At 40.8% G+C, this 115343-nt stretch carries 97 protein-coding genes and 2 pseudogenes (1 of these 99 only partly in view); 24 read left to right on the top strand and 75 right to left on the bottom strand.

What is annotated here, in order from left to right; all coding sequences use genetic code 11:
• The 13 genes from FGK98_RS03105 to FGK98_RS10235 form a co-directional block, all read right to left on the bottom strand.
• A protein-coding gene (locus FGK98_RS03105; RefSeq protein WP_138099979.1) for a GNAT family N-acetyltransferase crosses the window boundary here: on the bottom strand, positions 1 to 227 show its 5' portion. The gene continues 184 nt to the left of window position 1, outside the view; only the first 227 of its 411 coding nucleotides appear in the window; its start codon is at positions 225 to 227; its stop codon lies beyond the left edge, outside the window.
• Positions 228 to 326: 99 nt separating this feature from the next.
• The gene (locus FGK98_RS03100) at positions 327 to 1691 is read right to left on the bottom strand and encodes an amino acid permease (protein WP_171011104.1); all 1365 of its coding nucleotides are present in this window, start codon (positions 1689 to 1691) and stop codon (positions 327 to 329) included.
• A gap of 76 nt (positions 1692 to 1767) precedes the next feature.
• Positions 1768 to 2250, bottom strand: coding sequence for a transcription elongation factor GreA (greA, locus tag FGK98_RS03095; protein WP_038805600.1), 483 nt, complete (start codon positions 2248 to 2250; stop codon positions 1768 to 1770).
• Between the two features lie 63 nt (positions 2251 to 2313).
• Complete coding sequence (gene mltG, locus FGK98_RS03090) at positions 2314 to 4008, bottom strand: endolytic transglycosylase MltG (RefSeq protein ID WP_138099978.1); 1695 nt, start codon at positions 4006 to 4008, stop codon at positions 2314 to 2316.
• Positions 4009 to 4070: 62 nt separating this feature from the next.
• On the bottom strand, positions 4071 to 4559 hold the full coding sequence (locus FGK98_RS03085) for a GNAT family N-acetyltransferase (RefSeq protein WP_138099977.1): 489 nt from the start codon (positions 4557 to 4559) through the stop codon (positions 4071 to 4073).
• Positions 4556 to 5035 (bottom strand): GNAT family N-acetyltransferase, encoded by a 480-nt coding sequence (locus FGK98_RS03080; protein WP_138099976.1) that lies wholly within the window; start codon positions 5033 to 5035, stop codon positions 4556 to 4558. Before FGK98_RS03080 ends, FGK98_RS03085 begins: the two co-directional genes overlap by 4 nt.
• A 10-nt stretch (positions 5036 to 5045) precedes the next feature.
• Positions 5046 to 6380: a UDP-N-acetylmuramate--L-alanine ligase gene (murC, locus tag FGK98_RS03075; protein WP_138099975.1), complete on the bottom strand. Its 1335-nt coding sequence runs from the start codon at positions 6378 to 6380 to the stop codon at positions 5046 to 5048.
• A gap of 11 nt (positions 6381 to 6391) precedes the next feature.
• Positions 6392 to 7003, bottom strand: coding sequence for a cystathionine gamma-synthase (locus tag FGK98_RS03070; protein WP_138099974.1), 612 nt, complete (start codon positions 7001 to 7003; stop codon positions 6392 to 6394).
• 47 nt (positions 7004 to 7050) lie between these two features.
• The gene (locus FGK98_RS03065) at positions 7051 to 10146 is read right to left on the bottom strand and encodes a DEAD/DEAH box helicase (RefSeq protein ID WP_138099973.1); all 3096 of its coding nucleotides are present in this window, start codon (positions 10144 to 10146) and stop codon (positions 7051 to 7053) included.
• Between the two features lie 92 nt (positions 10147 to 10238).
• Positions 10239 to 11405 (bottom strand): MalY/PatB family protein, encoded by a 1167-nt coding sequence (locus FGK98_RS03060; RefSeq protein WP_138099972.1) that lies wholly within the window; start codon positions 11403 to 11405, stop codon positions 10239 to 10241.
• 7 nt (positions 11406 to 11412) lie between these two features.
• Positions 11413 to 12507, bottom strand: coding sequence for a cystathionine gamma-synthase (locus FGK98_RS03055; RefSeq protein WP_138099971.1), 1095 nt, complete (start codon positions 12505 to 12507; stop codon positions 11413 to 11415).
• Positions 12508 to 12652: 145 nt separating this feature from the next.
• Positions 12653 to 14611 (bottom strand): peptide ABC transporter substrate-binding protein, encoded by a 1959-nt coding sequence (locus FGK98_RS03050; RefSeq protein ID WP_138099970.1) that lies wholly within the window; start codon positions 14609 to 14611, stop codon positions 12653 to 12655.
• A gap of 640 nt (positions 14612 to 15251) precedes the next feature.
• The gene (locus FGK98_RS10235; protein ID WP_241993353.1) at positions 15252 to 15869 is read right to left on the bottom strand and encodes an LPXTG cell wall anchor domain-containing protein; all 618 of its coding nucleotides are present in this window, start codon (positions 15867 to 15869) and stop codon (positions 15252 to 15254) included.
• Between the two features lie 169 nt (positions 15870 to 16038).
• On the opposite strand from FGK98_RS10235, the gene FGK98_RS10230 reads away from it, so the two are divergent.
• From FGK98_RS10230 to FGK98_RS10210, 5 genes are read left to right on the top strand one after another with little or no spacing between them, the layout of a single operon-like run.
• Positions 16039 to 16689, top strand: a complete 651-nt coding sequence (locus FGK98_RS10230) for a hypothetical protein (protein WP_347233052.1) — start codon at positions 16039 to 16041, stop codon at positions 16687 to 16689.
• A gap of 27 nt (positions 16690 to 16716) precedes the next feature.
• Positions 16717 to 17013, top strand: coding sequence for a hypothetical protein (locus FGK98_RS10225; RefSeq protein ID WP_347233051.1), 297 nt, complete (start codon positions 16717 to 16719; stop codon positions 17011 to 17013).
• 27 nt (positions 17014 to 17040) lie between these two features.
• Positions 17041 to 17763, top strand: coding sequence for a hypothetical protein (locus FGK98_RS10220; protein ID WP_347233050.1), 723 nt, complete (start codon positions 17041 to 17043; stop codon positions 17761 to 17763).
• A 45-nt stretch (positions 17764 to 17808) separates the two neighbouring features.
• Positions 17809 to 18477: a hypothetical protein gene (locus tag FGK98_RS10215; RefSeq protein WP_347233049.1), complete on the top strand. Its 669-nt coding sequence runs from the start codon at positions 17809 to 17811 to the stop codon at positions 18475 to 18477.
• A gap of 45 nt (positions 18478 to 18522) precedes the next feature.
• A complete protein-coding gene (locus FGK98_RS10210; protein WP_347233048.1) occupies positions 18523 to 18957 on the top strand; it encodes a hypothetical protein in 435 nt (144 codons plus the stop codon).
• 367 nt (positions 18958 to 19324) lie between these two features.
• Here FGK98_RS10210 and FGK98_RS10205 read toward each other — a convergent pair whose 3' ends face one another.
• Both FGK98_RS10205 and FGK98_RS10200 read right to left on the bottom strand, forming a co-directional pair.
• Positions 19325 to 19648 (bottom strand): hypothetical protein, encoded by a 324-nt coding sequence (locus tag FGK98_RS10205; protein ID WP_347233047.1) that lies wholly within the window; start codon positions 19646 to 19648, stop codon positions 19325 to 19327.
• A gap of 894 nt (positions 19649 to 20542) precedes the next feature.
• Complete coding sequence (locus FGK98_RS10200; protein ID WP_347233046.1) at positions 20543 to 20830, bottom strand: hypothetical protein; 288 nt, start codon at positions 20828 to 20830, stop codon at positions 20543 to 20545.
• A 1706-nt stretch (positions 20831 to 22536) separates the two neighbouring features.
• Between FGK98_RS10200 and FGK98_RS10195 the strand changes: the two genes are divergently transcribed.
• From FGK98_RS10195 to FGK98_RS10160, 8 genes are all read left to right on the top strand, one after another.
• A complete protein-coding gene (locus FGK98_RS10195) occupies positions 22537 to 22680 on the top strand; it encodes a hypothetical protein (RefSeq protein ID WP_347233045.1) in 144 nt (47 codons plus the stop codon).
• Positions 22681 to 22689: 9 nt separating this feature from the next.
• Positions 22690 to 22839: a hypothetical protein gene (locus FGK98_RS10190; RefSeq protein WP_347233044.1), complete on the top strand. Its 150-nt coding sequence runs from the start codon at positions 22690 to 22692 to the stop codon at positions 22837 to 22839.
• A gap of 117 nt (positions 22840 to 22956) precedes the next feature.
• Positions 22957 to 23106: a hypothetical protein gene (locus FGK98_RS10185; RefSeq protein ID WP_347233044.1), complete on the top strand. Its 150-nt coding sequence runs from the start codon at positions 22957 to 22959 to the stop codon at positions 23104 to 23106.
• 117 nt (positions 23107 to 23223) lie between these two features.
• Positions 23224 to 23373 carry a hypothetical protein gene (locus tag FGK98_RS10180; RefSeq protein ID WP_347233043.1) on the top strand — a complete coding sequence of 50 codons (150 nt, stop codon included), beginning with the start codon at positions 23224 to 23226 and terminating at the stop codon, positions 23371 to 23373.
• 117 nt (positions 23374 to 23490) lie between these two features.
• Positions 23491 to 23640, top strand: coding sequence for a hypothetical protein (locus FGK98_RS10175; RefSeq protein WP_347233043.1), 150 nt, complete (start codon positions 23491 to 23493; stop codon positions 23638 to 23640).
• 9 nt (positions 23641 to 23649) lie between these two features.
• Positions 23650 to 23799 (top strand): hypothetical protein, encoded by a 150-nt coding sequence (locus FGK98_RS10170; protein ID WP_347233042.1) that lies wholly within the window; start codon positions 23650 to 23652, stop codon positions 23797 to 23799.
• 348 nt (positions 23800 to 24147) lie between these two features.
• Positions 24148 to 24936 carry a hypothetical protein gene (locus FGK98_RS10165; RefSeq protein ID WP_347233041.1) on the top strand — a complete coding sequence of 263 codons (789 nt, stop codon included), beginning with the start codon at positions 24148 to 24150 and terminating at the stop codon, positions 24934 to 24936.
• An 823-nt stretch (positions 24937 to 25759) separates the two neighbouring features.
• Entirely contained in the window at positions 25760 to 25903 is a 144-nt protein-coding gene (locus FGK98_RS10160) for a hypothetical protein (RefSeq protein WP_347233040.1), read from the top strand.
• 385 nt (positions 25904 to 26288) lie between these two features.
• On the opposite strand, the pseudogene FGK98_RS10155 reads toward FGK98_RS10160, so the two are convergent.
• The 14 genes and pseudogenes from FGK98_RS10155 to FGK98_RS02965 form a co-directional block, all read right to left on the bottom strand.
• A pseudogene (locus tag FGK98_RS10155) lies at positions 26289 to 26429 on the bottom strand (KxYKxGKxW signal peptide domain-containing protein); the annotation flags it as partial.
• A 429-nt stretch (positions 26430 to 26858) separates the two neighbouring features.
• Positions 26859 to 27035, bottom strand: a complete 177-nt coding sequence (locus FGK98_RS03025; protein WP_000066115.1) for a hypothetical protein — start codon at positions 27033 to 27035, stop codon at positions 26859 to 26861.
• A gap of 68 nt (positions 27036 to 27103) precedes the next feature.
• Positions 27104 to 28432, bottom strand: coding sequence for an accessory Sec system glycosylation chaperone GtfB (gene gtfB, locus FGK98_RS03020; RefSeq protein ID WP_138099969.1), 1329 nt, complete (start codon positions 28430 to 28432; stop codon positions 27104 to 27106).
• Between the two features lie 27 nt (positions 28433 to 28459).
• Positions 28460 to 29989, bottom strand: coding sequence for an accessory Sec system glycosyltransferase GtfA (gene gtfA / locus FGK98_RS03015; RefSeq protein ID WP_138099968.1), 1530 nt, complete (start codon positions 29987 to 29989; stop codon positions 28460 to 28462).
• Positions 29990 to 30003: 14 nt separating this feature from the next.
• On the bottom strand, positions 30004 to 30690 hold the full coding sequence (locus FGK98_RS03010; protein ID WP_138099967.1) for a hypothetical protein: 687 nt from the start codon (positions 30688 to 30690) through the stop codon (positions 30004 to 30006).
• A gap of 255 nt (positions 30691 to 30945) precedes the next feature.
• A complete protein-coding gene (locus tag FGK98_RS03005) occupies positions 30946 to 32115 on the bottom strand; it encodes a family 1 glycosylhydrolase (protein ID WP_138099966.1) in 1170 nt (389 codons plus the stop codon).
• A gap of 50 nt (positions 32116 to 32165) precedes the next feature.
• Positions 32166 to 34580: a serine-rich family protein gene (locus FGK98_RS03000; RefSeq protein ID WP_138099965.1), complete on the bottom strand. Its 2415-nt coding sequence runs from the start codon at positions 34578 to 34580 to the stop codon at positions 32166 to 32168.
• A 68-nt stretch (positions 34581 to 34648) separates the two neighbouring features.
• On the bottom strand, positions 34649 to 37036 hold the full coding sequence (gene secA2 / locus FGK98_RS02995) for an accessory Sec system translocase SecA2 (RefSeq protein WP_138099964.1): 2388 nt from the start codon (positions 37034 to 37036) through the stop codon (positions 34649 to 34651).
• Positions 37026 to 38060 (bottom strand): accessory Sec system protein Asp3, encoded by a 1035-nt coding sequence (gene asp3 / locus FGK98_RS02990; protein ID WP_138099963.1) that lies wholly within the window; start codon positions 38058 to 38060, stop codon positions 37026 to 37028. The genes secA2 and asp3 overlap by 11 nt, the downstream gene beginning before the upstream one ends.
• On the bottom strand, positions 38057 to 39643 hold the full coding sequence (asp2, locus tag FGK98_RS02985; protein ID WP_138099962.1) for an accessory Sec system protein Asp2: 1587 nt from the start codon (positions 39641 to 39643) through the stop codon (positions 38057 to 38059). Before asp2 ends, asp3 begins: the two co-directional genes overlap by 4 nt.
• Positions 39630 to 41228: an accessory Sec system protein Asp1 gene (asp1, locus tag FGK98_RS02980; protein ID WP_138099961.1), complete on the bottom strand. Its 1599-nt coding sequence runs from the start codon at positions 41226 to 41228 to the stop codon at positions 39630 to 39632. Before asp1 ends, asp2 begins: the two co-directional genes overlap by 14 nt.
• Before the next feature lie 6 nt (positions 41229 to 41234).
• Entirely contained in the window at positions 41235 to 42494 is a 1260-nt protein-coding gene (locus tag FGK98_RS02975; RefSeq protein ID WP_138099960.1) for an accessory Sec system protein translocase subunit SecY2, read from the bottom strand.
• A 724-nt stretch (positions 42495 to 43218) separates the two neighbouring features.
• Complete coding sequence (locus FGK98_RS02970) at positions 43219 to 50721, bottom strand: G5 domain-containing protein (protein WP_138099959.1); 7503 nt, start codon at positions 50719 to 50721, stop codon at positions 43219 to 43221.
• Positions 50722 to 50996: 275 nt separating this feature from the next.
• Entirely contained in the window at positions 50997 to 51209 is a 213-nt protein-coding gene (locus tag FGK98_RS02965; protein ID WP_138099958.1) for a DUF4368 domain-containing protein, read from the bottom strand.
• Between the two features lie 1033 nt (positions 51210 to 52242).
• Between FGK98_RS02965 and FGK98_RS02960 the strand changes: the two genes are divergently transcribed.
• Complete coding sequence (locus FGK98_RS02960; RefSeq protein WP_171011103.1) at positions 52243 to 53433, top strand: NAD(P)-dependent oxidoreductase; 1191 nt, start codon at positions 52243 to 52245, stop codon at positions 53431 to 53433.
• A 1-nt stretch (position 53434) separates the two neighbouring features.
• Entirely contained in the window at positions 53435 to 53950 is a 516-nt protein-coding gene (locus FGK98_RS02955) for a class IV adenylate cyclase (protein ID WP_138099956.1), read from the top strand.
• Positions 53951 to 54079: 129 nt separating this feature from the next.
• On the opposite strand, the gene FGK98_RS02950 is transcribed toward FGK98_RS02955, so the two are convergent.
• The 6 genes from FGK98_RS02950 to miaA form a co-directional block, all read right to left on the bottom strand.
• Complete coding sequence (locus FGK98_RS02950) at positions 54080 to 55537, bottom strand: IS1182 family transposase (RefSeq protein ID WP_138101021.1); 1458 nt, start codon at positions 55535 to 55537, stop codon at positions 54080 to 54082.
• A 157-nt stretch (positions 55538 to 55694) separates the two neighbouring features.
• Positions 55695 to 56450 (bottom strand): SDR family NAD(P)-dependent oxidoreductase, encoded by a 756-nt coding sequence (locus tag FGK98_RS02945; RefSeq protein WP_138099955.1) that lies wholly within the window; start codon positions 56448 to 56450, stop codon positions 55695 to 55697.
• Positions 56451 to 56471: 21 nt separating this feature from the next.
• The gene (gene rnz, locus FGK98_RS02940) at positions 56472 to 57401 is read right to left on the bottom strand and encodes a ribonuclease Z (RefSeq protein WP_138099954.1); all 930 of its coding nucleotides are present in this window, start codon (positions 57399 to 57401) and stop codon (positions 56472 to 56474) included.
• A gap of 14 nt (positions 57402 to 57415) precedes the next feature.
• Positions 57416 to 58039, bottom strand: coding sequence for a cystathionine beta-lyase (locus tag FGK98_RS02935; protein ID WP_138099953.1), 624 nt, complete (start codon positions 58037 to 58039; stop codon positions 57416 to 57418).
• Positions 58032 to 59270, bottom strand: coding sequence for a GTPase HflX (hflX, locus tag FGK98_RS02930; RefSeq protein ID WP_138099952.1), 1239 nt, complete (start codon positions 59268 to 59270; stop codon positions 58032 to 58034). Before hflX ends, FGK98_RS02935 begins: the two co-directional genes overlap by 8 nt.
• Positions 59263 to 60147, bottom strand: a complete 885-nt coding sequence (gene miaA, locus FGK98_RS02925) for a tRNA (adenosine(37)-N6)-dimethylallyltransferase MiaA (RefSeq protein ID WP_138099951.1) — start codon at positions 60145 to 60147, stop codon at positions 59263 to 59265. Before miaA ends, hflX begins: the two co-directional genes overlap by 8 nt.
• 120 nt (positions 60148 to 60267) lie before the next feature.
• Here miaA and FGK98_RS02920 point away from each other — a divergent pair, with 120 nt between their 5' ends.
• On the top strand, positions 60268 to 60438 hold the full coding sequence (locus tag FGK98_RS02920; RefSeq protein ID WP_001051782.1) for a DUF3042 family protein: 171 nt from the start codon (positions 60268 to 60270) through the stop codon (positions 60436 to 60438).
• Positions 60439 to 60480: 42 nt separating this feature from the next.
• Here the strand turns inward: FGK98_RS02920 and FGK98_RS02915 are convergent, their stop codons facing one another.
• The 13 genes and pseudogenes from FGK98_RS02915 to FGK98_RS02845 form a co-directional block, all read right to left on the bottom strand.
• Positions 60481 to 61320, bottom strand: coding sequence for a thymidylate synthase (locus FGK98_RS02915; RefSeq protein ID WP_138099950.1), 840 nt, complete (start codon positions 61318 to 61320; stop codon positions 60481 to 60483).
• Between the two features lie 97 nt (positions 61321 to 61417).
• Positions 61418 to 62377: an ROK family glucokinase gene (locus FGK98_RS02910; protein ID WP_138099949.1), complete on the bottom strand. Its 960-nt coding sequence runs from the start codon at positions 62375 to 62377 to the stop codon at positions 61418 to 61420.
• A 103-nt stretch (positions 62378 to 62480) separates the two neighbouring features.
• Positions 62481 to 64676, bottom strand: a complete 2196-nt coding sequence (locus FGK98_RS10035) for an Ltp family lipoprotein (RefSeq protein WP_241993321.1) — start codon at positions 64674 to 64676, stop codon at positions 62481 to 62483.
• Between the two features lie 119 nt (positions 64677 to 64795).
• On the bottom strand, positions 64796 to 66511 hold the full coding sequence (pabB, locus tag FGK98_RS02895; RefSeq protein WP_138099948.1) for an aminodeoxychorismate synthase component I: 1716 nt from the start codon (positions 66509 to 66511) through the stop codon (positions 64796 to 64798).
• Positions 66512 to 66745: 234 nt separating this feature from the next.
• The gene (locus tag FGK98_RS02890) at positions 66746 to 67273 is read right to left on the bottom strand and encodes an AAA family ATPase (protein WP_138099947.1); all 528 of its coding nucleotides are present in this window, start codon (positions 67271 to 67273) and stop codon (positions 66746 to 66748) included.
• A gap of 56 nt (positions 67274 to 67329) precedes the next feature.
• Positions 67330 to 67893 carry a TIGR01440 family protein gene (locus FGK98_RS02885; protein ID WP_138099946.1) on the bottom strand — a complete coding sequence of 188 codons (564 nt, stop codon included), beginning with the start codon at positions 67891 to 67893 and terminating at the stop codon, positions 67330 to 67332.
• Positions 67894 to 68003: 110 nt separating this feature from the next.
• Positions 68004 to 69695: a cache domain-containing sensor histidine kinase gene (locus FGK98_RS02880; protein ID WP_138099945.1), complete on the bottom strand. Its 1692-nt coding sequence runs from the start codon at positions 69693 to 69695 to the stop codon at positions 68004 to 68006.
• Positions 69692 to 70429 carry a response regulator transcription factor gene (locus tag FGK98_RS02875; protein WP_138099944.1) on the bottom strand — a complete coding sequence of 246 codons (738 nt, stop codon included), beginning with the start codon at positions 70427 to 70429 and terminating at the stop codon, positions 69692 to 69694. Before FGK98_RS02875 ends, FGK98_RS02880 begins: the two co-directional genes overlap by 4 nt.
• A 70-nt stretch (positions 70430 to 70499) precedes the next feature.
• On the bottom strand, positions 70500 to 71612 hold the full coding sequence (msrB, locus tag FGK98_RS02870; RefSeq protein ID WP_138099943.1) for a peptide-methionine (R)-S-oxide reductase MsrB: 1113 nt from the start codon (positions 71610 to 71612) through the stop codon (positions 70500 to 70502).
• A gap of 9 nt (positions 71613 to 71621) precedes the next feature.
• Positions 71622 to 72185: a redoxin family protein gene (locus FGK98_RS02865; RefSeq protein WP_138099942.1), complete on the bottom strand. Its 564-nt coding sequence runs from the start codon at positions 72183 to 72185 to the stop codon at positions 71622 to 71624.
• A 13-nt stretch (positions 72186 to 72198) separates the two neighbouring features.
• Positions 72199 to 72909 carry a thiol-disulfide oxidoreductase-associated membrane protein CcdA2 gene (gene ccdA2, locus FGK98_RS02860; protein ID WP_138099941.1) on the bottom strand — a complete coding sequence of 237 codons (711 nt, stop codon included), beginning with the start codon at positions 72907 to 72909 and terminating at the stop codon, positions 72199 to 72201.
• 162 nt (positions 72910 to 73071) lie between these two features.
• Positions 73072 to 73494, bottom strand: a pseudogene (locus FGK98_RS02855) (GNAT family N-acetyltransferase); the annotation flags it as partial.
• 161 nt (positions 73495 to 73655) lie between these two features.
• Positions 73656 to 74399: a MerR family transcriptional regulator gene (locus FGK98_RS02845; protein WP_138099940.1), complete on the bottom strand. Its 744-nt coding sequence runs from the start codon at positions 74397 to 74399 to the stop codon at positions 73656 to 73658.
• Between the two features lie 250 nt (positions 74400 to 74649).
• Here FGK98_RS02845 and FGK98_RS02840 point away from each other — a divergent pair, with 250 nt between their 5' ends.
• Complete coding sequence (locus tag FGK98_RS02840; protein ID WP_138099939.1) at positions 74650 to 75990, top strand: sodium-dependent transporter; 1341 nt, start codon at positions 74650 to 74652, stop codon at positions 75988 to 75990.
• A gap of 39 nt (positions 75991 to 76029) precedes the next feature.
• Here FGK98_RS02840 and manA read toward each other — a convergent pair whose 3' ends face one another.
• From manA to lctO, 8 genes are all read right to left on the bottom strand, one after another.
• On the bottom strand, positions 76030 to 76974 hold the full coding sequence (gene manA / locus FGK98_RS02835) for a mannose-6-phosphate isomerase, class I (protein ID WP_138099938.1): 945 nt from the start codon (positions 76972 to 76974) through the stop codon (positions 76030 to 76032).
• 231 nt (positions 76975 to 77205) lie between these two features.
• Positions 77206 to 77466: a SemiSWEET family transporter gene (locus tag FGK98_RS02830; protein ID WP_001291476.1), complete on the bottom strand. Its 261-nt coding sequence runs from the start codon at positions 77464 to 77466 to the stop codon at positions 77206 to 77208.
• A 217-nt stretch (positions 77467 to 77683) separates the two neighbouring features.
• Positions 77684 to 78031 (bottom strand): VOC family protein, encoded by a 348-nt coding sequence (locus tag FGK98_RS02825; protein ID WP_138099937.1) that lies wholly within the window; start codon positions 78029 to 78031, stop codon positions 77684 to 77686.
• Positions 78032 to 78185: 154 nt separating this feature from the next.
• Entirely contained in the window at positions 78186 to 79961 is a 1776-nt protein-coding gene (gene spxB / locus FGK98_RS02820; RefSeq protein WP_084940127.1) for a pyruvate oxidase, read from the bottom strand.
• Between the two features lie 211 nt (positions 79962 to 80172).
• Complete coding sequence (locus tag FGK98_RS02815; RefSeq protein ID WP_138099936.1) at positions 80173 to 82395, bottom strand: heavy metal translocating P-type ATPase; 2223 nt, start codon at positions 82393 to 82395, stop codon at positions 80173 to 80175.
• A 9-nt stretch (positions 82396 to 82404) separates the two neighbouring features.
• Positions 82405 to 82776, bottom strand: coding sequence for a cupredoxin domain-containing protein (locus tag FGK98_RS02810; RefSeq protein WP_138099935.1), 372 nt, complete (start codon positions 82774 to 82776; stop codon positions 82405 to 82407).
• A 10-nt stretch (positions 82777 to 82786) separates the two neighbouring features.
• The gene (locus FGK98_RS02805; RefSeq protein WP_138099934.1) at positions 82787 to 83182 is read right to left on the bottom strand and encodes a CopY/TcrY family copper transport repressor; all 396 of its coding nucleotides are present in this window, start codon (positions 83180 to 83182) and stop codon (positions 82787 to 82789) included.
• A 162-nt stretch (positions 83183 to 83344) separates the two neighbouring features.
• Entirely contained in the window at positions 83345 to 84481 is a 1137-nt protein-coding gene (gene lctO / locus FGK98_RS02800; RefSeq protein WP_138099933.1) for an L-lactate oxidase, read from the bottom strand.
• Positions 84482 to 84696: 215 nt separating this feature from the next.
• On the opposite strand from lctO, the gene FGK98_RS02795 reads away from it, so the two are divergent.
• The 4 genes from FGK98_RS02795 to FGK98_RS02780 are packed head-to-tail and all read left to right on the top strand — an operon-like array spanning position 84697 to position 87651.
• Entirely contained in the window at positions 84697 to 85377 is a 681-nt protein-coding gene (locus tag FGK98_RS02795) for an amino acid ABC transporter permease (RefSeq protein WP_138099932.1), read from the top strand.
• A complete protein-coding gene (locus FGK98_RS02790) occupies positions 85337 to 86014 on the top strand; it encodes an amino acid ABC transporter permease (protein WP_138099931.1) in 678 nt (225 codons plus the stop codon). Before FGK98_RS02795 ends, FGK98_RS02790 begins: the two co-directional genes overlap by 41 nt.
• Complete coding sequence (locus FGK98_RS02785; RefSeq protein WP_138099930.1) at positions 86015 to 86773, top strand: amino acid ABC transporter ATP-binding protein; 759 nt, start codon at positions 86015 to 86017, stop codon at positions 86771 to 86773.
• Between the two features lie 11 nt (positions 86774 to 86784).
• Positions 86785 to 87651 (top strand): cysteine ABC transporter substrate-binding protein, encoded by an 867-nt coding sequence (locus FGK98_RS02780; protein WP_138099929.1) that lies wholly within the window; start codon positions 86785 to 86787, stop codon positions 87649 to 87651.
• Between the two features lie 59 nt (positions 87652 to 87710).
• Here FGK98_RS02780 and pyrE read toward each other — a convergent pair whose 3' ends face one another.
• The 7 genes from pyrE to typA all read right to left on the bottom strand — a co-directional run bounded on the left by pyrE (position 87711) and on the right by typA (position 95050).
• Positions 87711 to 88343 (bottom strand): orotate phosphoribosyltransferase, encoded by a 633-nt coding sequence (gene pyrE, locus FGK98_RS02775; protein ID WP_138099928.1) that lies wholly within the window; start codon positions 88341 to 88343, stop codon positions 87711 to 87713.
• Between the two features lie 42 nt (positions 88344 to 88385).
• The gene (gene pyrF, locus FGK98_RS02770; protein ID WP_038804435.1) at positions 88386 to 89087 is read right to left on the bottom strand and encodes an orotidine-5'-phosphate decarboxylase; all 702 of its coding nucleotides are present in this window, start codon (positions 89085 to 89087) and stop codon (positions 88386 to 88388) included.
• 189 nt (positions 89088 to 89276) lie between these two features.
• Entirely contained in the window at positions 89277 to 90395 is a 1119-nt protein-coding gene (locus FGK98_RS02765; protein WP_138099927.1) for a cell division protein FtsQ/DivIB, read from the bottom strand.
• 9 nt (positions 90396 to 90404) lie between these two features.
• The gene (locus FGK98_RS02760) at positions 90405 to 91463 is read right to left on the bottom strand and encodes a UDP-N-acetylglucosamine--N-acetylmuramyl-(pentapeptide) pyrophosphoryl-undecaprenol N-acetylglucosamine transferase (RefSeq protein ID WP_138099926.1); all 1059 of its coding nucleotides are present in this window, start codon (positions 91461 to 91463) and stop codon (positions 90405 to 90407) included.
• A gap of 1 nt (position 91464) precedes the next feature.
• Positions 91465 to 92817 carry a UDP-N-acetylmuramoyl-L-alanine--D-glutamate ligase gene (gene murD / locus FGK98_RS02755; RefSeq protein WP_138099925.1) on the bottom strand — a complete coding sequence of 451 codons (1353 nt, stop codon included), beginning with the start codon at positions 92815 to 92817 and terminating at the stop codon, positions 91465 to 91467.
• A 117-nt stretch (positions 92818 to 92934) separates the two neighbouring features.
• Positions 92935 to 93189, bottom strand: coding sequence for a DUF3165 family protein (locus FGK98_RS02750; RefSeq protein WP_138099924.1), 255 nt, complete (start codon positions 93187 to 93189; stop codon positions 92935 to 92937).
• A gap of 19 nt (positions 93190 to 93208) precedes the next feature.
• A complete protein-coding gene (typA, locus tag FGK98_RS02745; protein ID WP_138099923.1) occupies positions 93209 to 95050 on the bottom strand; it encodes a translational GTPase TypA in 1842 nt (613 codons plus the stop codon).
• Between the two features lie 160 nt (positions 95051 to 95210).
• Between typA and FGK98_RS02740 the strand changes: the two genes are divergently transcribed.
• Entirely contained in the window at positions 95211 to 95936 is a 726-nt protein-coding gene (locus FGK98_RS02740; RefSeq protein WP_138099922.1) for a pseudouridine synthase, read from the top strand.
• Positions 95937 to 95977: 41 nt separating this feature from the next.
• On the opposite strand, the gene FGK98_RS02735 is transcribed toward FGK98_RS02740, so the two are convergent.
• The 3 genes from FGK98_RS02735 to FGK98_RS02725 all read right to left on the bottom strand — a co-directional run bounded on the left by FGK98_RS02735 (position 95978) and on the right by FGK98_RS02725 (position 96908).
• The gene (locus tag FGK98_RS02735; protein WP_138099921.1) at positions 95978 to 96211 is read right to left on the bottom strand and encodes a DUF4190 domain-containing protein; all 234 of its coding nucleotides are present in this window, start codon (positions 96209 to 96211) and stop codon (positions 95978 to 95980) included.
• Positions 96212 to 96297: 86 nt separating this feature from the next.
• Positions 96298 to 96678, bottom strand: a complete 381-nt coding sequence (locus FGK98_RS02730; RefSeq protein ID WP_138099920.1) for a rhodanese-like domain-containing protein — start codon at positions 96676 to 96678, stop codon at positions 96298 to 96300.
• The gene (locus tag FGK98_RS02725) at positions 96675 to 96908 is read right to left on the bottom strand and encodes a YqgQ family protein (RefSeq protein WP_002874361.1); all 234 of its coding nucleotides are present in this window, start codon (positions 96906 to 96908) and stop codon (positions 96675 to 96677) included. Before FGK98_RS02725 ends, FGK98_RS02730 begins: the two co-directional genes overlap by 4 nt.
• Before the next feature lie 102 nt (positions 96909 to 97010).
• Between FGK98_RS02725 and FGK98_RS02720 the strand changes: the two genes are divergently transcribed.
• A complete protein-coding gene (locus FGK98_RS02720; RefSeq protein WP_131200132.1) occupies positions 97011 to 97919 on the top strand; it encodes a LysR family transcriptional regulator in 909 nt (302 codons plus the stop codon).
• Positions 97920 to 97976: 57 nt separating this feature from the next.
• Complete coding sequence (locus FGK98_RS02715) at positions 97977 to 99776, top strand: N-acetylmuramoyl-L-alanine amidase (RefSeq protein ID WP_138099919.1); 1800 nt, start codon at positions 97977 to 97979, stop codon at positions 99774 to 99776.
• A 31-nt stretch (positions 99777 to 99807) separates the two neighbouring features.
• Here the strand turns inward: FGK98_RS02715 and FGK98_RS02710 are convergent, their stop codons facing one another.
• From FGK98_RS02710 to FGK98_RS09955, 9 genes are all read right to left on the bottom strand, one after another.
• Positions 99808 to 100125 (bottom strand): hypothetical protein, encoded by a 318-nt coding sequence (locus FGK98_RS02710; RefSeq protein ID WP_138099918.1) that lies wholly within the window; start codon positions 100123 to 100125, stop codon positions 99808 to 99810.
• Positions 100126 to 100367: 242 nt separating this feature from the next.
• Positions 100368 to 101237, bottom strand: coding sequence for a DUF6287 domain-containing protein (locus FGK98_RS02705; protein ID WP_138099917.1), 870 nt, complete (start codon positions 101235 to 101237; stop codon positions 100368 to 100370).
• A 404-nt stretch (positions 101238 to 101641) separates the two neighbouring features.
• Positions 101642 to 108085, bottom strand: a complete 6444-nt coding sequence (locus FGK98_RS02700; RefSeq protein WP_138099916.1) for a S8 family peptidase — start codon at positions 108083 to 108085, stop codon at positions 101642 to 101644.
• A gap of 431 nt (positions 108086 to 108516) precedes the next feature.
• Positions 108517 to 109302: an ABC transporter permease gene (locus tag FGK98_RS02695; RefSeq protein ID WP_138099915.1), complete on the bottom strand. Its 786-nt coding sequence runs from the start codon at positions 109300 to 109302 to the stop codon at positions 108517 to 108519.
• A gap of 1 nt (position 109303) precedes the next feature.
• Complete coding sequence (locus FGK98_RS02690) at positions 109304 to 110122, bottom strand: ABC transporter permease (protein ID WP_138099914.1); 819 nt, start codon at positions 110120 to 110122, stop codon at positions 109304 to 109306.
• A gap of 1 nt (position 110123) precedes the next feature.
• Positions 110124 to 111116 (bottom strand): ABC transporter ATP-binding protein, encoded by a 993-nt coding sequence (locus tag FGK98_RS02685; protein WP_138099913.1) that lies wholly within the window; start codon positions 111114 to 111116, stop codon positions 110124 to 110126.
• A gap of 555 nt (positions 111117 to 111671) precedes the next feature.
• Positions 111672 to 113189 (bottom strand): restriction endonuclease subunit S domain-containing protein, encoded by a 1518-nt coding sequence (locus FGK98_RS02680; RefSeq protein ID WP_138099912.1) that lies wholly within the window; start codon positions 113187 to 113189, stop codon positions 111672 to 111674.
• A 1-nt stretch (position 113190) separates the two neighbouring features.
• The gene (locus tag FGK98_RS09960; protein ID WP_197733255.1) at positions 113191 to 114480 is read right to left on the bottom strand and encodes an HsdM family class I SAM-dependent methyltransferase; all 1290 of its coding nucleotides are present in this window, start codon (positions 114478 to 114480) and stop codon (positions 113191 to 113193) included.
• 57 nt (positions 114481 to 114537) lie between these two features.
• Positions 114538 to 115335 (bottom strand): hypothetical protein, encoded by a 798-nt coding sequence (locus FGK98_RS09955; RefSeq protein ID WP_197733254.1) that lies wholly within the window; start codon positions 115333 to 115335, stop codon positions 114538 to 114540.
• Positions 115336 to 115343: the final 8 nt, after the last annotated feature.

The raw sequence follows: 115343 nt of genomic DNA, 5'->3' as shown, positions 1-115343 counted from the left end.
ATTCCTTGTCCTCGTAGCTCCTCTTTCACAAACAAATATTCGATTTCCAGCCAATTTCCGAAAGTCTCTGCTACTAAGCCCGCCATGAGATTGCCCTTTTCGTCTTCGAGATAAAGATTCAGTGGTTCGCTCTCAGCCTCTTCTCTTTTTGAACGATTATAAGCACGAATCAAAGTCCCAATTTCTTGCGCTTTATGCGATTCCTTATTTTCCAATCTAAGGTACATCCAAACCTCCTAATAAACTGCTACAGCTTGATTATAATCTTATTTCGATGGACTGTCAAACTAGAAAAACTCACCAAGCAAAGTTGATGAGTCCTTAATCTATTTTCTAAATTTCCACTGGCTATAAATCCCAAAACCGATAATCCAGATAGCTGAACCAATTGCTCCCATAAAGGTAGATTCTTGTAAAAAGAGGGTTACAAAGACAAAGGCAAAGAAGAGCATGGTTAACGGGTTTAAGAAACGATAATGGGGCATGAGGTAGCCATCCGCCATAAAGTCCTGTGACTTGCGATACTTAAGGTGAGCCACCATGATCAAGATATAAATCGCAATATAAACACCTGATGATGATGCCGTAATCAAGGCAAAGGCATCCGAAACACCTGGCAAGACATTGATAAAGGCTGCTAGGGCAATCAGAACCGCTGAGGCAATGATGGCATTTTGTGGCACGTTGTGGCGAGAAAGTGTATCTGCCTTAATTGCTTTTAGGAATGGATTTGGCGAATCATGAGCAATCTGGTACAAATGACGTCCTGTTGAGTAAAGGGTTGAGTTAAGAGCAGAAGCTGCCGACGTCAAAACAACGAAGTTAATCAGAGCTGCTGCCCACTTGATACCTGCTAGTTCAAAAACCGTTACGAATGGTGAATCTGAAGAAGCAAGTTCTCTCCAGGGAATGATAGACATAATGGCTAATAGAGCTCCACCATAAAAGAAGACAATTCGGAGAGGAATTTCCTTAACGGCCTTGGGCAAAACCTGACGAGGATTCTTCGTTTCAGAGGTTGTCACTCCGATAAATTCAATCATCAGATAGGCAAAAAATACCATTTGAAAGGCCATGACAAAGTTCATGACTCCATTTGGAAAAAGAGAGAACTGGTCGCTGATATTTGCCAGACTTGCAGCCCCATGTGGCGTCTCAAATCCAGTTAAAACCATAAAGGCTCCCGTTGCAATCATAGCTAAAATAGCCACAATCTTAACCATTGCAAACCAAAACTCGACTTCTCCAAAGAGCTTAACCGCAATCAGATTGACCAAGGCCAAAATCGTTAAAAAGACAATCTGAATCAACCAACTAGGCCAGCTAGGAAACCAAAACTGAACATAATGCGAAATCGCAGTGATTTCTGCCATACCGATAAAGACGACAGACAACCAATAAGACCATACCGAGAAATACCCCCAGCCTTTCCCCAAATGACGGGTGATAAAGTTGATAAAAGTATGCTGTTCTGGATCCTGGTAGAGCATCTCTCCAACAGCCCTCATCATCAAAAACATAAAGGCTCCTGTAATCATGTAAATCAGGATGATAGAAGGTCCAGTAAGGCTGATAGAACGACCAGCACCTAGGAAAAGTCCTGTTCCGATTGTCCCAGCAATGGCCATCACCTGAACGTGGCGATTGGTTAATCCACGCTCCATTTTATTTTTCTTCTTATTTTCACTCATATAGTCTCCTATTTATTCAAAAAACCAAAAAGGAGTTGAGCAAGACAAGACCTCCACTACTCCTTTTTCATCCTATTTAGGCTGTTTTTTCAACCTTCAAGATTTTTACATCATAGCTACCAACTGGTGTCTCAATGGTCGCTGTATCACCAGTCTTTTTACCGATCAAGGCTTGCCCAATCGGGCTCTCATTTGAAACCTTACCAGCAAAAGCATCTGCACCTGCAGAACCGACGATGATATAGACTTCTTCGTCATCTTCACCGACTTCTTGGATCGTTACAGTCTTACCGATTGCTACCTCATCTTGGGCAACTGCATCGCTATTAACGATTTCAGCATAGCGGATTTTAGTTTCCAAGCTTGAAATTTGTCCTTCAACAAAAGCTTGTTCATCTTTCGCTGCTTCATACTCACTATTTTCTGAAAGGTCTCCATAGGAACGAGCAATCTTAATACGCTCTACGACTTCGGGACGTCGAACGAGTTTCAACTCCTCTAATTCTTTTTCTAGTTTTTCCTTTTCTTCAAGGGTCATTGGGTAAGTTTTTTCTGCCATTTTTCTCAACTTTCTTTTCTTAATTTGTTTTTAAAACAAAATTATGTGGAAAACCACATAATTTTAGTTTGAACTACTTGATTGTGTCAGTTTGCTATTGATGTGTTCTGCAACGTTTTGATCATGTTCTTCTTTGGTCGTTGCAAAGTACACTTTACCATCTTCGACATTGGCTACAAAGTATAAGTAGTCACTCTTTGTCTGATTTACACTTGCTTCGATGGCATCCAGACTTGGACTGTCTACCGGTCCAGGCATGAGGCCAAGGTGTGTGTAAACATTGTATGGTGAATCAATCGTTGTATCAATTCCAGCGTCATCCGCTAGACTAATCTTTTGACCAAGCTTGCCTTGGGCATACAGGATAGCGATATTACTTTGAAGCGGCATACCGAGGTTTAAGCGGTTATAGAAGACACCAGCAATCTTCTTGCGATCTTCTGTCTTGGCACCTTCTTTTTCAACAAGAGAAGCGATACTGAGCAATTCATTGACAGTCAGATTCTTTTCTTTGATCGTAGCGTAATATGGTGACATAGCCTTATCCATAGCAGCTAACATCTCATCAATCAAACTTTCAACTGTAGTGCTTTCTTTGATGGTATAAGTTGCTGGGAAAAGGTAACCTTCTAGGCGATAACGAACCCCGCTATCTTTTGTTGGTAGACTTCCAAGCAAGTTTGGATACTTGGCTACTACTTGAGAGATAAAGGTCTCATCTTGAGCTTTTGCCAAGAAAGCATCCGCTGTAAGAGGTTCTTTAAATTCACCTTGAAGTTGTCCTACTGTTTGAGCGATTTGCTCTAATGTATATCCTTCTGGAATTGTCAGGCTTGCAAGAGCTGGTTCTTGAGGTTCAGGAGTTCCCCCCTTTTGCAATTCTTGGATCAATTCATCCGTACTCATGCTCTTCTTCAAGTTGTAATAACCTGATTTTAAGTCTGCGCCCTTATATTTAGCATAAAAGCTAAAGATAAGTCCATGTTTTACCAAACCAGATTTTTCCAAAGTGCTCCCAATTTCTTGAATATTTGAACCTTCTGGAATTTGAACTGTCACATAGTCCTTAGAACTTGCATCAACAGGTTTCAAGGATTCTTGAACGTATCCATAACCAAAGAAGCCACCAATACTTACGAGCACTAGGAGAACTAGGAAAGTTAGCAAACAGCCTTTAGCTTTTGATTTCTTCTTTTTCTTAGCTGGCTTTGTTCCTTCACGACGACTGCGTCGTGGAGCATCCGCTAGGTTATCAACTTTCTCAACTGGAGCAGGGACTACATTCTCCACAACAGGAGGGACTGATTCTTCTTTATTATCATCCGTTTTATAGGAAACAGCCACTTTAGTTGGAGTAGTGTTAAACTCTTTGTCTTCCTTTTTAGGCTCTACAGCATCAATCTTGGCTGGTGCAGACTCTTCTAGTTTTGACTCTTCTGGCTCTGGTCCTGTCACTTCGCTTGATTCAAAACTTGGACGTGATGGTACACTTGGGGCATTTTTTAGGATTTCATCCACAGTTGACAGAGAGTCTACCATTAAACCTTCTGTGGCAAGATTTGGTTCTTGTTCAGAAGGAGCGGGTGGAGTTACTTGAGAAGATGAAGTTGGGGTGGTCGGACTTTCCTCTTCTTTCCCCTTTCTTTCTCTCTCTCTGACTCTCTCTAAATCGCGTAAAATCTGTTCTTTAAAGCTTAACGTTTCTTCTCTTGATTTCTCGCTCAAAAGCTTTACCTCCTTGTTGGCAATCCATAACATTATATCTTAAAAGTCGCAGAAAAGCAACAAAATATACCTTTCTCCAACTATATTTCTTGTTTTCAAGGCTTCCAAACCATGTTATACCAGGTCTCACCTGCATAGGTAGATTGGGATAGTCCTTCATTGACAAAACCATGTTTCTCATAATATGAGATAAGATAATCATGACAAGTCAGGTTAATGCCTTCTCGTTCATGTTCTAAAGCGACTTCTTTCAGAGCCCTTAACAGTCTTTTTCCCACGCCCAAAGCTTGTGCCTCCTTAGCTATGGAGAGACAAGTCACAGAGATATAGCCTCCAGGTCGATGGCTATAGTCTTTTATTTCTTCTGTAAAGGACTGATCTTGTAGATGGCGATGTGGGACGACTGGACCTTCAATATACCCAAGGATACGTCCCTCCCTTTCAGCTACAAGAAAACTGGTCTGAATTTCACGTAAGTGCGCCTCAAAGACCGATCGAGGAATGGCTTCTTCAAAGGAGAAATTCTCCAGCTCTATCGCTAAAATCCGATCTAAATCCGAAAATCTTGCTTGTCTGATTTTCATATTTCCTCCTGATAAAAAGGGTTAGCCCAAATCAGATCCCATCCCGAAGATCTTGCGTACAAAGCCTCTGGCACTCCTTCCTCAACAAAGCCATTCATCTCAAAGTAAGAGAGGAGGTCATCAGGGCAAGTCAGGCGAAGGCACTTGACTCCTCCTTCTACAGCCACTTGTTTCAAGCTGGCAAGGAGAAGAGTTCCCAAACCTTGCCCAAGACGGTCTGGATGAATGGCTAGATGCTTGATTTCAAGGCTCGCGCTTGTTTGAGTGTGAGTTCCTGACAATTCAGCCCCAAGAATATAGCCCACAAGCTGGTTTTCATCTCTAGCTACAAGAAAGGTACCCGCAGTCTTGCGGATACTCTCTTCTAAGGATTGGAGGCTAAGTGACTCTTCTGATGAAGGATTGGCTTCTTCAATCGCCAACATTTCGTCTAAATCTGATAAGGTGGCTTGCCTTATAGTGATTGGAATTTCCATCTGGTTTTCCTTATTGGACGTTGCTTGTCAAGTTAGACAAAAGACGTTCAAATGAATATTCATAGGTTTGGATGTCTCCAGCACCCATAAAGACGTAAACAGCATTGTCATGGTCTAGGAGTGGAGAAACATTTTCAACTGTGATGACTTGGTTTTTCTTAGTGATCTTGCTTGCTAGATCTTCTACCTTGACATCCCCGTGATCTACCTCACGGGCTGATCCATAGATTTGTGCTAGGTAAACTGCATCTGCTTGATTCAAGGCTTGGGCAAATTCGTCCAACAAGGCGATGGTTCTTGTAAAGGTATGCGGTTGGAAGATTGCTACGATTTCCTTGCTTGGGTATTTCTGACGAGCAGCATCCAAGGTCGCGATGATTTCTGTTGGATGGTGGGCAAAGTCATCAATGATCACTGTATCATTGACAATTTTCTCAGTGAAACGACGCTTGACACCTGCAAAAGTTTTCAAGTGTTCACGCACCAAGTTCAAATCAAATCCTGCTGTGTAGAGAAGACCAATAACAGCTGTCGCATTCATAATATTGTGACGACCAAAGGTTGGAATGTGGAATTGACCTAATTCTTGTCCACGGAAATGAACTGTAAAGGTTGATCCAGTCGTAGAACGAAGGAGATCACTAGCTACAAAGTCATTGCCCTCAGCTTCAAACCCATAGTAATAGATTGGCGCATTGGCTGTGATCTTACGCAACTCAGCATCCTCACCGTATACAAACAAACCTTTGGTAATTTGTTTGGCATAGTCGTTAAAGGCATTGAAAACATCCTCTAGACTTGTAAAGTAGTCTGGATGATCAAAGTCAATGTTGGTGATGATAGAGTATTCTGGATGGTAAGGCATGAAATGGCGCTCGTATTCGTCTGATTCGAAGACAAAATATTTAGCATTTTCTGAACCACGACCTGTCCCATCACCAATCAAAAAGCTGGTGTCTGTGATGTGAGACAAGACGTGTGACAACATACCAGTCGTTGAAGTTTTCCCATGTGCTCCTGCCACTCCCATGCTGACAAAGTCGCGCATAAAGCTACCTAGGAATTCGTGGTAACGTTTGTAGCTGATACCATTTTGATCTGCATAGGCGATTTCAACGTTGTTATCTGGACGGAAGGCATTTCCAGCGATAATCTCCACATCACCTTGTAGGTTCTTTTCATCAAAAGGAAGAATCGCAATTCCTGCCTGCTCTAGTCCACGTTGAGTAAAGTAGTACTTTTCAACGTCTGACCCTTGAACCTTATGCCCCATTTGGTGCAACATCAAGGCCAAGGCACTCATCCCTGATCCCTTGATTCCAATAAAATGATATGTTTTTGACATGCTTTTCTCCCTTATTCAGTGATTCTTGTCAGATTCAACTCTTGGGCAACCTGACGTTCCTGTTCCGTTTGCTTATTCTTTTTATTATAAATTTGGCTCTTCTTCAGAAAATCATAGTTGTTCTTTTTAGCTTTACCAGATTGATTTTCAAAAGTCGGAGTCGCTACTTGTCCAGCTTCTTCAGCTAGAATATAGTGAGACTGATTCAAGTTTTTGCTAAATTTGGCAAACTCACCTGGATTTTCCTTTTGAAATGGTGCTGTTGGTTGGCTTCCATGACGAGCATGTGTGGAAGAAGATTGACGTCTAGTATGACTAACGTCTTGCGTCAAGTATTTGGCTGAACGTTTCTTTTTTAGATCCGCACGCGCCTCTTCTCGAGCCATCTCAGCATAAGTTTTTTCAACTTTTTTTACTTCTGGAGCTGGTTCTGGCTTTTTGCTAACCACAGGAGCAACTACACCAGCTTTCTCAACAATAGGAGACCATTCTAAATAGTTTTTATCTCGGTAATCGCCTTTGATATTGCTGATAAAGTCAGACTCATCATACAAGTCCATGACTGGCATTTCGGTCAGCATGATCTCGTCATCTGACACCAATGGAAATCGATCTTGTTTCATTTTGTATTTCCTTTCAACTCTTCATTATAGCGTATTGTCTTGATTTTTCAAGTGTTGGCTTCAGAAATCCCCAAAATTTCTCGAATTTCTGCCAGACTGAGGCTCGCACGCGATTCTGTACCATCTAAAACTTGGGAAACCAAATGTTTTTTCTGTTCTTGAAGTTCTTGGATTTTTTCTTCAATGGTTCCTTTCGTAATCAAGCGATAAACCTCTACCTTCTGCTCCTGTCCCATACGATGGGCACGTCCGATAGCTTGGGCTTCAACCGCAGGATTCCACCAGAGGTCCACTAGGATGACCGTATCAGCTCCCGTTAGATTGAGACCAACACCACCTGCCTTTAGAGAGATAAGAAAGGCGTCTCTTTCTCCTTGATTAAAGGCCTTGGTCATCTCTTGTCTGTCTTGAGCAGGAGTTGAGCCTGTGATTTTGAAAGAAGTCAAGCCCAAGTCTGGGAGTTCTTGCTCGATTTTTTCCAACATTCCTTTAAATTGTGAGAAAATCAAGACTCGATGCCCACCATCAGCCACTTGTAGCAATAAATCTCGGAGACTATCGAGTTTCCCGCTGGCGCCCTGGTAATCGTCCATAAAGAGAGCTGGCGTATCGCAGATTTGACGCAAACGCATGAGACCAGATAAGATTTCTACGCGACTTCTCTGGAATTCTTGATCTGTCACTTGCGCTAGACGCTCTCGCATTTGTTGCAACTGGGCCAGATAGATGGCCTTCTGCTGGTCTTCTAGTTCGTTTTTATAGACGACTTCAATCAAATCAGGCAGTTCTGTTAGAACTTCTTCTTTCTTGCGTCGCATGACAAAGGGCTTGATAAACTGTGCCACCCGCTCAGCTGGTAATTTCATAAACTCTTTCTTGTTCGGCAAGAGCCCAGGTAGCACAATTTGAAAGATAGACCACAACTCTCCTAGATGGTTTTCTATGGGTGTACCTGACAAAGCAAAGACTGCTGGCACCACAAACTGGCGCAAACTCTGGGCAATCTTAGTTTGAGCATTTTTCATGACTTGGGCCTCATCTAAAAAGAGAAAATCAAAGGATATCTCTTGATAGATCTCGCTGTCTTGACGAAAGCTCGCATAGCTGGTCACATAGATTTGATGATTTTCGGAAAGAATCACTTCTCGATTCGCTTTCAAACCATGAACTACAGTCAAATCCAACTGCGGAGCAAATCTTTTGAATTCATCTGCCCAGTTGTAAATCAAACCTGACGGCGCCAAAATCAAGACACGACTATCTTCTGTAACCTGACTTGTCAAAAAAGCAATGGTTTGCAGTGTTTTTCCCAGTCCCATATCATCTGCCAATATGCCTCCAAAGCCATAGTGGTGAAGCATCCGGAGCCATCGTACACCTTTTTCCTGATAGTCTCTCAAACTCGCTTGAACCTGTACGTTTCCTAAAGGAAAGTCCTCTGGATGGGTCAAATCATAAGCCAAATGCTGAAATTCCTCCGAGAATGCTATCCGATCGCGATCTTCAAAAAGCTGAGAAAGACTATAAGCTAGGGATTTCCGAGCTTGGAAAGAACCATCTTTTAGTTCAACACCCAGTTCTTGCAAATTCTGACGGATCTGCTTGGTTTCCTCATCAAAAAAGAATACTTGATCAGAAGAACTGATATAGAAATCCTGATTGCTGGTTAAGGCTTTAAGAGCTTGATCAATCTCTTCTTGGCCAATCCCTTGAAAATCAAACTGAATTTCTAGCAGTCCTCCCTTGGACTCGATCTGAACCTGAGGAGCCTGAATGCTATAGAGCTGATTCATCTCATCAGACAAGAAAACCAACCCCAATTTCTCAAAAGCAGGAATCGTATGGTGAAAGAAAGAATAAACTGCCTCTGGCTTCAAAGCCTGTCTCCAAGACTGAAAATCAGCCTCAAAACCAGCCCCTAAACTAACTTGAAATATCTGGCTTTCTACGGAAGCATCACTAGCGAAAGGTAATTCTTCCAGTTGTTGATGGCTAGTTACCTTAATATCTCCATAATCAAACTCGATATCCAAGCGGATACGACCATCCTTCTCCTTATCAAAGTAAAAAATCGGTGAAAAGGCTCGTATTTGTAAACGTTCTGGAGCAGAAATCTTGCCCAGCTGCCCAAACAAAGAAAGACAGGAGGCCAATCGATCCCGATCGCCAGTATCGAACTGGAGGCGTTTTCTCCCTCTTTCTTCCTGAGGAAGTTCATTGATTTCCTTCAAAAGACTGATTTGTTTAGGGTTTAAGAGATAAAGATTCCCCTTACGAAAGAGAACTGCTCCCCCATAGAATACGTTGACTCGCTCACTTTCAGAGATCTCCATCTCAAAATAATCGGGATACTCCTGCACGGAAAAAGAGAAAAGTTCTGCATCGGGATTTAAATCATGAAAGAGGAGATTTGCATAACTATCTATCTGGTGTTCAAAATGAAAATCCTCCAAGTTCATCAGCAACTCCACCCCCTGCTCAAAAAAGGTCAGAGGGAAAAAGAGGTGACGACCTTGATTAGGGAAAAAGAGCTCTTGACTCAGTCCCTCCTCAATCAAGCCACATAAAAAAGTAAGAACTTCTTGGCTAGCTGTATCAAAAGCATCCCAAGACAAGTCATTCTCGTAGTGTTTCCCAATCATATATGGTTTTCGATGGACTAAGACCTTCAAAAAGAGTGGAATATCACGGATGACGTAATATTTTTGACTATCAACTAAACCGATTCGGAGAGTCCAAAGGAGGCGATTGGTTCCAGCTTCCACCTGGCCTTGAGCCGACAAAGTGTAGATTTTCTCTCTCTTCTGAGGTTGGATACGCTCCAAAAAACCACCACCAAAACTAACCTTGGTTTCGACCTCTTCTTGCTCCTCATGTCCTTTTTCTAAGGCTTGTAAAATCACCTGGCCTTCTTCGTCGTTCTTCAGATAATGCTCGAGCGCTGCGAGGTGAACACAGTAACCTCTTTTTTGGAAAAAATCGCAAGCACAAAAAACAAGATCATCCTCTAAACTGTAGCGCAAGTCTTCTCCCGCCACACGAGTATAGAGGCGATTCCCCTTTTCCTTGATAATCTCAATCTTGCCTGTCTCATAGAGAGTAACACCCTCCATGCGCAACTTTCCTGGAATCAATTTAGCCATAATTACCCCTTTATCTTATCTCTTCATTATACCACATTTTCCCCTATGAAAATAGCCTTCTAGGAATACTTTTCTCCTAGAAGGCTGGATTTTTAAAGGGTAGCAAAAGTAGTCACGATGCGTTGGCAAACTTCTTCTAGCACTGACTTCGGCATGGCTACATTGAGGCGGGCATGAAGAGTTCCCTCCTCCCCAAAGTCCAAACCTCTGTTCAAGATAACCTTAGCTTCATTTCTCAAAAGCTCTTGCAAGCGCTCATCCGTTAGGTTATAGGCTGAAAAATCCAGCCAGATCAAGTAGGTACCTTGTGGTTTCATGACTTTAATCTTGGTTTCGTTGCCCAAAACATCCACTACATAGTTAATATGGTCTTCGATGACTTCTTTTAACTCTCCTAACCAGTCCTTGCCATAACGGTAGGCAGCTTCTGTCGCCAAATAACCCAAGCCTGAGATTTCATGCTGGTTATTGGCCAACTGGCGTTTTTGGAAAGCCACACGAAGCTTTGGATTTTCAATAACTGCATAGGAATTTTTCGTTCCAGCAATATTAAAAGTCTTGGTAGCACTGCTCAAAACAAGAGCAAAGTTTTTGAAGTCTGGATTTACGGTATTAAAAGACTGGTGTTTGTGACCAAAGAGGGCCAAATCTTGGTGAATCTCATCCGAAACCAGCAATACACCATGTTTTTGGCAGAGATAACCAATCTTTTCCAATACTTCCTTTTCCCAAACACGGCCCCCAGGATTGTGGGGATTGCATAGGATATAAAGTTTCACATCCTCTTCTACTATATCCTTCTCCAGCTGATCAAAGTCAATCTCAAACAGCCCATCCTTTTCCACCAAAGGATTGGTAATCAATCGGCGATTGTTCAGTTTGACACTGCGGGCAAAAGGTGGATAGACCGGTGTGTTAATCAGAACAGCCTCTCCTTCTTTTGTAAAGGCTTGAATAGCTGTTGAAATAGCTGGTACCACTCCCTCGATAAATACGAGGGCATCCTTGTCAAAGTGATACTCGTGTTGACTGGCTTCCCATTCCTGAACCGATTCAATCAAAGCATCGCTAGCATAGGTATAGCCATAGACCAACTGATCTGCGTAGGCTTGTACAGCTTGTCGAACCTCAGGCAAAACCACAAAGTCCATATCCGCTATCCAGGCTGGTAAAATTTCTCGATCAGCTTCCGCTTCTTTCCATTTATAGGTATGGTGCCCAAAACGATTGGGCAGGCTTGTAAAATCATATTTTCCCATATCTGTCTTATCCTTCCAAGGCTTGGCGCAAGTCCGCAATCAAATCTCTAGCATCCTCAATCCCAATAGACAAGCGCAGGAGGTCATCTGTTAAGCCATAAGAATGGCGCACTTCTGCTGGAATATCCGCATGGGTCTGCGTCGTTGGATAAGTAATGAGACTTTCTACCCCACCCAAACTTTCTGCAAAAGAGAAGACCTTGAGGCTGTTCAATATGTGAGGAATACGTTTCTCATCCACTACTTTAAAGGAAATCATACCCCCACGTCCTGTATAGAGCACTTCCTTGACAGCAGGTGAAGCCTTCAAAAAGGCAACCACTTCTTGGGCATTGGCTGTAGAACGCTCCATACGAAGAGACAAGGTCTTAAGACCACGAATCAACTGATAACTATCAAACGGTGACAAGACCGCCCCTGTCGTATTAAGATTGTAGAATAGTTGTTCATATAGTTCTAAACTATTAGTCACAACTACCCCAGCTAAGACATCATTGTGCCCTGCAAGGTACTTGGTTGCCGAATGAAGGACAATATCCGCACCATCTTCGATTGGTCGTTGGTAAATCGGACTGTAGAAGGTATTGTCTACGACTACTTTAGCACCCTTGTCATGAGCTAGTTTGGCTAGTTTTGCAATATCAAATTCCAACATCAAAGGATTGGTTGGCGTTTCGATGTAGAGAACATCCACATCATTTTCCAGCTCAGCAATCAACTCTGCTTCCGTATTGGCATAGGTAAAATGGAAACGGCCTTCTTGCTCCACTTGGTTGAACCATCGGAAAGAACCCCCATAAAGATCTCGCACAGCCAAGACTTTACTTCCTACTGGAAAAACACTAAAAGCCAGTACAATCGCAGCCATACCTGAGCTCGTCGCTAGGGCATAGTCTGCTGATTCGATTGCTGCCAAGACTTCCTCCGCTTTACTGCGAGTTGGGTTTTTAGTGCGCGTGTAGTCAAATCCAGTAGACTGACCGAACTCTGGATGCTGATAAGTTGTTGAAAAATGTAGTGGCGTCACCAAAGCACCTGTCGCCTTATCTGACTTGATTCCCGCCTGGGCTAAAATTGTGTTGATGTGTCGTTCTTTGCTCATACAATACCTCCAAATCTATAGTAACTATTGTACCACTTATTTTCGCCAACTCATTTTCTTCTTTTCAAGAGCTAGTTATAGTTTCAAACTATACAAAAACGATAGTTCCTTGAGAAACTATCGTTTTTCCTGTTGAATAGACTGGTTATTTAACGTGTTTTGCCAGTTCTTCTTGGGCTTTTTTATTTGATTCTTCTTTTTCTTTCAGCCATTTTTCTTTAGCTTTTTCATACTCATCAGCCGTTACAGTCTTATCTTGTAACTTGAGGTACTTGTATGATTCCACACCCTTATTTCCTGCTTGTGAGAATGGTGCTGAGAATGGAACTGTCTTTCTCAAGCTAGGTGTTCCACCAAGGGAAACGTTTGGAATTGCAAGGGCGCTATCAACGAGCCAAGCTTGAATTTCTGCATATTTTTCATAACGTTTCGCTGGATCTTGCTCCTTGTTAGCTTCTTCTAACATTTGAGTGTAAGTATCCAGACCAACTGCCTTAGCCTTGTCATTGACCTCACCTGGTTCTAGACCAAGGTTTTGCAACATACCGCCGTTATTGACATTTAGGATATCTAGATAGCTTGATGGATCCAAGTAGTCAGCACTCCAACCGCCATTATAGATATCAAAGTCTTTTTGAGCTGCCGTTTGAGCGAGGTAGCTAGAATTATCGAAGTCATCTGTTGATAATTGTTGGATATCAATAACCACATTCTCAGCTCCTAGAACAGATTCGATGGATTGTTTTAAAGAACTTGCTTCAAGTACACCTTTTTTAGCTGATTGGTCAACTGATACATCCAAGTGAATTGGGAATTGCACACCCTTAGCTTCCAATTCTTTCTTAGCTTCTGCAAATTTAGCTTTAGCCTTGTCAGGATTGTAGTATGGATCTTGCGCGTCTGCAAAGTTAATTCCTTGCCATTCTTGACCATAGTTGACCATCTTTTCTGAAACAACATCGCCAAAGTCTTTTCCGTTGATACTTACAAATGTAGGAGGTACCACTAGGTTACGAATAATCTTCGTTGCTCCATCTTCCCCTTGAGATTGAGCTCCATAGGCTGTACGGTTATAAGCATAGTTGAAGGCTTGACGGAAGTTTTTATTCAGAACTGCTTCTTGTGTTGATTTCTTTTCGATATCTGAGGACTTAGAAGTGAAGTTATAAGATTTTCTGTCCAAGTTGAAGTTCAAGTAATAAGAAGTTGCGGTTTGCATACTATAGATGATGTTATCCTTGTTCTTCTCTTTAATTCCTTCAAAGCTTGAGCTATTTGGATAGAGACGCGCGTAGCTGTAGACTCCTTCTACAAAGTTACGAGCTAGGGCATCTTGGTCACTACCATCATAGTAAGTCAATTTCACATCGTCCACAAAGACATTTTTAGCATCCCAGTAGTTCGGATTTTTCTTGTATTCGATAACAGATTTTGAAACAAATGATTTCATCAAGAAGGGTCCATTGTACAAAATGCTAGAAGGGTCTACCTTACCAAAATCATCCCCTTTTGATTTCAAGAAATCCGCATTGACAGGGAAGAGAATGGTTGAAGTTGTTTTAGAGTTCCAATAAGATTCTGGACGTGTCAAAGTGTACTGAACTGTTTGGTCATCAATCGCCTTCACACCGACAGTTGAAAAGTCTGTTGTTTTACCGTTGATATAGTCATCCAAACCTGCTACAGAGTCTTGAACCAAGTACAAGGCTTCAGATTTTTTATCTGCCGCATATTTCAAACCTGTCACAAAGTCTTGAGCAGTTACAGGTGCGTATTCTTCACCTTCGTATGTATACCACTTGGCATCTTTACGAAGTTTGTAGGTATAAGTCAAACCGTCCTTGGAAACGGTCCAATCCTCTGCCAAAGATGGAACATAGTTACCATATTGGTCATTTTCCATCAAACCATCTACCAGATTGGTAACGATATCATTGGTTGTTGCACGGTTCTCTGCTAGATAGTTCAAACTAGATGGATCACTAGAATAGACATAGTTATATGTTTTAGATGAACTTGCTGAGTTCCCACATGCGCTCAATAGGATACCTGCGCTTAACACGACACCTGCCAGTGTCAGATACTTGACCTTAGACTTTTTCATTTCCAGAACCTCCTGTTTTAGATATTTGCCTTATTATACAGCTTTAGTTTTATTTAGTCAAGCAATTCCTGTCACAAAAGGTCGAAATTATATTATTTTCTCTATAAATTTTAGATTTTTATCTATTTCGTTAAGTATATGCAATGAGTAGTGTAATATTTTTACCTCTTATTCCTAAGTGCTTTTAAAGCTGTCTTGTAATTCGGATATTCTCTTTGGTAGTGATTAATAACCAGTAAGACATCATTAGGTTCTTTAGAATGTTTAGAAATGGAAATCCATCAAAAATAAAATTGACGAGGCCTCCCCTCCTTTTCAGGCAGTGTTTTAAACTTTTCTCCAATCCAAATCCTACATCATAATATCCTTGAATCCCCTTCATTTCAATACTAAGTTGGAAGCAATCAGCAAGAATATAAAATGTCTAGTATCTGATTTTCAAAAATTTAGAATGATAATTCTCGTTACTTTGAATGTTAGAAAAGAGAGAACCAATCTGACTCTCTATCATGCTTAGTTAGATCTCACTCTCTACAGTTGACAAAGAGCCAAAAACCCCAGATAGCCTTGAGCCATCCGGGGTTCTTGTTTTCATCGCTAAAATGATATCAGCAATTTCATTTTAGTCGATTTCTGGGACTTAGTCTTCTAAATCCATTTCAGAAGCTGCTGATTTCTTCTTCTTGCCAAGAAGAGAGGCAGTTGCCAAGACAGCTACTCCTAATCCAAGACCAGCAAATTGGTTACTTGCAGTTCCTGTATTTGGAAGTCTTCTACCGTTTGAGCGTCCTGGTCCAGCAGGTTGTTGTGCAGGAGCTTGTGAGTGGTTCAAAGCGCTTGAGATTGAAGCACTGTCAGACAAGCTAGCTGAGGTACTTACGCTGTCGCTCAAGCTTGTGCTTGTTGAAACTGATTCACTTGTGCTGATTGAAGCTGATTGGCTAGCTGATACAGATGCTGAAGCTGATTGACTTGCTGAGTCATTGCTTGTGCTTGTTGAACCTGAACCGCTACCTGAGTTGTTGCTTGCACTGATTGAAGCTGATTGACTTGCAGATACTGATGCGCTAGTTGATTGGCTAGCTGATACAGATGCTGAAGCTGATTGACTTGCTGAGTCATTGCTTGTGCTTGTTGAACCTGAACCGCTACCTGAGTTGTTGCTTGCACTGATTGATGCAGAAATGCTGTCACTCAAGCTTGTGCTTGTTGAGACTGACTCACTTGCGCTGATTGATGCTGAAGTACTATCGCTCAATGACACACTTACTGATTTGCTAAGTGAAACTGAGTCACTTGCACTTACAGATTCAAGGTAGCTAGGAAGGTTAAACTCTGGCTTAGATTCGCTTGTTGGATCACCCTTACTATAGCTGAATGAGTTAGATTGTTGTGACGCACTTGTACTCAAACTGCTTGAAACGCTATTGCTAAGTGATGTAGATGTACTTACGCTGTTACTCAAGCTTGTGCTTGCTGATTCAGATGCACTGATTGAAGCTAATACGCTGTTGCTCAAGCTTGTGCTTGCTGATTCAGATGCACTAATTGAAGCTGATACGCTGTTGCTCAAGCTTGTGCTTGCTGATTGGCTTGCACTGATTGATGCAGATACGCTGTTGCTCAAGCTTGTGCTTGCTGATTGGCTAGCACTGATTGATGCAGATACGCTGTTGCTCAAGCTTGTGCTTGCTGATTCAGATGCACTGATTGATGCAGACACGCTATTGCTCAAGCTTGTGCTTGCTGATTCAGATGCACTAATTGAAGCTAATACGCTGTTGCTCAAGCTTGTGCTTGCTGATTCAGATGCACTGATTGATGCAGACACGCTATTGCTCAAGCTTGTGCTTGCTGATTGGCTTGCACTGATTGATGCAGATACGCTGTTGCTCGAGCTTGTGCTTGCTGATTGGCTTGCACTGATTGATGCAGATACGCTGTTGCTCAAGCTTGTGCTTGCTGATTGGCTAGCACTGATTGATGCAGATACGCTATTGCTCAAGCTTGTGCTTGCTGATACTGAAGTACTGATTGATGCAGATACGCTGTTGCTCAAGCTTGTGCTTGCTGATTGACTAGCACTGATTGATGCAGATACGCTGTTGCTCAAGCTTGTGCTTGCTGATTGGCTTGCACTGATTGATGCAGATACGCTGTTGCTCAAGCTTGTGCTTGCTGATTCAGATGCACTGATTGATGCAGACACGCTATTGCTCAAGCTTGTGCTTGCTGATTGGCTAGCACTGATTGATGCAGATACGCTGTTGCTCAAGCTTGTGCTTGCTGATTGGCTTGCACTGATTGATGCAGATACGCTGTTGCTCAAGCTTGTGCTTGCTGATACTGAAGTACTGATTGATGCAGATACGCTGTTGCTCAAGCTTGTGCTTGCTGATTGACTAGCACTGATTGATGCAGATACGCTGTTGCTCAAGCTTGTGCTTGCTGATACTGAAGTACTGATTGAAGCAGACACGCTGTTGCTCAAGCTTGTGCTTGCTGATTGGCTAGCACTGATTGATGCAGATACGCTGTTGCTCAAGCTTGTGCTTGCTGATTGGCTTGCACTGATTGATGCAGATACGCTGTTGCTCAAGCTTGTGCTTGCTGATTCAGATGCACTGATTGAAGCAGACACGCTGTTGCTCAAGCTTGTGCTTGCTGATTCAGATGCACTGATTGAAGCAGACACGCTGTTGCTCAAGCTTGTGCTTGCTGATTGGCTAGCACTGATTGATGCAGATACGCTGTTGCTCAAGCTTGTGCTTGCTGATTGGCTAGCACTGATTGATGCAGACACGCTGTTGCTCAAGCTTGTGCTTGCTGATTGGCTAGCACTGATTGAAGCAGACACGCTGTTGCTCAAGCTTGTGCTTGCTGATTGGCTAGCACTGATTGAAGCAGACACGCTGTTGCTCAAGCTTGTGCTTACTGATTCAGATGCACTGATTGAAGCAGATACGCTGTTGCTCAAGCTTGTGCTTGCTGATTCAGATGCACTGATTGAAGCGGATACGCTGTTGCTCAAGCTTGTGCTTGCTGATACTGAAGCACTGATTGAAGCTGACACGCTGTTGCTCAAGCTTGTGCTTGCTGATACAGATGCTGAAGTTGATTCGCTTGAGCTTACTGATGCTGAAGCTGATTGACTTGAGCTTACTGATGCTGAAGCACTGATTGAAGCGGATACGCTGTTGCTCAAGCTTGTGCTTGCTGATTCAGATGCACTGATTGAAGCTGACACGCTGTTGCTCAAGCTTGTGCTTGCTGATTGGCTTGCACTGATTGATGCAGATACGCTGTTGCTCAAGCTTGTGCTTGCTGATTCAGATGCACTGATTGAAGCAGACACGCTGTTGCTCAAGCTTGTGCTTGCTGATTCAGATGCACTGATTGAAGCAGACACGCTGTTGCTCAAGCTTGTGCTTGCTGATTGGCTAGCACTGATTGATGCAGATACGCTGTTGCTCAAGCTTGTGCTTGCTGATTGGCTAGCACTGATTGATGCAGACACGCTGTTGCTCAAGCTTGTGCTTGCTGATTGGCTAGCACTGATTGAAGCAGACACGCTGTTGCTCAAGCTTGTGCTTGCTGATTGGCTAGCACTGATTGAAGCAGACACGCTGTTGCTCAAGCTTGTGCTTACTGATTCAGATGCACTGATTGAAGCAGATACGCTGTTGCTCAAGCTTGTGCTTGCTGATTCAGATGCACTGATTGAAGCGGATACGCTGTTGCTCAAGCTTGTGCTTGCTGATACTGAAGCACTGATTGAAGCTGACACGCTGTTGCTCAAGCTTGTGCTTGCTGATACAGATGCTGAAGTTGATTCGCTTGAGCTTACTGATGCTGAAGCTGATTGACTTGAGCTTACTGATGCTGAAGCACTGATTGAAGCGGATACGCTGTTGCTCAAGCTTGTGCTTGCTGATTCAGATGCACTGATTGAAGCTGACACGCTGTTGCTCAAGCTTGTGCTTGCTGATTGGCTTGCACTGATTGATGCAGATACGCTGTTGCTCAAGCTTGTGCTTGCTGATTCAGATGCACTGATTGAAGCAGACACGCTGTTGCTCAAGCTTGTGCTTGCTGATTCAGATGCACTGATTGAAGCAGACACGCTGTTGCTCAAGCTTGTGCTTGCTGATTGGCTAGCACTGATTGATGCAGATACGCTGTTGCTCAAGCTTGTGCTTGCTGATTGGCTAGCACTGATTGATGCAGACACGCTGTTGCTCAAGCTTGTGCTTGCTGATTGGCTAGCACTGATTGAAGCAGACACGCTGTTGCTCAAGCTTGTGCTTGCTGATTGGCTAGCTGATACAGATGCTGAAGTTGATTGACTTGCAGATACTGATGCGCTAGTTGATTGACTTGCAGATACTGATGCGCTTGCTGATTGGCTAGCTGATACAGATGCTGAAGTTGATTCGCTTGAGCTTACTGATGCGCTAGTTGATTGGCTAGCTGATACAGATGCTGAAGCGCTTTGGCTTGCAGATACTGATGCGCTAGTTGATTCGCTTGCACTTACAGATGCTGAAGCTGATTGACTTGCAGATACAGACGCTGAAGCTGATTGACTTGCAGATACTGATGCGCTTGCTGATTCGCTTGCACTTACAGATGCTGAAGCGCTTTGGCTTGCAGATACTGATGCGCTAGTTGATTCGCTAGCTGATACAGATGCTGAAGCTGATTGACTTGAGCTTACAGACCCTGAAGCTGATTGACTTGCAGATACTGATGCGCTTGCTGATTGGCTTGCTGATACAGACGCTGAAGTTGATTGACTTGCAGATACTGATGCTGAAGCTGATTCGCTTGCTGATTGGCTAGCTGATACTGATGCTGAAGTTGATTGACTTGCAGATACTGATGCGCTTGCTGATTGGCTAGCTGATACTGATGCTGAAGCTGATTGACTTGCAGATACTGATGCGCTAGTTGATTCGCTAGCTGATACAGATGCTGAAGTTGATTGACTTGCAGATACTGATGTGCTTGCTGATTGACTTGCAGATACTGATGCACTAGCTGATACAGACGCTGAAGCTGATTGACTTGCAGATACTGATGCGCTTGCTGATACTGAAGTACTGATTGAAGCAGACACGCTGTTGCTCAAGCTTGTGCTTGCTGATTCAGATGCACTGATTGATGCAGATACGCTGTTGCTCAAGCTTGTGCTTGCTGATTGGCTTGCAGATACTGATGCGCTTGCTGATTGACTTGCAGATACTGATGCGCTTGCTGATTGGCTAGCTGATACAGATGCTGAAGCTGATTGACTTGCTGATACTGATGCTGAAGCTGATTGGCTTGCACTGATTGAAGCAGATACGCTATTGCTCAAGCTTGTGCTTGCTGATTGGCTAGCTGATACAGATGCTGAAGCTGATTGACTTGCAGATACTGATGCGCTAGTTGATACAGACGCTGAAGCTGATTGACTTGCAGATACTGATGCGCTAGTTGATTGGCTAGCTGATACAGATGCTGAAGCTGATTGACTTGAGCTTACAGACCCTGAAGCTGATTGACTTGCAGATACTGATGCTGAAGCTGACACGCTGTTGCTCAAGCTTGTGCTTGCTGATACAGATGCTGAAGTTGATTCGCTTGCACTTACAGATGCGCTTGCTGATTGGCTAGCTGATACAGATGCTGAAGCTGATTGACTTGCTGATACTGATGCGCTAGTTGATTCGCTTGAGCTTACTGATGCGCTTGCTGATTCGCTTGAGCTTACTGATGCGCTTGCTGATTGGCTAGCTGATACAGACGCTGAAGCTGATTCGCTTGCACTTACAGATGCTGAAGCGCTTTGACTTGCAGATACTGATGCGCTAGTTGATTCGCTTGCACTTACAGATGCTGAAGCTGATTGACTTGCTGATACTGATGCGCTAGTTGATTCGCTTGCACTTACAGATGCTGAAGTTGATTGACTTGCAGATACTGATGCGCTAGTTGATTGACTTGCAGATACAGACGCTGAAGTTGATTGACTTGCAGATACTGATGCTGAAGCTGATTGGCTAGCTGATACAGACGCTGAAGTTGATTGACTTGCAGATACTGATGCGCTTGCTGATTGGCTAGCTGATACAGATGCTGAAGCTGATTGACTTGCTGATACTGATGCGCTAGTTGATTCGCTTGAGCTTGCTGATTGGCTAGCTGATACAGACGCTGAAGCTGATTCGCTTGCACTTACAGATGCTGAAGCGCTTTGACTTGCAGATACTGATGCGCTAGTTGATTGGCTAGCTGATACAGACGCTGAAGCTGATTCGCTTGCACTTACAGATGCTGAAGCGCTTTGACTTGCAGATACTGATGCGCTAGTTGATTCGCTTGCACTTACAGATGCTGAAGCTGATTGACTTGCTGATACTGATGCGCTAGTTGATTCGCTTGCACTTACAGATGCTGAAGTTGATTGACTTGCAGATACTGATGCGCTAGTTGATTGACTTGCAGATACAGACGCTGAAGTTGATTGACTTGCAGATACTGATGCTGAAGCTGATTGGCTAGCTGATACAGATGCTGAAGCTGATTGACTTGCTGATACTGATGCGCTAGTTGATTCGCTTGAGCTTACTGATGCGCTTGCTGATTGGCTAGCTGATACAGACGCTGAAGCTGATTCGCTTGCACTTACAGATGCTGAAGCGCTTTGACTTGCAGATACTGATGCGCTAGTTGATTCGCTTGCACTTACTGATGCTGAAGCTGATTGACTTGCTGATACTGATGCGCTAGTTGATTCGCTTGCACTTACAGATGCTGAAGCTGATTGACTTGCTGATACTGATGCTGAAGATGATTGGCTTGCACTGATTGAAGCAGATACGCTATTGCTCAAGCTTGTGCTTGCTGATTGGCTAGCACTTACAGATGCTGAAGTTGATTGACTTGCAGATACTGATGCGCTTGCTGATTGACTAGCTGATACAGATGCTGAAGCTGATTGACTTGCACTTACAGATGCTGAAGCTGATTGGCTAGCGGATACAGATGCTGAAGCTGATTGACTTGCTGATACTGATGCGCTAGTTGATTCGCTTGAGCTTGCTGATTGGCTAGCTGATACAGACGCTGAAGCTGATTCGCTTGCACTTACAGATGCTGAAGCGCTTTGACTTGCAGATACTGATGCGCTAGTTGATTCGCTTGCACTTACAGATGCTGAAGCTGATTGACTTGCTGATACTGATGCGCTAGTTGATTCGCTTGCACTTACAGATGCTGAAGTTGATTGACTTGCAGATACTGATGCGCTAGTTGATTGACTTGCAGATACAGACGCTGAAGTTGATTGACTTGCAGATACTGATGCTGAAGCTGATTGGCTAGCTGATACAGATGCTGAAGCTGATTGACTTGCTGATACTGATGCGCTAGTTGATTCGCTTGAGCTTACTGATGCGCTTGCTGATTGGCTAGCTGATACAGACGCTGAAGCTGATTCGCTTGCACTTACAGATGCTGAAGCGCTTTGACTTGCAGATACTGATGCGCTAGTTGATTCGCTTGCACTTACTGATGCTGAAGCTGATTGACTTGCTGATACTGATGCGCTAGTTGATTCGCTTGCACTTACAGATGCTGAAGCTGATTGACTTGCTGATACTGATGCTGAAGATGATTGGCTTGCACTGATTGAAGCAGATACGCTATTGCTCAAGCTTGTGCTTGCTGATTGGCTAGCACTTACAGATGCTGAAGTTGATTGACTTGCAGATACTGATGCGCTTGCTGATTGACTAGCTGATACAGATGCTGAAGCTGATTGACTTGCACTTACAGATGCTGAAGCTGATTGGCTAGCGGATACAGATGCTGAGTCGCTTGCACTTACAGAAGCTGATGCGCTTTGGCTTGCTGATACAGATGCTGATTGACTCGCACTGATGCTTGCTGATACAGACGCTGATGCACTTTGGCTCGCACTAATTGACGCAGAATGGCTCGCGCTTGCTGAGATAGAAGCTGAGTTCTGGTTGTTAGATGCTGAAGCTGATGCACTTTGGCTTGCTGATACAGATGCTGATTGACTCGCACTGATGCTTGCTGATACAGACGCTGATGCACTTTGGCTCGCACTAATTGACGCAGAATGGCTCGCGCTTGCTGAGATAGAAGCTGAGTTCTGGTTGTTAGATGCTGAAGCTGAAGCACTTTGGCTTGCAGATACTGATGCGCTTGCTGATTGACTTGCACTTACAGATGCTTAAGCTGATTGGCTAGCGGATACAGATGCTGAGTCGCTTGCACTTACAGAAGCTGATGCGCTTTGGCTTGCTGATACAGATGCTGATTGACTCGCACTGATGCTTGCTGATACAGACGCTGATGCACTTTGGCTCGCACTAATTGACGCAGAATGGCTCGCGCTTGCTGAGATAGAAGCTGAGTTCTGGTTGTTAGATGCTGAAGCTGAAGCACTTTGGCTTGCTGATACTGATGCGCTAGCTGATTGACTTGCACTTACAGAAGCTGAAGCTGATTGGCTAGCGGATACAGATGCTGAGTCGCTTGCACTTACAGAAGCTGATGCTGATTGGCTAGCTGATACAGATGCTGATTGACTCGCACTGATGCTTGCTGATACAGACGCTGATTCACTTTGGCTCGCACTAATTGACGCAGAATGGCTCGCGCTTGCTGAGATAGAAGCTGAGTTCTGGTTGTTAGATGCTGAAGCTGAAGCACTTTGGCTTGCTGATACTGATGCGCTAGCTGATTGACTTGCACTTACAGATGCTGAAGCTGATTGGCTAGCGGATACAGATGCTGAGTCGCTTGCACTTACAGAAGCTGATGCTGATTGGCTAGCTGATACAGATGCTGATTGACTCGCACTGATGCTTGCTGATACAGACGCTGATTCACTTTGGCTCGCACTAATTGACGCAGAATGGCTCGCGCTTGCTGAGATAGAAGCTGAGTTCTGGTTGTTAGATGCTGAAGCTGAAGCACTTTGGCTTGCTGATACTGATGCGCTAGCTGATTGACTTGCACTGATGCTTGCTGATACAGACGCTGATGCACTTTGGCTCGCACTAATTGACGCAGAATGGCTCGCGCTTGCTGAGATAGAAGCTGAGTTCTGGTTGTTAGATGCTGATGCTGAAGCACTTTGGCTTGCGGATACTGATGCGCTAGCTGAGTGACTTGCACTTACAGAAGCTGAAGCTGATTGGCTAGCGGATACAGATGCTGAGTCGCTTGCACTTACAGAAGCTGATGCGCTTTGGCTTGCTGATACAGATGCTGATTGACTCGCACTGATGCTTGCTGATACAGACGCTGATGCACTTTGGCTCGCACTAATTGACGCAGAATGGCTCGCGCTTGCTGAGATAGAAGCTGAGTTCTGGTTATTAGATGCTGAAGCTGATTGACTTGCACTTACAGAAGCTGAAGCTGATTGGCTAGCGGATACAGATGCTGAGTCGCTTGTACTTGCTGAAGCACTTTGACTAGCACTTGCTGAGCTTGATGCTGATTGGCTCGCACTGATGCTTGTTGATACAGACGCTGAAGCTGAGTCGCTTGCACTTACAGATGCTGATGCGCTTTGGCTAGCTGATACAGATGCTGAAGCACTTTGGCTAGCTTTTGCTGAATTCGATGCTGATTGGCTAGCACTTACAGACGCTGAAGCTGAGCGACTTGCTGAAGCACTTTGGCTAGCTTTTGCTGAGCTTGATGCTGATTGGCTTGCACTTACAGATGCTGAAGCTGAGCGACTTGCTGAAGCACTTTGGCTAGCTTTTGCTGAGCTTGATGCTGATTGGCTTGCACTTACAGATGCTGAAGCTGAGCGACTTGCTGAAGCACTTTGGCTAGCTTTTGCTGAGCTTGACGCTGATTGGCTTGCACTTACAGATGCTGAAGCTGAGCGACTTGCTGAAGCACTTTGGCTAGCTTTTGCTGAATTCGATGCTGATTGGCTAGCACTTACAGACGCTGAAGCTGAGCGACTTGCTGAAGCACTTTGGCTAGCTTTTGCTGAGCTTGATGCTGATTGGCTTGCACTTACAGATGCTGAAGCTGAGCGACTTGCTGAAGCACTTTGGCTAGCTTTTGCTGAGCTTGACGCTGATTGGCTTGCACTTACAGATGCTGAAGCTGAGCGACTTGCTGAAGCACTTTGGCTAGCTTTTGCTGAGCTTGACGCTGATTGGCTTGCACTTACAGATGCTGAAGCTGAGCGACTTGCTGAAGCACTTTGGCTAGCTTTTGCTGAGCTTGATGCTGATTGGCTCGCACTGATGCTTGCTGATACAGATGCTGAGTGGGATTGATGTGCGCTAAGCGATGCACTCGCTGAAGCTCTTTGACTTGAGCTTACTGATTGGCTTGCTGATGTCGACTTAGAGATGCTACCGTTACCATCAATAGTCATTGAGAAGCCTCTTATCGGGAATCTCCTTTGATTTGTTCCCTCATTTTGCAGTGCTGCAAAATATGTAAGTGATTGAGGATTCTCTGGAACAGTACCATAAACTCTCATCTTAACATCAGGGCCACTAGAAGTAAATTTATATGTTATCCAGTCACCATTTGGTTTAATCCGTCTGTAGTTATCTATCAGAGTTAGTTTAGCTGGATGTACAAATTGGTTTGTAGAGTTTCTGTGATGGATAGTTACAGTGAAATTGAACTTTTGACCAGGTTGGAGAACAACATTCCCAGGTCCATCTATGACCTGAAGTCTCGGAGCCCAATCAAATCCTTCATCACCTGGTTGTGGCAACCTACGGAAACCTGAATAACCAGCACTACGGAAACCTGACTGACCTGCTTCTTTTGGTGAATTATTTACAGCCTTATCTGCTTTTTGGTCTTTCTCAGCTTGCTTGGTTGTATCCTTACCTTGGGCTTGGTTCTTATCCGCTACAACACCAGCTGCGATATTGTTGCTGGTCGTTACTGCTTGACTTGTGCTAAGAGCTGCACTTGCCAAACTTTGGTTAGCACTACCTGATACAAGACTTGCTGCAGGGTTGACCTTAAGGTTGAGCGATGCAGAAGTTGAGGTAGACACAGAAGCCTGAGCTGACGGTTCGCTAACAACTGATGTACTCTCAACTACAGAGGCAGGTGCTGGAGCGCTTGCTGACTCTGATGGTGCAGAGCTTACTGAGGCAGATGTTTTTGCGCTTGCTGAGACTGATGCAGGAGCTGATGTTGATTGACTCGCTGACTCAGATGCTGGAACAGTTGACTGACCTGCTGATGTTGAAGCACTTGCAGATGCTGACTGACTAGCTAAAACTGACTGACTTGCTGAGGCAGATTGACTGACTGAAGCTGACTGACTCGCACTCACTTGAGCCTCAACAGATTGACTGACTGATACAGAAGCTGAGGCAGATGCTTGTTCTGCTTGAGCTTTCTTTACTTCTGCTTGCGCTTGAGCGATGATTGAGTTAGTACTTGTTTCAGTTGTTTCAGCTGCTTTCGGTTCAGCTGCGATGACTGCTTTATCCGTTTCTTTGTACTCAGATGTTTCATCTGCGTATACAGTTTGCTCTTGAGTCATCACAAATCCTGCAGCCCCCGCGGCCAGGATTCCCCCTATACCCGCTAACGTGTTAAGACTAAGGTGTGCGTGATCAAGTTCTTCAGTGTCTGACAGGGTACTAGAGACAACTTCGCCCATCCCACCGATACGGAAGAGATCCAATTGAGAGTTCGAGGCTTTCACCCAGTTTTTCCCCGACTTGTAAAGCTTATAACGCTTTTTCTCATCTACGATCTCGAAATCTTTGTTAAATTTTTTACTTCGAAACATTCGATTCCTTTCTTTTATCCAATTGCGACCCTTTGTTAACCTCATGATCATTAACAAAGCGTAGTTGCGCTGCCCTCTCAAAACCAAAGCCAATAAAAGCCGCAGTCAGTCTCAGTTTTTATCCCTTTGACTCAGAAAAAGCAGATTCCATCTGGGATATACCAGTTACTTTTATCTAGTATACACCATCTATCATTTTACCAAAACGGCTCCTCCTTTTCAAGCATTTATACTCGAAATGACCAATTAAAATTCCTAATTTTTATCTAAAGTTCGCTTTTAAGGTTCAAATTATTGGAAACGTATTATTATCTTTTGAAATTCCTCCCCCCTTTCACACTAGTTCAATTAGATAGACATAAAAAAACCTTGACGAGCAAATCGTCAAGGTTTATCTGTTCTAGAGAGCTCCTCCATATAGAAAAAATCCTAGAAAAAGTGTCCCAACTGCATGAGTAGCGTGACCAAAAGGGTGACGAGAAAGAGAACTCCGCCCAACACAGCAATCATGCTAAAATCTTGCTTCTCCCTTTTTAGGGGTTTCTTTCGATTATCTAGCTGTTCTCGTATATGTTCTTGTAAAATTCCATTGTCCTTGTTAGACATGTGCTCCTCCTTTTCTGTTGATAGAAAGGAACTTGCTTTCATCGAAAGCAAGCCCTTGTCTTATTAGCTTATAAAATTGCCTTGTAGGCTTCCAGATCAGCCTGATTCGCCGCCTGTTTTTGCTTAGCAAGAGCAGCCTCCATCTCAGATGGAAGAGAGAGAACTCCCTGAATCTTACCTACCATGGCTGATACATTTTCCACCGGATAAATATGACTTTCTGCAACGAAACGATGATTGTGACAAGTCGTCTCAAAACTGAGAATCAGCATATTATTCTCAAAAGCTGTTCGACTGCCATTGAGAATTTCATCACTGATGTTGATATCCAGATACAAGTCACAGCGAGCAAAGAGCTCATTCACCTTAGCTGGACGAATATTAGGGTAGAGGGAAATATTCGGATAGCGATTTAATTCCATCAAATGACTTGACATCTCAGTGATCGCTCCAATATGGAAATGAACATTTGGTAATTGAGTCAAAAGTGACTTAATTTGCTCGATTTGGTCACTATTCGTCAGGATCAAAGCTTCTGGATTCATATTATTGAGGCGATGGTATTGATAGAGATAACCAACATTGCGGAAGTAACTCTTCTCTTTTGGTGTTGCAAGCTTGAGGATTTTATCATAAACTTGCTTATCCTGTACTGCGATACGGATGTTGCGATGAGGCAACTGCATCGCTGCTTTCATGTTACCCGGCAACTCCTCTCCAATCGGCTCCTGCCAGAAGAGAATATCCTCTGCTCGTCCTTCTTTCGGAGTCAGACCAACGGCTACTAAAAATGGTGTTGCTAGAGAATTGTAGATAATGCGATCTGTATCATATCCACGATATCGCAAGTAAAAGATTACAAACTCCTGCTTAGAATTGAAAATATGGCGTTTTCCATCAAGAGTTAAGACAATATCCTCTGTTAGATGATTTTCCATAATCACCGTTACGTTATCCTGATTAAAGTAGCGTGTATGAGTTGGACGTTGGGTATCATCATAGGTAATCTGTGCAAAGAGACGTCCCTTGCGATTGTAAATGTCCGCAGCACGTACACGGCCTTGATCATCCAACCACTCGACTGCACGCACGCGACGTTCGTGTGTTGGTTGACGGTAAAAGATATTGGCACGTTTCTTACCCATATCTAAGATTTCACCATTAACATTACTCGAGCGGATTTCCCACAAATGAGGCTTTGGAACAAGGTTAAAATAAAGAGGTAGATCGTCCTCTGAAGCCACATCTCCAGTAAAGTAACTGTAAGGCGACTCAACATCAGGTGCGAGGTAGCCATCGTCTCGGATCACGACAACAGGGCAGTCTAGCCCAGCCACCTTAAGTGAACGTAACAAGTCAAAACTCGCTTGATCATAGCGTTCAAATAAACAAATCATAGTGTTTATGCCTTTCTTTTCGAATCCCTACTGATGCTGTGCAGATTGAACAAGATCATACCAACGCTGGGCGATATGTTCATCAAGATATGGTTCTGCCACCTCGTAGGACACACGGGATAAATCTTCTTGGGAATGTTGAGTAAATAGCTGGACAATCTTTTCTGCATATTCTGTTGTCATTGCATCCAGATCATCTGGACGCGCCTCAGGAATCAAGTAGCCATTTTCCCCATCACGGATAAAGGTTGGATTTCCATAACGTACATCAAAACCAATAATTGGCAGACCAGAGCCAACCGCTTCTAACAAGGTCAAACCAAATCCTTCACTTGTCGAGGCAGACAGGTAAGCAGAGTAATTTCGATAAACATCTGCCATGTGGTGATGTCCCATCAGACGGATATACTCTTCTGCATTTAACTCATGAATCAACTGCTCCAACATGGCTCTTTCACCACCCGTACCATAGATATCAAAAGTGATTTCAGGTAATTGCTCATGTGCCTTCACTACAGAGTGAATCAACCAATCAATATGCTTTTCACTTGCCAAGCGAGAAGCTGTAATCAATCCAAACGGCTTGCGCTCTCCTTCTGGATGACGCAATTGATCCAAACTTCCCACCGGAATAGTCAAGATTTCATTTGGTTTGATGTTTGTATATTGAGCGAATTGTTCTTTGAGTAGGTTCGTTTGCGCATCGGTCGAGTTAACGATATAGTCCACCTCGTCAGCATGTTCGAACTGATACTCATAATAGTTATTCCATAAAATATAGTCTTTCTCAGCAGGATTTTCACTAAAGTGGTCTGCATGAACGATTACGACTAGCTTTGCAGCGCCCTTATTAGCAAAGATAGCTTGACCAATATCTGTCTCTCGGTCTAAGATCAATAAATCTTTGTCCGTCAGAGACAAACTTCTCATAAAATGTGCGACAAACTCTTGCTTAGAATAGAAAACATGATTTGGGAAACGATAGACTTGCGTCTCCTGTCTACCATCGACTTCATTGATGATTTCCTCATAAGCCACACTGCCATCTTCATTGAGCCAGGTACGTTGATATAATTGCGCATGACCATTCATCGGACTAAAATACTCGATAAAATTCTTCGTATAAGTATAGTACTCTTTTTGAATCAAACAACCACGCGAAACAATTTCAGCGCGCTCAATCAATTCTTTGTCCATATCACAGGCATAACAAGTCACAAAATCACCATCATCAAATACAAGTCGAATCGTCTTCATATCGGTGTCTCGAATAATTTCGAGGGGCTCTTTATTGAAACTCGCTAAGACCTGTGCTAGCGTATAGGTCGTCGGTGCAATTTTAACATCTGTAAAATACTGATAAAGCCAGATAACTTCAGAATCTTCAAAGCCAATATTCTTTGTCAAATGTTCAATGTTATCAGCAGATATAAAATCCATAAAGATGAACTTCGCTTCTAAGCCAACACTACGAAGCAATTTTGCACGGTAAATCTGTGCATATTCTACACCGCTACTCGCCCAGCCAATCCCCAAATTGATGTTATAAATTGTCATATTTGATTATCCTCTTACAAAAAGTTATCTCGTTTAATTCTCGAAAGACGTTTGATTCTCTTGCCCTTATCATCATCTAACTTATCTTCGTCTTTCTTTTTAGGTTTTACGCGACGTGAAGTGATGTGGCTGACAGAGATGGTACTATCTGTTCCTGTTTTTGCAAGGGGTTGTTCGAGATGGATTTTTTCTCTCTCAGGCACCACCTCTTCTTTCTCCTTAGCAACTTCTTCTGGTCTATCAAGTTCTTTACGTAATTCTTGAATTTTTTTGATATCTTTTGGTTTAGCATCGATATCGTCCAGTTCTAGAAAATCATCAATTCGACTAATAATATTTTTAATTTTTTCTTTTTGTAAATTATACAATCTCTCAGCCTCTGCCCGTTTTTTTGTCAGAGTATCGATTTCTTCGAGAATAGATTCTCTCGTATCCAAATAGTCTTTTTGCGCCTTTTCTAAAACTTCTTTAGCTTCTTTTTCAGCCCTATCATGAGCTTCAATAACAAGAGATTTGGCATAAATGATTGCTTCACCGATCTCTTTTTCTTGATTCTTCATAGAGTCGATTTTTTTACGTAGGGACTCGATTTTTTCATTCTTCTTTTGAATTTCACGATCGAACCCTTCCTCTAATGCTTCGATACAATCTTCGACTTCCTTAGCACGGTAGTTACCGAACAATGTTTTCTTAAGTCTCATTTTGCTCCCTCTATTCCTTACTTATTCTGATTTACACCACTCCCCCTCATTGTAGCATAAAATAGCGTAAATTGCTATTCTTTTCTAAGCTCCAAATAAGGAAAATATCCTGAAGCGCTATCAAGCAAAACTCGAACTTAGCTTAAAGCTCATCCATTTCTAAAAAATGTCTGATTGATAGATCAGACATTTTCAAAAGTCAAAACATGAACACTACTCTTAAACCAGAAAGAATTCGAGTTATTACTTCCTATTTTAAAAATTTAGTTCCGTAAAAGTAAGTGGTGTATAGCCAAGTAATTCCACACCATCATACTCAACTGTTTTCACGATCTCTTGGATATTCGTTTTCAGCTCTTCAGTTGCTACGCTATTTGAATCATCCAAGACCACATCATCTTCTACGACGAAGAGTGGTTTTTGGTAACGATCGTAAAGATTGTTCATCACGAGGCGAAGTCCCAAAGAATCAATGCGATTTTGGCCATTATTTGCATATTTGTTGATAAAAACTTCTTGGGAATTGCTTGATGCATAATAACTGAAGCTGACAAAGTCAATTTTCCCATCTCTTAGGACAAAGAGGTCGTCATTTTCAATATCCAAGGCGATTTGATCACGTTCCAAACGACGCAAAAAGTGATTTGGGTAGTATCCACGAACTTGCACGTCTGTAAACAAATAATTTTCCCTATCTTTGACTTCTGCTTCCATTACATCAATAGTACTTTCAGTTTGCTGACTGTAGTTTTTACTAACAACCATCATCCCACCAAACTGAAACTCTGGGTTGATTGTTTTTCCGAGCTTGATTGCACGTGCAGAAGCAACTAATTGATAATGAGCTGCTTGCCAAATCACCTGTTCTTGATTGTCATCTGGTCCAAAAGACAATCCCCCACCAAGAAACGGCAAATGGTGCAAAACATTGAACTCATTGAAGGTAATCCAATACTTCACTTTGTCCTTAAAGTACTGAAAGACAGCCTCTGCGTAACGCTCAAAGAGTTCAATCATATTGCGGCTTTTCCAAGCTCCATATTTTTCGTATAGATTCAGCGGAAGATCAAAGTGACTCAATGTCACAATCGGTTCGATATCTTTTTCTAATACGTCATCGATGATTGCTTCATAATATTTCAACCCCTCTTCACTCGGCTGCAACTCTTCACCACTTGGAAAGATGCGTGCCCAAGAGATCGAGATTCTATAGGCATTAAAACCCATTGATTGAATCAAATTCAGGTCTTCTGTATAATCTCTCTGACCTGCTGAAACAAATCTCCCTAGGATATCATAGGATCCTAAAGGTACATTTTTGTAGTCAACTGTTCCATTCAAAACTTCTATCCGATATTGGTCAACGGGTAGTACATCTGTAGTACCCAAAGCTTTTTTACTATTTGACATCATATTTCTAATCATAGTGACTCCTTTTGATTTTATTATTTCTATTTAATGATTGCAAGTTCTATTTAGGATGATTTCTCATCTTCCCTTTTTTGAGTAATAGCAACCAAACCAGACAATTCACTTGCAACATTTCTTAAGTCACGTGCTAGGGGCTGCGAACCTGGTTTGAGTAGATGGTAGAGTTGGCGTTCTGTCATCCTTAAATTTGTACCATTTGCTCCTGAATAGTGAGACAGATGTTTCAGAGAGTCTTGCAAATCTACATTCTTTATCAATTCTTCTCTATTTTCAGACTCCTGTTGCTCCTCAACAATAGGTGCTTGAGACGATCCTTCTTCAGAAATTTCAGGTGTCATCACTTCTTGCACTTTTTGCTGGTGAGTTAGAGGGCTCATATCCTGTTCAGAGAGGCTCTTATACAGACGTTCCGAAGTATGCAAGTCATGCGCGAATACTTCTGTCTCCGCTACACTCTGTCTATAGGAACCAAATTCTGATTCTAACATACTATAGGATTGAGATAGGGATGCTTTCCTTAAACTCACCGAATCAGCTACACTCTGACTTTGACTTAAGGATTCAGATATTTGTTGGCTTTGACTCAAGGATTCAGACTCACTGAGATAGAGGACTTCGCTCAAACTTAATGACTCGGACTCAGAAAGTAAATGAGAAATCATCTCACTCAAGGATTCAGACTCCGAAAGGGATTCCCACTCGCTCTGACTCAGGCTGTAGAACTCGGACTCGGAGACACTCTGACTCGCTTGCTCTGATTCGGAATAACTCCACCACTCTGATTCTGAAATGCTTTGGGATTCTGAAACAGATTCCCACTCACTCTGGCTCAGGCTATAGAACTCAGACTCGGAGACACTCTGACTCGCTTGCTCTGATTCGGAATAACTCCACCACTCTGATTCTGAAATGCTTTGGGATTCTGAAACAGATTCCCACTCGCTCTGACTCAGGCTATAGAAGTCGGACTCGGAGACACTCTGACTCGCTTGCTCTGATTCGGAATAACTCCACCACTCTGATTCTGAAATGCTTTGGAATTCTGAAACGGATTCCCACTCACTCTGGCTCAGGCTATAGAACTCGGACTCGGAGACACTCTGACTCGCTTGTTCTGATTCGGAATAACTCCACCACTCTTGTTCTGAGTAGCTTTGGGATTCTGAAACGGATTCCCATTCACTCTGGCTCAGGCTATAGAACTCAGACTCGGAAACACTCTGACTTGCTTGTTCTGATTCGGAATAGCTCCACCACTCCTGCTCTGAGTAGCTTTGGGATTCTGAAACGGATTCCCACTCACTCTGGCTCAAGCTATAGAACTCAGACTCGGAGACACTCTGACTCGCTTGTTCTGATTCGGAATAACTCCACCACTCTGATTCTGAAATGCTTTGGGATTCTGAAACGGATTCCCACTCGCTCTGACTCAGACTGTAGAACTCGGACTCGGAGACACTCTGACTCGCTTGTTCTGATTCGGAATAACTCCACCACTCTGATTCTGAAATGCTTTGGGATTCTGAAACGGATTCCCACTCGCTCTGACTCAGACTGTAGAACTCGGACTCGGAGACACTCTGACTCGCTTGTTCTGATTCGGAATAACTCCACCACTCTGATTCTGAAATGCTTTGGGATTCTGAAACGGATTCCCATTCACTCTGGCTCAGGCTATAGAACTCGGACTCGGAGACACTCTGACTCGCTTGCTCTGATTCGGAATAACTCCACCATTCCTGCTCTGAAATGCTTTGGGAGTCTGAAACGGAGTCCCACTCACTCTGGCTCAGACTATAGAAATCGGACTCGGAAACACTCTGACTTGCTTGTTCTAATTCGGAATAACTCCACCACTCTGATTCTGAAATGCTTTGGGATTCTGAAACGGAGTCCCACTCACTCTGGCTCAGGCTATAGAACTCAGACTCGGAAATACTCGGACTCACTTGCTCTGATTCACTCAAGGAAAGAGACTCCCCTGTCAAATGCTCAGAATTAGAGAGGCTATCAACCAAGGAAAGGGACTCAGATTCAGATTCTGAAGAAGAGACCACTAATGAGTAGTTCTCAGACATGGACTCTCGAAGCGAGAATCCTTTTGCTGATATACTCTGGCTAAACGACTCACTGTACGAATCTGCGACAGAAAGGCTGAGGGAAGCTAAAGCGCTAGTTGACAAACTCTGACTAACATTCCTTATCAAGTCAGCCACTCCCAAACTGTTCCTTTCCTGAAAGTCTTCTAAGGCTTCCATGACAGAAACTGACTCTGTTGGTAACTCAAGTTCTTCACTAGCACTCAGAATAATTTCCTTTTGCTCTTTGAGTTTTCGACTAACGGGCTTTGATTTAGTTGCATCTAGGCTACGGTAATCACTATCTTCCTTACCTTTTTGCTTAAACTTTGATATCAAACGTTTAAATCCCTTTAGCTCTTTGTTATTATTTTTACTCATAATATGATTTTCTCCAAAAATACAGTTATATCATCATTATAAAGTCTACAACAGAATCTGTCAAAGTATTAGCCAAAGAAAACTTCTAACTTCCCAGAAGGCTTAATATTAATGTAACTCAATGTCATATTTTTTATAATGTTTAGATTTATATCTGCATTCATTTTTTTGTATGATTTAAAAGCTTCTTTATGAAACTCAAAGACTGGATTTTTTTGGGCATACCCTTGACTAGACACCAAACCTTGAAATTGCTGTAAATAGTCAACCTGCTCAACCCAACAGTCATCTATCGCTCTCAAAACGACAGTTCTTTGAAATTGATTGAACAACTCTAAATCCTTGATTTTATCTTTTTTCTGCTGGTACTCTGAAACAAGGAGGTCGGATAAAAACTTTTTAACTTGCCGTAAATCCGTAACATCTAGATCATCTGGAATATCCTCGCAGTAATAACTAATATTATCCAAAACAAAGCGAAACAGATCCGCCCGCTCTTTAAACGGTGTTTTACTTGTATAAATGTCCACTGCATCCGATAGAGTAGACAAGAAATAGGTCAAATCAAATTCTGGATGGGAGATGAGCTTATTACGTTTATTGTAGATAATCTGTCGCTGAATACGGATACTTTCATCATATCGTTCCGTTGAACGTCTGGAAGCCGCTGACGCGTTATCACTATTCTTCTGAGCTTCTTCAACCGCATATCTAATACGACGAGAGGTCAAATGAATCTTTTGTTTTTCCTCTGGTTTTGCAATTTCTTTATGATAGTACTCACTAATCCATTTGCTACCAGACTTGGAAATAAGATCATCCTCAAGAGAAATAAAGAATTTACTCAATCCTGGAGCGCCTTGTCGTCCGGCACGACCACGAAGCTGCAAATCCACTCGCTCACTGGACATTCTCTCCGTTCCAACAACAGCGAGTCCACCCAACTCAGCAACTCCTTCTTCCAAGATAATATCTGTTCCACGACCTGCCATTGATGTTGCTACTGTCACTGCAGAACGTCTACCAGCCAGTGCGATCATCTCAGCCTCTTTTGCTGCATTATGGGCGTTCAACACATTATGGGCGATTCCCTCTTGGAGTAAGAGCATAGAATAAATCTCAGACATTCCAACCGATCCTGTCGCAATTAAAACTGGCTGGCCTTTTTTATGTAATTTTTTGATATACTCCAATGAAGCATATAATTTTTGAGGAATCGTGAGATAGATTTCATCTGGATAATCAATTCGTAAATTGGGTTTTCGTGTAGGAACAACTACGACTCCCAAATCGTAAACGTCTCTGAACTCCTCCTCACAAACTTTACCAGTACCCGTCATTCCTGCTAATTTTGGAAACATTCTAAATAAATTTTGATAGGTAATAGAGGCCATCGAACGCGTTTCCAATGTGATTTTCACACGTTCTCTGGCTTCTAGTGCTTGGTGCAATCCTGATTGGAGTTTATTTCCTTCCAAGAGACGTCCTGTCGCCTCATCCATCAGTTTAACTTCGCCATTATCCACCGTGTACTGACGATCTTTTTCAAATAAGTGGTTAGCTCTCAAAGCTAGGTTAATTTGGCGAATGAGCTGGTAATTATCTGGATCATAGGCATTCTGAACGCGGAAATAAACCTCTGCTTCCTTTACTCCTTTTCTCGTCAACCATACAGACGTCCGAGTGGAGTCTAAATTAAAATCTTCCCCTTCTTTTAGAGTTTTCACAAACTCATCACACGAGAGAAAGAGGTTGGATTGAACCCGAGGAGAACCTGAAATGATTAGCGGCATCTGCGCACTATCTAGCAAGGCTGCATCTACTTCATCGACCAAACAAAAATAAAATTTTGGTAAAAACTTCTTTGATTGAGATGTCGCCAAGTTTTCTTCTAGGTAATCAAACCCTAACGCACTATGTGTTGTATAGACAATATCATTCTTATAGATTTGTTGTTTTTGAGGAATTTTAAGTTTTTTTGCCGGATCTTCCGAGACACCTACTCCAACTGTCATTCCTAAAAATCGAAAAACAGGTGCCATTTGCTTGGCATCACGCGCCGCCAAATATTCATTGGCCGTGACTAAGATCGTACTTTTTTCCGTCAAGGCATTTAGGTATAAAGGAAGGATAGCTGTCAAGGTTTTTCCTTCCCCTGTTCTCATTTCTGCAATCTGATTGTCTTGCATAACCAAGGCTCCTAAAACCTGAACATCATAAGGATATAATCCTAATATACGCTTGGCCGCCTCACGAATGGTTGCATACGCTTCTGGCAAAATGGACTGCAAGCTTTCTCCTCCAGAAAGGCGTTCTTTAAACCATTTTGTCTGAGCTTGCAGTTTCTCATTTGACATAGCTGCATAACTATCAGATAGTTTATTAACCTTCTCCAAAATCTTTTTGTAACGCATTAGTTTATAGGAGTTGGTCAAATTGAATCGTTTAGTTTTCATTCTTTCTCATCCACTCTTCAATTTTCTCCAAGTCAATCGCTTGAAGTAAAAATGACTTATCTAATAAATATTCAATGTTTGCTAGTTCACGTGGTCTAGTCTTCAAGTTCGCATATTCCTTAACTTTTGTCGGATTAAATTGCTGCAGCAATAATTCTTTAAAAATAGGCGGATTTACTCGATTACGATAACGTTCCAGCAAGCGTTGATAATCTAGTTCACTTAAAAACTCATCCGTCACAAGAGCGTATGAATTTCCAAATTGTTTGGAGTAATGCAGGGCCGCAATATTAGAAATCGCTCCGTAACCAACAAAAGCCACTTTTTCAAAAAGATGCTCTTGCGCTAATTCTTCAATCGTTTCAAGCAAGGTTTCGTAAAATCGTTCCTCCATGTATAGGAGCGCCTCCCTATAAGACGAATTAACAATCAATACATTTGAGAAATGTTCACGAACATGTTCTGGGATAAAACCTGTTCGATTGAGTTCGGGTTCAGTAAAGCAAACATACATCGTTTCTTTCTCGGAATCCTGATGAAGTAAATCAGATATCCAGTAGCGATCCACTGTATAATCCGCTAACTGCTCCTCAGCAACATAAATCCCTTCAAACAGGAAGCGATGACAACCCGAGCTGACTAACTGCACCTTGTAATATTGTGTACTATCTGGAACGCATATGCTCACTCTCTCCCCCTGTTTAATGATTTGATTCGAAATTTCTTCATCTCGAGCATCCATAAATTCAACTTTTAAGTATGTTGAATTTTCTGGGATGGTTTCTATATGACTGCCAAAGATATAGTTTTGCCCACGTTTCAATTCAGGAAGCTGACTCGTATTGCGTAAAGCCTGATAGTTTGCCCGTGAGTGCCATTCATGAATAACTGTCCCCGAAGGCATGAACTGGTTTTCATACAAAACATGACCACCGTCTAACAGTTTGACAGATGAACCGTATAGATACTGAGATACGCTTTGGATATCCCAATAAGCAAAATAGACTTCTTCCTTGTATCTCACGATTTAAACTCCCTTTCAAAACTATTCATTAATAGTGTTTTATATTGGTTAAAGAACCATTCAACAATACCTATTGTGTCATCGTTGTGTCGTCCAGTCAACCCTTTACTGATAACGCTGACGCGGTAATCTCGCTGTCCTAACTCATCCAGCATATCAGGATAGGCAGACATATCATAGTCATCTTGATACATATAGGACATGATAAATTTAGTCTTTGAAAAATCAGCTGACTCAAAAGCCGTCCAAAAACGTTCGTTAAGCTGAGCTGTAGCTTCGCTTGATAACTCCCCTATTGTACGATACACCAAATCCAGTGATGTTGGAAATCCTCCCGGACGAATAGTTGACTCATTTTCTGCCATATCTCCTAAGTTAACAAGAGGTTTTCCGACAATAACGGCATGAGGTTCCAACTTAGAACTATAGTAAAGGGCGCCAAAAGTTCCCATTGATAAACCTGACAAGGTCAGTTGTTCCGTCGTAAAACCAAGTTCATCTAAGCAGTTATGAACCACTTGGAGAAGTTTTTGTTCTAGCTCCTCCGATCCAAGATAGAAAGCGCCCCCCTCTGAACGCGGATCCCCTACCAGTAAGAATGGCGACCCCAAATTATTCATCATCCAGTATCCCTCAAATCCCTCTGCGGGACGGTACCCTGAAAAATAGATGTTCAACGGTGGTTTCAAATCTCCTGGATGGAAAAAATAAATCAGTTCTTCTCGATTTTTGTCGCTAATTCGTTTTCCTCCGACTAACAAGTCTCCATAACCAAGATGGGAGTCTCGATAGTGGCAGGGACCAAGTTTTACAATCCCTTGTCCCTTTGCTTGAATGCTGATACTCAAATAATACGAATCATTTACATCTAACGTCAGGGACCGATCGAAACTCGTTTCATCATAAATCCATTCTTGCATGGGAGAATTTCCAGCAGGAAAACCTTTAACAACGTAGCGGATCGAACAACCTTCTGAAACTCTGAACTCAGGCCACAAATCTAAGGGCATCTCCCCACTCAGAAAAATATTATGTTGATATGTCGCGATAGTCTGATAATCCTCACCATATCGGCCACATAAACGAAGGTAGTTTGTCCCTTCATAACTGATTTGACCTTCAAAAGATGGTGCAGCGACTAGATGATTAACACTTAGTTTCGTTCCATTTTGTTTAGAGAAAAAACCACGTGAAAATATATGTAGCATTTGCTCTGGATTTTCAAAATTTGTTTTCACGGCCTTTTTACGCAAAAGAAATCGTTCCAATGTTTTCGTAGTGATTCGACAACGCTCATGATAGAACAGACGGTAAACCTGAATTTTCTGATCCAAGATAGTAACATACTCTAAATATTCAGCGGTATCTACCAACACGACATCAAACGGTTTATCTACTTTTTTCTTCTTTTTTTTTCCGTTTTCCGCCTCAGTCTCAGCCTCTCTATTTAAGATCCCGATATCTTCTGGCAATAAAGAAACGATGTCTTCTGGTTTGACAAAGGTCCATTTTATATTACTAGGAATTTCATATTGCTCCTGCCAATTTTCATCAGCAATTTGCAAAACACTAATTTTTTTCATTTCCTTTTAATTCCTTTATGGTATTTTTCCACATATCGACAATCTCACCCCTTGTGTACTGTTCAATCTTCTTGACTGAGTGAACTAGAGATTGATTCCAATGTTCTAAGTTTGTGAGGTAGTATAAGAGTGCCTCTTCAAAATCTGAAATATCCTCTAGAATCCAACCATTTTCTCCATGCTTCACATAAGAAGAGCTATACAAGTTAACCTGAGGGATCCCTCCACTAATGCCAGCGATTTGAGTCAACACATCAGCCGGAGTCCCCAAATCTAGTATAATACGAACGTACTTCAGAACTTTAATCAAATCGACGTTGCTATGAATAGTCTCAATATCAATCCGTTCACGAACAATCTCCTCTTCATCATCAAGAACTCGGTTCTCACCTCTCGCTCTTTTCTCTTTATCAACAAAAATCAAATCTTGTTCATATTCTGGCTTAAGTGATAGATAGCTTTCTAGTACCTGTTTTATATAGGCCTCTCGACCAAAATCCTGACTTTGTGTTCCAACCAGCAAGTCAATCCATTCATTTTTCAACATCATTTCAAACAAAGTCGTAAACACATATTGAATTTGATCTGCTGGTAGATTGTCGTAATTGACGTAAACAATTAACTCTTTTTTTCTTTGACTATGCCCTAAGTTTAGATGAGTATCATAAGGCGGAATCTCATAAAAGCCCGGCAACTGTTCTAGATCCACATTAGCTGCCATCGTTTCAATTTTATTTAAACTATCAACAACGAAGAACGGCGTGTCTGTCAAATCCGTTAACAACTGCTCTTGGTTTGTGATTGGATAGCGATCTCCAAAAAAAGACAAAATAACATAATGATTTTTCTTAATCTTTTGGAAAAAGTGATTGTGCTGCACATCTGACGAAATCACAATCGTATCATCCTTCGTTAACGTAGAAGTTAGATACTGATCTAATTTTTCATTGATCAATTCTTCAATATCTTGGTAAACTTCTTTTGCAAATGTAGCCTGTGCCTCAGGGTTGATAAGTACTTGATGATTTTCTGTGCCCAAAAATTCCCTAAACTGCCATGTACCTTGTAAATTTAAATAATCTTGGTAGTAAGGCTGATTATTTTCAAAATAGATGATACTTGAAACAAATCCACGATCATCAAAGATTAACTGATGATTTGTCTGCCCACCCTCAAAATAAGTAATATCAAAGAAATTACCTGTTTGTGAAAAGTTAATTTTAGCATAGTGCTCTTGATTTAAATATACCTCAATCATAAAAGGAGTATAGAAGAATTCTACTCCTTGAGGCCACTTAATATCTTCTAGACGAATTTTACGTACAGATACATCCGTCAGGCCTTGTATAGTATCAAATAGATTCCATACAGTTTCTGGCAATATTCTTTGCTGATAAAGAAAGGTTCGAATATGTGGTGAATAGTTCAAAATCAGAGTGGTATTTGCCTCTCCTGATTGCTGAAACATTCGCAGCAAATTCACCGCATCATCAAACATCATATTTTTAGACACGTAATAGAAAGGCAGAGTGGTAGAGTACCATTTCCGATCTTGTCTATACCAAGATGGTACAAAGTAAAACATATCCCTCTATTCTCCTTTAAATTCTAATTCTTTGTGGTAGTAAGTCCCAATTCTCAAGATACGTATTTCTTCATGCAAAGGCAAGAGCATACTGACTAAAATGATCAATGTACTTGGTATAGTCAAAAGCAAATTTGGAAGAGGTAGGAAGAAATTAATGAAATAGGGTAAACCAATAAAAACGATTAGGTAGAGTGCTCCTACGTTAGACTGCAAGGAAATGTAATGTTTCAAAACTTTTAAAGTTGCTTTCCCAGGCTGGATATAGTCTAGGTATTCCCCTTGACGTTGTAAACGTTTCGCTGTTTCTTCTGGTTCTAAGTTGATATAGGCAAATAAAATTGCAAGAAGATAGATAGCTAGCAGATAAAAGGCCAAACTTAGAGGTTTTGTAAAGTCAAATAAACTACCAAAATTTTTTGTAAAACCATGTCCAAACCAGTCTAATACCAACTGAAGCAACATAATAACACTCGAGGCATACATAATCGGCATTCCTCCTGAGGGAAGAAATTTGATAGGGAGGTAAGACTTACCATAGTAACGACTACTTAACATGACTCGATTTAGAGGCAAACGAATTTCAGCCCTCTCGCAGACCACGGCAATATAGCCCAAGATCAAAAATGAGATCGCCGCACCTACTAGAAAGGCCAGTCCTTCTTTAGACAAAACAGATTGTCCTATCAATACCACTAATTGGTTAGCAAATTGTAGCAGAATTCCTGAAATAATAATAATTGTCTGCCCGCCTACTCCCTTGCTAACATTCAAACTAGCCAACCAGATAATAACAAAGCTTCCTGCTACAACAGTTGCTAGTACAGCCATATTATAAATCCAATCATCTACAAGAAGCAAAAAGCGTCCATTTTCCGAACGAGCTGTGTACATAATAGCTATCCCCTGTAACACTGAAAAAATCAAAGTGAGAATTTTTTGGACAAAATCCGCTTTTTTCAATGACCAGGACTGGATATTCCAACTTTTATTTAAATTGATAACCTGCCAGACAATCATGGTCGTAATCCAAGGACCTAATCCTAAAGAAAACATGGAAATCCGAGAGACATCTACTCCTGCTAAGGAATATAAATAGGCCAAGGGGTTTTGCTCACTTATTTGTGAAAAACCTGTGTTGCCATTGTATCCTGGAAGTAAAATATGGCGACCAAGTAAATAGATCGCGATGACCAAAATTGTAAAAATTGCTCTTCGGAAAAAAATACTTGTTCGTTTTTGTTTTTTAAGACCGAAATGTTTCATCTGTCATCCTTTATTCTTTATATTTAGCAAACCTTGCGATCGTTTGCTAGCAATGCTCATGCACCATCGTAACAGTAAGGTAATCTAAGAAAACAGGCTCATCCCACTGATAGACAAGATAGGATTAACTGGCTTACCATGATATTTCGCCTACGAAATATAGGAGCACCTCATGAGTGTAAATCTACTTGGAGCTTCTCTTCTATCCTTGAATATTTTCATGTGAGAACACCTGTTCTTCCATTTCTTCTATTCGAACATTATCAAATGCATAAACGGATTTACTTAATCCTTAAAATTTTTATAAGTATGTCAATTTTGTCACCACAATTGACATCTAAAAAATCAGTTCCACAATCAAATTCCTCACAAGATTGAGGATCCCATTTTTAAATTTTATGATAACATCAGAGAAAATTTAAGGATTTTACGCTTTCTCATCTGATCATGTTCCTTCGAAAGTTGAAGGGATTTCATCCGATTTTTCTCTCCCTAAAAATCATTTATAAAAATTACCAGTTCCTACTATTGTAGCATATTTATCAATTATTTTCAAACACGACATCTCTTTTTATAAGCGTAAAGGGCACCTTATGAATTTTGAGCAAAATCCATTTGGAATGGGATTGACTATTTTAAACATTTGTTTACTATTACAACTCAGACGAAAAAGACCAGAGCGTCACTCTGGCCTTTTCCTGTTCAGTTTAGCTTGTAACTAAACTTAATCTTCTTTTTTGCGAGTAGTAGCTGCAAGGCCTGCACCTAAGCCCAAGAGAGCCAATCCTGCTGCTAAAGCTGACATCTGAGACTCACTTCCTGTATTTGGAAGGTGATCTTTTTCAGTTTGTGTCGCTTTTTCTTCTTGAGAGCGCGCTCCCGTTTGAGCCAGTTGGTGCGCATCTGGCTTGACAGAAACTTGTGGATTTGGTTCTCCTTGCACTACAGCAGTTCCAACTTCCACGATACGATCTTGTGCTACTATCTTATCAAAGGTTTCTTTCAGTGTACGCTTACCATTTTCGACTTCTACTAGATGGATACGAACACCCTTTTGACCTTCTTGGATTACACGAGTTTGCCCTGCTGGAAGTGTATCATTCTTACGTTCTTGAACTTGGAAATCAACTTCCTTTTCTTCTACTAGTAGTTCTGGTTTGCGATGAACTAAATCTCTGATACCATCAAGTGGTTGAGCCGTACCTCCCTTGGTTCCAACTTCCACGACACGATCTTGCGCAACTATCTTATCAAAAGTTTCTTTCAATGTACGCTTACCGTTTTCGACTTCTACTAGATGAACACGCACACCTTTTTGACCTTCTTGGAGAACACGACTTTCACCCACATAAAGTTTACCAGTCTTACGTTCTTGAACTTGGAAATCAACTTCTTTTTCTTCTACTAGTAGTTCTGGTTTATGATGAACTAAATCTCTGACACCATCAAGTGGTTGGGCTGTACCTCGCTTGGTTCCAACTTCCACGATACGATCTTGCGATGCTACCTTATCAAAGGTTTCCTTTAGGGTGCGTTTCCCGTTCTCCACTTCGATAAGATGAACACGCACACCTTTTTTACCTTCTTGAAGAACACGACTTTCCCCCACATAAAGTTTATCAGTCTTACGTTCTTGAACTTTGAAATCAATTGCCTCTTCTTCCACCAGAAGCTCTGGTTTTTCATGCACTAAACTTGCATTGCCATCAAGTGGTTGAACCGTACCATGTTTAGTTCCAACAAGAAGAACCCGGTCAACAGGAGCCTGAAGCACTTCACGGAGTTTCTCTTCACGAGTTCCGTCTGGACTTACAGATGTAAGAATGCGTTCCTTACCAACTTGTCCTTCTTGTTCTACACGGCTTTCTCCTACATATAGACTTGAATCTTCTTTTTCAACAGTCTGGAAGGCAAGTTCTTTTTCGACAACCTCAAGACTTGGATTTTCTTCTTGAATAGCAGGGGTTGTTTTCTCAGAAACTGGTTCTTCCTTGACTAGTTGGATACGATATTCCTTGACTTGTTTTCCACTTTCTGAAACGAGGCGAACAAGTACTGGAAGGCTATCATCGCTACTATCTACTACAGTTGAAGCTACTTGATTGCTTTCTTCGACTGAGACTTTTGGACGTTGACCTTTATAGGTGATTTGATAATCTTGACGGTTTTCAGCGAAATCAGCAAGTTCTTTTCCATCTACAAGAATCTTCGATTGAGTGCTTTCTTGAGGCAATTCGCTTGGTGCAAGGAAGGTCATCTCAATCATTGCAACACCCTTCTTATCAGCCTTGCGCTCCATACGCCATCTCATGGCTTTGGCTTTCACGGCTTTAAATGTTACGTTAATTTCATCACCAGCTTCAATGTCTTTATCCGCACGATAAGGAACAGCTTCCCAGTTATCTGGATTGTTGAATGGATGGCCTGATTCGTAGGCTTGGTAGTTTGAATAGTAGGTTGGCACTTCAAACTCTGGACCGACATAGCGTTCTAGAACAAGTTTAGATGGTGCATCCGTTCCGCTATCTGCAAAGAAGTGAAGTTTGGCTTGCGCAACAGTCCGTTCTACAATCTTACCATTTTCACGGAAGATCACACCCGCTGATACTTCTGGGTTAGAAGATGGTGTTGGAGACCAGTTTGTCCAACGACGATTTTCAGAGTGATCTCTGTCATTGATATAGTCTACACGGTCATGAGAACTGTCGTCAATATCATTAGTTGCTGAGGCAAAGGCTTGGTTACTATTTTCATCATAGTCAGGGTTGTCTGAAAGAGCCTCACCTAGTTTGTCTGTCACTCGTACAGAGAATTCAGCAACGAGGTCACTACCAAGGACACGGCCTCGAACAGTAAATTGACCTGCTTTTGTCAGATTTTCTGCTGGAACTTTTTCCCATTCCACTGCCAAGTCTTTTGTTTCGTAGCCTTCTTTACCTGTGAAGTAAACCGGAACCTTCATTGGCAATTCAAGTGGTTGACCTAGTTGCAACAAGCGAGCTTGTTTAACCGCAACTAGAGGTTTACGAGAAAGTAAGTCTTTATCCTTAGTAAAGTGTAGACGGTATTCTCCTAGGATGTCACCATTTTCAGCTTTCGCGATGACACGAACTGGCTCACCTTCGCGAACGCTTGGAACAACCGTCGCGAGACCATTGTTGCTAACACTTGCTGTTACTGTAGGAACTTTTCCATCTACAGACTCAAGGTAGTAGTCTGTCAAATCAGGGTTGAAGTTTGCCAAGTCTTTACCGTCAACTTGGATTCTTGTCTGTCCTTGTTTAGCTGGCGCAACTTGTTTCGCAAAGATTTGTACTTCTGTGATAGAAGTTCCCCGCTTATTATCTGCTTTAACCATGCGAATGCGAACAGCATAGGTTTCAACTTTATCAAAGCTAAAGTGATTCATTTCTCCAGCCTTGAGTTGAGCAGGGGCTTTTAGATTTGTAACAGGTTTCCAGTTAGCTGGATCATTAAATACATGGTCTTCATTGGCTACAAAGCTAGGATTTTTAGGAGCTGTTGGAACAGTCTTACCAACATAATACTCGATCACGTAAGACTTAGGTGCACCGACTCCATGATCTTCGTGGAATCCGACACTTAAATTATCAATTGAACGTTTGCTCAAGATACCTGAATCTCCGAATAGGACACCGACTGAAGCTTCTGGATTACTACGATTCCAGTTTGTCCAACGATTGGCTGGTCGGTCATTAAAGGAAATCAATTTATCGTTGACGTTTGAAACAGGGTCGCTTGGATTTGAGTCTGAAGCAAAGGCCAGTGGCAATTCTGAACCCGTCCATTGGTCAGAGATATTTGCTCCTTGCTCTGTTTTAGCAGACACACGAACATGAAGTTTGGTAGTTAATTGCGTACCTTCTAGGCGACCAGTGACTGTAAAGACACCTTCCTTAGCGTATTGGTCTGATTGAATCGCATCCCAAGCAACCTTGGCAGATGAAACGTGACCATTTGAATCGTAGGTACGAACACTTTCTGGTAATTGTGGCGCTTCTGCGATTGGTGTTGTCACACTGACTTCTTCAACCGAAACGATACCTTCTACAGAGACTTTAGCACGCGCTTCAAGGTCAAGGCCTTCAACTTTACCTAGCACTTCAAAGGTTTGATAGTGGTCTAGTTTTTCTTTTGGAATAGCTTGCCATGTGACTTTGTGAGTTTTAGGGAAACCTTTGTCATACTCAACAGTTACTGTTGATGGAAGCGTAGGTTCTTGATGCAAGTCTGTCACTACATTTACTGGACGGATGGATTGCGCAACCTTCGTCTCAGTATTGGCTTGGATAGTGAGTTCAACTTGACCTTTAGCCCCCTCATATTCCGCTTTCAGAGTGACTGCTCCCGGTCTATGCAATTCAAGCATTCCTTTACGGACTGCAACTTCCCCTTCACCACTTGTAGAGAAGCTTACTTTATCAGCTGGTAAAACTGCTTGTGTTCCGTCTTGATAATGAGCGAGTACGGACAATTTCACTATTTGATCTTCTTTAAGACCGTCAGCTTGCTCTACTTGTAGGCTCAAATGGTCAATTTTCGGTGCTTCTTCAAGGAATTGAATCGCATAAGTTTGAAGAGGGCCACCATCTTTTGGTTGAACATAAATGCTTGCACGCATGCCGTTTGCTGCACTTGCTTGGACTACGGTAACATTCGCATTTTCAGCACTTGCTGCTACTTTTGGCAAGGATGCACCGTAAGCAAGAGTGCGATATTGCATTGGATTTTGAGTAGTAAGACCAGAGACTTCCTCACCACCAACAGTCACATTTGGTACTACAGGTGCTGCAGGATTACCTTCTTCTACTACAAGGGTAGCGTGAATAGTCTCACCACCCAGTTGGCCAGTCATTGGAATACGTGATCCTGCAACTGACAGTTTAGCTTTATCTGCTTCCGCAATCTCCCACTTATCAACTTCGTATTCTTGTACGCTTCCATCCGTAACGGCAATAGAAACGTATTTGTCAACAGCGCTCAAGTCTGTTCCTGGAGCAACACGTTTAACAGTTGGAAGCTCATTTGCAATTGCTAGAACTTCGACACGGGCCTCAACTTCACGTCCGTCTGCCATACCTTTAACAGTCACAACTCCTGCTTGGCTCACATCAACTGAAGACCAAGTTACTGGACGTTTTTCACGACTGCCATCACTGTAGATAAAACCGACTGTCTTCGGCATTTTTGGCTCTTTTTCAATAACAGTACGTACTTTTGGTACTTCTGTTCCGAGAACGGTCTTTTCTTGGTCTTCTTTTTTACCAGTAAAGACAGTTACTTGACCAGATTTCAAGAGATCAGAGTGGGCAGTAAGAGTGAATTTACCTGCTTGCTCAGTTGATTTAACAATGGCAACCCCTTTACCGTTAAAGGCTCTGCGAATCCAAGAGCCATCTGGTTGCGCCTTATAACGTTCACGGCTGGCTTGTTCCCCATTATCGACACCAACAAGTTGACCCTGGCCATGCAATTGGAAACGAACCAGATTATTTGCAGTTGGGACTACATTCCCTTGACTGTCAACAATTTCATAGTAGATGTAAGTCAAGTCTTTTCCATCTGCTGCGATTGCGTGCTCTTCCTTAATGAGACGAACACCTGCTGGCTGGCCTGCAGTGGTAATCTTGTCACGAGCAATTTCTTTACCAGCTTCATCACGAGCTACTGCTTCTAAAGTACCTGGTTGGTAAGCAACCTTCCACTCAAGGTACAGTTCCTTGGCATTGGCACCTTCTTGGTAAGTCCGTCCATCGCTAGTTTGTTTTTTGTTGAAGGTCTTAACTCCAAGAGATTGACCATTCAAGAACAATTCTACGCTAGCAGCGTTTGAATATGCACGAACTGGAATCTTACCTTCTGCATCAGCTACGTTCGCTTTTAGAGTAGGGTCTTCCCAGTTCCAGTGAGGAAGGAGGTGTACCATTGGTTTCTTCTTAACAGAAACCCATTGGCTTTGGTAGAGGTAGAAGTCATGTTTTGGAATACCTGCTGTATCTACGATACCAAAGTAAGAGCTCTTAACGGGAGTTTGGTTTTGGTTATGCCATGGCGTAGGCTCACCGATATAGTCCGTACCTGTCCAGATAAACTGTCCAGCATAGCCAGCGTTGTCACGGTCAAAAGTCCATGAATCTGTTGCCGTTTTACCCCAGCCAACTCGGTCATTACCATAGTCAGACTGTTCGTAATGACGTTCAGGTCCGTTACTATGTTTCAATTCACGTTCAGGGCGATAATAGCTACCACGTGTACGGGTTGCTGAAGATGTTTCTGAACCATAAATCAACCAGTTTGGATGTTTCGCACGAAGTTTCTTATAGTTGTCTTCTGAATAGTTGAAACCAACTGCATCGAGTTCTTCGGCAATCTTCTCATGTCCACCACTACCATTACCGAAACGGAACTTATCTGCTCCCATGGTAACATAACGTGTAGTATCAACATCTTTAATCACTTTTACTAAGCGTTTAACCGTTGCAAGTGAGTGGGCGTCACCATTGGCTTCACCGATTTCATTCCCGATAGACCACATGAAGACAGCTGGGTTATTTTTGTCTCTTTCGACCATGGTACGAAGATCATAGTCAGACCATTTTTCGCCTTTTCGAGCTTCTGGGTGAGTGGCATCTTTTTCAAAGAAACGACCATAGTCATAAGGTTTCTTTCCACCATACCAAGTATCAAAGGCCTCTTCCTGAACGAGCAAACCAAGTTCTGCAGCGATTTGCAAGGTTTGCTCACTAGCAGGGTTGTGGGTTGTACGAATAGAGTTAACCCCCATCTCCTTCATTTGTTTGAGACGACGGTATTCTGCCTTATAGTTTTCTTCTGCTCCAAGTGCTCCGTGGTCATGGTGCAAGGAAACACCATGGAATTTAATGCGTTCGCCATTCAAAGAGAAGCCTTCATTTGGCGTCCAGTGATAGTAACGGTAACCAAACAAATCCTTCTTAGCATCAACCAATTGACCATCACGGTAAACACGCGTAATCAATTCGTACAAGGCAGGTTTGTCATTTAAAACTGTCCAGAGTTTTGGTTTTTCAACTTCTAAAATAGCATCAAGGCTTGTTGATTCATGTGCTTTCAAGGTACGACTCGCTGTACGAACCAAGCCAGTCACTGCTTGACCACCACGCTCTACAATTTGATACTCTGCTACAAGTTCATGGTCTTTATCGTCTGTATTGACGATTTTGCTGGTCACATGCGTTTCAACCTTGCCGTGTTGCTGTTGTTCAAGTTTTGGCGTTAAGATGGTTGTTCCATTTTTTTCAACATGAACCTTATCTGTCACCTGCATGGTCACATCACGGTAAATACCGCTACCTGAGTACCAACGGCTACTTGGTTGTTTGTTGACTGCATGGACAGCAATCACATTCTCACGACCATCTTTGTGAAGGTACTTTGTGATATCGTATGAGAACTGGTTATAACCATTTGGATAATGTCCCACTAACTGGCCATTGACATAGACTTGAGAATCCATGTAGACACCATCAAAGGTCACTCGAACATTTTTCTTGAGATCTTTTTCATCAAGTTTAAAGGTCTTACGATACCAAGCTTCACCACCATTTAGCTGTCCACCTTCGTTTTGGGCAGGTGATTGATGGTCAAAATCGTTAAAGATACTCCAGTCATGTGGAAGATCCAATTTTTGCCATGTTGATACATCTGCATCTGGTTTCACAGCTTCTTTAGAGTTCGCATTGAGTTTGAAGTGCCAATTTTGATTAAAATTCACTTTTCTGTCTTCAATCATTTGATTTACTTCTTCATTTGTCGCAGCTTTAACTTCTTCCTTGATAGGTTTTTCTTGACTTGAAGCTTGTGATTCTACCTTTGGATCATTTTCTTCAGGTTTAGAAGATGCTTTTTCCTCTTTCGGAGTTATGGCTTCATCTTCTTTCACCTCTGGTTTACTTGCTTCAATGGCAGCAGCTTGACTTTGTTCCACACTTGCAGCCTCGTTCTTCTCTGCTACTGCTTGATCCTGTTTTTCCTCCACTGCTGGACTTTCCTCTTTTGCTTGTTCTACAGTGTGCGCAATAGGAGTTTCATCCGCAAAAACTGATGATTCTCCAACGACACTTCCTCCAAATAGAACAGCACAGGTTCCAATCATGACAGAGCAAGCTCCTACAGCAAACTTACGAATACTGTAGACTCTTTTACGATTCCAATGGCCTTTTTCCATAAAATCCTCCTTTAGTAACCGCTTCCATTTCTTTGTAAGCGCATTACTTTTTCATAGCCTTTTATCCTTATTTTATAAAATAATATAGGAAATTTCAATACCCTAAACACAAAAAATCATATTTTTGATTGTTTTTTCTAAAATTTGTAGAAGATTCAAAAAATGTGAATGTAGATTTAGAACAAAAGCAAACATTTCTTGTCACTCAGTAAAATGTTATAAAAAAATTCCTTTTACGGCGACCTGACACTCAGCAGTTTAGTGATTAGGTAATATTAGCGAGTCAACTTATCTGGCTTGCTTTTTTCGTTGTTTAGTTTTCTGATGAAATTGTAGTAAATATCTATCTGAATGATTCTATTGTGTTTCGTTCCTATTGGCTTTTGAATCACAATCTTGTCAATCAGCTCATTTACGATTTCAACGGTTAATTCTGGAAGTTCTGTATATTTGGAAATGCGAAAATCATGCCACTTTGGAAGTCGCATATGTTTCTACTCTCAGAGCTGTTTCAGCTTGTTTTTAAGCATGCCAATAAAGAAATTTGATCTAATCCTAAAACCGTCAGTAAAGGATTGACCTCCGTCATAGCCGAATATGCTCACGCTAATATTTCAGATACAGATTTCAATAAGTATTTTTCGGGCAAAAATAAAGGACGAAGTCTAGTAGGTGTCGTCCAAGATGAAATTGATAAAAAAGGCTTTTCGCCCTATATTTTAGAAGCCGAAAAGAGATTGTCTCAGCTGAATTACAAAAAAAAAAAACAAGTTTCAACTGGATTCCACACTTGAAGATTTCTTTGAATTTTTGGAAGAATCAACCAACTTGCTTGTATCGATCCGAATTGATTTAAAGAAGTCTTATAAGCTCAACCATTCCATTAGACCTTATTTATTTCTGGTTGAATGTTTTTATTACGCCTTAATTTCATACCACCAATCAATCTAGTACCACTTACCAAGAAGTCGATTTCAACCAAGAAAGCCAACCAGTTTTGAAACCTTTAGAATCTCTCGTTTCGAAAGCTGAGGGATATTTGATTGAAATTTTCGAAATTGAAACGGATGATGAGTTTTTTTAAGAACTAGCGGATAGTTTTAAAGAGAAATTGACTGAGCCCGATATTGAGATTTCAGTTGTAGAAGTTGAGGAACTGAGCTGACTTTCACTGATTTGATTCAGTAATTATTTCTTTATGAGTGAAAATTTTTATAAAAAATGTTATTGTTGCTCTAGCGAACCTTCGATTCATATTGCGTGAGTTTCTTTTTTCTGTAATCTCTGTAAAATAATGTAGATAGAAATTAAGAAATTTAACAAAATTATGGTACAATAAAATTATAATCGTATAGAAACAATACGGATACTTCTTTCGACAATCGAATAACCATCAATCGTAGTCAAGACTCGACTAAGCCTCTGGCTGAAATTTTATAAATTGATGTCAATAATGATTTGTCGAAGATGGTCAAATATAAAACTTTCTGCTCAATTCAAAAAGATATAGAGGTGTTTATTATGGGGTATCAATTCGTAGACAATCAATTAAAAGTTTGCGGAAAATATTTAAAACAACAGCGAAATAGAAAGTTATTTGAAAAGGCACGAATAATTATTCTTGAGCATATTTTGGAGACTACTGAAAATTTAATAAAGTTATTGGAAGAGTCTGGGGCTGAAATATTTTCAGTGATTGCAAAACCATATTCTATTGATCAGTCTGTTTTAAAAAGGCTATTAAAGAAAAAATATAGCATTATCAATGAAGACTATAAGATTCTAGAAGAGACAGATATATTATACAAACTCTTAAAAAATGCCACTAAAAAAAGTGAGACTGATGGGAAAGAAATTATAATAATTGATGTAGGAGGATATTTTCTATCTCACCTCATGAGGCTTAATGATGAATGTCCAGATTTAGCCAGAGTAATTAAAGGAGTTATAGAAGATACAACGTTTGGGCATAATAGATATTTGAAAGAGATTGAATCATTTCAATACCCTATCTTTTCTGTGGCTAGAAGTCCATTAAAAGAAATTGAAGCAAGATTTGTAGGACGAGATATTGTCAATGCTACGGAGCAAATATTAAGAAAATCTGGTATTTTAATGTCCGGTCGAAAGGCGTTAGTTGTTGGGTACGGAATGATAGGTAAGAATATTGCCCTAAACTTAAGACGAAATGATATGGATGTTTATGTGTATGATTCTAGTGATGAAAAAAATCTACACGCATTCATTGACGGCTATAAAATACACAAAAGACACGCTCTTTTACCTAAAGTTGACATCATATTTTTCGCAACAGGAAATCCAAATGGTGCTTTTACCGTAAAAGATATGAATATTTGTAAAAATGGTGTTATATTGGTTAGTGGTGGGTCAAAAAATACGGAATTTGACATTGATAGCCTTATTGAAGAAACGGTTGAAAAACCTTTTAAAATCAATAAACATATGTTAAAATATAAATTAGACGTAGCTAAGGATATATTAGTATTGAATAATGGCACGGCAGTTAATTTTATCTTGCCAACTCTTCCTACGGAGTTATTAGATATTGTTTTTGCTGAAATAGTAGTCTGTGCTTGTAAATTATTAAAACATGATAGAGATAAGTATCCTGTAGGAGTGATACATTCATCTGGTAAGGATTCTAGAGGTGAAATCGCTAAAGATTGGTTGTCTCTATCAAATAGGGATTAAAATGTCATCAAATATAGAATTTAAAGCAAAATTAAATAATCGAAATTTAGCAAAAAATATTATTATAAAATATAGTCAAGCAAACCCAGAAATATTAAAACAACGAGATATTTTCTACAATTTTAAGCTTGGTAGATTAAAGATGCGAACTATCAACAACTCAGAGTCTGAACTAATTTTTTATATCCGCCAAAACATTGCTGGAAGAAAGGTTTCTAAATACAAACGAATAAAAGTTAAAAATCCTAGGCTTGTCGATTCCATGCTTTCAACATTACTGGGAAAAATTGGTGAAGTGAAAAAGAGCAGAACCCTTTATCTTAAGGAGAATATTAGATTCCATTTAGACGAAGTTGCTGGCTTAGGTAATTTTATTGAAGTTGAGTATATTCTCCCTAAAGACGAAACAAGACAATCAGCAGAGAAAAAGGTTGATGATATTATAAAAATGCTTAAGATTAAGAAAAAAGATTTTATTGACATATCTTATATGGATATGATTAATAAATCAAGGTAAAACATTGTTAAACATAGATATAACAGCTCCTCCCCCGACCCACTCGCGAGCCCACTGAAAAAGTAAGCCTCTTACTTTTAACAAAATGAAAACCGAGGAATCTCTCATCAATTTGAGCGAATTCCTCGGTTATTTTGTATTTATTAAGGTTATAATTCGTTTCATATTGACCACGAAGATACTTGTAGCTGCCTGTAATTCCATGTTGAAAAGACCTGATGCCCTTGCGACATCAAAGCCATGTCTCTGTTTTAGTTCGGCATTCTTCGCTTCGATTTTATAGCGATGTCTGGCCATTTCTTTAAAATACGGTGTTTCCTGAAATTTCTTCTGGAAAAGATGGTCGTTACTCTTAATGGTTATTGAATAAGTTTTAGACTTTGCCCCCTCCTTATAACACCCTTCCTTGGAAAGGCAACTCTTGCACTTCTCAATGTCAAAGTAATGAGTGACGACTTGATTCTTATTTTGATATTTTTTCCCTGTCCTTGCTTTGCGAATAGCCATGTGTCCTTCCGGACAGACAAATAGCCCTGCGTCTTTATTTAATTCAAACGCATCCTCTTCTTTACGGTAACCTTTTGAAACAGAAGGGTTCAGTTTTGACACCAAATGAATCTTTTCTTTACGAGCTAGTTGAATGTTGTCCTTTCCTGAATAAGCCGCATCACCAATAATAGTCTCGATATCCAGATTATTTTCCATTGTTTTGGCATATAACTCAGGTAAATATTTCCCATCACTTTGTTTGCCAGAAGTGACCACACAAGCAGTAATAATCCGTTCATCCGTCATAGCGATATGACTTTTATAGCCATAGAAAGAGGTGTCGGCTGTCTTATGTCCAAGCTTAGCCTCCTCTTTAACAGAAGATTCCAAGTGTTCTAAGTCGTCCTCGACAGCTTCTTTTAGATAATTGAACTTTTGAGACACAGCCGGCAGAGCTAAGAGTTCCTCATGTTTTTCAACCACAGCCATTAATTCCTCTGTATAGGTCAACTCTGCTTCAAGGTTATCTTCCTGAGGTTTCTTTGGAAATTCTATTTTGATATCTTCTGAATGTTGATAAATCGTTTTACGTAAAGTTTTTGAACGCTCCCTAAGAATTTCTTGGGGCTTCTTATGATTATAATGAGCTTTGGTGTGAGTGGCATCCACAATGAGGATCTTACTCTTAATCAAGTTGTGTTCGAGTGCAATTTGAACAGATTTCTGAATCAATACGTCAAGTAGCTTGTCATCTTTAATTCTTAGCTTTCTAAATTTTGTCAGAGAGGATGGTTCGATAACAGAATCCTCTGGAGCTAGACCAAGAAAAAATTTAAAGGCCATATCTGACAAGGAACGTTCCACCCCATCGACATCTGATAACTTATAAATATCTTTCAACAAGAGATATTTGAACATCATAATCGGTGAATAAGCTTTACGCCCAAAATCAGGACGATAATTTTTTTCTAGTTCATCATAAATAAAGCTAAAATCACAGAGTTCAGTTAGCTGACGTAAAAAGTGGGTTTTCGGAACAACGATATGATACAAACTAGAATAAGGACTGACATCCATAGTTAACTGATTATCAAGCATCATTTCACCTCATCTCTAGTATAACAAAAAAGCCATCAATTGGATGACTTTTTCAGTGTGCTCATAAAGAACTGCTTTATTGCGAGGGTGTTGTTACTTGACATAGATAAGCAAGCGTCATGAAGCTTGAAAAGTATCAGAAGTATCCATCGTCTTCTCACTTATAGTTAAAGATTCCCCCTGCCAACTTATCAGCTAGCTTGGGAAAGAGAGTATAAAATATGTGGGTTAAATTGAGCAAAAAAGGAAGATTGAGTTCTCGTTTATTTTTTCCTATGGTTTTGACAATCTTTTTAGCAACCGCATCTGGTTCTAAGAGAAATCGCTCAACAGACTTGAGATAGCTACCATCTGGGTCTGCCTGGTCAAAAAATCCAGTTCGGATTGGTCCTGGATTGACCGTAGTTACATAGACACTATAGGGCATGAGTTCAAGGCGTAGAGCGTTAGAAAAACCAATAGCCGCAAACTTGGTCGCTGAGTAGAGACTGGACTTAGCTGTTGCAATCAAACCTGCCATGCTGACGATATTGATAACATGACCTTTTCGACTTTCCTTCATACGAGTCGCCACTAGACGAGACAGATTCATCAGGGCAAAGGTATTGACCTCGAACATCTGGTGAATGTCTTTGTCAGAAATCTGGTCGAAATCTTCAAAAATTCCGTAACCAGCGTTGTTGATTAAGACATCAATTTTGGTATGACGTTGGTAGAGGTCAGCCACTAAAGTTTCTAGGGCTTGGTCATCGGTAATGTCAATCTCGACCAATTCTGCCTGAGAATGATTTCCGTAGAGCTGAGCTAATTTTTCCTTATTTCTACCTAGCAGAATGAGTTGGTCATTTGGCAAGAGTTTGACCATTTCTTGGGCTAAGCCACCGCTAGCACCTGTAATGAGAATCGTTCGCATGTTTCTTCCTTTCTGTGGCACTTAAATTTCCACTTCTTCCAAGTCTTTAACAACATGCACATTTTCAAAAATGCTGGCCGCATCTTTCTTGAGCTGACTAATATCTTTTGAGAGAAAGCGGGCGCTGATATGGTTGAGCAAGAGGCGTTTGGCTCCTGCTTCTGCCGCGACCTGAGCAGCCTGTATATTGGTAGAGTGTCCGTGGTTGCGGGCAATTTTCTCATCGCCCTTGCCATATGTGGACTCATGGACTAGGACATCAGCATTGACAGCCAGACGCACACTGGCGTTGGTTTTTCGAGTATCACCCAAGATAGTGATAATCTTACCTGGACGTGGAGCTGATATATAGTCCGTTGCCTTGATTTCAGTTCCGTCTTCTAAAACAACATCCTGACCGTTTTTGATTTTTCCAAAAAGAGGTCCAAACGGCACACCAGCAGCCTTGAGTTTTTCAGCATCCAAGGTTCCCTCAAGATCCTTTTGCATGACACGATAACCAACACAGAAAATAGTGTGGTCCAGTTCCTCTGCATACACAGTGAATTTATCGGTCTCAAGGATTTTTCCTAGAGAATTCTGGTCAAACTCATGGAAATGAATCTTATAAGGCAGACGAGAACCTGACACACGAAGGCTGGTTAAGACAAATGACTTGATTCCTTGAGGTCCATAGATTTCCAAATCTGTCTGCTCTTCATTGGCCTGAAAAGCACGGCTAGAGAGAAATCCTGGCAATCCAAAGATATGGTCTCCATGCAGGTGAGTGATAAAGATTTTGCTGACCTTACGTGGTCGAATCGTGGTTTCCAGAATGCGATTTTGCGTTCCTTCGCCACAGTCAAAGAGCCAGACTTCGTTGATCTCATCCAAGAGTTTGAGGGCGAGGCTCGAAACGTTGCGGGCTTTAGAGGGCTGACCAGCCCCCGTTCCTAAAAATTGAATATCCATTCGATACTTTCTAATTAATCAATATATAACATGGCTGTGCGGTTTTCCGATCGGAAATAGCGCTTGCCAGTAAAAGCTTGAGATTCCTGTAAAAGTTCCTCCTGACTATAACCTTTGAGTCGCTTACGACCATCTGCTAAGGTTTCTAAATCCGTTAAAGGAGTCAAACTCTCCACAGAGAAGACTTTTTCCTCTCCAAGCTCCTTCATATAAATCTTTCCAGACTCCTCATAGACTAGCTGATGAGGGAAAATCTGAGCAATTTCAAAGAGCAAGTCAGCAGTGATTGCTTCCTCAGTTTCTGAGAAAATCCGCCCAAGACCTTCTTCCTCATAGCAAAAACCAAAAGACTTGCCAGATAGATTGAGGCGAATAAAGGGCTTGATTTCCACTGTAAAGGTCGGTTGAGCGTTATAGAGGTTTAACTCCTGACTTAGTTCTGCAAAATAATCAGTCGCAGATTGAGGGCTCTTTTTCTGGTAGAGTTCTGCGAAGTAAGCATTGACCACGCTAGGCGGAGGGGTAATGAGAGCTAACTGCTCCTGCTCTGATTTCCCAGCTAACAATTGTTCCAGATAAACCTTATCAAGGCTGGTATAACCGCCATACTTGAGGGCTAATGATTTCATATCAGTCATAAAATTCCTCTAATCTCCATTTGTTTTTCTCAGAAATATAGCCTGTGATGATTTCACAATCATCTTGATAGTCTCGGCTTTCAAGGATTGCCACGCTTTCTAAATCATGAATTTTGTAGGACTTAGAAAAAGACACGCGCAGGGAAAAGGATTCGAAAATATCCTTGATTTTTTCTAAAAATAAAGCTTGCAGCTGCTCACGACTATCCTCAGACTTGGCAGAAATGAGAGCATAAGGTGTCTGGGTAGGCGTGAAATCCTCCACCAAATCCGCTTTATTATAAAGGGTCAAGCGAGGAATGTCCTCCATGTCCAAATCTTTCATGATAGACAGAACCGTTTTTTCATGTTCCTCATGATAAGGATTGCTAGCATCAATGACATGAACTAGAAGGTCTACATGCTTGCTTTCTTCCAAGGTCGACTTAAAACTTGACACCAACTCAGTCGGCAAATCTTGGATAAAGCCAACGGTATCAGTCAAGGTTACTTGTAGATTGCCACCAAGATGGATACTCTTAGTCGTCGCATCCAGAGTCGCAAAGAGCTCGTCTGCCTCATACTGGGTCTTACTGGTCAAGGTGTTCATAATGGTTGATTTTCCAGCATTAGTGTAACCAATCAAACCAATCTTAAAGGTACTCGACTCCAAACGTTTTTCTCTGACTGTCGCCCGATTTTTCTCAACCACCTTGAGCTGGCGTTCAATGTCCGTGATTTGATTGCGAACGCTACGACGGTTCAGTTCTAGCTGGCTTTCACCAGGTCCACGAGAACCAATCCCCCCAGCCTGACGGCTGAGCATAATCCCCTGACCAACCAAACGAGGCAAGAGATACTTGAGCTGAGCCAAATGCACTTGGAGTTTCCCTTCGTGGCTTCGAGCTCGCATGGCAAAAATATCCAAAATCAGCTGCATACGATCAATAACCTTGACCCCGAGAACTTCCTCTAGATTAACATTTTGCCGTGGTGTCAGACGGTTGTTGACAATGACAGTAGTAATTTCTTCTGCATCCACCATCCGCGCAATTTCTTCCAACTTACCAGAGCCGACAAAGGTCTTGGAATCATATTTTTCACGTTTTTGTCTGTAGCTATCTACAACAACTGCCCCAGCTGTCTTGGCTAGACTGGCCAATTCTTCCATGGAGAGATCAAAATTGTCCATGCCCTGCAATTCTACACCGATGAGCAGGACACGTTCCTCTTTTTTCTCTGTTTCAATCATCTAAAAACTCCTCAATCTGGTTAAAAATACGCTCCTGCACACCAGACTCTCCAATCTGATAAAAGGTCACCTGCATGCGATTACGGAACCAGGTCAGCTGGCGCTTGGCAAAACGACGAGTCGCCTGTTTAAGACTCTCACTAGCTTCCTCAAAAGTCTGCTCCCCACGGAAATATGGAAAGAGTTCCTTGTAGCCAATGCCTTTGGCTGCCTGCGCATCAGGGTAATGGTCAAAAAGCCACTTTGCCTCATCCAAAAGCCCAACCTCAAACATCAGGTCCACTCGATGGTTGATACGCTCATAAAGTTGACTTCGTTCATCATCCAGGCAGATAATCAATGGTTCATAAGGACTCTCCTGATTTTCCAAATCCTGACCAAAATGGGCAATTTCCAAGGCGCGCATGGCACGACGACGGTTAAACTGGGGAATTTCAAGACCTGCTTGCTCCACAAGATGAGCTAATTCCTCATCTGAATAAGGCTCTAAACTAGCTCGATAGGCTACAATCTCCTCATGAGGTGTTTCCCCACCTAGATGATAGCCTTCAAGCAAGCTCTGGATATAAAGCCCAGTTCCACCAGCGATAACAGCAAGCTTGCCACGTCTCTTAATATCCTCAATAGCCTTCTTAGATTCTGAAACAAAATCAAAAGCCGAGTAAGACTCGGTCACCTCTCTGACATCAATCAAATGATGAGGAACAGCAGCTTGCTCCTCTGGGCTAGCCTTGGCCGTCCCAATATCTAACCCTCTGTAAACTTGCTGACTGTCACCACTGACCACCTCTCCACCAAAGCGCTTGGCCACTTCAATAGCAAGGGCAGTTTTTCCAACAGCAGTCGGTCCAACAATCACAATTATTTTTGTTTTCATCTTTTTTCCTTGAAAAATTCTCATTTTTTCGTTACTATTATTATATCATAAAAAGGTCAGTCAGAAAAATACTACCACTTGAGGAGTCTGGCTGATCGGGAAGATAAAGGAGGAAGACTCATGGCTAAAGGATTCGCTAAAGGTCTTGTAACAGGTGTCGCAGGAACTGTCGCTGCCGTTGCAGGTGCAGTATACGCAATTAAAAAGAAAGTGATTGAGCCAGAAGAGCAAAAAGCAGCTTTCATCGAAGAAAACCGCAAAAAAGCAGCTCGCCGTCGCGTATCACATTAATACACAAAAGAAGTTGAGAAATCTCAACTTCTTTTTATTTTCTTAAATAGCCAAATCAAACTTCAGTTGTGGCTTGACTGGATCATAGTCAACCAACTCAAAGTCCTCCGCTTTGATATCAAAGAAATTGGTCCCATCAGGAACATTTAAAACCAAACGAGGTTGGCAGTTTGACGGCTCACGACGAAGCAATTCTTCTGCTTGTTCAAACTGATTATCATAGATATGAAGGTTGTTGATGAAGTAGAAGAACTTCCCAACCTTCCATCCAAAATGCTTGGCAATCATCATCTGTAAAGCCACATACTGCATGGCATTGATATGGTGAGCCACCAGCATATCATTAGAACGCTGGGTCAAAGTCGCATCCAGATAGATGTCCCCATCAACCTGACGGACATCAAACATGGTCTGAAAGGCGCATGGAAGAAGGCCGTCCGTCTCCTCAAAAGCTTGGTAATCCCAGAGAGAGATGATATTGCGACGGTTCCAAGGGTTGGCTTCCAATTGTTTGAGAAGCTTATTGATGATGTCGTGTTTCTTAACGACCGCCCCATAGCGCTCACCGATGGTTCCCGTATCTCCCACTTCCCAGTCATTCCAGTAATGAACATTGTACTTGCTATTTAGCACTTCTAGGCTATTAGACTGATCTTGGTAAATCCAGAGAACTTCCTTGATGGCGGATTTGATTGCAATGGGGCGCAAGGTCGTAATGGGGAATTCCCCCTTAGACAAATCATACTCCGCAAAGGCACCCGTTATGTACTTGGAATTGGCAACAGTCCCATCCTTGTACTTGGGACGTGCTTGTTCAGAAAAGACACCGTCTTTGAGGATTCGTTCAATATTCTCTTTAAAAATCGTATCTGCTTTTGTCATTTACCCTCACCTCATTTATAGTCTTAACTAGTATAGCATAAAAAAGAAAAGAGGAACATTACTAACTCTAGGTTAGCATTTTCCCTCTTTTATTATTTTATTGCAATACAAGTGATGCCGCTCCGATAACTCCAGCGTCATTTCCTAGAGTTGCAAGAGCCAATTTAGTAGATGTACGTACTTGTGGGAAGGTATTTTCGTCGTAGATTTTTTGAACACCTTGGAGAAGGAATTCTCCCGCAGCTGACACCCCACCTCCGATAACAATCGTTGAAGGGTTGAGGATTGATCCGATGTTGGCACAAGCAATTCCCAAGTAACGTGAGAAGTTACGGTAAACGATCAAAGCAAGGTCGTCTCCTTCTTTTGCAAGGTCAAAGACAGTTTTAGCAGTTACTTCTTCACCGTCATCGATCAAGCGTTTCAAGGCCGCATCGCCTTCGTATTCATCTGCATAACGACGAGTCAAGTTGACAATCCCTGTTGCTGAAGCAACTGTCTCAAGACAGCCTTTTTTACCACAGGTACATGCGATTGGTTGGTCAAAGTCAACAGTGATGTGACCAAGCTCACCAGCAGCACCAGCAACACCGTGGAGCAATTTTCCTTCTGCCACGATACCGCCACCAACACCTGTACCAAGTGTCATAAAGACAACGTCGGGTTGGTTGTCACCAGCGCCCATCCAGCGCTCACCAAGAGCAGCTACGTTGGCATCATTATCGATGAAGAATGGAATACCCAAGGCTTTTTCAATCTTTTCTTTAATTGGTTGAAGGGTTTTCCAGTTTAGGTTGTAGGCACCGATAACAGTTCCTTTTTCACGGTCAACCACACCAGGTGATCCCATTCCAATCCCTCGGAAATCCGTAGCTGACAATCCAAGCAAGTCCAAACGATGTTGAATAGACTCAATCATATCATCTACGATATGGCTTCCTTCATCCAAAATGTTAGTCTTGATAGACCATTTTTCTTGGATTTCTCCTGCTGTTGTCAAGATTGCAAATTTGATAGAAGTTCCACCAAGGTCAATCCCGATAATCTTTTGACTCATCATATTCTCCTTTTTAATTGAAAATGCTTACAGTACTAGTATAACAAAATCATCAAATTTGTGCAAAGGTTTGCATGAAAAAGTTACATTTTATAATTAATAACTATTTATCCCCTAGATGTTGAATGGCATAGTTTGCTTCTTCTTTTGTAAATTTTCCAATCCAAGAAGAAGTTAGCCTGTCATAAATTTCAGTTTTTGAGATATTACTATATTTTCGATATTCTCTTGCTTTAGCTAAGGCTTTTGCCTTATAATCTGCATTCAAGTGATCGATGGCATACTGCACTGCTGAACTTGAAAAACCATGAAACATTAATTGGTCATAGAGAGCTTTTTTTGACATATTTGCCCACGAATTATAGCTTTTCGCTCTCCTTAAAGCAGCATTGTACTGGTTCCCATCTGCTGGTTTTGGTTGCCGCACACCATCGTATCCTACATAGTAACGACCACCATCTACCCATTTATCCCTTACCATTTTGCCTTCAGAATCAACATAGTAACGACCGCCATCTACCCATTCATTCTTGGCCATCTTTCCATCCGGTTTATAATAATAAGCTCCTACCCATTTATTGCGAACATGGCTGCCTTCTGATGGTAGATTAAGTTTTTGAATGGCATAGTTTGCTTCTTCTTTTGTAAATTTTCCAATCCAAGAAGAAGTTAGCCTGTCATAAATTTCAATTTTTGAGATATTACTATATTTTCGGTATTCTCTTGCTTTAGCTAAGGCATTTGCTTTGTAATCTGCATTCAAGTGATCGATGGCATACTGCACTGCTGAACTTGAAAAACCATGAAACATTAATTGGTCATAGAGAGCTTTTTTTGACATATTTGCCCACGAATTATAGCTTTTCGCTCTCCTTAAAGCAGCATTGTACTGGTTCCCATCTGCTGGTTTTGGTTGCCGCACACCATCGTATCCTACATAGTAACGGCCACCATCTACCCATTTTTCCCTTACCATTTTGCCTTCAGAATCAACATAGTAACGGCCACCATCTACCCATTCATTCTTGGCCATCTTTCCATCTGATTTGAGATAAGAATTTCCTACCCATTTATTGCGAGCAGAGCTTCCTTCTGCTGTTAGATAATAATATGAACCATAGTTTTTATCATAAATCCAGTCACTTTTAACCTTTTTTCCATCAGAATCAACATAATAACGACCACCATCTACCCATTCATTTTTAGCTCTCTTTCCATCTGATTTGAGGTAGTAATTTCCTACCCAGCCAGACTGAACTTTAGATTGTGATTTATCCTGTTTAGGAGTTGTTTCTTTAGCTTTTTCAGTCGGTTTTGGTGCCGGTGTTTTTGGTTTATCAGCAGGTTTTTGTGCTGGTGTTTTCGGTTTCTCAGCAGGTTTTTGAGCTGGCGTTTTCGGTTTCTCAGCTGGTTTTTGAGCTGGCGTTTTCGGTTTCTCAGCAGGTTTTTGAGCTGGCGTTTTCGGTTTCTCAGCTGGTTTTGGTGCTGGTGTTTTCGGTTTCTCAGCAGGTTTTTGAGCTGGCGTTTTCGGTTTCTCAGCTGGTTTTGGTGCTGGCGTTTTCGGTTTCTCAGCAGGTTTTTGAGCTGGCGTTTTCGGTTTCTCAGCTGGTTTTGGTGCTGGTGTTTTTGGTTTCTCAGCAGGTTTTTGTGCTGGTGTTTTTGGTTTCTCAGCAGGTTTTTGAGCTGGCGTTTTCGGTTTCTCAGCGGGTTTCGGTGCTGGCGTTTTCGGTTTCTCAGCTGGTTTTGGTGCCGGCTTCGGCGCTGGTTTTGGTGCCGGCTTCGGCGCAGGTTTTGGTGCCGGCTTCGGCGCCGGTTTTAGTGCCGGCTTCGGCGCGGGTTTTGGTGTTGGCTTCGGCGCGGGTTTTGGTGCCGGCTTCGGTGCGGGTTTTGGTGCCGGCTTCGGTGCGGGTTTTGGTGCCGGCTTCAGCGCGGGTTTTGGTGCCGGCTTCGGCGCGGGTTTTGGTGCCGGCTTCGGCGCGGGTTTTGGTGCTGGCTTCGGCGCGGGTTTTGGTGCTGGCTTCGGCGCGGGTTTTGGTGCTGGCTTCGGCGCGGGTTTTGGTGCTGATTTTGGCGCTGGTTTCTCAGCAGATTTTTGCGTTGGTGTTTTTGGTTTCTCAGCTTGATTTGACGCCGAAGTTGTATTCTCTTTTACAATCTTACCATTTTTAGATGCATCCTTTTCTTGAGCAGAAACATGCTGAACCGAAAAAGGAAAGGATCCAGTTGTATCTGCAAATGAAATAAGCCCCAGTGTTGCAGTTGCTAAGCTGGTTACTAAAATTTTTTTTGATTTTTTCATAAAAATCTCCATTGTTTTTAATGATTTATAACTATAGTATACCATATGCTTAATTTTTCTTTCAAATCAAATATTAAATATTAACAAATAAATCTAAAACTTAATTGAAAAATCCATAGTTATATCACTTCCAACTCATACATCTCCCTAACCGCATTACAGCCATAGATAGCTTCTGCTTGGGACAGATCTTTCAAGGTCAAGACTTTCTCTTCTACCTGTCCTGTTTCCAGCAAATGCTGACGATAGATTCCTGGCAAAATTCCAAATATGATAGGCGGTGTGTAGAGCTTCCCAGCGATTTTCAGAACCAGATTTCCAATAGAGGTTTCCAGCAATTCTCCTGCTGCATTATGGTAAATGATTTCTTGTTTATCTAGATTTAAATGCGGTCTGTGAGTGGTTTTGAAGTAGGTAAATGCTTGCTGTAAATCCGCTTCCTGTAGACAGAGTTGAGCTTGGCAGAAGCTTGGACTAAGGGAGGTTAATACTTGACGACTGAGTTCCAGCTCTCCAGACTTGTTAAGAGTAATTCGCAAACGATAGTCTTGGTGGGAATCGCAAGCTTGGCACTCTTCCTCTATCCTTTGTCTCAGGTCTTCCGGATCAAAAGGATAGGCAAAATACCGACTCGCCTTTGTCAGTCTTTCCAGATGTTGATCTTCAAACAGCAGTTGTTTTTGGCTGATTTTCCCAGTTGTAATCAATTGGAAACGAGCTTGTTTACGATAGAGAACAGCCGCCTTTTGATGAACCTCTCGGTATTCAGATTCCCAAGTACTATCCCAAGTAATCCCTCCGCCAACTCCATAGATAGCTTGCCCTTGATGCAGTTGAATGGTTCGAATGGCGACATTGAAAATTCGTCGCCCATTTGGAAGCAAGAGACCAATCGTTCCGCAGTAGACTCCACGCGGTTGAGGCTCCAAGTTCTTGATGATTTCCATGGTCGCAATTTTCGGAGCTCCCGTTATGGAACCACAAGGAAAGAGTGAGCGAAAAATGGCAACCAAGTCCACATCCGGTCGCAACTGACTCTTGATAGTCGAAGTCATCTGCCAAACAGTCGAATACTGCTCCACCTGGCACAGACGCTCCACGTGCTCGCTCCCCACTTCAGAAATACGGTTCATATCATTGCGCAAGAGGTCCACAATCATCATATTTTCAGAGCGATTTTTGGGATCCTGTTCTAGCCAACTGGCCAGCTCTAGGTCTTCTTGGTCAATCACTCCCCGCTGGGTTGTTCCCTTCATTGGTCGCGTTGTCAACTCACGGTCATTTTGCTCAAAAAAGAGCTCTGGGCTCATGGAAATCACTGCCATCTCGTCATGTTCAACATAGGCATTGTAGCCCGCCTCCTGTTCTACCACCATGCGATTGTAGATGGCAAAAGGATTGGCACTTAAGTCTTGCTTGAGTTGGACGGTGTAGTTGACCTGATAGGTGTCCCCCTGACGCAAATGATGGTGTATCTGCCCAATAGCTTTTTCATAGTCTGCTGCAGATGTTACTTCCTGCCATTTTGAAGGCAAATCTACTTCCTCATAAGTCAAAGGAATAGGGGATGTTTCCACCCCATCATGAACAGTAAAATATAGCAGGTACTCTGCCAGTAAAGGAGCTTTATGAACTGCTAATTTCTCCTCAAAAGCAGGTGCGGCCTCATAGCTGACATAACCCACGACATAATAGCCCTGTTCTTGGTAGCTTTCCACTTGCGCCAGCAAATCTGCCACTTCTGCTAAATCTCTCGTTTTTAACTCTTTGATAGGTTGGGTAAAGGTGTATCTCTCCCCCAAAGCCCTAAAATCAATCACTGTTTTTCTATGCATACCTTTAGTATAGCATAAAAAAGCCGACCTAGAACAGCTAAATCAAGCTTTGTTTACTGATTCCTATAACGAAATATCTTCTCTAAGTTACTTTTTTCTACTTTTGGCAATTCTCTATCAGATGGCACTAGTTTTTCTAGTTAAAGAAGGCCTTATTTGGAACACTTTGCACAAAAATTCAACAAAAAAGAACAGAGGAAGTAATGGTTTCTATACCCTTACTCTCTCTGTCTTTTACTGTTCAGAAATTAAAAATTGATTTGAGGTTTTAATGATGCCTACCGTTTCTTTGACATCTAAATCATCCGTATACAGAAAATGACGTTTCTCACTATTTTTAGCTAAGAAATCATTTCTTGCTTGGATTGATAAATCGCCTGTTCTCTCAATTTCTTTCCGAGAAGAATCCCTATCTTTCAAGGTTTCTTCTTCTGCCATTAGGACACAATATTTTAGCTTAATTTGTTTTTCCTTTAAGAAGGCTGCGATTTTCTTCAGTTGATCTTCAAATATGACATACTCTATCACAACAGTAATGCCACGGTCCAAGAAATTATTGGTCAGGCTGATGATATTATCCCAGAACAAATCCATGTAAAATCCATCATCTTCCCAAGGAGCTACGAGTCCTCCTTTAATCATTAAGTAAATCATATCCCCCTCTATAACCGCACTTTTATCAAAAGAATAGGCCAACTCTTTGCTGACAGTGCTCTTTCCAACACCTGGGGGACCCGAAATGATATAAACACAATTTTCCAACTTTAACCTCTATATACTTGAAATCCATCTCTAACTTATGATCATTCTAAGCCCACTTATGACTTTCTGATAGAATCTTCTGGATACTGCGCACGCGCACCACCGATTAGTTTTGGACGGCTAGCAAGAGCCGTTACGTGGGCATGGCCAATCTCACGCAAAACTGGTCGAATCGGAACCTGCACATGCTTGACATGCATGCCAATTGCAGTATCTCCGATATCAATTCCCGCATGAGCCGTGATGAACTCCACTTCAACAGGGTCCTTCATAAACTTAAAGGCAGCTAGCTGACCCGAACCCCCTGCATGAAGAGTAGGAAGGACACTGACGATTTCCAGACCAAACTGCTCTGCCACCTGACGTTCAACGACGAGGGCCCGATTGACATGTTCACAACCTTGAACAGCTAGATGAATTCCTTTCCCTTCCAGGATATCTAGAATTGTCTTCACAATGATTTCCCCAATTTCTTGGCTTGATTCCTTACCAATTTGTCCACCTAAAACTTCGCTAGAAGATAGACCTAGGACAAAGAGGCTTCCTTCATGCAATCCAGCCTTTTTCAAAATATCTTCAATTACCTGCTGTGTTTCTGTTTCAATTCTACTTTTGTCCATCACTCTTAACCTCATTTTTCTCCTACTATCATATCTTTTTTTACTGATTTTATCAAGACGGACTGATCATTCTGATTTTTAAAAGTAAAACTCCCAGAATTGACTGGGAGTTAACTAGTTTCTATTCTATTTATGTATATTTCAACCGTCGTCCCTTTTTCGGGTGCAGAATTGATCTTCATCTGATAGTTTTCTCCAAAATGAAGTTTGAGGCGTTGATCAACGTTTTGCAAACCAACTCCCCCACGTTTGAGGTTACTCTGACTACTATCGCCGGCAACTTGGAAACCAATGCCGTCATCCTCAATGCGGATGACCAATCCTGAATCCTGTCTCTGGACAGAGACTCTAATATGACCCTGACCTTCCTTCTCCTTGATGCCATGGTAAAGAGCATTTTCCACCAAGGGTTGCAGGACCAGCTTAGGCAAGACTAAATTATCAAAGGCAGGATTTTCATCAATTTCATATTCCAGCTTATCTCCATAGCGTTGTTTCTGGATAAAGAGGTACTGGCGGACATGATTGATTTCATCAGACAGGCAAATCAAGTCCTTACCTTGATTGAGCGCCAAGCGAAAATAGGTCGCCAAGGACTTGGTCACCTGAACCACTCGCTGACTATCCTGAAATTCAGCCATCCAGATGATAGTATCTAGGGTATTATAGAGGAAATGGGGGTTAATCTGACTCGATAGGGCTTGAAGTTCGTACTGCCGGGTCGCTTCTTCCTGCCTGCGAATAGCTGCCATCAGCTGATCAACCTGATCCAACATGGCATTGAACTGGCGAGTCACTTCTCTCAGTTCATAGGCACCAGCTTCCTTGGCACGAAGATTCTGATCACCAGAAGCAATTTTCAGCATAGTTTCTCTCAAATCCTCCAAAGGCGCAATCCAGCGTTTGAGACTGAACCACACCAAGCAGAGACAGGCAAGAAGAGATGTGACACTAGCCCCCAGCAAGGTCCACATGAGTTGACTCCGAACCTGGTCTAACTTCTCCAGTGAAGACACACCTATAACCGTCCAATCAGTTCCTGCAATCTTTTCCTGACTCACATAGGATTGGTGGCCTGGAGTATAACCCTGCCCTGTCTCAATATAGGGTTTCATGGCCTCCATTTCGCTAGACGAACTATAAACTGTGTGTTGAGGATGGTAAACAAATTCATGCTTTTCATTGATGATAAAGGCAAAGCCCTGCTGACCTAACTGAAGTTGATTTAGATAGGCTTCCAGAGTTTCATAAGAAATATCCAAGCGAAGCACGCCCAAATTAACTCCCTTTGCATCAACAAGTTCTTGAGTGACAGAAATAACCCACTGGCTGTCTGATTTACGAGCTGGGGTCAAAACGGGCATGGCTCCCTGATGAATGGCCTTTTGGTACCAGTCCTCAGCCATCATATCTGAGGAAGTTTTCATCTGCACACTGTCATCTGTAGAAATGACCTGACCGGATTTGGTTACCAGTACCACCGTTTTCAAATCCTGGTCTGCCTTTAAGATGGTCAAAAACAGATCTCGGATTCCCTTGACCTTGTCTTGACTGGGATTCTCGGCATAGGCTAGGACTTCCGTCTGCTGGGTTAAACTGGTCGAGGTGGTTTCTAATTTTTTGATATAAGACTGGATAAAGTGGCTAGTTTGACTGATAGTCGTCTGGCTATTGCCTTCAATGGTAGCCTCAATGGCTGAAGAACTAGATTGATAGTAGAAAGTCCCAACCACAGCCAGGAGAATGAGAAATACTAGAAAGATGGAAATAACCATTCTAACTAGGAGAGAAGAACGTTTCATTGGCCTTCCCCCTTCTTAAACTGACGAGGTGTCACACCCGCAATCTGTTTAAAGCGTTGGGTAAAGTAGTTCATATCTTCAAAACCAACCTTCTCTGCGATCTCATAAATCTTTAAATCCGTTGTCAAGAGCAAGAGCTTAGCTTGTTTGACACGTTCTCGCACCAAATAATCCTGAAAAGGTAGGCCCAACTCTTTCTTAATCAAGGAGCTCAGATAAGTCGAACTAAAACCCAAGTCACTGGCCAAGCTCTTTAAACTGAATTGGCTATCAGCTAGATGAGACTGGATCTTCTGGGCTATATTTCCTTCAAACTTATCAGTCAGTAAATCTTGTAACTGCTCTTCCTTTTCTTCCTTATCTAGTTTTTGCTTGATTTTCCCCAACATTTCCTCAATATCCTGACGAGAAAAGGGTTTGAGCAGGTAGTCATCCACACCGAGTTTGACAGCAGACAAGGCATAATCAAAATCATCGTAACCCGTTAAAAAGACCAAATGAACTTGTGGATAGGTTTCTCGTACCAGACTGGCCAACTGGATGCCATTTAGCTGAGGCATGTTGATATCGGTTAAAATGATATCTGGCACCTGCTTTTGAATCAAGTCCCAAGCCTGCCTACCATTTTCAGCCTGACCGATGATTTCCATATCGTAGGCTGCTACATTGACCAGCTTGCTCAAGCCTTGTCTTACCAGATACTCATCTTCTACGATTAAGATTGTGTAGGTCATGCTCTGCTCCTTTCCCACTTACTAGTATCAGTATAGCAAAATTCTCCTCTAACTGCTTAGGAAAGCCCTCTTAATCGACATAATCTAGTAAATAAGCATAGCCTTTTTCTGCCATTTGATCTTTGGGAATAAAGCGGATAGAGAGACTATTGATACAGTAGCGCAAGCCCCCCTTGTCCTGTGGACCGTCCGTAAAGACATGGCCAAGGTGAGAATTTCCAACTCGGCTTCTCACTTCCATACGTGTCATATTGTAGGACTTATCTTCTTTGTAGGTGGCAACATCTGGACTGATTGGCTGGGTAAAACTAGGCCAGCCACAACCAGACTCAAACTTGTCCTTTGATGAAAAGAGGGGTTCGCCAGTTGCCACATCTACATAGATACCAGATTCAAACTTATCCCAGTAGCGATTTGAAAAAGCCCGTTCTGTTTGATTTTTCTGGGTAACTGCATACTCCTCAGGTGACAAGGTCTTTTTCAATTCTTCATCACTTGGTTTAGGATATTTGCTGGCATCAATGACAGGATAGGCTGCCTGATTGACATTGATATGACAGTAGCCATTTGGATTTTTCTTAAGATAGTCTTGGTGGTAATCCTCAGCCACCACAAAATTCTTCAAGGCCTCCTTTTCAACTGCCAGAGGTTGGTCGTATTTCTTAGCCACTTCATCAAAGACTTGGTTGATTACTTCCAAATCCTTTTCATCTGTGTAATAAACACCAGTACGGTACTGGGTTCCCACATCATTTCCTTGTTTATTTTTGCTGGTTGGATTGATAATACGGAAGTAATGAAGCAGGATTTCCTTGAGGGAAATTTGATTAGCATCATAGGTGACATGGACAGTCTCCGCATGTCCAGTTTGATTGATCAATTCGTACTTGGTTGTTTCCCCTCTACCATTTGCATAGCCTGAAACGGCATCTGTCACTCCAGGTACGCGTGAGAAGTATTCCTCCACTCCCCAGAAACATCCCCCAGCTAGATAAATTTCGTGCAAGTTTGCATCTTTACTAACTTCTGTTTTTTTCACTGTTTTTCCTCCTTGGCTAACTGACGCTTTCTCTATTTGCGAGCTATCTGTCTGCCCTGAATTTCGCATCAATAGAAAATAGAAACCGGTTAGGACTAGGAGAATGACCCCTGCCAAGACAAAAAGTTTTACTTTATCATTCATAGCCTTTCTCTACCCCATTTCCTTTAATGATTTTAAAATCATATCCTTATCCATAAAACCTGGTTGCGTTTTGACTAGCTTGCCTTCCTTGTCTATAAAGGCTTGAGTCGGGTAAGAACGAACACCATAACTTTCCAAAAGTTTGCCTGACGGATCAATTAAAACCGGTAAATTTTTATAATCCAATCCCTTGTACCAGTTCTTAAAGTCTGCTTCCGCTTGTTCTCCCTTGTGACCAGGAGACACCACTGTCAAGACCACATAGTCATCACCTGAATCCTTAGCAATTTCATCCGTATCTGGAAGACTGGCTAAACAGATAGAACACCAAGAAGCCCAGAATTTAAGATAGATTTTCTTGCCTTTGTAGTCAGATAAACGATAGGTCTTACCATCTACTCCTGTTAGTTCAAAATCAGCAACCGCCTGACCTTTAGTCGCAGTTTGTGAACTGACTTGTTCTGTTTTGGTTTGCTCCTTCATAGTAGCTTCGTCTGACATGTTTTTAGCCGAACAGGCTGTCAAACAACAAATTGAGCCGACTCCAAGGAGACATGTTTTCCATTTTTTCATTTCTTCTTCCTCTCTATTCAAATAATCTTGTCAAAATATAAGCATTCCCCAAAAGCACCAAGATTCCCATCACGATAATGAGGAAACCACCCACTTTTTTGAGGGTTCCGAGATAAGGATGGAGTTTTCGAAAATGTTTCAAAACATAGCTGGAGGCGAGAGCTAGAACCAAAAATGGTAGCGCCAAACCCAGCGTGTAAACCAACATGAGACCAGCTCCCTGCCAAGCACCTGAACCACCTGAAGCCGCCAAAGCTAAAACAGACCCCAGAACTGGCCCCACACATGGCGTCCAAGCAAAACTAAAGGTTAAACCCAGTAAAAATGCCTGACTATAGCCGTTACCCTTTTGCCCCTGTCTCTTTAATTGTAGCCTTCTTTCCTTGTAAAGTCTCATAAAATGTAAGACTTCCATCTGGTGCAAGCCCAAAAGAATGATTACTATGCCTGTCACATACTGAAACCAAGAGGCATACAGCAAATTGCCTAAAAAACCAGCTCCATAGCCCAGTAAGATAAAGATAAAAGAAATCCCCGCTATAAAGGCCAAAGTTCGCAATAAACTAACAAGTGAGATTGACAATTTTTCGCTAGAAGCCTGAGCACCATCTTTGTCATCCAGCAAGACCCCTGCATAGACCGGCAACAAAGGTAAAATACAAGGAGAAAAGAAGGAAAGAATTCCAGCAAGAAAAACACTGATAAAAAAGAATACACTGTCCATATCTTTTTACTCTTCTTTCTTTTGATAAGTCTATTATAATTCCCAAGTCTAAGAAAAAACAGGGACAATGATAGGGAAAAATAGGAATTTAATCAGCTTATTTAGAAATCTTACGAAAAAAAGCCAGACAAGGTCTGACTTTGATAGAAACAGAAAAGAAAATCACCTGTCTTCCCTACTTATCTGGTAATAAATAAGGTGTGCAACGTAGTCTTTTCTCTCCACACCATTGGTAACCGTCTTAAGATAGGACATCCCCGCCTTTTCCATCACACGACCTGAAGCTGGGTTGAGACTGGCATAACGTGCTCTGACCTTTTGAAATCCTGCTTGAGTAAAACAAAAGTCTAACACAGCTTTCAAGGCCTCCGTCATCATACCACGACCCCAATAATCTTTTCCTAAAACATACCCAATCTCACAGCTAGAGTCAATCTCATCCATCTCAACGATGCTGATATCTCCTGTCACTTGCTCTGGGTTTTCTTTGAGACAAATGGCCCATTCGTAATAGTTGAGATTGGCATAGGAAGCAACCCAATTGCGAATAGAGTTTCGAGTTAGCTCAACATCAGGATGAGGATCCCTTTAGGGATGATAGTGGTAAGTGATACTCAAGCCTCTTTGAGAGGCGAGTGACGAGTCAAGAGCAATAAGGCTTGAACAACGTGAAAGCCAGCGTCTTTAGGCGCTGGCTAGTAATTTGGGCTTATAGCCCTGGTGCAAACCACCCGTTAGACGGGTGGTCATGATTCTCCATTTGTTCGAACGTAAGCTGCAATGACATCTGCTGTGTACTGGGCTGTACCAGATCCAAACTTGTCAATATTTTCCTTGAACTCTGGGTTGTAGACGTAACCTTTACCGATATGACCGAATACCTCAATAGAGCAGTCAAATCCATAAGTACGAATAGCTTGCAAGAGTTTAGCAGCTTCTTCTTGATTTTCGTCTGCTGTTGCAGCTAGTCCATTTTTAAGGTTTTTTGCCAGAGCTTGAAAAACTTGGTTAAAGGCGGCCGTAGACTCATCTTCACGACCTTTTTGTCGCTCGAGGGCTTGATCCATGACTTCTTGTCCATACTTCTCTACCGCTTCTTGGTGGTATTTTTGATTGTCTTGATAGCTAAATCCAGTGAATTTTTCCTCAATGGTCATTTTTCTTTCTCCTTTTTGTTCTTGAATGGTTTTTTGCAAGGTGGAAATCAAGGTATCCAGATGTTGCCTTTCTCGAGTTAAATAGTCCAACTGCCTAGTCAAATGGGGCAATAAATCTGTCCTTTCTTCCTTTAATAGCTCTGCTATTTTTTCTAAAGAAAAGCCTAGATATTTGTAATACAGAATGACCTGAAGGCGTTCCAAATCCTCTTGACTGTAGGTTCGATAGCCGTTTTCCGACTTTAACGGAACCAAGAGTCCTATCTTATCGTAGTGGTGCAGGGTCTTGACAGAGACACCTGAAAGCTGCGCAGCTTCTTTTATATGGTACATGATTTCCTCCTTACAAGGATAGTATAAACCCTACCCTTAGGTCAGAGTCAAGTGTTTTTGCGAAAATTTTTAACTTTTTGAGAAAGGTGTGAAAACTTGAAAATGGTTTTCTTGACAGACCTCAGAAAACATGATAGGATAGTCAAGTCTATCAATCAAACAGAAGGCTCATAAAGAGCCATTGAGAGAAGGCTATTTGACAACTCAAGTAGCCTTTTCTTATTTTGAAAAAGGAGATCAGAGTTTAACTATGTCAGAAAAATCGCAATGGGGCTCGAAACTAGGCTTTATTCTAGCATCTGCTGGTTCAGCCATCGGGCTTGGTGCCGTTTGGAAGTTTCCCTACATGACTGCTGCAAATGGCGGTGGAGGCTTTTTACTGGTCTTTCTCATTTCCACTATTTTAATCGGTTTTCCACTCCTGCTTGCTGAGTTTGCCCTTGGCCGTAGTGCTGGCGTTTCTGCTATCAAAACCTTTGGAAAACTTGGCAACAACAGCAAATACAATTTTATCGGTTGGATTGGTGCCTTTGCCCTCTTTATCCTCCTATCCTTTTACAGTGTTATTGGAGGATGGATTTTAGTCTATCTGGGTATTGAGTTTGGGAAATTATTCCAGCTTGGTGGAACGGGTGATTATGCTCAGTTATTCACTTCAATCATTTCAAATCCAGCCATTGCCTTAGGAGCTCAAGCTGCCTTTATCTTGTTGAATATCTTTATTGTATCACGTGGGGTTCAAAAAGGGATTGAAAGAGCATCTAAGGTTATGATGCCTCTGCTCTTTATCATTTTTGTCGTCATCATCGGGCGCTCTCTCAGCTTGCCAAATGCCATGGAAGGCGTTCTCTACTTCCTCAAACCAGACTTTTCAAAACTAACCAGTGCTGGCCTCCTCTATGCTCTGGGACAATCTTTCTTTGCCCTCTCACTAGGGGTGACAGCCATGCTGACCTATGCGTCCTACTTGGATAAGAAAACCAATCTGGTCCAGTCAGGAATTTCTATTGTAGCCATGAATATCTCGGTATCCATTATGGCAGGACTGGCTATTTTCCCAGCTATGTCAGCCTTCAATATCCAGTCTGAAGGGGGACCTAGCCTGCTCTTTATCGTCTTGCCTCAACTCTTTGACAAGATGCCTTTTGGAACCATTTTCTACATCCTCTTCCTTTTGCTCTTCCTCTTTGCGACGGTCACTTCTTCTGTCGTGATGCTGGAAATCAATGTGGGCAATATCACCAACCAGGACAACCGCAAGCGTGCTAAATGGAGTGCCATTTTAGGAATCTTGACCTTCGTCTTTGGAATTCCTTCAGCCCTATCCTATGGAGTTATGTCGGATGTTCATATTTTGGGTAAAACCTTCTTTGATGCCATGGATTTCTTGGTTTCCAATCTCCTCATGCCCTTTGGAGCTCTCTGCCTTTCACTCTTTACAGGCTACATTTTTAAGAAGACACTTGCTATGGAGGAACTCCATCTTGATGAAAGAACATGGAAACAGAGACTTTTCCAAGTCTGGCTCTTCCTTCTTCGTTTTATCATTCCAATTATCATCATTGTGGTCTTTATCGCCCAATTTATGTAATCAAAAAGGACTTGAGAATATCTCTCAAGTCCTTTCTTTTTATGGATGACTAACAATCAATTCCAAACCTTGTCCCTCTATCGTCCAAGCTTCAACATCACTTGGCAAGATAAAGTGGCTCCCTTTTTGGATTGGATAGTTTTTTCCGTCAACAGTAAGCTGACCTTGACCAGTCAAGACGCTAAACAAGCTATAGTCAGCTGTCTTTTCAAAGTCAACTTTGCCAGTAATTTCCCACTTGTAAACTGCGAAGAATTCATTGGATACAAGGAGAGTGGAACGTAGATCATCTGCTTTGACAGTGACAGGACGGCTATTAGCAGGCTCGCCAATGTTTAAAACATCGATAGATTTTTCAAGGTGAAGTTCACGCAAGTTGCCCTTGTCGTCCTTGCGGTCAAAGTCATAGACACGGTAGGTGGTATCGCTAGACTGCTGGGTTTCAAGGATTAAGATACCCGCCCCAATAGCGTGCATGGTTCCACTTGGTACATAGAAGAAATCACCAGCCTTAACTGGCACTTTTGTCAGTAAGGCATCCCAGTTCTTGTCCTCAATTTGCTGACGGAGTTCTTCTTTTGACTTGGCATTATGACCATAGATAATCTCTGATCCTTCATCTGCAGCGATGATATACCAGCATTCTGTTTTTCCGAGCTCGCCTTCATGTTCTAATCCATAGGCATCGTCTGGGTGAACTTGGACACTGAGCCAGTCATTGGCATCAAGAATTTTAGTCAAAAGTGGAAATACAGGTTCTGGACGGTTGCCAAACAATTCACGGTGCTCCGCATACAATGTAGCTAAATCTGTTCCCTCAAAGCGCCCATTAGCCACCTTTGAAACCCCATTTGGGTGAGCTGAGATAGCCCAGTATTCCCCGATTTTTTCACTTGGAATGTCGTAACCAAACTCATCACGTAGCTTGGTACCACCCCAGATTTTTTCTTGCATAACTGATTGTAAAAATAATGGTTCTGACATGTCGATCTCCTGTCTGATTTTTCTCCCCTCATTATAGCAAAAAAAGAGTTCGAATTGAACTCTTTTTCAGTTCTTATAAAGTAGGGAGAAGATTTTATAAAAATAGTGAAGAAATCCCCCTCATATGCTATAACTTTTTTGGCGTTCAAACTCTACTATGCCCTTATTTCATTCGGTAGAAATCAAGCACTAGACCCGCAGATCCTCTAACTAATAAGGACTCTGTTCCTTTTAAATCAAAGCTGTGATAGCAGTTACTAGGCCAAAAACGATACCCGGTGCATTGGCAGCTGCAAGTGGAATATCTCTTTCCTTTTTGAAAAGACCGTAGTAAACCCAAAGACTACAGTTAATGGCTGCGACCAAGGGTTGGATGAAGTTTCCTTTTTGACCAGCCAGGTTGTTCATGATTTGTGGGAAGTAAGACACGTACATCATAACAGACATGAAGGTCGCTACCCAACCCAAAACTTTCATTTGTTTTTCAGACATTTTCAAAACCTCTTTCATTTTTATGAATCATATTTTATAATCTTTTTTCAAAACAATCAAGACTTTGAAGCTTTTGTTATGAAGATGTAAACTATCACAATCTTGTGATAAGAAAGAGTAAACAGAAAAAGACCGGATTACTCCGATCTTCTAATAATTCACATTCTCAATTTCTGTTTTAAAAATAGCTAAGGTTAACGTCAAATGACTACGCGCCCTATTTCATACGATAAAAATCAAGCACTAGACCAGCAGGTCCTCTAACTAATAAGGATTCTGTTCCCCAATCGGTTTCAGAAGGACCGTGTAAAATCTCGGCACCAAACTCTTTCAACCGTTGATAGTTCTGCTCTACATCCTCAACCTCGATGTGAAGAATGATGCCTGACTGAAAATTGTCCAAAGGAATCAGGTGATTTTGTGATAACATGAGACAATGACTGCCAATCGTAAACTGAGCAAAACCGTCATCAACATAGTCTGACTTTTTATCCAAAAGACGCTCCAAGTCAGCACAGACTTGGGGAACATTTGAAACGATAATATCTAATTGATTTAAATTCATTTGTTATCCTCCATAAAAAGACCGGATTGCTCCGATCTTTTCAAGTTCCGCTCTAAGAAAATCAAGTTATAAACAAGGCATCGAACCGCAGGCAGTACTAGGGTATGGCAAGGTGAAGATGACAGAGTTTACATTTGATTTTCGACGAGAGGAATTATTTAATTGCGCGTGATTGCAATCCTTCTTCTTCCAAGAAGAGGCGGAATGGTACGAGTTCTTCTGCTTCGTATTTTTCCTTGAAGGCTTTGATTGCTTCTTCTGAGTGAAGTTTTGGATCGAGTTCAAGTACTTCTACTGGAAGTGGACGGTGTTGCGTGATGCGAGCATCGATGACAACAGTTTTACCTTCTTTGTTGAGTTTCACAGCTTCTGCAACGACTGCGTCGATGTCTTCAATACGGTCTACTGTAAATCCAACAGCACCTTGTGCTTCAGCGATTTTCGCATAGTCAGCATTAGGGAAGTCACAACCAAACAAGTGTTTATTTGTGTCTTCGTATTTGTCCTTGATGAAGGCATATTTACCATTTGAGAAGACAACGTTGATAACTGGAAGGTCGTATTGAACGTTTGTGATCACGTCTGGGTAGCACATGTTGAATGCACCGTCACCCATGATGTTCCATACTTGGCGATCTGGATTGTCTTTCTTAGCAGCGATACCACCAGGAAGGGCGATACCCATTGTCGCAAAGAGTGGAGATGTACGCCACATGTTCTTAGGTGTCATGTGAAGGTGACGAGTAGATGTTTGAGTAGTGTCACCTACGTCGATTGAGTAGATAGCGTCTTGATCAGCATGTTTATTGATAGCATTGTAAACTTGGTACAATTGCAATTCACCCTCAGTTTTACCTTCGAGTTTGTTCATGTAATCACGCCAGTTTTGGTTGTTCTTAACGTTTGCACGCCACCATGGAGTAGATTCTACTGGGTTTACTTTGTCAAGGATTGCTTTCGCTGCTTGACCTGCATCACCAAGGATAGAAGCATCAAGGGCATGACGTTTACCAAGTTTGTAAGGGTCAATATCAACTTGGATGAATTTTTCAGTGTTCTTGAAGGCTTCGTAAACTTCAGCAAATGGGAAGTTTGAACCAAGGAAAAGAACGGTATCTGCTTCAAAGACCACTTCGTTAGCTGGTTTCCAACCAACACGGTAAGCAGAACCTGTCAAACCTTCGTAGTTCCATTCAAAGGCTTCAAAGTTTTTACCAGTTGTGATGATTGGTGCTTTGATTTTACGTGACAATTCAGTAATCACTTCACCAGCTTTGACACCACCGTAACCAGCATAGATAACTGGACGTTCAGCCTTGTTCAAAATTTCAACAGCTTTGTCGATTTCAACTTCGTTCAAAGCAGGAGCGATGAATGAACGCTCGTATGAACCTGATCCATAGTATGAGTTTTCGTCGATTTCTTGGAAACCGAAGTTTACTGGGATTTCAACAACAGCTGGACCTTTTTTAGAAACTGCAGCACGGCAAGCTTCGTCAATTACTTTTGGCAATTGCTCAGCGTAAGCTACACGTTTGTTGTAGACTGCGATACCGTTGTACATTGGGTTTTGGTTCAATTCTTGGAAGGCATCCATGTTGAGTTCGTTAACCGGACGTGATCCAAGGATAGCAAGGAATGGAGTGTTATCCATAGCTGCATCGTAAACACCGTTAATCAAGTGAGTCGCACCTGGACCACCTGAACCAACTGCAACCCCGATTGAGCCGCCGAATTTAGCTTGCATCACCGCTGCAAGAGCACCTGTTTCTTCGTGGCGAACTTGCAAGAAGCGGATATCTTTGTCTTCAGCCAAAGCGTCCATGAGTGAGCTGAGTGTTCCTGATGGGATACCGTAGATGGTGTCTACGCCCCATGTCTTCAATACGTTGAGCATTGCTGCTGATGCAGTAATTTTCCCTTGAGTCATAATAACTCTCCTTCAAAATAATTTCATACATTTACAAAAAGCGCTTTTATATGTTGTTTGAAAGCGATTCAGTAAATTTACAATCCTAATTTACCACATTTACTTTGAGTATCCTAAGAATGTGCTCAGAAGTTTTCATTCTCTATTACAGCACAGATTGAAAACGATTCGCAGAACTGTTTTATAATATAAAAAGCGGTGGACACCGCTTTTAGTCTATTTTAGTAACATTTAGCATGAGTGAACTGGTCAAAACAGATACAGAGCTAAAGGCCATGGCAAGACCTGCCAGTTCTGGGTTGAGCACCAGACCAATACCTGAAAAAATTCCAGCTGCAATCGGAATTCCGATGACATTGTAGATAAAGGCCCAGAATAGATTGAGAAGAATTCGATTGAAGGTTTTCTTGCTCATATCAAAGGCGCGAACAACTCCTGTCAGGTCGTTGCGTGTCAGAACAATCCCTGCTGACTCAATGGCAATATCGGTTCCTGCGCCCATGGCAATCCCCACATCCGCCACACTGAGGGCTGGCGCATCATTGATACCATCTCCGACAAAGGCTACCTTACCAGCCTCTTGCAGTTGATGGATTTCATGGGCTTTTTCTTCTGGCAAGACACCAGCAATGACCTCTTCGATGCCGATCTGATCTGCAATGGCACGCGCCACGCCAGCATTATCTCCTGTCAGCATAACTGTTCGGAGACCACGTTTTTTCAGCTGATTGATGGCGAGTTTGGCATTTTCCTTGGGAATATCTTGCAAGGCAAGCAAGCCTTTGATTTCATTGTCAACAGCCAAGTACACAACTGTCTTAGCTTCTTTTTCCAGTTCTTTAAGTTTTTCCTGATAAGCGCTCGAAATATCCATGCCATCTAGCATTTTAGCATTTCCAAGCAAGACTTGTTTCCCATGGATTTGCCCTGAAACACCTTTTCCATGAAGGGCTTGGAAATTTTCTACAGTATGAAACTCAAGTCCAACTTCAGTCGCTCGCTTGACAATGGCTTGAGCCAATGGGTGTTGAGAGGCTTCTTCCAAAGAAGCCGCCAAGCCTAATACTTCTGTCTCATCACCAATGATATCAGTGACCACAGGTTTTCCTTCCGTCAAAGTCCCTGTCTTATCAAAAACAATAGTTTGGACTTTCTGAATTTCCTGTAAGACCGTTCCATTTTTAAGAAGAACTCCCATCTTGGCACTACGGCCAGTTCCCACCATGAGAGCTGTCGGTGTTGCGAGTCCTAAGGCACAAGGGCAGGCGATAATCAAAACTGCTACCCCATAAAGTAGAGAGGTCACAAAGCTAGCCTCAAGCAAGACAAACCAAATCCAAAAAGTCAGAATCGCTAAAATGACAACTGCTGGGACAAAAATTCCTGAAATTTTATCCGTCAAATCCTGAACCGGAGCACGGCTGGTCTGGGCTTTCTTCACAAAGTCTACAATCTGTGCCAAAACAGTCTCTGAGCCAACTTTTTCTGCTCTAAAAACAAGCGTTCCGCTATTATTGATGGTAGAGCCAATGACAGTATCTCCAACTGTTTTGTCTACCGGCAGACTCTCACCTGTCACCATGGATTCGTCAATACTGGACACACCTTCCACTACGACACCATCAACCGCAATCTTTTCACCGGGACGCACTCGAATCAGGTCGCCTACCTGAACTTGGTCCAAGGGAACTTGAACATAGCTATCTTCACGTAAGACTTCTGCTGTTTTAGCCTGCAAATCCAGTAGTTTCTCCACAGCTTGGGAAGTATTTTTTCGCATTTTCTCCTCAAAAACGGCTCCCAAAAGAACGAAGAAGAGGATAAATCCAGCACTTTCAAAGTAAACAGGGAGTCCAGTAAAGAGGGCAACTAGACTATAGAGATAGGCTACTAGAGTTCCCAGCGCCACCAAGGTATCCATGTTGGCATTGTGCTTTTTAAAACTAGCCCAAGCACTTTGGATATAAGGACCACCTGCTACTAGCATAATGGGTGTTGTGGCTAAAAAGGTGCCCCAACGCATGACTTGGTGACTAATTCCTCCTGTCGACATCCCAATCATGATAATCACAAGAGGCACAGTAAAGATACTAGTAATCCAAAAACGTTGCAAAAGTGACAAAGATTTTCGAGTCTTCTCAACTACGGTATAACTTCCCTTTTGCATCTTCATACCACATGAGAATTCATGCTCACCCAACTCTTGAGGTGTAAAACGAATTGTCTTCTCTTCATCTACGCCGATTGGTTCCAAGATGCCTTCTTCTTCAAACAGAATTTCCTTATAACAGTTTGAAGGAGTTGTACGATGAAAGGTCATTTCAGCGGGAATTCCTTTTTGAAGCTGGATGTGGGCTGGATGATAGCCTTTTTCAGCTGTGATTCGGATTTTTTGAATGCCATTTTCTAGGCTTGCTTTTGCAATTTCTGTCATAATGTTCTCCTACTCTACAATCATCTTGCCGTGCATCATGTTCATACCACAAGAAAAGCCAAACTCTCCAGCCTGCTCAGGCGTGATTTCCACTACATACTCTTCACCCATTGGCAGGTCCGCATGCACTCCAAAGTCTGGAAAAACAATCCGATCCAGACAGGGTGATGGATCCTTGCGGTCAAAGACAATGCGGGCTGGCACTGATTTTTTAAGAATAATCAACTCAGGAGTATAGCCTCCCATGACTTCCACCCGAATCTCTTGGTAGCCCTTTTTTTGCTGGGCCTTTTGTCCAGATTTTTCAGGCTTTTTGAAAAACCAGAACCAGATAAACACGATAAGGGCAATACAAACAATGGTTACAATACTATTTAACATGACATCTCCTTTACATACAATTACATCTTACTTCAGCAACTGCGCTGGCTTTTTTCTCAGAAATCACAGCTTCCAAGTCTGCCAAATCAGCCTGAGTAAAATCACATTCGACAATCAAGTCAGCCACCAACTGCTTTATCCTACGGGAGCAAACCTTGTCTTTGATATCTTGGACAAGCAGGTCTCGACTTTGGTCTAGAGTTAAAAGGGCTGAATAGACAAAGGACTTGCCCTCTTTTTTTCTAGTCAGGCACTCTTTCTCTACTAATCGAGCCAAAAGAGTCTGAATAGTTGATTTAGACCAGTCAAACCTTTCCGCCAAAACCCTGATCAAATCCGTACTGGTCTGTTCCCCCTGCATCCAAATAATCTTCATAACCTGCCATTCTGCATCTGAAATCTGCATCAGCACACCTCCAAAATCTACATTTGTCAATTACAATTATCAGTATACCCTCAAAATCTACATTTGTCAATTATAAAAATTGATTTTTATATAACACTAAAAATATTAAACACATTCCAAAACATCAAAAACCTCCACACTCAGTGGAGGCAATCTGTTTTATCAATACAACTTCAAATCACGTGAATCAACTGGGAAGCTTGGGTTGTATGGGTTGTGGCGAAGTTTGAAGTGTTTGACATCTTCAATAGTCTGAGTTCCAGACAATTGCATGACTGTCTTCAATTCCGCATTCAAGTGTTCAAAGACTTGACGCACACCGACACTACCACCGAGAGCCAAACCATAGATGACAGGGCGACCAATAGCTACCAAGTCTGCTCCTGAAGCCAAGGCTTTAAAGACGTGCTGACCGCGACGAACACCAGAGTCAAAGACGATTGGCACACGTTTATCAACTGCTTCTGCTACTTCTTGAAGTGAGTCGAAGGCAGCTGGTCCACCGTCGATTTGGCGACCACCGTGGTTGGTCACCCAGATACCAGAAGCTCCTGCAGCAAGCGAACGTTCAACGTCCTCACGGCATTGTGGCCCCTTGACATAAACAGGAAGTCCTGAGTATTCAGCGATAAATTCTACATCTCGTGGAGATAGGCGTTGTTTAGCTGATTTGTAAACAAAGTCCATTGATTTTCCAGCACCTTCTGGCAGGTATTCTTCAACAATCGGCATGCCAACTGGGAAGACAAAACCATTACGCTTGTCCACCTCACGATTGCCCCCTACAGTTGCATCTGCCGTCAAGACAATCGCTTTGTAGCCTTCAGCCTTCACACGGTCCATGATGTGGCGGTTGATCCCGTCATCCTTACTAAAGTAAAATTGGAACCAATGAGGTGTCCCTTGAAGGGCTTCCGTAATTTCTGGAAGGTCTACAGTAGAGTAAGAGCTGGTTGTATAGAGGGAACCGAACTCATGCACACCACGAGCAGTCGCCACTTCACCCTGTTCATTTGCCAATTTATGAGCCGCAACAGGCGCCATAATGATTGGTGAAGACAGTTTTTCACCTGCAAATTCAATCTCTGTACTTGGATTTTCAACATCACAAAGAGTATGAGGAACGATGAGTTTGTGGTTAAAGGCGCGAATATTCTCACGTAAAGTAAAAGTATCTTCCGCCCCACTAGCGATATAGCCAAATGCTGCTTTAGGAATAACTTGTTGCGCCATTGGCTCCAAATCATAGGTATTGATGAAATCTACAGGTCCTTCTGCATTGCTTGTTTTGTATGACATAAAATGTCCTCCTTGATAAGTAAGCGTTTACTTTTTATCTTACTTAAACATCTTAACTCTTTTTTATGCTGTTTTCAAAAAATTTGTCTGGAAATTTCAGAAAGATTATGGCAATGATAAAAAATCCTTATAACGGCAATAAAAAATAGATATTATCCAAAGGAGATTTTAAGTGCTACAATAATTGTATTATTTCTATATGGGAGGTTTTATTTTTGGATTGGTCCATTGTTGAACAATATCTACCACTATATCAAAAGGCATTCCTTCTAACCTTGCATATTGCAGTTTGGGGAATTTTAGGATCCTTCCTGCTCGGTTTAATCGTTAGTATCATCCGGCATTATCGAATTCCTGTTTTGGCGCAAGTAGCTACAGCCTACATTGAATTGTCGCGTAATACGCCCCTTTTGATTCAACTCTTCTTTCTCTACTTCGGTCTTCCCCGAATTGGGATTGTCCTATCTTCAGAAGTCTGTGCCACTTTAGGACTGGTCTTTTTAGGAGGCTCCTATATGGCAGAGTCTTTCCGAAGTGGGCTGGAAGCTGTCAGTCAAACCCAGCAGGAGATTGGATTTGCCATCGGTCTGACACCTCTACAGGTCTTTCGCTATGTGGTTCTACCACAAGCAACAGCGATTGCTCTACCGTCTTTTAGTGCCAATGTCATTTTCCTCATCAAGGAAACCTCTGTTTTCTCAGCAGTGGCTTTGGCCGACCTCATGTACGTCGCCAAGGACTTGATTGGGCTCTACTATGAGACAGACATTGCGCTAGCTATGTTGGTAGTTGCTTATCTGATGATGCTTCTCCCCGTCTCACTAGTCTTTAGCTGGATAGAAAGGAGGCTCCGCCATGCAGGATTCGGGAATTCAAGTACTCTTTCAGGGAAATAATCTCCTGAGAATCATACAGGGGTTGGGCGTTACGATTGGAATATCCGTCCTGTCTGTCCTCTTATCCATGATGTTCGGAACAGTCATGGGAATTGTCATGACCTCCCATTCTAGAATCGTACGATTTTTAACACGATTGTATCTGGAATTCATCCGTATCATGCCCCAACTGGTGCTACTTTTCATCGTTTACTTTGGCTTGGCTCGAAACTTTAACATCAATATCTCAGGTGAGACTTCAGCTATTATTGTTTTCACTCTCTGGGGAACAGCTGAAATGGGGGACTTGGTACGTGGAGCTATCACTTCCCTTCCTAAGCATCAGTTTGAAAGTGGACAGGCGCTCGGCTTGACTAATGTTCAACTTTACTACCACATTATCATCCCACAAGTCTTGAGAAGGCTGCTTCCGCAAGCCATCAATCTTGTCACTCGGATGATTAAAACGACTTCCTTGGTTGTTTTGATTGGGGTTGTTGAAGTAACCAAGGTTGGACAACAAATCATCGATAGCAATCGCTTGACTATCCCAACCGCTTCCTTTTGGATTTATGGAACCATTCTGGTCTTATATTTTGCAGTCTGCTTCCCTATTTCCAAACTATCCACTCACTTAGAAAAACATTGGAGGAGCTAAATGTCTGAAATTATCTTAGAAATCAAGGAACTAAAAAAATCCTTCGGAGACAATCCCATCCTCCAAGGACTTTCTCTAGATATCAAAAAAGGGGAAGTTGTGGTTATTCTGGGGCCATCTGGTTGTGGGAAAAGTACCCTGCTTCGTTGCCTCAATGGCTTAGAAAATATTCAAGGTGGAGATATTCTTCTGGATGGTCAGTCTATCGTTGCAAATAAAAAAGATTTTCACCTCGTTCGCCAAAAGATTGGCATGGTCTTTCAAAGTTATGAACTCTTTCCCCATCTGGATGTCCTTCAAAACCTCATCCTAGGTCCTATCAAGGCACAAGGACGGGACAAGAAAGAAGTAACTGAAGAAGCCCTGCAATTACTCGAACGCGTCGGACTACTTGATAAAAAAGACAGTTTTGCTCGCCAATTATCTGGTGGACAGAAACAACGAGTGGCGATTGTCCGTGCCCTTCTCATGCATCCAGAAATTATCCTCTTTGACGAAGTAACGGCTTCGCTGGATCCAGAAATGGTGCGTGAGGTTCTCGAACTCATCAATGATTTGGCACAAGAAGGGCGCACCATGATTCTGGTAACCCACGAAATGCAGTTTGCCCAAGCTATTGCAGACCGCATTATCTTCCTCGACCAAGGGAAAATCGCTGAAGAAGGAACGGCTCAGGAATTCTTCACCAATCCACAAACCAAACGAGCACAGGAATTTTTAAACGTATTTGACTTTAGCCAATTTGGCTCATATTTATAAAGGAGATTCTTATGAAACTACTCAAACCATTCTTAACTGTTTTGGCACTTGCATTTGCCCTTATCTTTGTCACAGCTTGTAGCTCAGGTGGAAGCTCTAATGCTTCATCAGGTAAAACCACTGCCAAAGCTCGAACTATTGAAGAAATTAAAAAGAGCGGTGAACTTCGAATTGCCGTATTTGGAGACAAGAAACCTTTTGGTTATGTAGACAACGACGGTTCTTACCAAGGTTACGATATCGAATTGGGAAACCAATTAGCACAAGACCTTGGTGTGAAGGTTAAATACGTTTCAGTCGATGCAGCCAACCGTGCTGAATACTTAATTTCAAACAAGGTTGACATCACCCTTGCCAATTTTACAGTCACTGACGAACGTAAGAAACAAGTTGACTTTGCCCTTCCATACATGAAAGTTTCACTCGGTGTTGTTTCACCTAAAGATAAGGTCATCAAAGACGTTAAAGAATTAGAAGGCAAAACCTTGATTGTTACAAAAGGAACGACTGCTGAAACTTATTTTGAGAAAAATCACCCAGAAGTAAAACTCCAAAAATATGACCAATATAGTGATGCCTACCAAGCCCTTCTTGACGGACGTGGAGATGCCTTCTCTACTGACAATACTGAAGTCCTAGCTTGGGCTCTCGAAAATAAAGGGTACGAAGTAGGAATTACTTCTCTCGGTGATCCAGATACCATTGCACCAGCAGTTCAAAAAGGAAACCAAGAATTGCTTGACTTCATCAATAAAGACATTGAAAAATTGGGCAAGGAAAACTTCTTCCACAAGGCCTATGAAAAAACACTTCACCCAACCTATGGTGACGCTGCTAAGGCAGATGATTTAGTGGTTGAAGGTGGAAAAGTTGACTAATACTTTCCGAAAATAAAAAGAAATCAGGTAATCCTAGTGACTACCTGATTTTCAATATTTTAGGCATTTTGCCAATTTTCTTGGTCTTCTTTAAAGCGTTTTAAGAGAGCCAATCCCTCTGGTGTGATATAACCTTCTTCTTGAGCTAGGTGGATGAGCTCGCTGTAGTTTGAGAGAGTCACCAGTTTGACACCAGCATCCGCAAAATTCTTATCGGCTTTTGCTAGTTGATAGCTAAAAATAGCTACTACACCGAGAACATCGGCTCCTTCGCGTTTGGCAGCAGTCACTGCCTCGAGAACAGAACCACCAGTTGAAATCAAATCTTCGACAACGACCATCTTTTGACCTTGAGCCACACGGCCTTCGATTTGGTTTCCTGCTCCATGGTCTTTTGGTTTACTACGGATATAAGCAAATGGTAGATTCATCTTGTCCGCGATGATAGCTCCATGTGGAATCCCTGCTGTCGCTGTACCAGCAATGACTTCTACCTCTGGAAAGGCTGCTTTAATAGCTTCTACAAAACCATTTTCAATCAAAGTACGGGTTTCTGGATAAGCTAGCGTTACACGGTTATCCGTATAGATCGGTGACTTGATCCCAGATGCCCAAGTGAAAGGCTCTTCTGGTTTGAGATAAACCGCTTGAATTTTCAATAGATGGCTAGCAATGTCTCTAGCAAGTGTCATGGTATACTCCTTCTTATCCTTAAATCTATAATCAAATACGCTTTAGACCCAATCGCGTGTCCATTCTTCCTTGATAGCATGGTAGGCTGCTACAGGGTCTGCTGCCTGTGTGATAGGACGGCCTATTACAATGTAGTCACTACCGATTTGATAGGCTTGACCAGGGGTCACTACGCGTTTTTGATCCCCTGCTTCAGCACCTGCTGGTCGAATCCCTGGTGTCAAGCAGATAAAATCTTCGTTTGTCGCCTCCTTGATGAGTTGGGCTTCTTGGGCTGAGCAAACCACTCCATCCAATCCAGCTTCAGCTGTTTTCTTAGCATAGTGAATCACTGATTCCTGCAGACTAGTTTGGATATTTTGACAGTCTTGCATCTGCTCTTCGGATGTTGAGGTCAATTGGGTCACCGCGATAAGAATCCCTTGATCACCAAGGCCTTCACGCGCAGCCTGCATCATTTCAAGTCCACCTGCAGCCTGAACATTGGTCATATCGACACCCAGACTTGACAAGATTTTCATTGTTGACTTGACCGTATTTGGAATATCATGCAACTTGAGATCCAAAAAAACACTATGTCCCAATGATTTCAAATAACGAACAACCTCTGGACCTACTGCATAATAGATTTCCATTCCTACCTTGACATAGAGTTTTTCCTCTGCTGGAAAAAGGGCTAAAAATTCTTTGGCTTCCTCGAAACTTGGAAAATCCAGAGCAATGACCGGGCGACTCTCACGCATTCTTTTCTCCTATTCTTTGCTAACAGTCCATTGCTCAAAAAAGGAACCTGCTAGCAGCTAGGTTCCACGAAAAACGGGTAGTCTCCACCCTTTCACTGTCTAACCTTAGCTGCCTCTCTGGACTGCTTTAAAAGTTTTCTACTATTCTATTATTTATAACGACACTTGTCAAGTAAAAACTGAAGATTCTTATTCTTGTTTCTTTTCTTCAGCTTTTTTTTCTTCCTGTTTTTTCTTCTCCGCTTCTTTAGCTTCTTGTTTAGCTTTTTCCTCTGCTTCTTCCAAAAGTTTATCCGCTAGGCTCGTACTATAGATTCCAGCTTCCATATCAATAAAACTCGGTTCTGCTAGTTGTGGCTTAATTTTGCTGTAATAAGGCAATTTTTTACTCAACTCTGACAAGGGAACCAATATTTCATCTGTATCCAGCATGGTAATTTTTAGGAGATCTGCAGTTACTTTGCTAGGGGCTAGTTCGATTTTCTGTATTTGACTCTTTATGTCCTCACTGATGCTAGAAAGACCCGCGATCAGATCCTTCACCTGCTGCTCATCGTTAAAGGTAACTGTTAGGTAGGTCTCAGGCAGGTTCAAAAGGTTGACAGGGCTTGAGTCAATTGTTCCACTAGACAGGATTGGATAATGGTCTTCACCTGTCACATAGTAGCCAACAATCTCAAACTCTTTGACTTCAATCGTAAAGTTTGTTGGAAATTTGTAGTCAATCTTTGCTGACTCTATCCAGTGATTCGACTTGATCTTCTCAGCGTGCTTGTCCTTGTTCAACAACAAAGACAAGGTATAGTCACTATCCTGAATGCCAGAAAGCTGTTTAATGTCATCCGCTTGAGTCTGGACATTTCCCTTAACCTCGATATGCTTGAGCGTTGAAAGAGGAGTCAAGAGATAGATAGAAAGGAGGAGAACCAGAACACTCGGCACCAAGATACTAACTGCCCTCCAAATATGAACGGGAGCAATTTTCGGCTTAGCAGGTTTTTCTGGCTTTTCTTTTTTCTTCTTCTCTTTCTCTTTTTTTACTTCGCTGTCTTCCTTTTGAGCTTTCTCATCTTTCTCGGAAGGTTTCTGGCTTGGGCTTACGGCTTCCTCATCTGAATCAGTAGAGGATTTCTTAACCTCCCCCAATAGCTTAGAGTTGGCCTCCTTCCGAGCTTGTTTTTCCTTTTCCTTCTCCGCAGCTAGAGCAGCTTCCTCCTCAGCCTTCTTTTTCAGGTATTCTTGGTTCCGTTTCTGCCATTCAGACAGTTCTTGTTTCTGGTTTGATTCTTTTTTCTTATCCTTTGACATTGGTTTTCCTTATGATAAGTCTTTTCTTAGTAGGGCATAAAAATCATCAAGAGATTTCAATTCAGTTGAAGCCCTCATACTAGCTTGGTATTGATCCTTGTGACTAAGCAAGTGACTGACTTTCTCCTCCAAGCTTTCCAAGGTCAATTCTGTCTCTTGGAGTTCTGCTGCATAACCCTTTTTAACAAAATAGGCAGCATTTTCAATCTGGTCTCCTCGGCTCGCCTCACGTCCAAGAGGAACAATGAGATGGAGTTTAGCCATAGCCAAGAGCTCAAAAATCGTATTGGCTCCACCACGTGTAACTACCACATCCGCCATCGCCATCAAAGGTTGATAGAGTTCCGTCACATAGTCGATACGGAAGAGATTTTGGCTCAACTCATTAAGGCTAGAATCTCCTGTGAGGTTAATAATATTGTAGCGTTCTGTCAGTTCTTTCTGATGGTCTGTTACCAGTTGGTTAAAAACACGAGCACCTGCAGAACCACCGACGAAAAGGAGCGTAGGTAATTTGGGATTAAAGTGAGTTTGGATATCCACCAATTCGTCTGGTTCTGGCGTCTCTTGGCCTGTCACCTTGGTCACTGCCCCCACATGCTCGACTTTTGCAAGACTAGCAGGCTGCTCAAAGGTTGAGTACATTTTGGTCGCAAATTTGTAGGCGATTTTATTGGCCAAGCCCATGGATAGGTCTGATTCGTGGATAAAGACAGGTACTCTTGACACACGCGCTGCGATGACAGGCGGTACAGAGACAAATCCTCCTTTAGAAAAGAGAGCCTGCGGACGAACTCTTAGCATGATAAAGAGGGATTGGACGATACCCCAGGCAACTTTAAAGATATCCAACATGTTTTGCCAGGAGAAGTAACGACGCAATTTTCCAGTCGCAATGGAATGGAAGGTGACATCTAGACCCGACTTGAGGATTTCTTGGTGTTCGATCCCATGCTTGTCACCGATATAGTGAACTTCCCAACCATCTTCGATAAACTTGGGCATTAACAAAAGGTTAAGGGTGACGTGTCCAACTGTTCCCCCACCTGTAAAAACTATTTTTTTCATATTATTCCTTTAACTCCGCGACTGTGTCGATAAAGAGGTCGCCACGTACTTCAAAGTTAGCATACATATCCCAGCTAGCATTGGCAGGACTGAGGAGAACCACATCTCCTTCTGCCGCAAGCTCATAGGCCTTGCGAGTCGCATCTGCAATATCAGTCGCATCCACATAAGCCACACCAGCCTTATTCGCAGCACGTTTGACCCGTTCTGCTGACTGACCAAGGATGACCATTTTCTTGAGTCCAGTAATATCTGGCACTAGCTCGTCAAATTCATTTCCACGGTCCAAACCACCTGCAATCAAGATGACCTTGCTGTTGTCAAATCCTGACAAGGCTTTCTGCGTTGCCAAGATATTAGTTGATTTACTGTCGTTATAAAATTTGACACCCCTAATTTCATCTACAAACTGGAGACGGTGCTTCACGCCACCAAAGGCTGACAGGGTTTCTTTGATGGTTTGATTGTCCACGCCACGGAGTTTGGCTGCTGCGATCGTCGCAAGGGCATTTTCCACATTGTGACTACCTGGAACACCGATTTCATCCGCTGCCATGACTGCTTCGCCACGGAAGTAGAGCAGACCGTTTTCTAGATAAGCTCCATCAACCTTTTCCTTTGTTGAAAAAGGTACAACCGTAGCCTCTGTTTTTGTAGCCAAGTCTTTTGCCAAATCTTGGTTAAAATTCAAGACAAGGAAGTCAGTTGCTGTCATATTCTTCTGGATGTTCCACTTGGCAGCCACATATTCTTCAAAAGAGCCATGATAATCAAGGTGGCTAGGCATGAGATTGGTAATGACCGCAATCTCTGGATGGAACTCTTGAATTCCCATTAGTTGGAAGGAAGATAGCTCCATGACAAGGGTATCCTTGTATGTCGCAGTTTGAGCAACCTGACTGGCTGGATAGCCGATATTCCCTGATAAGAGACCATGTTGACCAGCAGCAGTCAAAACTTCCCCAATCATGGTCGTTGTGGTCGTTTTTCCATTTGAACCGGTAATACCAACAATCGGTGCTTCTGAAATCAAGTAAGCCAACTCCACCTCAGTCAAGACTGGAATTCCCTTGGCCAAAGCCTTCTCAATCATGGGATTGCTATAAGGAATCCCTGGATTTTTCACCATCAGAGCAAAATCTTCATCCAAGAGCTCCAAAGGATGCCCTCCAGTGACAACCTTGATCCCCTCTTCTAACAGACTTTGCGCAGCTGGATTTTCTTCGAAAGGCTTACCGTCATTAACAGTGACAATAGCACCCAACTTGTCTAACAAACGGGCTGCAGACTCACCAGACTTAGCCAAACCTAAAACAAGGACTTTCTTATTTTTAAATTGATCGATTACTTTCATGTCTCAAACTCCATTTCTACTCCTACTATTTTACCATTTTTATGGAAATAATACTAAACGAAAATGCTCCAGTCCTCATTCTACCATAGAAAAAGAGAGCCGTAGCTCTCATTTCTTTTATCTTCTTTTACCCTTTTTTACAGGCATGAGTGTAATGTCTCTCAAGCTAAAGTAGGCAAGGGCCAGCATGGCGATTGTGACAAAGAATTCTGTCGGTAATTGGAAGATTTGCAAGATGGACAACATCAGCAAAATCAAAAGTGCAACAGCTACAAAGACCAAGATAACGATGTTGACTGTTCCTTTGATACTTTGGGGTGTCGCAAATACATAGAGTAGTAATAAGAGTATCCCTATGATTAAATAGACCATCTTTATCTCTTTCTAGCTGTTACTCAGCTGATTTTTTCTTTTTGTTGGCTTTCTCACGCTCTGCCTTGTTGAGGATTTGCTTACGCAAACGGATGGACTCAGGCGTTACTTCCATATACTCATCGTCGTTCAAAAACTCAAGTGACTCTTCGAGGGTCAAGATACGAGGTGTCTTGATAACCGCTGTTTGATCCTTAGTAGCTGAACGGACGTTGGTCATTTGTTTGGCCTTGGTGATATTAACTGTCAAGTCATTTTCACGAGAGTTTTCACCGATGATCATTCCTTCGTAAACCTCAGTACCTGGGTTAACAAAGATCGTACCACGCTCTTCGATCGACATGATTGAGTAAGTTGTTGCCTTACCAGCATCAATGGAAACGAGGGCACCACGGTGACGACCACCAATTTCACCTGGAATAAGTGGCAAGTATTGGTCAAAGGTATGGTTCATGATACCGTAACCACGAGTCATGGACAAGAACTCAGTTGAGTATCCGATCAAACCACGCGCTGGAACAAGGAAGACCAAACGAGTTTGACCATTACCAGTTGAAATCATATCCAACATTTCACCCTTACGTTCAGAAAGGCTTTGGATAACAGATCCTTGGTATTCTTCTGGAGTATCGATTTGCACGCGCTCAAATGGTTCACATTTAACACCGTCAATCTCTTTTACGATAACCTCTGGACGAGACACTTGAAGCTCATAGCCTTCACGACGCATGGTTTCGATAAGAATTGACAAGTGCAATTCTCCACGTCCTGAAACGGTCCATTTATCTGGTGAGTCTGTAGGCTCAACACGAAGAGAAACGTCTGTTTGCAATTCTGCTTGCAAGCGTTCTTCTACCTTACGAGAAGTCACCCATTTCCCTTCACGACCTGCAAATGGTGAGTTGTTGACCAAGAAAGTCATTTGAAGCGTTGGCTCATCGATGTGTAGGATTGGAAGAGCCTCAACTGCATCTGTTGGTGTGATGGTTTCACCAACAAAGATGTCTTCCATACCAGAAACGGCAATCAAGTCACCAGCTTTGGCTTCTTGAATTTCACGACGTTCCAAACCAAAGAAACCGAAGAGTTTTGTTACACGGAAGTTCTTGGTTGTACCATCTAGTTTAGAAAGGGTAACTTGGTCACCAACCTTAACTGTACCACGGAAGATACGTCCGATACCGATACGACCTACGAAGTCATTGTAGTCCAAGAGTGATACTTGGAATTGAAGTGGCTCATCAGAGTTGTCTACTGGAGCTGGGATATGTTCAATGATGGTATCAAAGATTGGCGCCATTGTCGCTTCTTGATCTGCAGGATCATCAGACAAGGAAGATGTTCCGTTGATAGCTGAAGCATAAACAACAGGGAAATCAAGCTGGTCATCGTCTGCACCGAGCTCGATAAAGAGTTCCAAAACTTCATCTACAACTTCAGCCGGACGAGCAGATGGTTTGTCGATTTTGTTGATAACAACGATTGGGACAAGGTCTTGTTCCAAGGCTTTTTTCAATACGAAACGGGTTTGTGGCATAGTCCCTTCATATGAGTCTACGACCAAGACAACACCGTCAACCATTTTCATGATACGTTCCACTTCTCCACCGAAGTCCGCGTGTCCTGGTGTGTCCATGATGTTGATACGAGTTCCGTTGTATGCAACGGCAGTATTTTTCGCAAGGATGGTAATTCCACGCTCTTTTTCGATATCGTTTGAGTCCATAGCGCGCTCTGCCAACTCTGTACGAGCGTCCAATGTTGAAGATTGTTTCAACAATTCATCAACGAGGGTTGTTTTCCCGTGGTCAACGTGGGCAATAATGGCTACGTTACGGATATCTTCTCTTAATTTTGTCATGATTTCCTCTGTAATATTTAAAATTTATTTTCTAACTGAGCAATTATACCACATTTTCAGTCAAATGACATAACTCAAGCAAGTGTAAATGTTTTCACTTTACTTTTCTCACCATGTCATCCCTTTTCAAAGTCAGAGACTTATGATAAGATAGGCTGGTATGCGTTTAGATAGATTATTAGCCCAAGAAAAGATCAGTCGCAAGGCTATGAAACAGGCTCTGTTAAAAAAAGAAATCCTAGTGGACGATTGTCCAGCTCGCTCCCTCGCTCAAAATGTCGACACTGGATTGCAAAAATTAGTCTTTCAAGGAAGGCAAATCCAAGGCTACGAGCACAACTACCTCATGCTTCATAAGCCAAACGGAGTCGTTACAGCTAGCAAGGATAAGAACCTACCAACCGTCATGGACCTCCTTTCACCTGACATCCAGTCTGACCAGATCTATGCTATCGGCAGATTAGACCGCGATACGACAGGACTGCTCCTTTTGACAGACAATGGACCTCTTGGCTTTCAACTCCTCCATCCTCAATATCATGTTGATAAAACTTACCAAGTTAAGGTTAATGGACCGCTCACACCAAACCATATCCAGCAATTTAAAGATGGGATTGTCTTTTTAGATGGAACCATCTGCAAACCTGCCAAACTAGAAATTCTATCCGCAAGTCCTGCAGAGAGTCATGCCTCCATCACCATTTCAGAAGGGAAGTTTCATCAGGTTAAAAAAATGTTTCTCTCAGTTGGTGTTAAAGTGACCTCCCTCAAACGAGTTCAGTTCGGTGATTTTACATTAGACACAGAACTAACAGAAGGTCAATACCGTTCCTTGAACCAGAAAGAGTTACAAATTATTAAAAACTATTTAGAGATGAGTCGATAAAACAAAAAAAGCTTTAAATTTAAAGCTTTTTTGTTTTTTTCTTATCTAAAAAAGATTGCAATGGCTAGAATCCAGTTAAGTACAGAAACTACAATTCCAATGATATTCAGAATTTTTTCTGTTTTATAGGCTATTTGTGACTCTTTTTGATATGAAATAGCCAAGACCAATCCTATGATCCCCAAAATCAGACCTACAATTGGAGATAACAAACCAAGCACGATAGATAGGATACCTAAAATAAGTGAAGGTTTTTTCTTTTGTTGTGAATTCATATTACAAAATCTCCTTAAATTTAATATAAATGATGATACCATAAAATGCTAGCTTTATCTATCATTCGACAGTTTTTAATAAAATATTAGCTCGTCTTGACCTTACCAATCCAAGAATCCAATCCATAAGAAAGTATATAAATATCAGAGAAACCTTGCTTTTTCAGATAGAGGGCTGCATTGGTCACTCGTTGTCCACGTTGGTTTTCGTAGAGAAGGACAGGTTTATCCTTGCGAAGGGCTGCAAGGCTTGACTTCAACTGATTTGAAGGAATATTGCGAGCTCCGAGGATATGTTTTCTGTGAAATTCTGCTGCATCACGGACATCAATCAACTGCCCTTTTCGAATCAAGGCTTCAAATTCTGCATTGTCCACAATCTTAGCCGCACGACGAATACGAAGGTAGTTATACCCCATCCATGCTGCCATCGCTAGTACGATTCCCCACAAAATCCAAATTGTCATAAGTTCTTATCTCCATTTTTCTCTATGTAGTCTAATTCTATCTTGTGCTCTCTACGAAGAACAGCTTCTGCCTCTAGATAGTCTAGCTTGTCCATCAGACCTGCATCATAGATCCGAGAGAGTTCGAGCTTCATCAGTTCAATATCATACAAGCGCTTCCCCACATAGACAATAATGCCAAACTGTTTGAGAAATTGCTGCACATCATAGAATGTTTTCATAGCTTTCATTCTAACAGATTTTAGACTTTTTTTCAATACTGGACCGGCTCTTTCCCCCTATTTTCTTCGTCTTCATTGCCCATTCTTCCGCAAGTATGGTACAATAAAAACATGAGAATTCAACAACTACACTATATTATCAAAATCGTCGAAACTGGCTCTATGAATGAAGCAGCCAAGCAACTCTTTATCACCCAACCCAGTCTCTCCAATGCCGTTCGAGACTTGGAAAATGAAATGGGTATTGAAATTTTTATTCGTAATCCCAAGGGCATTACCTTGACCCGTGATGGGATGGAATTTCTCTCCTATGCCCGTCAAGTTGTCGAGCAAACCCAGCTTCTGGAGGAGCGCTATAAAAACCCTGTCGCCCACCGCGAACTCTTTAGCGTTTCCTCTCAACACTATGCTTTTGTAGTCAATGCCTTTGTCTCTCTGCTCAAGAAAAGTGATATGGAAAAATACGAACTTTTCCTTCGTGAAACTCGGACTTGGGAGATTATCGACGATGTCAAGAACTTCCGTAGTGAAGTCGGTGTCCTCTTTTTGAATAGTTATAACCGTGATGTTTTAACGAAAATGCTGGATGACAACCACCTCTTGGCCCACCATCTCTTTACAGCCCAGCCCCATATCTTTGTCAGCAAGACCAACCCTCTAGCAAAGAAAGATAAGGTTAAACTAGAAGACTTGGAGAACTTCCCTTACCTCAGCTATGACCAAGGGACTCACAACTCCTTCTACTTCTCGGAAGAGATTCTCTCGCAGGAATACCACAAAAAATCTATCGTAGTCAGCGACCGTGCCACCCTCTTTAATCTCTTGATTGGTTTGGATGGTTACACGATTGCAACAGGGATTTTGAACAGCAACCTTAACGGAGACAATATCGTTTCCATTCCACTGGACATTGACGACCCGATTGAACTAGTCTATATCCAGCATGAAAAAACCAGCCTGTCTAAGATGGGCGAACGCTTTATCGAGTATCTACTAGAAGAAGTTCAGTTTGATAGTTGATAAACCATCAGACATATTTTATAATATTTCTTAGAAAATAATGATTGGAGAATATCGTTGAAAAAGTTTATATTGGCAAGTGCTGTTGTCCTTTCAATGGCAGGATTGACCCAAGCACCTATCTACGCAGAGGAAAGCAATGCTAATCCTCCTGCTACCACCGAACAAAGTAACTCTAAGGAAGATAAGAAAGATCTTTCAACTAAAACTGAAGAGGAGGTTGCAACACTTCCAAAAGACAAGGCAAAAGAAGAAGCCCCTAAAAAAGAAGGATGGCAGGAAGAAAACAAGCAGTGGCGTTTCTATGAAAACAATCAGCCTGTCCTCAAATGGAAAAAAATTCAAGATAAGTGGTACTATTTTGACCAAGAGGGAAATCGACTCAGCGATACTATCTTTGATGGCTATATTCTCAATAAAGACGGGGTCATGGTAGAAAATAGTTGGGTGGCTCTTGAAGGGAAATGGTACTATACCAGTGAGTCTGGAAAAATCATCCAGCAAAAATGGAAAAAAATCGGAGGAGATTGGTACTACTTTGACAAAGATGGTGTCATGCTCAGCCAGACAATCGTTGATGGTTATCTCCTTACTAAAAGCGGGGCTATGGCGGACAATGGCTGGGTGAAGGTTGACCAAAATTGGTATTATGTCACACCATCTGGCAGAATTTCGCAAGACAAATGGGAAAAAGTAAACGGTTCTTGGTATTATTTTGACAAAAACGGCGTGATGCTGAGCAAAACGACCGTTGGTGCTTACCTGCTCGGCAGTAGCGGGGCTATGGCGGAAAACTCCTGGGTGAAGATTGATCAAAATTGGTATTACGCTAATGAATATGGGAAATATAGCCAAGACAAATGGGAGAAAATCAAGGGAACTTGGTACGCCTTTGAACAAAATGGAGTTATGCTTTCCAATAAATGGAAAGGAAGCTACTACCTCAAATCTAGTGGAGCCATGGCTGAAAAAGAGTGGATCTTTGATAAGGCCTACAACAGCTGGTTCTATCTAAAAGCGGATGGAACCTATGCGGCTCGTGAATGGATTGGAGCCTACTATCTCAAGTCTGGTGGCTATATGGCCAAGAATGAGTGGATTTACGACGACGATTACAAGGCTCGTTACTATTTGGACGATAGCGGACATTATGTATCAGGGACCTACAAGATAGATGGAAAGGAACATTTGTTCCAAAAATACGGCCAATGGATTTCTGAAGTTTCAACAGAAGGTGGATTTGTAAAAGGTCAATACAGCAAAACCATCTTCCTAGATCCTGGGCATGGTGGTCGAGATTCCGGCGCCTTTTACTACAATGTAGCTGAAAAAGATCTCAACATGCAAATCTACCGCAAACTGCGTAAGAAACTAGAAGAATTAGGTTATACTGTCCTCACATCACGTGACAGTGATATCGATGTTGATTTTAAGACTGAGCGTTCAAGAATGGTAAATAAAACCAACTCTGATATCTTTATCAGTATCCATTTCAATGCTACTGGAAACATTCACTCAAAAGCGAGCGGTATTCAAACCTACTCCTATAGTGATGAACCTGATTATCCAAGCAAGATTAATAAATACTGGCACAACCACCCTGATCGTATGAGTGAAAGCAAACGCCTTGCTGCTGCTATCCACTCCTCTCTTCTAGCAGAAACAGGGGCCAAGGATGCTGGTTTATTGGAAAGTAGCTTTGCCGTACTACGTGAAACAGCTAAACCAGCCGTCCTCCTTGAACTTGGTTATATGGATAACTTCACAGAAAACCAACGTATTCGTGATGATCGATACCAAGATAGACTAGTCGCAGGTATTGTGAAAGGAATCCAAAAATATTACGCTGGTAAATAAAAACAAAGTCTCGAGAAACCTCGAGACTTTGTTATTTGTCTTCTTTTTTATCTTTATCAGGAAAGAGATAGCCAAGTCCTACACAAGCTAGCACTCCTGCACCAATCACCAAACCACTTGAGATTGGCAAAATATCAAAAATAGCATTTGCAATGATAAAGGCAATGATAAGGCACATCAGACTAGCCTTATAGTCTTTTTTCAAAAGATTTTCTAGAGTGAAATAGAGGAATAATCCTACCGGAATGAGTGACCAGAGGTTGACATCCAAACTTGGCCATCCAACATAGCCGAAATACAGTACAACTGCTGCAGCTACTAAAAATACGATTCCCAATAATTTTTTCATTTTTTGTCTCCATTTTCTTTTTTACTGACCTGAGTTGTCTAATACTGACCCCTCACATCCCTTACAAAAAACATTATAACAGAGGGGTTTTTCAAGAACAAGCCCTTTTGTCTATCTGGTCTATATCTCGGTCTAAGTGGTTGAATAGTAGTGATAAAAGAAAAGAAGCTCATTTGAGCTTCTTGATTTTGTCGAGTACAAGAGCAGTTCTGAACTATGATAATCTAAAGGTTGATTCTAAACTAGTTTTTCTTTTCCTTAGACTCTAGAGAAGATTTGATTGCTTCTCGATCAGCTTGCAGTTGAGCTAAGTTCTTTTCTTCTTCCTCAAGTTTACTGGTATCTGGTTTCACACGATAATAAACATCTTCTGGTTTCATTAACATCGCTTCATATTGTTGTCCAGAAAAAAGTCTTTCCTCCACATGATTGCTTTTATCCGTAATCTTTCCATCATCACCAGCTTGCATAACAACCCCACTTGGAACAACAACTACTACAAATCCTCCAGCAACAGAATCTTTTACCCATGCACTGAGAGAAGCTGTCTCAGGGTTACGACTATCTTGACCTTTTGATACCTTTAATCCAACTACAGATTCGTACTTTTGATCATTTGTAAACCAAGTCGCATCTACTTCTCCAGAATTCTTAATGATATATTCATTGCCAGATTGACTACGCCAAGTGCCTTCTAAACTGGACAAATCATTGTTCTTGATTGCTTCAATATCTAGTTTTGGAACAGCAATTTCTTTCTTTAGCTTGCTAACAAGTGCTTCTGTTTCAGTAATCTTGGTATCCAAATCAGCCAGTTGATTCTTGAGTTTTTGAATTTCCTCTTGTTTATCCTTATCAGTCTCATCCGTTTTTCCTTGGCTTGTAGACATTTGACTTGTTGTCTCTGTAGTTGAAACTGAAGACGATGCTTGATTTGACTCTTTCTTTCCAATCAGAGAATATGAGAAAAGACTTACCAAGATGAGAGTAACTAAAACAGCGAGTGCTATGCCAATATAGATTTTTATTTTTTTATTTGGAGCCAACTTTAATTCAGACCGCTTACGTCCATTGATCTCTTCAAATTGTCTTTCCCGTTCTTTCTTATTCATAATTTTCTCCTTTTTGATTTATATTCAGCCAAGCTTGCGAGACCTCATTCGTTACTATCCATGAACTTTTATAATTTTTTAAAAAAATCTAAGCAAAAATTTCTAGAATAATTTCAGATTCAATCGTTCCTAGATTGGTATCAAAACAAGTATTTATTACAATACATTATACCACAAAATATAAACTTCTGTTTGTAATTATATTTTTTATAATCCGAAGAAATGGATTTGAAACAGAACCCATCTCCATTAGAAAAAGCCTGTCCTAAGACAAGGCTTTTACATATATCTCTTTAAAATCTCGGATTTTCATAGAAATCTAAATACTATATTTATAAATCAATATTTTCACAAAACTATGTCATCACCTCACTATCTAATCTCAGTACATAAACCATTATTTTCTATAACTTTGTCTCAATCTTGATTTTTTTCTTCAATCCAAGAAAAGCTCCTACTATAAACATTATTCCGGCAGCTAATAGCGTCTGGACTCCACTTGCTGTTCCGGTTTTTGGTAACTCATTAGGATTGTTAATAGTTGATTTACTATTGGTGTCTGTATTTTTATTAGTTACGTTCCCTTGTTCATTTAGATAAACGTTCTTGTTAATTTCAAAGTTTTTATCATTTTCATCAGAAACAATACTGTTGACATCATTAGTTGAATCAGATTGTGTTTTTTCTTTCTTTTTCGATAAATCAAAAGTAGGTTTATTTTCCTCCTCCTTTTTCTCCTCTATTTTCTTAAATACAGGTTTTATAAGGGTATCTTTTGATAGATTGATAACATAGCCAGCATCTTTTTTCCCTTCGACACCAGAAACTTCCCAGCCATCAAATTGATATCCTTTTTCTAATTCACCCTTATAGACAGGTAAAATGAAATCTTCTTCCGACACTATCGTTGAACTCATTTCTTTTCCATTTTGAATGGTCACAGTCACCGTATGAGGTTTTAATTCGCTTACCTCTCCCGTATCTTTGTTTAAAATGAATTCTTTTACAGTCGTATTTCTTGCGAAATCTTTTACAACAATCTTAATATTTAGTGTCTTATCCGTTAGTTGTTTAATATCATCCAATGATTTGTATTCTTTTCCATTTACATAAATATGTTGTTCTTGAATCTCGCCATCGAATCCATTATTTCTCTTATCATTGATGTTAAAGACTACAGATTTTCCGTTAGCATATTCGATACTAGTATTTCCCTTAGGATCAATGTTTACTTCTGGTTTAACATTATCATATAAAAATTGATAGTGTACACCAACCGCTTTCGCATTCAAATCGCTATAGCCAGTTTGAAGATAAACATTTCCATCCATATCTGTTACCTTATCTGGAAATCCGTTTGCTTTATAGTCTTTCATTCCCCAGTCCATGATGTCACCGTCTTTAACATTAAGTTTAATGTTAAAATCTCTAGTGTTATCAATGTGTAAATCTCCGTAGATTAAATAATTATCTACAACCGATTCATTAACTCTCAACTCCCAGTTAAAACCACCCTTATCAGAAATCTTACCTCTTAAATAAAATTCTGGATTTCGTACATAAATTTTATTAGATTTAGATGGATTAAAGTAGTTCTTGTCCATTGAAAGGTTTACTGGTTTTGCATCAATAAATAACATAGAGCCATCTTCTTTTATAGCTTCTACATTGGACTTATCCTCTCCAGTGTACTCTTTACCATCCTTACCAAATAATACAAGTTTAGAAGGATCTGTTACAAGATTTCCATCTTTATCTATTGCTTCCCCTTTATCATTCATTTTAAATGTAAACACTTGATACCTTACAATGTTAAAGCCGTCCAAAGCCGACATTAATACTGATTGAGCACTTCTTCCATCTTCAACATTTCTACTATCAGCATAAATTATTTTTTCTGAAAGGACTCTTATATTAGGATTGGCCTTTTGTATTTTTGCTATATCTTCCTTGCTATAGACCCCATTTCCTTCTAACATATCTGTTTTTCCAGGATTATAGGTAGTCACTTTTAGTGCATAGCCTTTTCTTAGAATGATGTTATCCTTTAACAGATATTGTTGTTTTTCTGAATCAGAATAGATTTTACCAGATTCCATTTCAGTTAAATTGTTTGGTTTGTTTTTTGAAAGATCTCCTTCCCCTAATTCTATGACATTCCCATAACTTGATGCATAGGGATATTCTGTTTTAGTTTCCTTATTTTTTTCAGGCATTCTAATTTTAGTCTCAGCTTTTATCCGTTCATCATCTTTAACAAAGAATCTCATATCTCCTGCAAAAGCTAATCCATCCACAATATCATTAATATTAGCGTATAAATCAAAGGTCATCGTTTTTGAATGGGAATCATACTTGGTCGTTTTGATTTCTATAGATTTATAGTTATTTCCATAGTATACCTTAGCATTTTTAGAAACATTACTTATCTTTCCAAGAATTTCAAAGTGTCCATCTTTAGATGGGCTTAGAACACCATAAATTTTTGATTTGATTTCGTCAAGTTTTTCAGTTTCATATTGTAAGGCACTACCATCGTCATAAGCAATGATCTTCCCCTTATCATCGTATTTATAATCGTATTCCTCTATTCTCTTACCAGTTTCACTTGTAAAGTCATCAACTTCTCTAAATTTCTTTTTAATGAGTTTCTTTAAGTCTTTGCTTTCAAAATCTCTAATTGTTGAAATGGCTTTATTGATAGTAAAGCTAGATTTTTCTTCGATAGAATCTTCATTTTCATGATGATGTTCTACCTCAGTTGTATCTTTTTTAAGACTGTCCTCTTTTCTATTTTCTAAATTTTTAAATTTAGATTCAGGAATTTCTCCAAGCTTTTGGTATTTAGATGAATCTTGATCAGGATCTATTAAATAATACGAAATCATTCCATTTTGATCTGCATGATCAGCAAATTTAATTCTATGAATCTTTGTGAAATTGCTAGAGCCATCTAATGCAATTACTTCAATGATTTTTCCTCTTAAATCTCCCGCACCATTAATTTCATAAATGGTATTTCCGTCTTTGTCAAGTTTCCTATTTCTTCCTTGACCCTCACCTGCATAAGTTACTTCAAGATTTTTCTCAACCTCTCCATCTTCATTAACAAGAGCGGCGCCAGCATACCACACCTCGTTTGCAATCTCATCAAATTTTTCAGGATGTTCTTTTTGATCTCTAGCAAATAACGTTTCATTCTTGTATTGCTCTTTTACCTTGTGATAAGTATCCTTTGTGATTAGCTTAATTTTTTCAGGATTTGAAAAATCAATCGAAACAATCTTAGGGGCTGTATTATCAATTTTTACAGGAATATAGGAAACCTGCCATGGGTAATCCTTAGTTAATCTATATTTAAATTTATAGAAATATTGACCTTCTGCAATCGGTTCAAATTGTCCTCGTATCTTAGTAGCAGGATCTTGATTGTCATTACTTTCTGGGGCATTTTCTTCTCTACCTCTAGGGTTATAAATGAGTCCATCCCATTTCAAATCACCCCAAACTTTTAGCTTAGAAGATTTAATGCCCTTTGCATCATTTCTTTTAGAGTTTAAAATTCCTTTAATAAAGTGTTCTCTCGAGATGACTTTTAAGTCTCTTTGATTTTCTCCCTCTTTATTTGTATTTACTATTGAAATCAATCCTTCTTCTGCACTTCTTAATACAAGTGGAGAAGGTGTTAATCCTCTCTCAAGTTGAGCATCTTGAGGATTTCCATTTGAATCTAAAGGATAAATGTTAGCAATCTTAGAACCACTTGATGATGGTGCGTTGATTCCTTCGTTATTGAAAGCAAATAATTCTGGATTTTGATCTAGGGATGTTCTATTTTTATCTTTTCTATTTTGTATAACTCCTGCTGGATTAAATTTATCTATACCATGTTCTCCACCAATCCCCTTATTTAAGGTACCTGGAATTTTTGGTTTACCATCATCATCATAACCTTCCATTGTTTTTGATTTTGATCCTTCTTCCCAAGCCCATTTATCAAGTATTGGTTCGTGGTTCCAATTCCCAGCAAATCCCATTAGAGGCATCGACAAAGAAGGTTGGAAGTTTATTTTCTTACCGTTGGAGTTTAGAGCTTCCATTTCTTCCACTGACTCAAAATGAATAAATGATTCTACAAATTTATTTTTGTTTTTAGCCTCCCCAACATTTATAACTGCATTTAAATCAAAGCTAGAATTTGGGCCTATAGTGAAAGTGTCATGCTCAAATGTGATATTTGCTCCTTTAATTTTTTCTGGGTGGATTTCTGGAACAATTTGCTTCCCATCTGGAGATTTTTCGTCTTTGTATGTTTCATCCAGTTTTAGTCTGTCAGTTAGAACATCTGTAGTTACCGCTGATGCTGAAACTTTAAAGGTTAAAGGTCTGTTGGATGTATTGTGAAGCTTAATTGTAAAGTATTTTTTATCTCCTTTTATTTCTTTAAGAGAAATAGAACCATAAGAGTTTACCAAACCTTTAGAATCCGTGTTTTTGAAAGTTGCGACGACTTCATTTCTCAAAGCATTGGCAACATTAATTAGCCCTGCTCCCTGTTGTCTAGGTGATGCAAAGTATTGACTTTTTTCTTTCCAAGAAGTCGCATCCATCATAGGACGTGCAGTATTTTGTAGAGCTATTTTGGTAAGACTTGTAAGGTCTATCTTGTCATCTCCCTTAAGATTTTTCAATACAGGTCTTTCAAGCACTTCCTTTAACTTCGGTCTAATCAAAACAGTAGAAGCTGCTACGATTGGAGTCGCCATACTAGTTCCTGACATATAGCCATAAGTTGATTTACCATTAATGACATTGAGAGTAGATTTAATATTTTTACCTGGTGCTGAGACATCAGGTTTTAAAAGTAAATCTGTTCTCGGTCCCCAAGATGTAGACCCTGCTGGAACGATGATATCTTCTTTATACAGTTCTTTGTCTGTGTCAGATGCAAATTTAAAGTCAATCTCTTTTTCGTCACCTACATTCGGTTTATTAGAATTATAGCTTGCCATATCAATTGGATAGTATTGCTCCAATTTATCTTTAAAATCTTCTTTATTATTCCTTTTGACTTCAGTTTTTTTATCAGGATTAATCATATTCCATAGCTTTACACCATCATCTCCTGAAATTGAAAATACTTGACTTTTAGTCCCTTCATCCGCTTCATATCCCATGGCTGGAAGCTCTGTCCAATTATCTCTATTGTAGTAATTTACAGTATTTACAACCATAATGGCGCGTGCACCCTTATCCGTTGCTCGTTTAAAAGCATCTTTTAAATCCTTGGTATAAATTCGATCCATTACTGCAATTTTGCCCTTAAGATCCAATCCTATCAAATCTTTGTCTTGACCTTTGCCTATATATACAAATTTTAATTTATTTGGAGCTTTTGACCCATCCTCATTTGTCAGGATTTTATTTTTATCAAAAAAAGCCCCTATATTTCTGTATTTAAAACTTTGTCCTCCAATGTTAACCTTATCAAACTCAACGGTTTGATTTTTAGCAGAAGCAACTGCTATTGCATCTTCATGTGCGGCAGTTCGTGTTACATTTCCAGTGTCGGTCATTTTCAGATTATTATTTGCCACTAAATCCCAAGAAGAACTTGAAGCAGAAGTCGCATAGTTACCCGTAGCTACAACCATTGGAATGCCTGCTTTTCTTAATGCTCTAATGGCTTGCCAATATTTCTCACCTACAAGACCTGTTCCTGTAAAGCCAGATGATACCGAAACAACATCGACATTGTGTTTGATTGAATCTTCAATAGCATGAAACATTGTTTCATCCCCTGCGAACCCAGATCCTGCGTCAGAGTACATTTTATAAGAGAAAATTTGTGCATTAGGTGCAATTCCATCTATTCCGTTAAAGTTTTTGATATCTTTTTCAGTATCATTTCCCGCTAGAATCCCTGCAATATGCATCCCATGTGGATCAAAATAATCGCTTCCATCATCAGCTTTTTCTACAGTAATTTTACCACCATTATAATAATTGAAAGCATGAGGAATTTTATCACTCAACCAGAAATTTTTATCAGTACCTTTTAAGTCTTCTTTTTTAAATCTCATTGAGTCTTTAGCATCATCATCAATCCTCATGGCCTTATGCCTATAATCTGTCCCGGTATCGATATTTGAAATGACCATACCTCTACCATCAAAATTTTTACCAAATGGAGCATTAATAGACTTTAGGTAATCGATAGCCTCTTCAACTCCAATTTCCTTTCTGGCATGATTCATCATTGGTTGGACCTTTTGTGATCGTTCAATTGATGAAATACCTTCTATTTGTTTAATTTTGTCCAAGTTATCTGGAGTTGTTTCTATGGCACTACCGTTAAAAACTGTATCATAAGTATATAAAACTTTTGTATTCTTAAGATTTGATAGTTCCTTGATCGCTTTTTCTCTAGATTCTTTATCTTTAAATTCAGCAATATAGACAATTTTATCTTCTTTTTTCGGATTCTCTGTGTCTTTATTTACAAATGAATCTGCACGTTCTCTTTTGGTTTGATCGAAATCTTCTTTGATTTTGGCTTCTTCATTACTAGTTTTATTACCTATCTCAAGATTTTTACTAACAACTTCCTTTTCCTCAATAACTGTTGTTTTTTTCTCTTCAGTATCCTTTGAAGTTTCTATAGCATTATGAATATCTTCATGTTTCTCTTTATTTTCTGTTTCCTTATCTACTACTACTTTTTCTTTATCAGAGATATTTAAAGCATCTTCAGAGCTAGATGTGTCTGCTAACACTACCTCATTGGGGACATATGCTGCTAAAATAACTGCAGCTGCAGTTAATGACAATACCGTACTTTTTTTCATTTTAATTCCTTACATATTTATTTAACTTCCAATAGATAGAAAACTTTAACTTTGCTAGCCTTTGTTATAAAAAGTTTTATGAAGTATTATCTAGTGGGATAGAGTAGTACATTTATATATAATTGATAGCTCTCTGAAAAATAGTATATCATTTAAAAAATTTAAGTCAAGAAAAATTAACACTACTTAATTTTTTTTTTAATCCGTATTAACAAAAAATCTAGTCAATAAATTTTGTAGTTAACTGGGTACAGTATAAACTCATTCGTACCATCAAAAATATTATCAATCAACTTGAATAACTACCGAAATCTCAAAAAGGGGGGAAATGATACAATTTATGCCTCAATAAACATGCAAAAACAACCGCAATAATTTTCAACGGTTGTTTTTTAACATATTTAATTTTTAACTCTCATCCTATTTAACTCTTACGATCCAGCACTCTCGTAGGCGTCCAAGCCCCTATCCCAGAGTTTCAAAGAAATGACAAAGAAAACAAGGGAAATCACAATTAACCCACCAATGTTAAAGAGTCCATCCTTGTCCTGCAAGAAATAGCTGGCAGGATAGTAGGCTGTAAAGGCGAAAGGCACGATAAAACTAATCAACCAACGAAGAAGCGAATTGTAAATGGAAATCGGGTACTTAGCAAAGTCATTAAACATATAAAAAATGTAAATCATGGCTCCTGACTGCTTGGTCCAAAAAGCGATACTGGCTGTCGCGATTTTCAGGGAAGTATAGATCAGGGTCGCAAAAGGAATACAGACTAGGAAAATCAGGAATTTTGGAAGAGTCCAAGCAATGCTAGATACCGTGGTCGCTAGCAGAAGGCCTCCGACCAAGAGTTCACCCAAGGCATCAATCTGAAAAGTCTCAACCAGGATGTGAAAGAGAGGATTGATAGGCCGAGTCAGATACTTGTCAAATTCTCCCTTTCGCACCAAGCGCTGACCTAGAGCCCAAAGATTGTCAAAAAAGAGATGGTCCAATCCCTTGGGAATCAAGGAAAAACCGTAGATAAAGGCTATTTCTTGAAAGGTCCAGCCTTCTAGCGATGGGATGTGTTGAAAGAGTACATTGAGAAACAAGAGGTTTAGACCTTGAGTCAGAAAGACACCTAAAACACCAACTACAAAATCCACCTTGTATTCCATGATTTGCTTGATGTATTGTCTGATAAAAATCAGATGCATGCGTTGATATTTTTTCATCCTAACCTCCTTGAATGGTAATGAAAGACTGGACTCGTTTCCAAATCAACTGAGACAAGCTAAGCATCACCAAGAGCCAGAAGAACTGTAGCAAAAGCGCCTGAAGAATCTGACTGGCATCGTATTTTCCAACAATAATCATGACTGGAGTATAAATCAAAGATGAAAAAGGCAAGAAGGACAGAATATCTGAAACGATCTTTGGAAAGAAAGCCAAGGGAATCAAACTTCCAGACATAAAGGCCACTATAGAAGTCTTGAGTAGATTGGAACCCCATAGATTTTTAAAAACAAAAGCTGAAAACCCAAAGCAGATATTAAAGAAAAAGTTGATCAGGTAGGCTAGGATTAAGCTAAAGAGATAAAGGATGGTTAATCCTAGCACTTCTACAACCCCTTGCCCAGATAAAATTTTCATCAATACGATGACACTTAAAAATGGCAGTCCAACAGAGATAAAAATCAACCACTTGGATCCAAGTTCCGTAAAGAGGTAAGAAGCTGCAAAATGCACCGGTCTCAACAAGCGCATGATAATGGAACCATCCTTGACCTCCTCCCCAATCATAAAGGAGCTATCCGACCTAGTCAAAAGATTAGTCACAAAACTCATGATGATGTAGAGGGTGATATCCGCCATACTGAAGCCCTGAATCAAAGACTCCTGCGAGGAATCAAAGACCGCCTTCCAGAGATAAAAGGCCACAAAAGCACCCATGACATCGCCAATCCGATAAAGAATAAAGTTGACTCGATAGGTAATCAACTCCTGAACCCCTGCATTGATAAAGGGTTTATAACGTCTCCACAATTTGACCATCTTAGAGCTCCTTTCGATAGAAGCGACGGATAATATCCTCAATATCCGTATCCAGCATCTTCAAATCGCGAATTTCAAAATCAGACAGGGTTTGCTTGATAATCTCAGCCGACTGGTAGCGGGAACTATCGAATTCAATATTTAGACTATTTCCTTGTCTATCAATGGTCATATCAGGCAAGCCTTCAAAGTGAGAGACTAAATGACTTTGACCTGGTACCAGTTCAAAGGAGAGAGTCTTCATCTTGCCAAAGGTTTCCTTGAGCTGGCTCACCGTTCCATCAAAAATCTCTTGCCCCTTGTCAATCATAAAAATCCGATCACAGAGTTGCTCAATATCACTCAGATCGTGAGTGGTCAAGAGAATGGTTGTTTCTTCCTCCTGATTGATCTGAGTAATTGCCCGACGAATGTTATCCTTGACCGAAACGTCCAAACCAATGGTCGGCTCATCTAAAAAGAGAACCTTGGGATTGTGAAGCAAGGAAGCGGCAATATCCGCCCGCATTCGTTGACCAAGCGAAAGAGTCCGCACGGGGTCCTTGATAAATTCCTTCAAATCCAAGACTTCATTCAAAAAATCCATGCGCTTATGAAAGAGCGAGTCTGGCACATCGTAAATCTCTTTCAAAACCGTGTAAGTCTCTTGCAGAGCCAAATCCCACCATAGCTGGGTGCGTTGCCCAAAGACCACTCCAATATCCTTGACATAATCTTGGCGATTGTCTTGCGGAATCTTGCCGTTAATCCGACAAAAACCAGACGTCGGTTTCAAAATTCCTGTCAGCATTTTAATGGTTGTTGACTTCCCAGCACCATTTGCCCCGATAAATCCTAAAATCTGCCCCTTTGGAACTTCAAAAGTCAAATCCTTGACCGCCTCAAATGTCTGCTTTTCAGGATGAATAAAGGAGCGCAAAGCCCCCTTCAAACCTGGTTCCTTCACTGTCTTCACAAAATTTTTCTGAAGATGTTCCACTTCTATCATTGCCATATCTCATGCCATCCTTTTCTTCGATTAATATTTTAAGCTATTTTTCCTATCCAAACTAATACTCAATGAAAATCAAAGTGCAAATTAGTAAACTAGCCACATGTTGCTCAAAGCACAGCTTTGAGGTTGTAGATTGAACTAACGAAGTCAGTAACATATATAAGGCAAGGAGAAGCTGACGTGATTTGAATTTGATTTTCGAAGAGTATAAGAAAAATAAAATTTCATCTCCTTACTATACTACCACTTTTACCTCTAAAGGAACATAGACATTTAAATCAAATTAAAGAAAAAGTCCATTTTTAATTGTTAATAAGGTTATCTACATTCTGATTTAAAATTTATTTTATTTTTCGTACTATATTCAGTTTAAACTCTATCTCTTTGTAAAACTTAGTTTGAAACGGTTTCATTTCAAATGATTTTAAAATTGGTTATATCAATATGCAAAGGCTCTATATCACTTTTATTTCAAATCATTGAATGAGTCTGATTAAAATTGAATAAATGAGACAGTTGCTGATACGATAGAATAAATCTTATATCTCTTCGTAATTAAATTGTTTTCAAAAAATCAAATGTTAATTGAGGATCATTATCTTGAACAATTGCGTCAATAACCTCATCTATTTTATTCTTTATCAACTTCATTGATTTATCTAGCTCATAAATACCAGCTTTAGAATTAAATTCTTCATCTATTTGGTAAAATGTAGCCATATCAAATTCTTTGTTATAATGTGCTTCAGGATTATGGTACAAGTTACTTACTGTATCCTGTACTATTTCGCTAAGATTTGGGAAATAGATCTCATCCCAGTATTTTTGAGCTAAACTACCTCCATTACCACCTACAGCAAATAAATCAATTACTCCTTTACTTCTTAGAAAATCGAGAAAACATTTTATAAATATCGCTTGTTTTAGGTTTTGTTCTCTCTTCTTTCTGATAGTAATACCATGGATATTTGTAATTACCTTTTCTTTTTCATCGATTATTACTATTGACCTTCCCTTTTCAAACCCTTCTGCACCAAAAATCAACTCCCCCTTTTTAAGTATTTTTAGCTTATTTGAATTTCCCAGATATTCCACTTTATTTACTGTCCCATATTTTGATAAAAACTTAGGTAACATCAATTCATAAAAATTCGATCTATATCTCTTTGAGTAGATACTTCTTCCTATATTCGATATTTGTAAATTTTGTCCTCTTGATAACTCATACCCTAATTCTTTAAGAGTTGAGTAGCCATATTTATAATTTTTAATTTTAAAGTTTATTTCCTTAAAATAAGATCCATATAAATTAGTGTCTAACCTATTTTTCTTTTTTAATTCACTAATAGTTGGTTGGCTGAAGGTAAATACTTCGTCCTTTTGATTGCTAGCAATTTCATTCTCTATACTATGCAAAATCTTCTCATGTTTTATTTTTATAAGCTTTTCTTTTTTAATAACAGACTTAACAAGCGTTTCTATATAATCAATGATTTTTTCTCTATTTTTCTTTGGAAATATAATGGAACATTCTAAAAACAAGGTTTTAGCATGCCTAATAGTCGCACCTTTGGGAACAAGTAAATCTAACTGTTCTCTAAAAGCGGAATGTTTAATAAATGCAAAAATATAGTATTTATCTTTCTCAATAGGAAGTTTATACATAGCACTTGATATCATCATTTTGGGGTAATCATCATCTAAAATAGTAATCTCACCTATATTACTATCTTTTGATAAAATTAAATCTCCCTTTTTTAAATTCATTTCTTTAAAACTCGACGGTTTAATCCTTAATAGAGACTCTTTGTTAAAATCTGGTAAATAGTTAAAATCTTGAAGAGCTTTCGTTCTTAAAAAAGTGTATGGAGATTGATCTACATAGTTGTCTGATCCAACATCACTACCTTTAAATTCATTACTTAAAGAACATGATAATAACTCCTTAAGAAAAATACCATTTGTATTTTTAAAATTAACTTTTTCGTATAGTGATGACGAAAGGATAAAGTCGTCTTTATTGATATCAGAGAATTTTATAAACTCAGGAGTAATCGTATATCTTTTCTGCATTTTACTTTTCCTTTACGAAAATATCTTGTAGATCTTTTTCTTGGCTTAAACACCATTCTTTAAACTCTAAAATTGTTGATGTGAAATCTTCATCTATAATTGCATTACCTTCATTATCAATTTCCACCTCAAATGTTTCAGGATTTATTTTATAAGTTTGTGAAAAACGCTTTACTCTATTGGAAGTAACAACCTCATACCCAACTTTTTTTATCGGTTTAAAAAACACCTGATAATCTTGATTTTTCAATTGTTCTAATCTATCTTCTGTCGGCTTATAAGCTACAATAATTGTTGTATTCACTCCTGTTTCAGCAAATACATTCGCTGGTAAATCAAAAATTGCTACGATTCTCATCTTTTTCATAAGCCACTCTCTAGCTAATCTATGTGTATCAATACTTGCAATCGAATTTGAGAGTACAATACCCATCCTGCCTTGTTCGGCTAATATTCTGTAGGCATTTTCTAAAAATAGAACACCTAAATCAATTTTTGAAGTTGCTTTTTTCTTTCCTTTATTGTCTGTACTGTATAAATTCCACATTTCATAACATTCTAACATTTCCACTTCTTTTTTATCAGTTGGTTTAAAAGCTCTGTTATCACCAAATGGAGGATTAGTCAAAACAACATCAAACTTCTTTAATTTTGTATTATCTGGGCGGTCATCCCAATTTCCATCCTTATTCATTGAAGGAACTAGATCTATAATATTTCCTGAAACATCAAACTTTGATAATAGAGATCCATTCCCAGATTTTGCGACAATTTTAGCATTGCCATCTCCATTTAACAACATATTCAGTGTTGCTAACATTACCATTTGCTCATCAATATCCATTCCAAAAATATTATTATCATCAAGCTTACTATTAGAATTTACATAAGACACTGATAGAAAGTCTGCAATACCCACAGTGGGATCAATTACTGACTCATCTTTTCTAGGATTCACTATTTTTACTAAAAAATCAATGAGTGGTAGCGGTGTAACAAATTGTGCATTCTGCTCCTTTGCAAATGGAGCAGCAAACTGATAAAAGACTAATTGGTATAGGTCCGTTTTATGAGATTTAATAAAGGTATAATTTTGAAATTGACGTACAATTTCTATCAAAACTTTTATATGGGACTCTTCCTTAAAATCTATAGCGTTATCTTTAAGAATCCTATAGTATTGTCCTTCTGCTTTTTCCTTTAAAGAAGAAATTCTTTTAATAAAATTTTGAATACCAGAATCAGATAGAGACTTATAATCTACCTCACTTGTGGTTACATAAAAGTCCAAGAATTCTTTGGAATTCTTCTCATTTGCCTTTTCATCAAATATTTTTAGAGTTAAGATTTATATTAATATTTCAAACCCTTTCTGATTTACCAATCCCACTCTATCCATCATTTTTAAAATACTACTCATCGAATTATTTATTTGAATTGATTGGATACCCGAGATTACTTCTAAATCCTTGATTTTTTGTCTAGTTATATCAATTTTTTTACTATGCCCTTTTGATATCAAAGTATTAAAATCAGGAAGGTTGACATATGGATCCGGCACAAGTAAAGATAACTCTGAAGTTTTACTTGCTAATCCTTTAACATTATATTCATCACTATATCTTACAAATGATTTTTCTTCTTTCTTAAATAAAAAAAGTCTTTCTGTATCATAAAGAACACCAAAACAAGGATCTTTTCTGCTTTCATTCATGTAAGATTTAAGTTGTTTATCCCAAACTTCAGCTACATTTTTTGCATCCTCTTTTTTAAATTCTAAAGCAACTAATAAATGCTGTTTAAGCCATTCTAGACTATCTAAATCGTTATTCTGCCAATATTTCTGATAATGACCAAACCATTCAATATCATCAAAGATAGCTGCATCTAATTTGATAGGTGCTGAGTCTTTGTTGCCTTTTGGAAACTGAACTTCAGTCCCGATAAAATCTCTTGCATACATTCCTGAATTAACAATGGAATATAAAAACTGCCACTTATAATACTGTTCATTACTACTTCCATTTTTTTTTCTCAATTCAACAACTTTATTATATTTTAAATGTTCTGGCAAGAATGCTACAAAAGTTTCTGATGTTCCATATTTTTTATCAAATTCTTCTTTATATTTTCCAAATAAACTCATTTTTTGTA

Source organism: Streptococcus australis (genome assembly GCF_901543175.1).
GTDB classification, from domain to species: domain Bacteria; phylum Bacillota; class Bacilli; order Lactobacillales; family Streptococcaceae; genus Streptococcus; species Streptococcus australis_A.
Note: the sequence above shows the minus strand (reverse complement) of the source record. Positions and strands in the feature narration are given on the sequence as shown.

Bases quoted from the DNA above. Each gene is read 5' to 3' on its own strand.
- FGK98_RS03100 (WP_171011104.1), bottom strand. From the start codon at position 1,691: ATGAGTGAAAATAAGAAGAAAAATAAAATGGAGCGTGGATTAACCAAT.
- FGK98_RS02915 (WP_138099950.1), bottom strand. From the start codon at position 61,320: ATGACAAAAGCAGATACGATTTTTAAAGAGAATATTGAACGAATCCTC.
- FGK98_RS10175 (WP_347233043.1), top strand. From the start codon at position 23,491: ATGCTTGCTGATACAGACGCTGATTCACTTTGGCTCGCACTAATTGAC.
- FGK98_RS02910 (WP_138099949.1), bottom strand. From the start codon at position 62,377: ATGAGTCAAAAGATTATCGGGATTGACCTTGGTGGAACTTCTATCAAA.
- FGK98_RS02730 (WP_138099920.1), bottom strand. From the start codon at position 96,678: ATGACAATTTGGATTTTGTGGGGAATCGTACTAGCGATGGCAGCATGG.
- FGK98_RS03000 (WP_138099965.1), bottom strand. From the start codon at position 34,580: ATGAGTAAAAATAATAACAAAGAGCTAAAGGGATTTAAACGTTTGATA.
- FGK98_RS02685 (WP_138099913.1), bottom strand. From the start codon at position 111,116: ATGGCAATGATAGAAGTGGAACATCTTCAGAAAAATTTTGTGAAGACA.
- FGK98_RS02780 (WP_138099929.1), top strand. From the start codon at position 86,785: ATGAAACTACTCAAACCATTCTTAACTGTTTTGGCACTTGCATTTGCC.
- FGK98_RS03065 (WP_138099973.1), bottom strand. From the start codon at position 10,146: ATGGCTAAATTGATTCCAGGAAAGTTGCGCATGGAGGGTGTTACTCTC.
- FGK98_RS03025 (WP_000066115.1), bottom strand. From the start codon at position 27,035: ATGTCTAACAAGGACAATGGAATTTTACAAGAACATATACGAGAACAG.
- FGK98_RS03005 (WP_138099966.1), bottom strand. From the start codon at position 32,115: ATGATTAGAAATATGATGTCAAATAGTAAAAAAGCTTTGGGTACTACA.
- FGK98_RS10170 (WP_347233042.1), top strand. From the start codon at position 23,650: ATGCTTGCTGATACAGACGCTGATGCACTTTGGCTCGCACTAATTGAC.
- FGK98_RS02815 (WP_138099936.1), bottom strand. From the start codon at position 82,395: ATGACAGAAATTGCAAAAGCAAGCCTAGAAAATGGCATTCAAAAAATC.
- FGK98_RS02705 (WP_138099917.1), bottom strand. From the start codon at position 101,237: ATGAATAAGAAAGAACGGGAAAGACAATTTGAAGAGATCAATGGACGT.
- ccdA2 (WP_138099941.1), bottom strand. From the start codon at position 72,909: ATGGACAGTGTATTCTTTTTTATCAGTGTTTTTCTTGCTGGAATTCTT.
- FGK98_RS02785 (WP_138099930.1), top strand. From the start codon at position 86,015: ATGTCTGAAATTATCTTAGAAATCAAGGAACTAAAAAAATCCTTCGGA.
- FGK98_RS02735 (WP_138099921.1), bottom strand. From the start codon at position 96,211: ATGAATTCACAACAAAAGAAAAAACCTTCACTTATTTTAGGTATCCTA.
- FGK98_RS10035 (WP_241993321.1), bottom strand. From the start codon at position 64,676: ATGAAAAAATCAAAAAAAATTTTAGTAACCAGCTTAGCAACTGCAACA.
- FGK98_RS02695 (WP_138099915.1), bottom strand. From the start codon at position 109,302: ATGAAAAAATATCAACGCATGCATCTGATTTTTATCAGACAATACATC.
- msrB (WP_138099943.1), bottom strand. From the start codon at position 71,612: ATGAATGATAAAGTAAAACTTTTTGTCTTGGCAGGGGTCATTCTCCTA.
- manA (WP_138099938.1), bottom strand. From the start codon at position 76,974: ATGTCAGAACCATTATTTTTACAATCAGTTATGCAAGAAAAAATCTGG.
- asp1 (WP_138099961.1), bottom strand. From the start codon at position 41,228: ATGTTTTACTTTGTACCATCTTGGTATAGACAAGATCGGAAATGGTAC.
- murC (WP_138099975.1), bottom strand. From the start codon at position 6,380: ATGTCAAAAACATATCATTTTATTGGAATCAAGGGATCAGGGATGAGT.
- FGK98_RS02950 (WP_138101021.1), bottom strand. From the start codon at position 55,537: ATGCTTGATAATCAGTTAACTATGGATGTCAGTCCTTATTCTAGTTTG.
- pyrF (WP_038804435.1), bottom strand. From the start codon at position 89,087: ATGCGTGAGAGTCGCCCGGTCATTGCTCTGGATTTTCCAAGTTTCGAG.
- FGK98_RS09955 (WP_197733254.1), bottom strand. From the start codon at position 115,335: ATGAGTTTATTTGGAAAATATAAAGAAGAATTTGATAAAAAATATGGA.
- FGK98_RS02960 (WP_171011103.1), top strand. From the start codon at position 52,243: ATGGGGTATCAATTCGTAGACAATCAATTAAAAGTTTGCGGAAAATAT.
- FGK98_RS10185 (WP_347233044.1), top strand. From the start codon at position 22,957: ATGCTTGCTGATACAGACGCTGATGCACTTTGGCTCGCACTAATTGAC.
- FGK98_RS10195 (WP_347233045.1), top strand. From the start codon at position 22,537: ATGCTTGCTGATACAGACGCTGATGCACTTTGGCTCGCACTAATTGAC.
- FGK98_RS02920 (WP_001051782.1), top strand. From the start codon at position 60,268: ATGGCTAAAGGATTCGCTAAAGGTCTTGTAACAGGTGTCGCAGGAACT.
- FGK98_RS03070 (WP_138099974.1), bottom strand. From the start codon at position 7,003: ATGAAACAAGATCGATTTCCATTGGTGTCAGATGACGAGATCATGCTG.
- greA (WP_038805600.1), bottom strand. From the start codon at position 2,250: ATGGCAGAAAAAACTTACCCAATGACCCTTGAAGAAAAGGAAAAACTA.
- FGK98_RS02725 (WP_002874361.1), bottom strand. From the start codon at position 96,908: ATGAAAGCTATGAAAACATTCTATGATGTGCAGCAATTTCTCAAACAG.
- lctO (WP_138099933.1), bottom strand. From the start codon at position 84,481: ATGTCATACAAAACAAGCAATGCAGAAGGACCTGTAGATTTCATCAAT.
- FGK98_RS02945 (WP_138099955.1), bottom strand. From the start codon at position 56,450: ATGCGAACGATTCTCATTACAGGTGCTAGCGGTGGCTTAGCCCAAGAA.
- FGK98_RS10190 (WP_347233044.1), top strand. From the start codon at position 22,690: ATGCTTGCTGATACAGACGCTGATGCACTTTGGCTCGCACTAATTGAC.
- typA (WP_138099923.1), bottom strand. From the start codon at position 95,050: ATGACAAAATTAAGAGAAGATATCCGTAACGTAGCCATTATTGCCCAC.
- FGK98_RS02830 (WP_001291476.1), bottom strand. From the start codon at position 77,466: ATGTCTGAAAAACAAATGAAAGTTTTGGGTTGGGTAGCGACCTTCATG.
- FGK98_RS02690 (WP_138099914.1), bottom strand. From the start codon at position 110,122: ATGGTCAAATTGTGGAGACGTTATAAACCCTTTATCAATGCAGGGGTT.
- FGK98_RS02975 (WP_138099960.1), bottom strand. From the start codon at position 42,494: ATGAAACATTTCGGTCTTAAAAAACAAAAACGAACAAGTATTTTTTTC.
- pabB (WP_138099948.1), bottom strand. From the start codon at position 66,511: ATGCATAGAAAAACAGTGATTGATTTTAGGGCTTTGGGGGAGAGATAC.
- FGK98_RS10160 (WP_347233040.1), top strand. From the start codon at position 25,760: ATGGTGCAGAGCTTACTGAGGCAGATGTTTTTGCGCTTGCTGAGACTG.
- spxB (WP_084940127.1), bottom strand. From the start codon at position 79,961: ATGACTCAAGGGAAAATTACTGCATCAGCAGCAATGCTCAACGTATTG.
- FGK98_RS02700 (WP_138099916.1), bottom strand. From the start codon at position 108,085: ATGAAAAAAAGTACGGTATTGTCATTAACTGCAGCTGCAGTTATTTTA.
- FGK98_RS02790 (WP_138099931.1), top strand. From the start codon at position 85,337: ATGCAGGATTCGGGAATTCAAGTACTCTTTCAGGGAAATAATCTCCTG.
- FGK98_RS10180 (WP_347233043.1), top strand. From the start codon at position 23,224: ATGCTTGCTGATACAGACGCTGATTCACTTTGGCTCGCACTAATTGAC.
- FGK98_RS02680 (WP_138099912.1), bottom strand. From the start codon at position 113,189: ATGCAGAAAAGATATACGATTACTCCTGAGTTTATAAAATTCTCTGAT.
- FGK98_RS03050 (WP_138099970.1), bottom strand. From the start codon at position 14,611: ATGAAAAAGTCTAAGGTCAAGTATCTGACACTGGCAGGTGTCGTGTTA.
- FGK98_RS02955 (WP_138099956.1), top strand. From the start codon at position 53,435: ATGTCATCAAATATAGAATTTAAAGCAAAATTAAATAATCGAAATTTA.
- murD (WP_138099925.1), bottom strand. From the start codon at position 92,817: ATGAAAGTAATCGATCAATTTAAAAATAAGAAAGTCCTTGTTTTAGGT.
- FGK98_RS02765 (WP_138099927.1), bottom strand. From the start codon at position 90,395: ATGTCAAAGGATAAGAAAAAAGAATCAAACCAGAAACAAGAACTGTCT.
- FGK98_RS02845 (WP_138099940.1), bottom strand. From the start codon at position 74,399: ATGTACCATATAAAAGAAGCTGCGCAGCTTTCAGGTGTCTCTGTCAAG.
- FGK98_RS02710 (WP_138099918.1), bottom strand. From the start codon at position 100,125: ATGAAAAAATTATTGGGAATCGTATTTTTAGTAGCTGCAGCAGTTGTA.
- FGK98_RS02965 (WP_138099958.1), bottom strand. From the start codon at position 51,209: ATGCGACTTCCAAAGTGGCATGATTTTCGCATTTCCAAATATACAGAA.
- FGK98_RS03010 (WP_138099967.1), bottom strand. From the start codon at position 30,690: ATGAGACTTAAGAAAACATTGTTCGGTAACTACCGTGCTAAGGAAGTC.
- FGK98_RS02720 (WP_131200132.1), top strand. From the start codon at position 97,011: ATGAGAATTCAACAACTACACTATATTATCAAAATCGTCGAAACTGGC.
- mltG (WP_138099978.1), bottom strand. From the start codon at position 4,008: ATGTTATGGATTGCCAACAAGGAGGTAAAGCTTTTGAGCGAGAAATCA.
- FGK98_RS03060 (WP_138099972.1), bottom strand. From the start codon at position 11,405: ATGGGAAAATATGATTTTACAAGCCTGCCCAATCGTTTTGGGCACCAT.
- rnz (WP_138099954.1), bottom strand. From the start codon at position 57,401: ATGGATATTCAATTTTTAGGAACGGGGGCTGGTCAGCCCTCTAAAGCC.
- asp2 (WP_138099962.1), bottom strand. From the start codon at position 39,643: ATGAAAAAAATTAGTGTTTTGCAAATTGCTGATGAAAATTGGCAGGAG.
- FGK98_RS02740 (WP_138099922.1), top strand. From the start codon at position 95,211: ATGCGTTTAGATAGATTATTAGCCCAAGAAAAGATCAGTCGCAAGGCT.
- FGK98_RS03055 (WP_138099971.1), bottom strand. From the start codon at position 12,507: ATGAGCAAAGAACGACACATCAACACAATTTTAGCCCAGGCGGGAATC.
- FGK98_RS03085 (WP_138099977.1), bottom strand. From the start codon at position 4,559: ATGAAAATCAGACAAGCAAGATTTTCGGATTTAGATCGGATTTTAGCG.
- FGK98_RS02810 (WP_138099935.1), bottom strand. From the start codon at position 82,776: ATGTTAAATAGTATTGTAACCATTGTTTGTATTGCCCTTATCGTGTTT.
- gtfB (WP_138099969.1), bottom strand. From the start codon at position 28,432: ATGATTTGTTTATTTGAACGCTATGATCAAGCGAGTTTTGACTTGTTA.
- gtfA (WP_138099968.1), bottom strand. From the start codon at position 29,989: ATGACAATTTATAACATCAATTTGGGGATTGGCTGGGCGAGTAGCGGT.
- FGK98_RS02750 (WP_138099924.1), bottom strand. From the start codon at position 93,189: ATGGTCTATTTAATCATAGGGATACTCTTATTACTACTCTATGTATTT.
- FGK98_RS10165 (WP_347233041.1), top strand. From the start codon at position 24,148: ATGCTTGTTGATACAGACGCTGAAGCTGAGTCGCTTGCACTTACAGAT.
- FGK98_RS02970 (WP_138099959.1), bottom strand. From the start codon at position 50,721: ATGGAAAAAGGCCATTGGAATCGTAAAAGAGTCTACAGTATTCGTAAG.
- FGK98_RS02875 (WP_138099944.1), bottom strand. From the start codon at position 70,429: ATGACCTACACAATCTTAATCGTAGAAGATGAGTATCTGGTAAGACAA.
- FGK98_RS03080 (WP_138099976.1), bottom strand. From the start codon at position 5,035: ATGGAAATTCCAATCACTATAAGGCAAGCCACCTTATCAGATTTAGAC.
- FGK98_RS02805 (WP_138099934.1), bottom strand. From the start codon at position 83,182: ATGCAGATTTCAGATGCAGAATGGCAGGTTATGAAGATTATTTGGATG.
- FGK98_RS02840 (WP_138099939.1), top strand. From the start codon at position 74,650: ATGTCAGAAAAATCGCAATGGGGCTCGAAACTAGGCTTTATTCTAGCA.
- FGK98_RS02760 (WP_138099926.1), bottom strand. From the start codon at position 91,463: ATGAAAAAAATAGTTTTTACAGGTGGGGGAACAGTTGGACACGTCACC.
- secA2 (WP_138099964.1), bottom strand. From the start codon at position 37,036: ATGAAAACTAAACGATTCAATTTGACCAACTCCTATAAACTAATGCGT.
- pyrE (WP_138099928.1), bottom strand. From the start codon at position 88,343: ATGACACTTGCTAGAGACATTGCTAGCCATCTATTGAAAATTCAAGCG.
- miaA (WP_138099951.1), bottom strand. From the start codon at position 60,147: ATGAAAACAAAAATAATTGTGATTGTTGGACCGACTGCTGTTGGAAAA.
- FGK98_RS02880 (WP_138099945.1), bottom strand. From the start codon at position 69,695: ATGAAACGTTCTTCTCTCCTAGTTAGAATGGTTATTTCCATCTTTCTA.
- FGK98_RS02865 (WP_138099942.1), bottom strand. From the start codon at position 72,185: ATGAAAAAATGGAAAACATGTCTCCTTGGAGTCGGCTCAATTTGTTGT.
- FGK98_RS02885 (WP_138099946.1), bottom strand. From the start codon at position 67,893: ATGGACAAAAGTAGAATTGAAACAGAAACACAGCAGGTAATTGAAGAT.
- FGK98_RS02935 (WP_138099953.1), bottom strand. From the start codon at position 58,039: ATGACTGATATGAAATCATTAGCCCTCAAGTATGGCGGTTATACCAGC.
- hflX (WP_138099952.1), bottom strand. From the start codon at position 59,270: ATGATTGAAACAGAGAAAAAAGAGGAACGTGTCCTGCTCATCGGTGTA.
- FGK98_RS02825 (WP_138099937.1), bottom strand. From the start codon at position 78,031: ATGAATTTAAATCAATTAGATATTATCGTTTCAAATGTTCCCCAAGTC.